Annotated in this window: 108 protein-coding genes and 1 riboswitch (2 of these 109 running past the window's edge); of the genes, 36 read left to right on the top strand and 72 right to left on the bottom strand. The window is 72.2% G+C overall.

What is annotated here, in order from left to right; all coding sequences use genetic code 11:
* Positions 1–451, top strand: the 3' portion of a protein-coding gene (locus OG361_RS10570) for an HpcH/HpaI aldolase/citrate lyase family protein (protein WP_405853092.1). It extends 365 nt beyond the left edge of the window; 451 of the gene's 816 nt are visible here — the last part of the coding sequence; the start codon falls outside the window, past its left edge; it ends in the stop codon at positions 449–451.
* Positions 452–514: 63 nt separating this feature from the next.
* Here OG361_RS10570 and lgt read toward each other — a convergent pair whose 3' ends face one another.
* The 11 genes from lgt to hisI all read right to left on the bottom strand — a co-directional run bounded on the left by lgt (position 515) and on the right by hisI (position 9,831).
* Entirely contained in the window at positions 515–1,513 is a 999-nt protein-coding gene (lgt, locus tag OG361_RS10575; RefSeq protein ID WP_405853093.1) for a prolipoprotein diacylglyceryl transferase, read from the bottom strand.
* A gap of 64 nt (positions 1,514–1,577) precedes the next feature.
* The gene (locus tag OG361_RS10580) at positions 1,578–2,408 is read right to left on the bottom strand and encodes a DsbA family protein (protein WP_405853094.1); all 831 of its coding nucleotides are present in this window, start codon (positions 2,406–2,408) and stop codon (positions 1,578–1,580) included.
* A 64-nt stretch (positions 2,409–2,472) separates the two neighbouring features.
* Positions 2,473–3,294, bottom strand: coding sequence for a tryptophan synthase subunit alpha (gene trpA, locus OG361_RS10585; RefSeq protein ID WP_384565761.1), 822 nt, complete (start codon positions 3,292–3,294; stop codon positions 2,473–2,475).
* The gene (gene trpB / locus OG361_RS10590; protein ID WP_405853095.1) at positions 3,291–4,529 is read right to left on the bottom strand and encodes a tryptophan synthase subunit beta; all 1,239 of its coding nucleotides are present in this window, start codon (positions 4,527–4,529) and stop codon (positions 3,291–3,293) included. Before trpB ends, trpA begins: the two co-directional genes overlap by 4 nt.
* A 370-nt stretch (positions 4,530–4,899) precedes the next feature.
* Complete coding sequence (gene trpM / locus OG361_RS10595) at positions 4,900–5,190, bottom strand: tryptophan biosynthesis modulator TrpM (protein WP_405853096.1); 291 nt, start codon at positions 5,188–5,190, stop codon at positions 4,900–4,902.
* A gap of 7 nt (positions 5,191–5,197) precedes the next feature.
* Entirely contained in the window at positions 5,198–6,007 is an 810-nt protein-coding gene (gene trpC, locus OG361_RS10600) for an indole-3-glycerol phosphate synthase TrpC (RefSeq protein ID WP_384565770.1), read from the bottom strand.
* A 154-nt stretch (positions 6,008–6,161) separates the two neighbouring features.
* Positions 6,162–6,647, bottom strand: coding sequence for a DUF2752 domain-containing protein (locus OG361_RS10605; RefSeq protein WP_405853097.1), 486 nt, complete (start codon positions 6,645–6,647; stop codon positions 6,162–6,164).
* Positions 6,648–6,898: 251 nt separating this feature from the next.
* Positions 6,899–7,153, bottom strand: coding sequence for an HGxxPAAW family protein (locus tag OG361_RS10610; protein WP_384143573.1), 255 nt, complete (start codon positions 7,151–7,153; stop codon positions 6,899–6,901).
* A 160-nt stretch (positions 7,154–7,313) separates the two neighbouring features.
* Positions 7,314–7,964, bottom strand: a complete 651-nt coding sequence (locus tag OG361_RS10615; protein ID WP_405853098.1) for a TIGR02234 family membrane protein — start codon at positions 7,962–7,964, stop codon at positions 7,314–7,316.
* 14 nt (positions 7,965–7,978) lie between these two features.
* On the bottom strand, positions 7,979–9,469 hold the full coding sequence (locus tag OG361_RS10620) for an anthranilate synthase component I (RefSeq protein WP_405853099.1): 1,491 nt from the start codon (positions 9,467–9,469) through the stop codon (positions 7,979–7,981).
* Positions 9,470–9,480: 11 nt separating this feature from the next.
* A complete protein-coding gene (hisI, locus tag OG361_RS10625; protein ID WP_267043085.1) occupies positions 9,481–9,831 on the bottom strand; it encodes a phosphoribosyl-AMP cyclohydrolase in 351 nt (116 codons plus the stop codon).
* An 84-nt stretch (positions 9,832–9,915) separates the two neighbouring features.
* Between hisI and OG361_RS10630 the strand changes: the two genes are divergently transcribed.
* Complete coding sequence (locus OG361_RS10630; protein WP_405853100.1) at positions 9,916–10,551, top strand: TIGR03085 family metal-binding protein; 636 nt, start codon at positions 9,916–9,918, stop codon at positions 10,549–10,551.
* A 48-nt stretch (positions 10,552–10,599) separates the two neighbouring features.
* On the opposite strand, the gene OG361_RS10635 is transcribed toward OG361_RS10630, so the two are convergent.
* The 11 genes from OG361_RS10635 to hisD all read right to left on the bottom strand — a co-directional run bounded on the left by OG361_RS10635 (position 10,600) and on the right by hisD (position 18,534).
* Entirely contained in the window at positions 10,600–10,815 is a 216-nt protein-coding gene (locus OG361_RS10635; RefSeq protein ID WP_405853101.1) for a hypothetical protein, read from the bottom strand.
* Between the two features lie 41 nt (positions 10,816–10,856).
* Positions 10,857–12,113, bottom strand: a complete 1,257-nt coding sequence (locus OG361_RS10640) for an MFS transporter (protein ID WP_405853102.1) — start codon at positions 12,111–12,113, stop codon at positions 10,857–10,859.
* Positions 12,110–12,697, bottom strand: coding sequence for an ArsR/SmtB family transcription factor (locus OG361_RS10645; RefSeq protein WP_405853103.1), 588 nt, complete (start codon positions 12,695–12,697; stop codon positions 12,110–12,112). The genes OG361_RS10640 and OG361_RS10645 overlap by 4 nt, the downstream gene beginning before the upstream one ends.
* Before the next feature lie 111 nt (positions 12,698–12,808).
* Positions 12,809–13,564, bottom strand: a complete 756-nt coding sequence (gene hisF, locus OG361_RS10650; protein WP_384565791.1) for an imidazole glycerol phosphate synthase subunit HisF — start codon at positions 13,562–13,564, stop codon at positions 12,809–12,811.
* Positions 13,561–13,962: a RidA family protein gene (locus OG361_RS10655; RefSeq protein ID WP_405853104.1), complete on the bottom strand. Its 402-nt coding sequence runs from the start codon at positions 13,960–13,962 to the stop codon at positions 13,561–13,563. Before OG361_RS10655 ends, hisF begins: the two co-directional genes overlap by 4 nt.
* On the bottom strand, positions 13,959–14,687 hold the full coding sequence (gene priA / locus OG361_RS10660) for a bifunctional 1-(5-phosphoribosyl)-5-((5-phosphoribosylamino)methylideneamino)imidazole-4-carboxamide isomerase/phosphoribosylanthranilate isomerase PriA (protein WP_405853105.1): 729 nt from the start codon (positions 14,685–14,687) through the stop codon (positions 13,959–13,961). Before priA ends, OG361_RS10655 begins: the two co-directional genes overlap by 4 nt.
* The gene (gene hisH / locus OG361_RS10665; RefSeq protein WP_405853106.1) at positions 14,684–15,331 is read right to left on the bottom strand and encodes an imidazole glycerol phosphate synthase subunit HisH; all 648 of its coding nucleotides are present in this window, start codon (positions 15,329–15,331) and stop codon (positions 14,684–14,686) included. The genes priA and hisH overlap by 4 nt, the downstream gene beginning before the upstream one ends.
* Positions 15,328–15,492, bottom strand: a complete 165-nt coding sequence (locus OG361_RS10670) for a hypothetical protein (protein ID WP_187623890.1) — start codon at positions 15,490–15,492, stop codon at positions 15,328–15,330. The genes hisH and OG361_RS10670 overlap by 4 nt, the downstream gene beginning before the upstream one ends.
* 2 nt (positions 15,493–15,494) lie before the next feature.
* Positions 15,495–16,088 (bottom strand): imidazoleglycerol-phosphate dehydratase HisB, encoded by a 594-nt coding sequence (hisB, locus tag OG361_RS10675; RefSeq protein ID WP_015032911.1) that lies wholly within the window; start codon positions 16,086–16,088, stop codon positions 15,495–15,497.
* A complete protein-coding gene (locus OG361_RS10680; RefSeq protein WP_384565802.1) occupies positions 16,085–17,215 on the bottom strand; it encodes a histidinol-phosphate transaminase in 1,131 nt (376 codons plus the stop codon). The genes hisB and OG361_RS10680 overlap by 4 nt, the downstream gene beginning before the upstream one ends.
* Positions 17,212–18,534, bottom strand: a complete 1,323-nt coding sequence (gene hisD, locus OG361_RS10685) for a histidinol dehydrogenase (protein ID WP_405853107.1) — start codon at positions 18,532–18,534, stop codon at positions 17,212–17,214. The genes OG361_RS10680 and hisD overlap by 4 nt, the downstream gene beginning before the upstream one ends.
* A gap of 259 nt (positions 18,535–18,793) precedes the next feature.
* Between hisD and OG361_RS10690 the strand changes: the two genes are divergently transcribed.
* The 4 genes from OG361_RS10690 (at position 18,794) to ybaK (ending at position 22,852) form a co-directional block, all read left to right on the top strand.
* Positions 18,794–20,389 carry an oxidoreductase gene (locus OG361_RS10690; RefSeq protein ID WP_384565807.1) on the top strand — a complete coding sequence of 532 codons (1,596 nt, stop codon included), beginning with the start codon at positions 18,794–18,796 and terminating at the stop codon, positions 20,387–20,389.
* Between the two features lie 143 nt (positions 20,390–20,532).
* Positions 20,533–21,573, top strand: a complete 1,041-nt coding sequence (locus OG361_RS10695) for a hypothetical protein (RefSeq protein WP_405853108.1) — start codon at positions 20,533–20,535, stop codon at positions 21,571–21,573.
* 11 nt (positions 21,574–21,584) lie between these two features.
* Positions 21,585–22,322 (top strand): LON peptidase substrate-binding domain-containing protein, encoded by a 738-nt coding sequence (locus OG361_RS10700; RefSeq protein ID WP_405853109.1) that lies wholly within the window; start codon positions 21,585–21,587, stop codon positions 22,320–22,322.
* 32 nt (positions 22,323–22,354) lie between these two features.
* On the top strand, positions 22,355–22,852 hold the full coding sequence (gene ybaK / locus OG361_RS10705) for a Cys-tRNA(Pro) deacylase (protein WP_384565816.1): 498 nt from the start codon (positions 22,355–22,357) through the stop codon (positions 22,850–22,852).
* Between the two features lie 52 nt (positions 22,853–22,904).
* On the opposite strand, the gene OG361_RS10710 is transcribed toward ybaK, so the two are convergent.
* From OG361_RS10710 to OG361_RS10725, 4 genes are all read right to left on the bottom strand, one after another.
* Positions 22,905–23,534 carry a DUF2567 domain-containing protein gene (locus tag OG361_RS10710; protein ID WP_405853110.1) on the bottom strand — a complete coding sequence of 210 codons (630 nt, stop codon included), beginning with the start codon at positions 23,532–23,534 and terminating at the stop codon, positions 22,905–22,907.
* A gap of 34 nt (positions 23,535–23,568) precedes the next feature.
* Complete coding sequence (locus tag OG361_RS10715; RefSeq protein WP_384565822.1) at positions 23,569–24,396, bottom strand: ABC transporter permease; 828 nt, start codon at positions 24,394–24,396, stop codon at positions 23,569–23,571.
* Between the two features lie 106 nt (positions 24,397–24,502).
* Positions 24,503–25,474 carry an ABC transporter ATP-binding protein gene (locus OG361_RS10720; protein ID WP_405862184.1) on the bottom strand — a complete coding sequence of 324 codons (972 nt, stop codon included), beginning with the start codon at positions 25,472–25,474 and terminating at the stop codon, positions 24,503–24,505.
* A 20-nt stretch (positions 25,475–25,494) separates the two neighbouring features.
* Positions 25,495–26,838, bottom strand: a complete 1,344-nt coding sequence (locus OG361_RS10725) for an NYN domain-containing protein (protein ID WP_405853111.1) — start codon at positions 26,836–26,838, stop codon at positions 25,495–25,497.
* 242 nt (positions 26,839–27,080) lie between these two features.
* Here OG361_RS10725 and OG361_RS10730 point away from each other — a divergent pair, with 242 nt between their 5' ends.
* Complete coding sequence (locus OG361_RS10730) at positions 27,081–27,254, top strand: hypothetical protein (protein WP_405853112.1); 174 nt, start codon at positions 27,081–27,083, stop codon at positions 27,252–27,254.
* A 143-nt stretch (positions 27,255–27,397) separates the two neighbouring features.
* On the opposite strand, the gene dnaE is transcribed toward OG361_RS10730, so the two are convergent.
* Positions 27,398–30,937 carry a DNA polymerase III subunit alpha gene (dnaE, locus tag OG361_RS10735; RefSeq protein ID WP_405853113.1) on the bottom strand — a complete coding sequence of 1,180 codons (3,540 nt, stop codon included), beginning with the start codon at positions 30,935–30,937 and terminating at the stop codon, positions 27,398–27,400.
* Positions 30,938–31,127: 190 nt separating this feature from the next.
* Here dnaE and OG361_RS10740 point away from each other — a divergent pair, with 190 nt between their 5' ends.
* From OG361_RS10740 to OG361_RS10760, 5 genes are all read left to right on the top strand, one after another.
* Positions 31,128–32,453, top strand: a complete 1,326-nt coding sequence (locus OG361_RS10740; protein WP_405853114.1) for a DUF2252 domain-containing protein — start codon at positions 31,128–31,130, stop codon at positions 32,451–32,453.
* Between the two features lie 128 nt (positions 32,454–32,581).
* Positions 32,582–33,268, top strand: coding sequence for a hypothetical protein (locus tag OG361_RS10745; RefSeq protein ID WP_405862186.1), 687 nt, complete (start codon positions 32,582–32,584; stop codon positions 33,266–33,268).
* Positions 33,269–33,329: 61 nt separating this feature from the next.
* Positions 33,330–34,145, top strand: a complete 816-nt coding sequence (locus OG361_RS10750; protein WP_405853115.1) for a DsbA family protein — start codon at positions 33,330–33,332, stop codon at positions 34,143–34,145.
* Between the two features lie 164 nt (positions 34,146–34,309).
* Entirely contained in the window at positions 34,310–35,959 is a 1,650-nt protein-coding gene (locus OG361_RS10755; protein WP_405853116.1) for an alkaline phosphatase D family protein, read from the top strand.
* 337 nt (positions 35,960–36,296) lie between these two features.
* A complete protein-coding gene (locus OG361_RS10760; RefSeq protein ID WP_405853117.1) occupies positions 36,297–37,259 on the top strand; it encodes a zinc metalloprotease in 963 nt (320 codons plus the stop codon).
* A gap of 94 nt (positions 37,260–37,353) precedes the next feature.
* Here OG361_RS10760 and OG361_RS10765 read toward each other — a convergent pair whose 3' ends face one another.
* The 6 genes from OG361_RS10765 to OG361_RS10790 all read right to left on the bottom strand — a co-directional run bounded on the left by OG361_RS10765 (position 37,354) and on the right by OG361_RS10790 (position 42,681).
* Complete coding sequence (locus OG361_RS10765; RefSeq protein WP_405853118.1) at positions 37,354–37,923, bottom strand: dienelactone hydrolase family protein; 570 nt, start codon at positions 37,921–37,923, stop codon at positions 37,354–37,356.
* Between the two features lie 67 nt (positions 37,924–37,990).
* On the bottom strand, positions 37,991–39,577 hold the full coding sequence (locus OG361_RS10770; RefSeq protein ID WP_405853119.1) for a Na+/H+ antiporter: 1,587 nt from the start codon (positions 39,575–39,577) through the stop codon (positions 37,991–37,993).
* 112 nt (positions 39,578–39,689) lie between these two features.
* Positions 39,690–40,157, bottom strand: a complete 468-nt coding sequence (locus OG361_RS10775; RefSeq protein ID WP_405853120.1) for a GNAT family N-acetyltransferase — start codon at positions 40,155–40,157, stop codon at positions 39,690–39,692.
* Positions 40,154–41,095: an RluA family pseudouridine synthase gene (locus OG361_RS10780; RefSeq protein WP_384565854.1), complete on the bottom strand. Its 942-nt coding sequence runs from the start codon at positions 41,093–41,095 to the stop codon at positions 40,154–40,156. The genes OG361_RS10775 and OG361_RS10780 overlap by 4 nt, the downstream gene beginning before the upstream one ends.
* 76 nt (positions 41,096–41,171) lie before the next feature.
* The gene (lspA, locus tag OG361_RS10785) at positions 41,172–41,756 is read right to left on the bottom strand and encodes a signal peptidase II (protein ID WP_405853121.1); all 585 of its coding nucleotides are present in this window, start codon (positions 41,754–41,756) and stop codon (positions 41,172–41,174) included.
* Between the two features lie 67 nt (positions 41,757–41,823).
* Positions 41,824–42,681, bottom strand: coding sequence for a TraR/DksA family transcriptional regulator (locus OG361_RS10790; RefSeq protein ID WP_405853122.1), 858 nt, complete (start codon positions 42,679–42,681; stop codon positions 41,824–41,826).
* A gap of 565 nt (positions 42,682–43,246) precedes the next feature.
* On the opposite strand from OG361_RS10790, the gene ileS reads away from it, so the two are divergent.
* A complete protein-coding gene (ileS, locus tag OG361_RS10795) occupies positions 43,247–46,390 on the top strand; it encodes an isoleucine--tRNA ligase (RefSeq protein WP_405853123.1) in 3,144 nt (1,047 codons plus the stop codon).
* Between the two features lie 452 nt (positions 46,391–46,842).
* Here the strand turns inward: ileS and OG361_RS10800 are convergent, their stop codons facing one another.
* The 16 genes from OG361_RS10800 to rsmH all read right to left on the bottom strand — a co-directional run bounded on the left by OG361_RS10800 (position 46,843) and on the right by rsmH (position 64,572).
* Positions 46,843–47,964: a DivIVA domain-containing protein gene (locus OG361_RS10800; RefSeq protein ID WP_405853124.1), complete on the bottom strand. Its 1,122-nt coding sequence runs from the start codon at positions 47,962–47,964 to the stop codon at positions 46,843–46,845.
* A 55-nt stretch (positions 47,965–48,019) separates the two neighbouring features.
* Positions 48,020–48,310, bottom strand: a complete 291-nt coding sequence (locus OG361_RS10805) for a YggT family protein (RefSeq protein ID WP_017238790.1) — start codon at positions 48,308–48,310, stop codon at positions 48,020–48,022.
* A gap of 81 nt (positions 48,311–48,391) precedes the next feature.
* On the bottom strand, positions 48,392–49,012 hold the full coding sequence (locus OG361_RS10810; protein WP_384576752.1) for a cell division protein SepF: 621 nt from the start codon (positions 49,010–49,012) through the stop codon (positions 48,392–48,394).
* 122 nt (positions 49,013–49,134) lie between these two features.
* A complete protein-coding gene (locus OG361_RS10815) occupies positions 49,135–49,854 on the bottom strand; it encodes a YggS family pyridoxal phosphate-dependent enzyme (RefSeq protein ID WP_405853125.1) in 720 nt (239 codons plus the stop codon).
* On the bottom strand, positions 49,851–50,591 hold the full coding sequence (pgeF, locus tag OG361_RS10820) for a peptidoglycan editing factor PgeF (RefSeq protein ID WP_405853126.1): 741 nt from the start codon (positions 50,589–50,591) through the stop codon (positions 49,851–49,853). The genes OG361_RS10815 and pgeF overlap by 4 nt, the downstream gene beginning before the upstream one ends.
* Positions 50,588–51,802, bottom strand: coding sequence for a cell division protein FtsZ (ftsZ, locus tag OG361_RS10825; RefSeq protein ID WP_405853127.1), 1,215 nt, complete (start codon positions 51,800–51,802; stop codon positions 50,588–50,590). The genes pgeF and ftsZ overlap by 4 nt, the downstream gene beginning before the upstream one ends.
* 281 nt (positions 51,803–52,083) lie before the next feature.
* Positions 52,084–52,887, bottom strand: a complete 804-nt coding sequence (locus tag OG361_RS10830; RefSeq protein ID WP_405853128.1) for a cell division protein FtsQ/DivIB — start codon at positions 52,885–52,887, stop codon at positions 52,084–52,086.
* Positions 52,888–52,970: 83 nt separating this feature from the next.
* Complete coding sequence (gene murG, locus OG361_RS10835) at positions 52,971–54,065, bottom strand: undecaprenyldiphospho-muramoylpentapeptide beta-N-acetylglucosaminyltransferase (RefSeq protein WP_384576771.1); 1,095 nt, start codon at positions 54,063–54,065, stop codon at positions 52,971–52,973.
* 6 nt (positions 54,066–54,071) lie between these two features.
* Positions 54,072–55,412, bottom strand: coding sequence for a putative lipid II flippase FtsW (gene ftsW, locus OG361_RS10840; protein ID WP_405853129.1), 1,341 nt, complete (start codon positions 55,410–55,412; stop codon positions 54,072–54,074).
* Between the two features lie 55 nt (positions 55,413–55,467).
* On the bottom strand, positions 55,468–56,907 hold the full coding sequence (gene murD, locus OG361_RS10845; RefSeq protein WP_405853130.1) for a UDP-N-acetylmuramoyl-L-alanine--D-glutamate ligase: 1,440 nt from the start codon (positions 56,905–56,907) through the stop codon (positions 55,468–55,470).
* Complete coding sequence (mraY, locus tag OG361_RS10850) at positions 56,889–57,959, bottom strand: phospho-N-acetylmuramoyl-pentapeptide-transferase (RefSeq protein ID WP_405853131.1); 1,071 nt, start codon at positions 57,957–57,959, stop codon at positions 56,889–56,891. Before mraY ends, murD begins: the two co-directional genes overlap by 19 nt.
* Positions 57,956–59,380, bottom strand: a complete 1,425-nt coding sequence (gene murF / locus OG361_RS10855) for a UDP-N-acetylmuramoyl-tripeptide--D-alanyl-D-alanine ligase (RefSeq protein ID WP_405853132.1) — start codon at positions 59,378–59,380, stop codon at positions 57,956–57,958. The genes mraY and murF overlap by 4 nt, the downstream gene beginning before the upstream one ends.
* A gap of 4 nt (positions 59,381–59,384) precedes the next feature.
* Complete coding sequence (locus OG361_RS10860; RefSeq protein WP_405853133.1) at positions 59,385–61,106, bottom strand: UDP-N-acetylmuramoyl-L-alanyl-D-glutamate--2,6-diaminopimelate ligase; 1,722 nt, start codon at positions 61,104–61,106, stop codon at positions 59,385–59,387.
* A gap of 16 nt (positions 61,107–61,122) precedes the next feature.
* Positions 61,123–63,114: a peptidoglycan D,D-transpeptidase FtsI family protein gene (locus OG361_RS10865; RefSeq protein ID WP_405853134.1), complete on the bottom strand. Its 1,992-nt coding sequence runs from the start codon at positions 63,112–63,114 to the stop codon at positions 61,123–61,125.
* Positions 63,115–63,121: 7 nt separating this feature from the next.
* Positions 63,122–63,619 carry a septum formation initiator family protein gene (locus tag OG361_RS10870; RefSeq protein WP_405853135.1) on the bottom strand — a complete coding sequence of 166 codons (498 nt, stop codon included), beginning with the start codon at positions 63,617–63,619 and terminating at the stop codon, positions 63,122–63,124.
* Positions 63,616–64,572 (bottom strand): 16S rRNA (cytosine(1402)-N(4))-methyltransferase RsmH, encoded by a 957-nt coding sequence (rsmH, locus tag OG361_RS10875; RefSeq protein WP_405853136.1) that lies wholly within the window; start codon positions 64,570–64,572, stop codon positions 63,616–63,618. The genes OG361_RS10870 and rsmH overlap by 4 nt, the downstream gene beginning before the upstream one ends.
* A gap of 361 nt (positions 64,573–64,933) precedes the next feature.
* Here rsmH and OG361_RS10880 point away from each other — a divergent pair, with 361 nt between their 5' ends.
* The 4 genes from OG361_RS10880 (at position 64,934) to OG361_RS10895 (ending at position 70,422) form a co-directional block, all read left to right on the top strand.
* Entirely contained in the window at positions 64,934–65,473 is a 540-nt protein-coding gene (locus OG361_RS10880; protein ID WP_405853137.1) for a beta-class carbonic anhydrase, read from the top strand.
* Positions 65,474–65,630: 157 nt separating this feature from the next.
* Positions 65,631–66,650, top strand: coding sequence for an AAA family ATPase (locus OG361_RS10885; protein WP_405853138.1), 1,020 nt, complete (start codon positions 65,631–65,633; stop codon positions 66,648–66,650).
* Positions 66,650–67,999, top strand: a complete 1,350-nt coding sequence (locus tag OG361_RS10890) for a DUF58 domain-containing protein (protein ID WP_405853139.1) — start codon at positions 66,650–66,652, stop codon at positions 67,997–67,999. The genes OG361_RS10885 and OG361_RS10890 overlap by 1 nt, the downstream gene beginning before the upstream one ends.
* Complete coding sequence (locus OG361_RS10895; RefSeq protein ID WP_405853140.1) at positions 67,996–70,422, top strand: DUF3488 and DUF4129 domain-containing transglutaminase family protein; 2,427 nt, start codon at positions 67,996–67,998, stop codon at positions 70,420–70,422. The genes OG361_RS10890 and OG361_RS10895 overlap by 4 nt, the downstream gene beginning before the upstream one ends.
* A 248-nt stretch (positions 70,423–70,670) precedes the next feature.
* Here OG361_RS10895 and OG361_RS10900 read toward each other — a convergent pair whose 3' ends face one another.
* From OG361_RS10900 to OG361_RS10910, 3 genes are all read right to left on the bottom strand, one after another.
* Positions 70,671–71,075 carry a DUF3040 domain-containing protein gene (locus OG361_RS10900; RefSeq protein WP_405853141.1) on the bottom strand — a complete coding sequence of 135 codons (405 nt, stop codon included), beginning with the start codon at positions 71,073–71,075 and terminating at the stop codon, positions 70,671–70,673.
* A gap of 272 nt (positions 71,076–71,347) precedes the next feature.
* A complete protein-coding gene (locus tag OG361_RS10905) occupies positions 71,348–72,136 on the bottom strand; it encodes a methyltransferase (protein ID WP_405853142.1) in 789 nt (262 codons plus the stop codon).
* A 67-nt stretch (positions 72,137–72,203) separates the two neighbouring features.
* Positions 72,204–72,764, bottom strand: a complete 561-nt coding sequence (locus OG361_RS10910) for an SAV_6107 family HEPN domain-containing protein (protein WP_405853143.1) — start codon at positions 72,762–72,764, stop codon at positions 72,204–72,206.
* A gap of 164 nt (positions 72,765–72,928) precedes the next feature.
* Here OG361_RS10910 and OG361_RS10915 point away from each other — a divergent pair, with 164 nt between their 5' ends.
* The 5 genes from OG361_RS10915 (at position 72,929) to OG361_RS10935 (ending at position 79,213) form a co-directional block, all read left to right on the top strand.
* Positions 72,929–73,948 (top strand): ATP-binding cassette domain-containing protein, encoded by a 1,020-nt coding sequence (locus OG361_RS10915; protein WP_405853144.1) that lies wholly within the window; start codon positions 72,929–72,931, stop codon positions 73,946–73,948.
* On the top strand, positions 73,920–76,016 hold the full coding sequence (locus tag OG361_RS10920) for a YhgE/Pip family protein (RefSeq protein WP_405853145.1): 2,097 nt from the start codon (positions 73,920–73,922) through the stop codon (positions 76,014–76,016). The genes OG361_RS10915 and OG361_RS10920 overlap by 29 nt, the downstream gene beginning before the upstream one ends.
* Positions 76,017–76,059: 43 nt before the next feature.
* Positions 76,060–76,668: a TetR/AcrR family transcriptional regulator gene (locus OG361_RS10925; RefSeq protein WP_384576824.1), complete on the top strand. Its 609-nt coding sequence runs from the start codon at positions 76,060–76,062 to the stop codon at positions 76,666–76,668.
* 364 nt (positions 76,669–77,032) lie between these two features.
* Positions 77,033–77,683: a DUF4126 domain-containing protein gene (locus OG361_RS10930; RefSeq protein WP_405853146.1), complete on the top strand. Its 651-nt coding sequence runs from the start codon at positions 77,033–77,035 to the stop codon at positions 77,681–77,683.
* A gap of 78 nt (positions 77,684–77,761) precedes the next feature.
* On the top strand, positions 77,762–79,213 hold the full coding sequence (locus tag OG361_RS10935) for a phytoene desaturase family protein (RefSeq protein WP_405853147.1): 1,452 nt from the start codon (positions 77,762–77,764) through the stop codon (positions 79,211–79,213).
* 58 nt (positions 79,214–79,271) lie between these two features.
* Here OG361_RS10935 and OG361_RS10940 read toward each other — a convergent pair whose 3' ends face one another.
* From OG361_RS10940 to OG361_RS10960, 5 genes are all read right to left on the bottom strand, one after another.
* Positions 79,272–80,129 carry a hypothetical protein gene (locus tag OG361_RS10940; RefSeq protein WP_405853148.1) on the bottom strand — a complete coding sequence of 286 codons (858 nt, stop codon included), beginning with the start codon at positions 80,127–80,129 and terminating at the stop codon, positions 79,272–79,274.
* A 54-nt stretch (positions 80,130–80,183) separates the two neighbouring features.
* Entirely contained in the window at positions 80,184–81,101 is a 918-nt protein-coding gene (gene metF / locus OG361_RS10945; RefSeq protein ID WP_384565880.1) for a methylenetetrahydrofolate reductase [NAD(P)H], read from the bottom strand.
* A gap of 143 nt (positions 81,102–81,244) precedes the next feature.
* Positions 81,245–81,898 carry a thiamine phosphate synthase gene (gene thiE / locus OG361_RS10950; protein WP_405853149.1) on the bottom strand — a complete coding sequence of 218 codons (654 nt, stop codon included), beginning with the start codon at positions 81,896–81,898 and terminating at the stop codon, positions 81,245–81,247.
* A gap of 102 nt (positions 81,899–82,000) precedes the next feature.
* Positions 82,001–82,366, bottom strand: a complete 366-nt coding sequence (locus tag OG361_RS10955; protein ID WP_376395444.1) for an Rv2175c family DNA-binding protein — start codon at positions 82,364–82,366, stop codon at positions 82,001–82,003.
* Between the two features lie 43 nt (positions 82,367–82,409).
* A complete protein-coding gene (locus OG361_RS10960; protein WP_405862188.1) occupies positions 82,410–83,600 on the bottom strand; it encodes an NAD(P)/FAD-dependent oxidoreductase in 1,191 nt (396 codons plus the stop codon).
* A 133-nt stretch (positions 83,601–83,733) separates the two neighbouring features.
* A riboswitch (TPP riboswitch) is annotated at positions 83,734–83,847 on the top strand.
* Between OG361_RS10960 and thiO the strand changes: the two genes are divergently transcribed.
* The 6 genes from thiO to OG361_RS10990 all read left to right on the top strand — a co-directional run bounded on the left by thiO (position 83,845) and on the right by OG361_RS10990 (position 89,545).
* Positions 83,845–85,029 (top strand): glycine oxidase ThiO, encoded by a 1,185-nt coding sequence (gene thiO, locus OG361_RS10965; RefSeq protein WP_405853150.1) that lies wholly within the window; start codon positions 83,845–83,847, stop codon positions 85,027–85,029. It overlaps the preceding riboswitch by 3 nt.
* A complete protein-coding gene (gene thiS / locus OG361_RS10970; protein WP_384565891.1) occupies positions 85,026–85,226 on the top strand; it encodes a sulfur carrier protein ThiS in 201 nt (66 codons plus the stop codon). The genes thiO and thiS overlap by 4 nt, the downstream gene beginning before the upstream one ends.
* A gap of 5 nt (positions 85,227–85,231) precedes the next feature.
* Positions 85,232–86,026 carry a thiazole synthase gene (locus tag OG361_RS10975; protein ID WP_405853151.1) on the top strand — a complete coding sequence of 265 codons (795 nt, stop codon included), beginning with the start codon at positions 85,232–85,234 and terminating at the stop codon, positions 86,024–86,026.
* Between the two features lie 98 nt (positions 86,027–86,124).
* Positions 86,125–88,053: a Stk1 family PASTA domain-containing Ser/Thr kinase gene (gene pknB, locus OG361_RS10980; RefSeq protein WP_405853152.1), complete on the top strand. Its 1,929-nt coding sequence runs from the start codon at positions 86,125–86,127 to the stop codon at positions 88,051–88,053.
* 6 nt (positions 88,054–88,059) lie between these two features.
* Complete coding sequence (locus OG361_RS10985) at positions 88,060–88,911, top strand: deoxyribonuclease IV (RefSeq protein ID WP_384565900.1); 852 nt, start codon at positions 88,060–88,062, stop codon at positions 88,909–88,911.
* A 91-nt stretch (positions 88,912–89,002) separates the two neighbouring features.
* Positions 89,003–89,545 carry a DUF4396 domain-containing protein gene (locus OG361_RS10990; RefSeq protein WP_405853153.1) on the top strand — a complete coding sequence of 181 codons (543 nt, stop codon included), beginning with the start codon at positions 89,003–89,005 and terminating at the stop codon, positions 89,543–89,545.
* Positions 89,546–89,609: 64 nt separating this feature from the next.
* Here the strand turns inward: OG361_RS10990 and OG361_RS10995 are convergent, their stop codons facing one another.
* Positions 89,610–90,260 carry a sulfite oxidase-like oxidoreductase gene (locus OG361_RS10995; RefSeq protein WP_384565906.1) on the bottom strand — a complete coding sequence of 217 codons (651 nt, stop codon included), beginning with the start codon at positions 90,258–90,260 and terminating at the stop codon, positions 89,610–89,612.
* Positions 90,261–90,444: 184 nt separating this feature from the next.
* Here OG361_RS10995 and bfr point away from each other — a divergent pair, with 184 nt between their 5' ends.
* Positions 90,445–90,921 carry a bacterioferritin gene (gene bfr, locus OG361_RS11000; RefSeq protein WP_405853154.1) on the top strand — a complete coding sequence of 159 codons (477 nt, stop codon included), beginning with the start codon at positions 90,445–90,447 and terminating at the stop codon, positions 90,919–90,921.
* Between the two features lie 16 nt (positions 90,922–90,937).
* Here bfr and OG361_RS11005 read toward each other — a convergent pair whose 3' ends face one another.
* Positions 90,938–91,192 carry a bacterioferritin-associated ferredoxin gene (locus OG361_RS11005; protein ID WP_405853155.1) on the bottom strand — a complete coding sequence of 85 codons (255 nt, stop codon included), beginning with the start codon at positions 91,190–91,192 and terminating at the stop codon, positions 90,938–90,940.
* 122 nt (positions 91,193–91,314) lie between these two features.
* On the bottom strand, positions 91,315–92,667 hold the full coding sequence (locus OG361_RS11010) for a class II 3-deoxy-7-phosphoheptulonate synthase (protein ID WP_405853156.1): 1,353 nt from the start codon (positions 92,665–92,667) through the stop codon (positions 91,315–91,317).
* A 154-nt stretch (positions 92,668–92,821) separates the two neighbouring features.
* On the opposite strand from OG361_RS11010, the gene OG361_RS11015 reads away from it, so the two are divergent.
* The 3 genes from OG361_RS11015 (at position 92,822) to OG361_RS11025 (ending at position 97,740) form a co-directional block, all read left to right on the top strand.
* Entirely contained in the window at positions 92,822–95,611 is a 2,790-nt protein-coding gene (locus OG361_RS11015; RefSeq protein ID WP_405853157.1) for an N-acetylmuramoyl-L-alanine amidase, read from the top strand.
* Between the two features lie 93 nt (positions 95,612–95,704).
* The gene (locus tag OG361_RS11020) at positions 95,705–95,761 is read left to right on the top strand and encodes a trp operon leader peptide (protein ID WP_071892416.1); all 57 of its coding nucleotides are present in this window, start codon (positions 95,705–95,707) and stop codon (positions 95,759–95,761) included.
* 104 nt (positions 95,762–95,865) lie between these two features.
* Entirely contained in the window at positions 95,866–97,740 is a 1,875-nt protein-coding gene (locus OG361_RS11025; protein WP_405853158.1) for an anthranilate synthase family protein, read from the top strand.
* Here the strand turns inward: OG361_RS11025 and OG361_RS11030 are convergent.
* The 4 genes from OG361_RS11030 to OG361_RS11045 form a co-directional block, all read right to left on the bottom strand.
* Positions 97,737–98,741, bottom strand: coding sequence for a 2-hydroxyacid dehydrogenase (locus tag OG361_RS11030; protein ID WP_405853159.1), 1,005 nt, complete (start codon positions 98,739–98,741; stop codon positions 97,737–97,739). The two genes, OG361_RS11025 and OG361_RS11030, sit on opposite strands and share 4 nt — an antisense overlap.
* Positions 98,742–98,889: 148 nt before the next feature.
* Positions 98,890–99,564, bottom strand: coding sequence for a response regulator (locus tag OG361_RS11035; protein ID WP_405853160.1), 675 nt, complete (start codon positions 99,562–99,564; stop codon positions 98,890–98,892).
* The gene (macS, locus tag OG361_RS11040; protein ID WP_405853161.1) at positions 99,561–100,784 is read right to left on the bottom strand and encodes a MacS family sensor histidine kinase; all 1,224 of its coding nucleotides are present in this window, start codon (positions 100,782–100,784) and stop codon (positions 99,561–99,563) included. The genes OG361_RS11035 and macS overlap by 4 nt, the downstream gene beginning before the upstream one ends.
* A gap of 42 nt (positions 100,785–100,826) precedes the next feature.
* The gene (locus tag OG361_RS11045) at positions 100,827–101,558 is read right to left on the bottom strand and encodes a lysophospholipid acyltransferase family protein (RefSeq protein ID WP_405853162.1); all 732 of its coding nucleotides are present in this window, start codon (positions 101,556–101,558) and stop codon (positions 100,827–100,829) included.
* A 178-nt stretch (positions 101,559–101,736) separates the two neighbouring features.
* Here OG361_RS11045 and OG361_RS11050 point away from each other — a divergent pair, with 178 nt between their 5' ends.
* Positions 101,737–102,519 (top strand): alpha/beta hydrolase, encoded by a 783-nt coding sequence (locus tag OG361_RS11050; protein WP_405853163.1) that lies wholly within the window; start codon positions 101,737–101,739, stop codon positions 102,517–102,519.
* Complete coding sequence (locus OG361_RS11055) at positions 102,512–103,366, top strand: hypothetical protein (protein WP_405853164.1); 855 nt, start codon at positions 102,512–102,514, stop codon at positions 103,364–103,366. The genes OG361_RS11050 and OG361_RS11055 overlap by 8 nt, the downstream gene beginning before the upstream one ends.
* An 18-nt stretch (positions 103,367–103,384) precedes the next feature.
* Here OG361_RS11055 and OG361_RS11060 read toward each other — a convergent pair whose 3' ends face one another.
* The 6 genes from OG361_RS11060 to OG361_RS11085 form a co-directional block, all read right to left on the bottom strand.
* Positions 103,385–104,128: an endonuclease/exonuclease/phosphatase family protein gene (locus OG361_RS11060; protein ID WP_405853165.1), complete on the bottom strand. Its 744-nt coding sequence runs from the start codon at positions 104,126–104,128 to the stop codon at positions 103,385–103,387.
* 79 nt (positions 104,129–104,207) lie between these two features.
* The gene (locus OG361_RS11065; RefSeq protein WP_024755593.1) at positions 104,208–105,149 is read right to left on the bottom strand and encodes an ROK family glucokinase; all 942 of its coding nucleotides are present in this window, start codon (positions 105,147–105,149) and stop codon (positions 104,208–104,210) included.
* Between the two features lie 66 nt (positions 105,150–105,215).
* A complete protein-coding gene (locus OG361_RS11070; protein WP_405853166.1) occupies positions 105,216–105,665 on the bottom strand; it encodes a DUF5304 domain-containing protein in 450 nt (149 codons plus the stop codon).
* A 41-nt stretch (positions 105,666–105,706) separates the two neighbouring features.
* Complete coding sequence (locus OG361_RS11075; RefSeq protein ID WP_405853167.1) at positions 105,707–106,885, bottom strand: ArsA-related P-loop ATPase; 1,179 nt, start codon at positions 106,883–106,885, stop codon at positions 105,707–105,709.
* 102 nt (positions 106,886–106,987) lie between these two features.
* Complete coding sequence (locus OG361_RS11080; protein ID WP_384565947.1) at positions 106,988–107,431, bottom strand: SRPBCC family protein; 444 nt, start codon at positions 107,429–107,431, stop codon at positions 106,988–106,990.
* 98 nt (positions 107,432–107,529) lie between these two features.
* Positions 107,530–108,297, bottom strand: a complete 768-nt coding sequence (locus OG361_RS11085; RefSeq protein ID WP_405853168.1) for a metallophosphoesterase — start codon at positions 108,295–108,297, stop codon at positions 107,530–107,532.
* A 254-nt stretch (positions 108,298–108,551) separates the two neighbouring features.
* Between OG361_RS11085 and OG361_RS11090 the strand changes: the two genes are divergently transcribed.
* A complete protein-coding gene (locus OG361_RS11090) occupies positions 108,552–110,348 on the top strand; it encodes an AMP-dependent synthetase/ligase (RefSeq protein WP_405853169.1) in 1,797 nt (598 codons plus the stop codon).
* Between the two features lie 116 nt (positions 110,349–110,464).
* Here OG361_RS11090 and OG361_RS11095 read toward each other — a convergent pair whose 3' ends face one another.
* Positions 110,465–111,607, bottom strand: a complete 1,143-nt coding sequence (locus tag OG361_RS11095) for a glycosyltransferase family 4 protein (RefSeq protein WP_405853170.1) — start codon at positions 111,605–111,607, stop codon at positions 110,465–110,467.
* An 87-nt stretch (positions 111,608–111,694) separates the two neighbouring features.
* Between OG361_RS11095 and OG361_RS11100 the strand changes: the two genes are divergently transcribed.
* Positions 111,695–112,969, top strand: a complete 1,275-nt coding sequence (locus tag OG361_RS11100) for a glycosyltransferase 87 family protein (RefSeq protein ID WP_405862190.1) — start codon at positions 111,695–111,697, stop codon at positions 112,967–112,969.
* On the opposite strand, the gene OG361_RS11105 is transcribed toward OG361_RS11100, so the two are convergent.
* Positions 112,930–114,234: the 3' portion of an MATE family efflux transporter gene (locus OG361_RS11105; RefSeq protein ID WP_405853171.1), read on the bottom strand. 48 nt of this gene lie beyond the right edge of the window; the window shows 1,305 of its 1,353 coding nt (coding positions 49–1,353); its start codon lies off the right edge, out of view — the gene reads right to left on this strand; its stop codon occupies positions 112,930–112,932. The genes OG361_RS11100 and OG361_RS11105 overlap by 40 nt on opposite strands.

Raw genomic sequence — 114,234 nt, forward strand, 5'->3', positions numbered from 1 at the left:
GGAGCACGCGTACGCCATCGCCACCGCCCACCCCGACGTGCGCGGCATCGCTCTCGGCGAGGCCGACCTCCGCGCCGACCTGGGGGTACGGGACGACAGGGGCCTCGACTGGCCGCGCAGCCGCGTGGTGGTCGCCGCCCGCGCGGCCGCCCTCCCGCCCCCCGCCCAGTCGGTCCACGCCGACATCGGCGACCTGGACTCCCTGGCGGCCGGCTGCGCCCGGGGCCGGGCGATGGGCTTCCTCGGCCGGGCGGCGATCCACCCCCGCCAGCTCCCGGTCATCGAGCAGGCCTACCTCCCCACCCCGCAGGAGGTCGACGCGGCGCGGGAGGTCGTCGCGGCGGCCGAGACCGGGCAGGGCGCCCTGGCCCTTCCCGACGGCCGATTCGTCGACGCGGCGGTGGTGGAGGGCGCCCACCGGGTCCTCGCCCTCGCGTCCCGGACGGCCTGACCCCCGGCACGCGAAAGGGCCGCCGGAACCTCTCGGTCCCGGCGGCCCTTCGACGACGGAGGATCAGCTCTTGGCGGCCGATCCGGCGCCGTTGTCGGCACCGTGGTCCACGTCCGTATCCGTATCCGTATCCGTATCCGCGTCCGCGACGGCGTCCTCGGGCTCACCGTCGACGGCGACGTCGTCGGACTTCTCGGCGTCGTCGGACTTCTCGGCCTTGTCGGACTTCTCGGCCTTGTCGGACTTCTCGGCCTTGGGCTCCACGATCTCCTCGCGTCCCGGCCGGATCCGCGCCGAGATCACGATGTAGGTCACCGCGAGCACGAAGACGATGATCGCCGTCCACACGTTCAGCCGCAGGCCGAGCACGTGGTGCGCCTCGTCGACGCGCATGTACTCGATCCAGGCCCGGCCCGCGCAGTACGCGGCGACGTAGAGCGCGAAGGCACGCCCGTGGCCGAGCTTGAAGCGGCGGTCGGCCCAGACGACCAGGACGGCGACGCCGACGCACCAGAGCGACTCGTACAGGAAGGTCGGGTGGTAGAGCCCGGCCTCGCGGTTCGCGCTCTCGGTGATCTTCAGGGCCCAGGGCAGATCGGTCGGCTTGCCGTAGAGCTCCTGGTTGAACCAGTTGCCCCAGCGGCCGATGGCCTGGGCGAGGGCGATACCGGGCGCGATCGCGTCCGCGTACGCCGGGAGCGGGATGCCCCGTCGACGGCAGCCGATCCAGGCACCCACCGCGCCGAGCGCGATGGCGCCCCAGATACCGAGGCCGCCCTCCCAGATCTTGAAGGCGTCGACCCAGTTCTCACCCTCGCTGAAGTACAGCTGGTAGTCGGTGATCACGTGGTAGAGGCGTCCGCCGACGAGGCCGAAGGGCACCGCCCAGACGGCGATGTCGGCCACGGTGCCGGCGGTGCCGCCCCGGGCGATCCAGCGCTTGTTGCCGTACCAGACGGCGACGAAGACACCGATGATGATGCAGAAGGCATAGCCGCGCAGCGGGATCGGTCCGAGGTTGATCACGCCGGTCGACGGGCTGGGAATGTAGGCAAGGTCCATGGCAGGACCGACGCTACCCTGCCGGGCGGGCGCGACGGCAGCCCACCCGGCAACGTATGGGTAACTAACCTGCCGAGGGAGCCGACGGAGAGGCCGTGCCGGGCTTCTTGCCCTTGTTGGCCTCGGCGACCCACTTCTTCAGGTTCTCCGGGGAGATCTGCTCGTTCCCCTTCGTCGGGAAGATCGATTCGCCGTTGAGAAGGACGGAGGGGGTGCCGCTGAAGCCGCCGTTCTGGAAGGCCTCGTTCGACTTCACCACCCAGCTGTCGTGCGTGCCGTCCTCGACGCAGCTGCGGAAGGCGGGCGTGTCGAGCCCCGGCACCTTCGCGGCCAGTTCGAGCAGCTTGGCGTTGTTCCCGAAGGCGTCGTCCGTCTCCGGCGGCTGGTTGATGTAGAGCGTGTCGTGGTACGCGGTGAACTTCCCCGCGTCCTGGGCGCACGCGGCCGCGTTCGCCGCGCGCAGCGAGCCGCTGCCGCTCATGTTCCCGTCGATGAGGGTGGCGAGGTGGTACTCGGCCTTGAGCGCGCCGGAGGCCTCCAGCTCGTGGATGGCGTCCCGCATGACGTTCTCGAACTGGGCGCACGCCGGGCAGCGGAAGTCCTCCCAGATCGCGAGCATCGAGGGGGCGTCCGACGTGCCCGTGGGGATGGCGGGCTTGTCGCCCTCGACGGATCCCGTGGGCGCGACCACCGGGCCCGCCTTGTCCGACGCGCCGTCGTCGCCGCTGTTCGCGGCGATCACCCCGACGACGGCGGCCAGGCCGAGGACGCCGACCACCGCCGCCGACACGATCAGGACGCGCCGCTGCTTGTCGCGGGCCTTGTCGCGCTCGCGCTGCTGCTGGAGGCGCTCCCGCGCGCTCCGGTTACCGTCACCACGGTTGTTCTCGCTCACGCCCACAGCAACGAACCGGGGAGGCACGTGCGTGCCTCCCCGGTCCCAGATCCACCCAAATGGGTTACGAAACGCGGCGCACACCGGCGGCGAGTTCGCCCGCCAGTTCCCTTACTGCGGCGAGCCCGGCGGCCTCGTCGCCGTCGGCGTCGAGGATCCGCTGGACGAAGGCGGAGCCGACGATGACGCCGTCGGCGAAGGCGGCGACCTCCTTGGCCTGGGTGGCGTTGGAGACGCCGAGCCCGACGCACACCGGCAGTCCGGAGGTGGCGCGGGTGCGGCGGACGAGGTCGGCGGCCTGCTCGCCGACCGACTCGCGGGTGCCGGTGACACCCATGAGCGAGGCGGCGTAGACGAAGCCGGAGCCGGCCGCCGTGATGGTGGCGAGGCGCTCGTCCTTGCTGCTGGGCGCGACGACGAAGACGGTGGCGAGACCGTGCTTGTCGGCGTGCTCGCGCCAGACCGCGGACTCCTGGACCGGCAGGTCGGGCAGGATGCAGCCCGCACCGCCGGCCGCGGCGAGCTCCTCGGTGAAGCGGTCGATGCCGTACCGGTCGATCGGGTTCCAGTACGTCATGACGAGGACCGGCTTGCCGGTGGCCTCGTGGGCCTCCTTGACCGTCCGCATGACGTCGGCGATCTTCACACCGCCGCGCAGGGCGATGTCGTCGGCGGTCTGGATGACCGGGCCGTCGAGGACCGGGTCGCTGTGCGGCAGACCGACCTCGACCACGTCGGCGCCGCCGTCGAAGACCGCCTTGATGGCCGCGATGCCGCCGTCGACCGTCGGGAAGCCGGCCGGCAGGTACGCGATGAGCGCCGCCCGGTTCTCCGCCTTGGCCTTGGCGAGGGTGTCGCTCAGCAGCTGGATGTTTCCGTTGGTCACTTGGAGCCCTCCCCGTCGTACAGGCCGAAGTAGCGGGCGGCCGTGTCCATGTCCTTGTCACCGCGCCCGGAGAGGTTGACGAGGAGCAGGGCGTCCTTGCCGAGCTCCTTGCCGACCTCCAGGGCCCCGGCGAGGGCGTGCGCCGACTCGATGGCCGGGATGATGCCCTCGGTGCGGGAGAGCAGGCGCAGCGCCTGCATGGCCGCGTCGTCGGTGACGGCGCGGTACTCGCCGCGCCCGCTGTCCTTGAGGTACGCGTGCTCCGGGCCGATGCCCGGGTAGTCGAGGCCGGCCGAGATCGAGTACGGCTCGGTGATCTGGCCCTCCTCGTCCTGGAGGACGTACGAGCGCGAACCGTGCAGGATGCCGGGCTCGCCCGCGGTCAGGGTGGCCGCGTGCTCGCCGGTCTCGACGCCGTGGCCGGCCGGCTCGCAGCCGATCAGGCGGACGCCCGCGTCGGGGACGAAGGCGTGGAAGAGGCCGATGGCGTTGGAGCCGCCGCCGACGCAGGCGATCGCCGCGTCGGGGAGGCGCCCGGCGCGCTCCAGGATCTGGCGGCGGGCCTCGACGCCGATGACCCGGTGGAAGTCGCGGACCATGGCGGGGAAGGGGTGCGGGCCGGCGACGGTGCCGAACAGGTAGTGGGTCCTGTCGACGTTGGCGACCCAGTCGCGGAAGGCCTCGTTGATGGCGTCCTTGAGGGTGCGGCTGCCGGACTTCACCGCGATGACCTCGGCGCCGAGCATCCGCATCCGGGCCACGTTGAGGGCCTGGCGCTGGGTGTCGATCTCGCCCATGTAGATGGTGCAGTCGAGGCCGAAGAGGGCGCAGGCGGTGGCGGTGGCCACGCCGTGCTGGCCGGCGCCGGTCTCGGCGATGACCCGCGTCTTGCCCATGCGCTTGGTCAGCAGGGCCTGACCGAGCACGTTGTTGATCTTGTGCGAGCCGGTGTGGTTCAGGTCCTCGCGCTTGAGGAAGATCCGGGCACCGCCGGCGTGCTCGGCGAACCGGGGGACCTCGGTGAGGGCGCTCGGGCGGCCGGTGTAGTTGACCATGAGGTCGTTGAGCTCACGGGAGAACTCGGGGTCGGACTTGGCCTTGTCGTACTCGACGGCGACCTCGTCCACGGCGGCGACGAGGGCCTCCGGGATGAACTTGCCGCCGTAGGCACCGAAGTAGCCCTCGGCGGTGGGAACCTGACCCTCCGGGTCCGGAATGAAGAACTCGCTGGACATGCGGATGCTCCTCGCGGGGCGGTGCCCCGTGTGACGTGCGGTTGATGGTCACGGTATGCGCGCAACTCACTCACGTACGCCGGCAACGCCGTCGCCGGGCTGCGCCCGTCGCCCGCGCGTTGTGGGCATGCGTTCCGCCGGGGCGGAACGGGTGGGCACAACGGACGGCGCCCTCTGCCGGGCCTAGGCTCCTGCGCCTGGACCCGCACCACGTGTGCGCCGCTCTGGTGGTGCGGGTAGGCGCAAGGGGCGGAAGCGCCCACGAGGGGCGCCGTCCCGTGTGCCCACCCTCCCCCAGAGGGGGGACCCCCAGCCCAGCGGGACGATTGCCCACACGGAGCGGGCAGGCGGCGGTGCGACAGCGGCGAGGTCAGTCGGCTGCGGTGTTCGTGAAGGTGCGCGCGGGGCGCGGGCGCCATCGCATGCCGTTGACCTGGCCGGGCTCCGAGCCGATGACGTACCGCACCCGGCGGCCGTGGACACGGCGGGCGGGCGCGCGGCAGCCACGCGGGCGGCAGCCCCGGGCCAGGGGGGCGTGCTTGGAGACGGGCGCGGCAGCGGTTCGGAGCCGGCTGCGGCGCCCCACCGCGACGTCCGCGGGCACGACCGAGCCGCCCGGGGCGTGGCCCTGGGCGGTCGGCGTGGCGCGGCGCGCGGTCATCTCGGGGTCAGCTCCGGCCGTGCCGGAGGGCCGGGTGGGCGCCGGCGGCGACCAGGTCGGCGACGGCGGCCTTCGGGTCGCGGCCGGTGACGAGGGACTCGCCGACCAGGACCGCGTCGGCGCCCGCGTTGGCGTAGGCGATGAGGTCGTGCGGGCCACGGACGCCGGACTCGGCGATCTTGACGATGTGGTCCGGGATCTCGGGGGCGACGCGCTCGAACGTGGAGCGGTCGACCTTGAGGGTCTTGAGGTCGCGCGCGTTGACGCCGATGATCCGGGCGCCCGCGTCGACGGCGCGCTCGACCTCGTCCTCGTCGTGGACCTCGACCAGCGGGGTCAGGCCGATGGACTCGGCACGCTCGATGAGGGAGACCAGCGCCTCCTGCTCCAAGGCGGCGACGATGAGGAGCGCGAGATCCGCTCCGTACGCCCGGGCCTCCCAGAGCTGGTACGCGGTGACGATGAAGTCCTTGCGCAGGACCGGGATGTCGACCCGGGCGCGGACGGCCTCCAGGTCGGCGAGCGAGCCGCCGAAGCGCCGCTGCTCGGTGAGGACGGAGATGACGGCAGCGCCGCCCGCCTCGTAGTCCGCGGCGAGTCCGGCGGGGTCGGCGATCGCGGCGAGCGCGCCCTTGGACGGGCTGGAGCGCTTGACCTCGCAGATCACCTTGACGCTGTCGCCGCGCAGTGCGGCGACGCCGTCCTTGGCCTGCGGCGCCTTGGCGGCGCGCTCCTTGAGCTCGTCGAGGGTGACCCGCGCCTGCCGCTCTGCGAGGTCGGCGCGTACGCCTTCGATGATCTCGTCGAGCACACTCACGCGAGAGGCCCCCTTCCGGGACGGTGATGGTGATGAGGAACCAGGTTCAGCCACATCGATCCTATCCGCAGGACGGCCCCGGAATCGCATCGGCCGGAGCGGCGTCCCACTTGCTGGGACTCCCGTAGGGGTTTTCGCGGGAGCGCGCGGACCCTCACGGGGCCAGCGCGGAGCCGAAGGGAAGGTTCCGGACCAGGGTGAAGAGGGCGAGGACGGCCCCGATCCCCCACCACCAGGCCGGGGAGATCGCGAGGCGCATGGGCACCCCGCGGATCGCACGAATCAGCCACAGGACCATGACGACGGCGAAGAGGCCGTAGCCGAGGACGGCCGGGGCGTTGGCGCCCAGGGCGGCCGGGAGGTCGCCGTGGACGAAGGCGTGGGCGCTGCGGAGTCCGCCGCACCCGGGGCAGTAGATGCCGGTGAAGCGGAGCAGGGGGCAGACGGGGTAGTGCCCGGGTTCGTTGGGGTCGACGGCGCCGACGAAGGCGAAGGCGGCGGCGACCCCGGCGAGGGTGGCGACCGGCGCGAGGAGCCGCCGGGCGAGCGGCCGTGTCCGCGGCGGTACGGGGAGTACGGCGGCGGGCACGGCGAGTGCGGCGGCGGGCACAGCGGGTGCGGCGGGTGCGGCAGCGGGCACAGCGGGTGCGGCAGGGACAGCGGGTGCGGCAGGTACGACGGGTGCAGCAGCTACGTGGGACACGGCAGGTCCGGCGGCGGCTCCCGCGGGACCGGGCGTGTCCGCCCGCGCGGGTTCGCCCGGTCGGGCGAGGAAATCGTCGGTCTCGGCTTCGGCCGTCGGCTGCGGGTCCACCCGGTGATTCTCGCCCCTGACGCGCGAAGGCGCAGCCCGGCACGGCCGGACTGCGCCTTCGAGTGCGTCGTGTCGCGTCAGGAACGGGCCTGCGCGGTCGCGGTCGCGGCCTCGCGGGCGGCGGTGACGGCCGCCGACTCCTTCGGCATGCCGAGGCCGGCCGCCTTCATCGCGCCGCCGACGATGCCGCCGAGGACGATGACACCCATGCCGGCCCAGAAACCGGGCTGGTTGGCGGCCACCATGAAGACTCCGGCGATGCAGAAGCCGATGAAAGAGATGATGACACCGGTCCAGGCGGCCGGGGTGTGTCCGTGGGCGCTGCCCGCCATGAGTTGCTCCTCGTTGCTGTTGCTCGGTGGTGAGGTCTCGCGTGCGCGGACACTCGGTGCCCATTGTCCCGTACGCGGGCGCGCGAGGATGAATCGGGGGTGCCCGGACGATCACGCGTCGCGGTCGGCCCTCCGGTCACTCGCCGCGGTCGGCCTCCGGTCACTCGCCGCGGGTGGGGTCCTCGCCTCGGTCCAGGGCCTTCCAGAGGTCCTCGGGCCGGTCCGGGTCGGTCGCGGGGGCCTTGCGCCCGGTGCGCGGGGTTCCGGAGCGCTCGTAGCGGCCGCCCATCGCCGGCCAGTTCTTGCCGAAGCGCAGGGCGAAGAGACCGGCGAGCAGGATGAGGGCGGCGCCGGCGGCCGTGACGTACGGCCAGGCGGTGTGGGTCAGACCGGCCACGGCGGCGGCCGTGTCGCCGCTGATCCGGGCGGCCTCGGCGTCCAGGGCGGTGCTGTCGGAGGCGCCGAGGACCGCGGCGAGCGCGGCGCCCGCGCCGCTGAGCGCGAGGAGCGCGGCGACGAGGGTGCGGCCGGTGCGGCGGACGGCGAAGACGGCGAAGAGCGCGGCGAGACCGACGATCGCGAGGGCGGTCGGCACGCCGGTGACGGCGCCGCCGTCGGCCTCGACGGGGACGGTGCCGCCGCCGACAGACGCGGTGCCCTCCGCCCAGATCTGGCCGGCCGAGAGCAGGACGACGGTGGCGCCGAGGGCGCCGAGGAGGAGGGCCGCGGCCAGGCTGCGGCGGCCGCCGGTGGGGACGGCCGCGCGGGCGGCCCGGGGCTGGGGTACGGGTACGGCACTCACGTACCCCACTATCCCCTACGTGCTCAGGAGCCGTTCATCCGGTTGGCGGTGTGGACGGCGCGGAGCACGGCCGCGGCCTTGTTGCGGCACTCGTTGTCCTCGGCGACCGGGTCGGAATCGGCGACGACACCCGCTCCGGCCTGCACGTACGCGGTGCCGTCGCGGAGGAGGGCGGTGCGGATGGCGATGGCCGTGTCCGCGTCGCCGGCGAAATCGAGATAACCGACACATCCGCCGTACAGACCGCGCCGGGAGGGTTCGAGCTCCTCGATGATCTGCATGGCGCGGGGCTTGGGCGCGCCGGAGAGCGTGCCGGCCGGGAAGCAGGCGGTGAGGACGTCGAAGGCGGTCCGTCCCTCGGCGACCCTGCCGGTCACGGTGGAGACGATGTGCATGACGTGCGAGTAGCGCTCGACGGACATGAAGTCGACGACCTCCACCGAGCCGGGCGCGCAGACCCGGCCGAGGTCGTTGCGGCCGAGGTCGACGAGCATGAGGTGCTCGGCGCGCTCCTTGGGGTCGGCGAGCAGCTCCTCGGCGAGGTCGTGGTCCTCCTGCGGGGTGGCGCCGCGGTGCCGGGTGCCGGCGATGGGGTGGAGCATCGCGTGCCCGTCCTCGACCTTGACGAGGGCCTCGGGGCTGGATCCGACGACGTCGAAGCCGTTCTCGAAGCGGAAGAGGTACATGTACGGGGAGGGGTTGGTGGCCCGCAGGACCCGGTAGACGTCGAGCGCGGAGGCGGCGCAGGGCGTCTCGAAGCGCTGGGAGGGCACGACCTGGAAGGCCTCGCCGGCCCGGATGCGCTCCTTGACGTCCTCGACGGCGTCCTGGTAGGCCGGGCCGCCCCAGAGGGCGGAGAACTCGGGGAGTTCGGAGGCGGGGAGGGCGGCGGGGACGGTGGCGACCGGGCGGGCCAGGTCGGCCTCCATGGCGTCGAGGCGGGCGACGGCGTGCGCGTAGGCCTCGTCGACGCCGGTCTCCAGGTCGTTGTGGTTGATCGCGTTGGCGATCAGCAGGACCGTGCCGTCCCAGTGGTCGAGGACCGCGAGGTCGCTGGTGAGGAGCATGGTGAGCTCGGGGAGCTCCAGGTCGTCGCGGGTGGAGTCCCCGATCTTCTCCAGGCGGCGGACGATGTCGTAGCCGAGGTAGCCGACCATGCCGCCGGTGAACGGGGGCATCCCGGGCTCGGGGCCGCGCGGGGTGTGGAGGGTCTCGACGGTGGCGCGCAGGGCCTGGAGCGGGTCGCCGTCCGTGGGGACGCCGACGGGCGGGGTGCCGAGCCAGTGGGCCTCGCCGTCGACGACGGTGAGGGTGGCGTCGCTGCGGACTCCGATGAAGGAGTAGCGCGACCAGCTGCGGCCGTTCTCCGCGGATTCGAGGAGAAAGGTGCCGGGCCGTTCGGCGGCGAGTTTGCGGTAGAGCCCGACCGGGGTGTCGCCGTCCGCGAGGAGCCTGCGGCTGACAGGGATGACGCGGCGGTCGGCCGCCAGCTTGCGGAAGGTCTCGAGATCCATGGCGCCAGACCTTACTGGGAGAGCGGGAGCACGTCGGCGTCGAAGCAGGTGCGGTCGCCTGTGTGGCAGGCGGCTCCGACCTGGTCGACCTTGACGAGGACGGTGTCGGCGTCGCAGTCGAGGGCGACGGACTTGACGTGCTGGACGTGCCCGGAGGTGTCGCCCTTGACCCAGTACTCGCGGCGGCTGCGGGACCAGTAGGTGCAGCGGCCGGTGGTGAGGGTGCGGTGGAGGGCCTCGTCGTCCATCCAGCCGAGCATGAGCACCTCGCCGGTGTCGTACTGCTGGGCGATGGCGGGCACGAGTCCGTCGGGGCTGCGCTTGAGGCGGGCGGCGATGGCCGGGTCGAGATTGCTGCTCATGGCGCCATTGTGCCGCGCGCGGGGGCGGTGTCCGGCGGGGCGTCCACTGGGCGGACCGGTGGCCCCGGTCGTAGGCTGGCAGGCATGTCGACGCATGCGAAACGTGAACGGCTTCTGCTCGCCGATCTGTTGGAAGCGGCGGGCCCGGACGCCCCGACACTCTGCGAGGGCTGGCAGACCCGGGACCTCGCTGCCCATGTGGTGGTGCGCGAGCGGCGCCCGGACGCGGCGGCGGGTGTGCTCGTACCGGCGCTGAGGGATCGGCAGGACCGGGTGCAGGCGGAGTTCGCCGACAAGCCGTACGAGGAGCTGATCCAGCTCATCCGCACGGGGCCGCCGCGGTTCTCCCCGTTCACCATCAAGCAGGTGGACGAGGGGGCGAACATCGTCGAGTTCTTCGTCCACGCGGAGGACGTACGGCGGGCGCAGCCCGAGTGGTCGGCGCGCGAGCTGGACCCGGTCTTCGCGGACGCCCTCTGGTCCCGCCTGGAGCGCGCCGCCCGTCTTCTCGGCCGGAAGGCCCCGGTGGGCCTGGTGCTGCGCCGCCCGAACGGCCAGACGGTGGTGGCCCACCGCGGCACCCCGGTGGTGACGGCCTCCGGGGAGCCGGGCGAGCTCACGATGTACCTGTACGGGCGACGGACCGCGGCCAAGGTGGACCTGGACGGCGAGCCGGAGGCGATCGAGCGGCTGCGCGAGGCGAAGCAGCTGGGGATCTGACGGGCTGCGTTTCCCAGGGCGTGTGTCGAAAGTCCCGCCTGCCCGGCGCTACTTTCGACACACGCCCTGGATCGGCGCCCTCTCGACCCTGCCGGTGAAGGCACCGCCCACGCGCGCGGCGAGCCAGGCGACGCGGTCGTCGTCGCCCCGGATGTGGGCGCTCTCCAGCGGATTGCACCAGTCGAAGACGCGGATCGGCAGGTGGTCCGCCGGGTCGTCGCCGGCCTCCGAGGAGCCCTGCGCCGAGCCCGCCGAGGCCGACAAGGGGTGGAGGCTAGGGCGTGCGGAATTGTGTCAGGTCCCTTTCACGCAGCTCGGGCGACCGGCAGTTCCGCGCGGCGGAGCGCCTTCACCGAGAGGCCGTAGATTCCGCCGAGGGCGCAGACCGCGGCGCTGGCGGTGAAGACCGGCGCCGGGCCCCACAGTCCGACGGCCGCGCCGGTGAGCGGGAAGCTCAGCGGGGCGATGCCGAGGCTGAAGAAGGTGGACACCGAGGTGACCCGGCCCAGGTAGGCGGGGTCGCACGCGGTCTGGGTGAGCGCTCCGCACAGGGCGCCGCTGAGGCCGGCGAGCAGGCCGACCGAGACGGACACGGCGACGGCCACCGGGAGCCGCGGCACGTATGCGAGGGCGGCGATCGAGGCCGCACCGAGGGCGATGGTCCAGGAGAGGACGAACCCGGCGCGCGGGACGCGGCCCCGTACGGTCAGGAGCAGGGACGCGGCCCCCGCTCCCGTACCGAAGCCGGCGAGGATCCAGCCGATGCCGGCGGCGCCCCAGCCGCGCAGGTCGGAGAGGAGCGCGAGGCCGACGTTGAGGGGGCCGACGAAGCCGAGGTCGCTGAGGGCGACGACGATCATCAGCGGGCCGAGGACGCGGTGGCGGCGGATGTAGCGCAGTCCGTCGGTGAGGTCGCGCAGGGCGGTGGTCTTCTCGCGCGCCTCCGCCCCTTCACCGGGCTGCAGCGGCCTGAGGCGGAGCGTCAGGAGCAGGGGCAGCGAGAAGGCGAAGAGCAGCCCGGCGGCGCCGAACGCGGCGGCCGACCCGCCGAGGGCGACCGCGAGTCCGCCGAGCGGGGCGCCGACCAGGACCGAGATCCGGTAGGCGAGGCCCCGCATCCCCTGGACCCTGCCGAGCTGCCCCGCGGCGGCGATCCGTGGCGGCAGGGCGCCGACGGCGGGCATGAACAGGGCGTCCACGGCTCCGAAGACGAGCGCGACGGCGGCGAGGACCCAGAGGCCGGGGGTGGCGAGCGCCAGCGTCGCGGCGACGCCGAGGACGACGACGCACCGGACGGCGTCGGAGGATATGACGACCCGCCAGGGCCCGAAGCGGTCGGCGACCACTCCCCCGCCGAGCATGAGCAGGGCGCGCATCACGGCGCTGAGGGCGAGGACGGTCCCGGCCTGCGCGGGGGTGCCGCTCTGGACGGCGGCCCAGGAGAGGGCGAGGTGGTAGACCATGTCGCCGGTGGCGGACGCGGTGTACGCGCCGAGCCAGCGCAGGACGTTGGGGTCTCGGTAGGCGGGGCGCTCGACGGGGGCGAGCCCGGTGACCGTCATGAGTGGTAGGGGAACGCGTGGAGGTGGATGGCGACGTTCTCGCGCCCCTCGGTGTCGCCGGCCTCTTCGGCGGCGCGGGCCTTCTGGTCGTACTTCTCGAAGACCGCGTCCAGCTCGTCGCTGAGGGCGGTGAGTTCGGCCGCGGTGAGGCGGGGCAGCCACTCGGAGCTGATGGAGGCGGAGCGCCAGGCGTCGGACCAGGTCAGGCGCTCGTCGAGGAAGCGCCGGTGGAGTTCGGTGCGCTGTTCGTTGATGGTGCGGCCGAGGGCGTCGCTCGCGGCGGCCAGCTCGGGCGTGCCGCGGACGTCCTCGTCCCGGATGCTGACGCCGTACGAGCTGGGCTGCCACCAGCGCTCGCGGCCGTCCGCCGACCGGTTCTCGGCCTCCTCGATGAGGCCGTGGTCGGCGAGCTTGCGCAGGTGGTAGCTGACGAGCGAGACGGCCTCGTCGACCTGGTCGGCGAGCTGGGAGGCGGTGGCGGTGCGGGCCACGAAGAGGGCGCGGTAGAGGCGCATCCGCAGCGGGTGCGAGATGGCCTTGAGGGTGCCGAGGTCGGTGATCCGACGGTTCTCCTGCGAGGTCATGACACCGACCGTAGATGCGCAAGAAAACTTGCACAACAGAAATTGCACAAATAATCCTGCACGTCTGGTGGAGAAGAAGGGGCCCCCGAAGGAGCCCCTCCCGACGACTGCTCAGCGGACCGGGTGGCCCGCCTCCCGCAGCGCGTCCTTGACCTGCGAGATCCGCAGATCACCGAAGTGGAAGACGGAGGCGGCGAGCACCGCGTCCGCACCCGCCGCGACCGCTGGCGGGAAGTCCGAGAGCTTGCCGGCGCCGCCGGAGGCGATCACCGGGACCGTGACGTGCTTCCGCACGGCGGCGATCATCTCGGTGTCGTAGCCGTCCTTCGTGCCGTCCGCGTCCATCGAGTTGAGCAGGATCTCGCCCGCGCCCAGCTCGGCGGCCCGGTGCGCCCACTCGACGGCGTCGATGCCGGTGCCCCGGCGTCCGCCGTGCGTGGTGACCTCGAAGGAGCCCGACTCGGTGCGGCGCGCGTCCACGGACAGGACGAGCACCTGACGGCCGAAGCGCTCCGCGATCTCCTGGATCAGCTCGGGGCGTGCGATGGCGGCGGTGTTGACGCCCACCTTGTCGGCCCCGGCCCGCAGCAGCTTGTCGACGTCCTCGGCCGCGCGGACCCCGCCGCCCACGGTGAGCGGGATGAAGACCTGCTCGGCGGTGCGGCGCACCACGTCGTAGGTGGTCTCCCGGTTCCCGGAGGAGGCGGTGATGTCGAGGAAGGTCAGCTCGTCGGCGCCCTCGGCGTCGTACAGCTTGGCCATCTCGACGGGGTCGCCCGCGTCGCGCAGGTTCTGGAAGTTGACGCCCTTCACGACCCGGCCGTTGTCCACGTCCAGGCAGGGGATCACGCGTACGGCGAGGCTCATGCGGACTCCTCCGCCCGGTACGCCTCGACCTCGACCTCCACGACCAGGCGGGGGTCGACGAAGCCGGAGACGATGATCATCGACGCGGCGGGGCGGACGGCGTCGAACAGCTCCTTGTGGGCGCGGCCGACCTCGTCCACGTCCCGCGCGTGGGTGATGTACATCCGCGTCCGCACGACGTGCTCCGCGCCCAGGCCGAGCTTCTCCAGCGCGGCGAACGCCACGTTGAAGGAGTTGACCGCCTGGTCGTACGGGCCGCCGTCGGCGATCTGGCCGCCGACCACCGACGTGCAGCCGGCGACCAGGACCAGACCGTTCGGCAGTTCCACCGCGCGGGAGTAGCCGAACTGCTCCTCCCAGGGAGCGCCGGTCACCACCTTGCGCACCGCTTCCGTCATGCCGAGGCCACCACTTCGAGTGCCGCTTCGAGGGTGAAGGCCTTGGCGTAGAGCGCCTTGCCGACGATCGCGCCCTCGACGCCGAGCGGGACGAGGCCGGACAGGGCCCGCAGGTCGTCCAGGGAGGAGACGCCGCCGGAGGCGACGACGGGCTTGTCGGTGGCCGCGCAGACGTTCTTCAGGAGCTCCAGGTTGGGGCCCTGGAGCGTGCCGTCCTTGGCGATGTCGGTGACGACGTAGCGGGAGCAGCCCTCGGCGTCGAGGCGGGCCAGCGTCTCGTACAGGTCGCCGCCGTCGCGGGTCCAGCCGCGGCCGCGCAGGGTCGTGCCGCGCACGTCCAGGCCGACGGCGATCTTGTCGCCGTACTCGGCGATGACCTTGGCGACCCACTCGGGGGTCTCCAGGGCGGCCGTGCCGAGGTTGACGCGGGTGCAGCCGGTGGCGAGCGCCGCCACGAGCGAGGCGTCGTCGCGGATGCCGCCGGAGAGCTCCACCTTGATGTCCATGGCCTTGGCGACCTCGGCGATCAGCTCGCGGTTGTCACCGGTGCCGAAGGCGGCGTCGAGGTCGACCAGGTGCAGCCACTCGGCGCCCGAGCTCTGCCAGGCGAGGGCCGCCTCCAGCGGGGAGCCGTAGGAGGTCTCGGTGCCGGACTCGCCGTGCACGAGACGGACGGCCTGGCCGTCGCGCACGTCGACGGCGGGGAGGAGTTCGAGAGTGCTCACAGGGTTCCGATCCAGTTGGTGAGGAGCTGGGCTCCGGCGTCGCCGGACTTCTCGGGGTGGAACTGGGTCGCCCACAGGGCGCCGTTCTCGACGGCCGCGACGAACGGCTCGCCGTGGGTGGCCCAGGTGACCTTGGGGGCGCGCATGTTGGGGTTGCCGACCTCCAGGCTCCACTCGCGCACCGCGTAGGAGTGCACGAAGTAGTACCGCGCGTCGGCGTCGAGGCCCGCGAACTGCAGACTGCCCTCGGGCGCGTCCACCGTGTTCCAGCCCATGTGCGGCACGACGGGGGCGTTCAACGGCTCGACCGTACCGGGCCACTCGTCGAGGCCCTCGCTCTCCACGCCGTGCTCGATGCCGCGGGCGAAGAGGATCTGCATGCCGACGCAGATGCCCATGACGGGGCGTCCGCCGGAGAGCCGGCGGCCGATGATCCAGTCGCCGCGGGCCTCCTTGAGCCCGTCCATGCAGGCGGAGAAGGCACCGACGCCGGGGACGAGGAGTCCGTCGGCGTTCATCGCCTTCTCGTAGTCGCGGGTGATCTCGACGTCGGCGCCGACCCGGGCGAGCGCGCGCTCGGCGGAGCGGACGTTGCCGAAGCCGTAGTCGAAGACGACGACCTTCTTGGGGGCGGTCGCGGTCATGCCCACACGTCCAGCCGCAGCACGCCGGCGACGAGACACATCGCGGCGCCGAAGGCGACGAGCGCGATGAGGCCCTTGGGCATCTGCTGCTTCACGAAGGAGTAGATGCCGCCGAGCAGGAAGAGCCCGACGACGATGAGGATGGTGGAGAGGCCGTTCACGGTCAGAGCGCGCCCTTCGTGGAGGGGAGGATTCCGGCGGCGCGCGGGTCGCGCTCGGAGGCGTAGCGCAGGGCGCGGGCGAAGGCCTTGAACTGGCACTCCACGATGTGGTGGGCGTTGCGCCCGTACGGGACGTGGATGTGCAGCGCGATCTGGGCCTGCGCGACGAAGGACTCGAAGATGTGCCGGGTCATCGTCGTGTCGTAGGAGCCGATCATCGGCGCCATGTTCTCGGGCTCGGTGTGCACGAGGTAGGGACGGCCGGAGAGGTCGACGGTCACCTGGGCGAGGGACTCGTCCAGCGGGACGGTGCAGTTGCCGAAGCGGTAGATGCCGACCTTGTCGCCGAGGGCCTGCTTGAAGGCGGCGCCGAGGGCGAGGGCGGTGTCCTCGATGGTGTGGTGCGAGTCGATGTGCAGGTCGCCGTCGGTCTTGACGGTCAGGTCGAACAGACCGTGCCGGCCGAGCTGGTCGAGCATGTGGTCGTAGAAGCCGACCCCGGTCGACACGTCGACCTTTCCGGTGCCGTCGAGGTCGATCTCGACGACGACGGAGGTCTCCTTGGTGGTGCGCTCAACGCGGCCTACGCGGCTCATCGCTTCTGCTCCTTCATCAGTTCACGGACCGCGTCGAGGAACGCGTCGTTCTCTTCGGGGGTGCCCGCGGTGACCCGCAGCCAGCCCGGTACGCCGTTGTCCCGGACCAGGACGCCCCGGTCGAGGATCCGCTGCCAGGCCGCGTGGGTGTCGGGGAACTTCCCGAACTGCACGAAGTTGGCGTCGGACGCGGTGACCTCACAGCCGAGGGCACGCAGTTCGGTGACGAGCCGGTCGCGCTCGACCTTGAGCTGCTCGACGTACCCGAGGAGGGTGTCGGTGTGCTCCAGGGCGGCGAGCGCGGTGGCCTGGGTGACGGCGGAGAGGTGGTACGGCAGGCGGACCAGCTGGACGGCGTCGACGACGGCCGGGTGCGCGGCGAGGTAGCCGAGGCGCAGTCCGGCGGCGCCGAAGGCCTTGGACATGGTCCGGGAGATCACGAGGTTCGGCCGGCCCTCGATGAGGGGCAGCAGCGAGTCTCGGTGGCTGAACTCCACATACGCCTCGTCGACGACCACCATGGAGGGCTTGGCCGCCTGGGCCGCCTCGTACAGGGCGAGGACGGTCTCGGCCTCGACCGCGGTGCCGGTGGGGTTGTTGGGCGAGGTGATGAAGACGACGTCCGGGCGGTGCTCGGCGATCGCCTTCTCGGCCGCGGGCCGGTCGATGGTGAAGTCCTCGCTGCGCGGCCCGGAGATCCAGCCGGTGCCGGTGCCCCGGGCGATCAGGGCGTGCATCGAGTACGAGGGCTCGAAGCCGATCGCGGTACGGCCCGGGCCGCCGAAGGTCTGGAGCAGCTGCTGGAGGACCTCGTTGGAGCCGTTGGCGGCCCACACGTTCTCCGCGGCGACCGGGTGCTTCCCGGTGCGGGAGAGGTAGCGGGCGAGCTCGGTGCGCAGCTCGACCGCGTCCCGGTCGGGGTAGCGGTTGAGGCCGCGGGCGGCCTCGGCGACGCGCTCCGCGATCCGGGCGACGAGCGCCTCGGGCAGCGGGTACGGGTTCTCGTTGGTGTTGAGCTGGACGGGTACGTCGAGCTGGGGCGCGCCGTACGGGGACTTGCCGCGCAGCTCGTCCCGGACGGGCAGTTCGTCCCAGGGGGATCGGTCGGGGTTGCGGATCTCGGTCACTGCTGGGGGACCTTCCAACCGAATCGGGCCTTGATCGCGGCGCCGTGGGCCGGGAGGTCCTCGGCCTCGGCGAGGGTCACCACGTGGTGGGCGACCTCGGCGAGCGCGTCGCGCGTGTAGTCCACGATGTGCACGCCGCGCAGGAACGACTGCACGGAGAGGCCCGAGGAGTGGCAGGCGCAGCCGCCCGTGGGCAGGACGTGGTTGGAGCCGGCGCAGTAGTCGCCGAGCGAGACGGGGGCCCAGGGGCCGACGAAGATCGCGCCCGCGTTGCGGACCCGGTCGGCGACGGCGGCCGCGTCGCGGGTCTGGATCTCCAGGTGCTCGGCGCCGTACGCGTCGACGACGCGCAGGCCCTCGTCGAGACCGTCGACGAGGACGATCGCGGACTGCCGGCCGGAGAGCGCGGGGGCGATCCGGTCGTCGATGTGCTTGGAGGCGCGGACCTGGGGCTCCAGCTCCTTGGCGACGGCCTCGGCGAGCTCGGTGGAGTCGGTGACGAGGACGGCGGCGGCGAGCGGGTCGTGCTCGGCCTGGCTGATCAGGTCGGCGGCGACGTGCACCGGGTCGGCGCTGTCGTCGGCGAGGACCGCGATCTCGGTCGGGCCGGCCTCGGTGTCGATGCCGATGCGGCCGGTGAAGTACCGCTTGGCGGCGGCGACCCAGATGTTGCCGGGGCCGGTGACCATGTTGGCCGGGGCGCAGGACTCGGTGCCGTACGCGAACATGGCGACGGCCTGGGCGCCGCCCACCGCGTAGACCTCGTCGACGCCGAGGAGGGCGCAGGCGGCGAGGATCGTCGGGTGCGGCAGGCCGTCGAACTCCGCCTGCGGCGGGGACGCGAGCGCGATGGACTCGACGCCCGCCTCCTGCGCCGGGACCGCGTTCATGATCACGGAGGAGGGGTAGACGGAGCGGCCGCCGGGCGCGTAGAGACCGACGCGCTCGACGGGGATCCACTTCTCCGTGACGGTGCCGCCGGGCACGACCTGGGTGGTGTGGGTGGTGCGGCGCTGGGCGGCGTGCACGAGCCGGGCGCGGCGGATGGACTCCTCCAGGGCCGCGCGGACGGCCGGGTCCAGCTCCGCGAGCGCGCGCTCCAGGGCCTCGGCGGGCACCCGCACCCGGTCGAGGCGGACGCCGTCGAATTTCTCCGCGTACTCGATCAGCGCCGCGTCGCCCCGATGATGCACGTCCTCGCAGATCGGCCGCACCTTGTCCAGGGCGGCTTCCACGTCGAACTCGGCACGGGGCAGCAGGTCACGCAGGGCGGCACCCTCGGGGAGGGCGTCGCCGCGCAGATCGATTCGAGAGATCACGGGTCAATTCTCGCAGACGGCACCACGGCCCAGGACGCCCGTATCACTGGCTGATACACGCCACAGTGGCGTCTTGTCGCCACACCTGACCGTTAGCGTTCAGCCCGTCACAGAGCGGGAAGAACGGCTGTGCGAATCCACGAAACCGGTGAAGCGGAGTCGTGGGAGTGGATCGCGGAGCACGCGGGCCACCGGGAAACACGGGACCCACAGGGCCCACGGGACCCACGGGGAACACGGGGAAAGCGAGGGGGCGGCAGTGACCGAGCCGCACGAGGACGGGATGCCGGAGGGGCTCACGGGCCCGGAGCGGGCCGTCTGGCGGGCGTTCCGGATCGGCAGGACCTGCGATCTGACGGAGGGGATCGCGGAGCGGGACGACCCTTTCGGGTCGCGGGAGTGGGGTGCGGAGCGGAGCGTCCGTGCCGACGTGGTGGCGCTGCTGCTGCTCGACGGGCCGCAGGCCCGGTCCGGTCGGGTGGCGGCGCTGAAGCTGCGCGGGGTGAGGATCACCGGCGTGCTGAACCTGGCGGGCGGGACGATAGGGCCGTACGTGGAGCTGAACGGCTGCAGGTTCGACGGCGAGGTGGTGCTGCCCGAGGCGCAGTTCGGCACCCTGCGGATGGTGGCCTGCGCGATACCGCGCCTGGAGGCGGCCCGGCTGCACACCACGGGCGATCTGCATCTGCCGCGCTGCCGGGTCCGGCGGGGCATCCGGCTCACGGACGCGCAGATCGGCACGGACCTGCTCATCAACCAGATCCAGGTGTGGCCCGACCGGCGCGGGCGGGCGATCACGGCCGACGGGATGGTGGTGGCCCAGGACCTCCAGGCCGAACTGATCGAGACGCACGGGGAACTGAGCCTGCGCGGCGCGAAGATCGGCGTCTCGCTGAGCCTGCGGGGCAGCGTGCTGCGCGGGGCGCAGCAGCGCCGCGCGCTCAACGCCCCGCAGCTGACGGTGGAGCGCTCGCTCTACCTGAACGCGGCGTGGGTGTACGAGGACTCGGGGAACATGACGGGGACACCGCCGTACGGGGTGACGCCCGCCCAGGGCGCCCGGCGCAAACCGGTGGAGTGCCACGGCGGGGTCCGGCTCGACGACGGCCGGTTCGGCGACGCGGTGGACCTGCACCACGCCCGGTTCCTGCTGGACGGGGCGCGCCGGGAGGAGGTGTCGCTGCGCCGGATCGCCACCCCGGAGCTGCGGTTCAACGGGGAGCGCCCGGAGGAGGGACGGGTGGTCCTCAACGGCGCCAGGATCGTCACGCTGATCGACCTGTCGACCAGCTGGCCGGGGCCCGGCGGACTGGCGATGGGCGGGTTCGTCTACGAGAACCTGGTGCCGTACGGGCACTTCCCGCTGGCCCGGCGGCTGGAGTGGGTGGCGGCGGCCACCCCGGAGTACGCCCCCGAGCCGTACGAGCGCCTGGCGACGGTCCTGCGCAACAGCGGCGAGGACGCGGACGCGCGCGAGGTGCTGCTCGCCAAGCAGCGGCGCCGGCGGGAGACGCTGCCGGTGGCGGGGAAGCTGTGGGGGTACGTCCAGGACTGGACGGTGGCGTACGGCTACCGTCCGGGCAGGGCGGCGCTGTGGATGGCGGTCCTGTGGGCGGCGGGCACGGTGGCCTTCTCCCGCTACCGCCCGGTCCCGCTCAAGGGGGACGAGGCGCCGGACTGGAACGGGCCGCTGTACGCGCTGGACCTGCTGGTGCCGGTGATCAATCTCGGCCAGGACGGCTACTGGCGCCTCGAAGGCCTCTGGCAGTGGGCGGCGGCGGTGCTGATACTGCTCGGCTGGATCCTGGCGACGACGGTGGCGGCGGGCGCGACGCGCCTCCTGCGGCGCGGCTGAGGGGGGGTCGGCGTCACGGTCCGCGAGGGCCCGCCGGGAGGGGGTCCGGGGCGGGCGGTGTGGGGGGACCCGGTGAGGTGGGGGTGAAAGGGCTGGGCAGGGGTGCGTGAGAGGGCGGGGCCGGTGGGAAAATACGTCGCACGATGTCCTTGCTCCGCGCCTTGATCGGCGCCGTCAGTTCGGCCCGGCACTCCCCGGGGTTCGCCGCCGGGTTCGTGCCGGACGACGACGTGCTGCTCGACGCCCCGGACGAGCGGCTCGCCCCCGCCCTGGTCGCCGCCGCCCTGGCCGACCCGGAGCCCGCGGCGAAGCTGCTCGCCACCACCCGGGACGCCGCCGAGTGGGAGGACCGCGACCGGTACGTCACCCGGCTCGCCACCTTCGCGTACAACAGGGGCGACTGGCTCGGCCACTGGCTCGCCGTCGCGCCCCACGACCCCGACGCCCTGCTCGTCTCGGCCCAGCTCGCCGTCCGCCGTGCCTGGGAGTCCCCCGCCCGGGCCGAGCGGCTGCGCGAGCTCGACCCGCTGATCCGCGCGGTCACCGAGGGCGCGCCGCACGATCCGGTGCCGTGGCGGCTGGCCCTGGACCACGCGCGCGGGGCGCATGCCGGGCACACCGTGTTCGAGTCGCTGTGGGAGCAGGCCGTGCGCCGCTCCCCCCACCACTACGGCTGCCACGTCGCGGCGCTCAAGTACCTCTCCGCGCAGTGGTACGGCTCACACCGGGCCGCCTTCGACTTCGCCGAGCAGGCCGCCGACGACGCGGCCCCGGACTCGCTGGTGCGGGCGCTCCCGGTCCGCGCCGCCTACGACCGGCTCCGGGGGCTGCCCGGGCCGGACCGTTCGGCGGCCGCGCCCCGGCTCGACCGGGCGGCCGACCGGGCCCTCGCGCTGTCGGCCGCCTTCCCGGCGGGCGACCCCTGGCCCGCCGAGGTCCGCAACCTCCTCGCGTACGTGCTGGTCGAGCGGGCGCGGTGGGCGGACGCGCTGGACGAGTTCGGCCGGATCGGCCCCCACGCGACGTCGTTCCCCTGGGGCGTCCCGCGGGGAGGCGTGCAGGAGGATCCGCTGCGCCTGTTCCTGGCCTCGAGGGAGCTCGTACGGTCCGAGCTGGGCGGCCGGACACCCCTGTGGAGGCCCGGACATGGACGGGCCGGACGAGGCGGTCCCGGCGGCCATTAGGCTTGGCCGCTGTGACCACCGCTCGCCTGCCTCTCTTCCCGCTCAACGCGGTGCTGTTCCCTGGCCTCGTGCTGCCGCTGAACGTCTTCGAGGAGCGTTATCGCGCCATGATGCGCGAGCTGCTCACGATCGACGACGCGGAGCCGCGCCGCTTCGCCGTCGTCGCCATCCGCGACGGGCGTGAGGTCGCGCCGACCGCCCCGGGGATGCCGGACCCGACGGCGCTGCCGGAGAAGGGCCCCGCGGCCGGCTTCGGCGCCGACCCCATCCAGGCCTTCCACCGGGTCGGCTGTATCGCCGACGCGGCGAGCATCCGGGAGCGTGCGAACGGCAGCTTCGAGGTCATGGCCACCGGGACGACCCGGGTGAAGCTCCTCTCGGTCGACACGAGCGGACCGTTCCTGGTCGCCGAGGTCGAGGAGATCCCGGAGGAGCGGGGCGAGGACGCGGGCACCCTCTCCGAGGGCGTGCTGCGGGCCTTCCGGAACTACCAGAAGCGGCTGGCGGGGGCTCGGGAGCGGTCGCTGACGACGAGCGAGCTGCCGGACGACCCGTCGGTGGTGTCGTACCTCGTCGCCGCGGCGGCGGTGCTCGACACGCCGTCGAAGCAGCGGCTGCTCCAGGCGCCGGACACCGCGACGCGGCTGCGCGAGGAGCTGGCGCTGCTGCGCGCGGAGACGGCGGTGCTGCGGCATCTGCCCTCGCTGCCGGCGGTCGACCTGACGCAGGGCCCGACGAACCCGAACTGAGCCGAACCCGGTCACGAACCCAGGAAGAGCGCGTGGCGAAGAAGCAGAAGAAGAACAGCGGGGGCACCCCTGCGACGGTCGCGCTGACCACCGCCGGCACCCCGTTCACCCTGCACGCGTACGAGCACGACCCGGCCTCCCCCTCGTACGGCGAGGAGGCCGCGGAGGCGCTCGGTGTCTCTCCCGACCGGGTCTTCAAGACGCTCGTGGCGGACGTCGACGGCGAGCTGACGGTCGCGGTGGTCCCGGTGGCGGGCCAGCTCGACCTGAAGGCGCTCGCCTCGGCGGTCGGCGGGAAGCGCGCGGCGATGGCGGACCCGGCGGCGGCGGAGCGCACGACGGGCTACGTCAGGGGCGGCATCTCGCCCCTGGGCCAGCGCAAGCGCCTGCGTACGGTCCTCGACGCCTCGGCCTCGGACCACACGACGATCTGCATCTCGGCGGGCCGCCGGGGCCTTGAGGTCGAACTCGCCCCCACCGACCTGGCCGCCCTCACCTCGGCGGTCGTGGCCCCGATCGGCCGCGCTTGACGCTCGGGACGGCCGTACGGCCGCGGCTGCGGCTGCCGCGCGCGCCCGGCGCTCAGAGCGTCTTCTGCTCCGGCGGCCGCGGCCCCCAGTACTCCGGTTCCGGGTCACGGGGGCCGAAGAGGGCGGTGAGCGCCAGGTGCACGATCATCGCGGCGAGCGGCCAGGCCAGCATCGCGGCGGCCGCCATGTTCAGTTCCAGCGGTGCCTCGAAGGCGACGTTGGGGCCGACCGCCTTGGCGTGGGCGACCACGTCCCGCGCCGGGCCGAAGTACGTCCCCACGCCCCAGGCGAGCAGCGAACCGAGGACGCCGCCGAGGGCCAGGCCGAGCACGAGCGGGACACCGCCCTTGCGGCGCAGCAGGAAGACGACGAGCGCGGCGACCGCCCCGAAGGCCAGGGCGAGGAGCACGAACGTCCCGTCCGCACCGATCGCCGACTCGCCCTCGGAGTCGCGGAGGTAGACGCCCTTGCCGTCCGAGATCAGCAGCACGTGCGGCGCCAGCGACAGCCACAGCCACCCGAGCAGCGCACCCGTGACCGCCGAGACGATGGTCACGACGACCCCGTACAGGACCTCGGCCGGCGTGATCGAGTCCCCGGAGGGGCCGAACGGCGGCGGAGGCGGCGGGGGCCAGTCGGGGTCGTGCGGAGGCTGGTGGGGCGGAGTCAGGGGTGCGGTCACCCCGCCATCGTGCCAGGTGTGGCTGTGGCCCGCCTCAGCGGACGGCCGCCCGCCGGTACGCCCAGGTGGCGACCGCGAGGGAGATCACGCCGACCGCCCCGCACACGGCGAGGTCGAGGCCGACGGCCGCCCAGTCCGGGTGCGGGTCGAAGGTGCGGGCGAGCGCCTCCACGCCGTACGTCGACGGCAGCAGGTCCCGCGCCCAGCCGATCGGTTCCGGCAGCCGCTCGGCCGGGAGCACGCCGAGGAGCAGCGCCGCCGACATGCCGAGCTGGCCGAGGAGCGTCGCCAGCTCCTGCCGGGGCGCGAGGAGCCCGAGGGCGGCGCCGAGTCCGGCGAGCGCCGCCCCGGCGAGCGGGACGACGGCGCCGAGGATCCACAGATGGCCGAGGGGCAGCCCGAAGAGCACGGAACCGGCGACGGCGGTGACGGCCGTCCCGGGCACGGTGAAGGAGGCGTACGCGCCGGCCGCGCCGAGCACGACGGCGGCGGGCGGCACGGGCAGGGTGGCGTAGTGGTCGAGGCCGCCGCTCGCCCGCAGCTGTCCGAAGTACTGGGCGAGCAGGTTGAGCGCGACGAAGGCGACGACGAGGACGGTGGAGCCGGCCACGACGGCCCGCGCCTCGGAGCCTCCGTCGACGACCCCGCGCATCAGGACCATGATCCCGATCGACTGGAAGGTGGCCACGAAGAGCAGCGGGATCCGGGCGACCCGGGCGCGCGAGAGCTGCGCCCGGTAGACGGCGGCCATGGCGGGCAGCAGCCGGGCGCGCGGGGCGAGGGGCGCGGCGCCGTCCTCGGTGCCGCGGGACCGGACGGGGAGCGCGCCGGTCGGCAGGACCTCGGCGGGCACGGTGCTCACTGCGTACAGCTCCTGACGGTCACGTACGGAACGCGGGAACCTCGGGGATCGCGCGGATCGCGGGGACCACGGGGATCGTGAGGTCCCGGGGAGGAACGGACGGGGCTCATGCCTTCACCAGTCCCTCGGTCGCGCCGCCCAGGGCGAGGTACACGTCCTCCAGGCTGGGCGTGGCGAGGGTGAAGTCGTCGAGCGCGGAGAAGGCGGCCCCGCCGGTGACGGTGGCGACGGCCGCGCGGGCGGCGTCGGGGGCGAGCCGGAGGATCCACTTCCGTCCCGTCTCCTGCGCGAGGCCGCGCAGGGCGGCGACCTCGGGCAGGTGGAGCGGGGCGGCCTCGCGCCAGACCAGCTCGACGCGGACCTCGCCCGCGACGCGTTCCTTGAGCCCGGCCGGGGTGTCGCAGGCGATGACCCGGCCGCGGTCGAGGACGGCGACGCGGTCGAGGACGGTCTCGGCCTCGATGACGTTGTGGGTGACGAGCAGGACGGTGGTGCCGTGCTCGGCGCGCCGGCGGTCGACGGCGGCCCAGACGGCCCGGCGGGCGACGGGGTCCATGCCGGTGGTGGGTTCGTCGAGGACGAGGACGGACCGGCGTCCGACGAGCGCGGCGGCGAGGCAGGCGAGCCGCCGCTGACCGCCGGAGAGCTTCTTCAGGGGGCGGGCGGCGAGCGCGGTGAGGCCGAGCTCCTCCAGGACGGCGTCGCGCTCGGCGCGCGCCTCCTGGGCGGCGAGCCCGCGCAGTCGTCCGGTGGTCTCGGCGGCGAGGGCGACGGTCAGCTCGTCGAGGGCCGTGGACTCCTGGCCGAGATAGGCGAGGAGGCGGGCCGCCCGCTCGGGGTGGCGTACGAGGTCGTGGCCGAGGAGCTCGACGGTGCCGGAGTCGGGGCGCATGAGCCCGGTGAGCTGGCGCACGAGGGTGGACTTGCCGGCTCCGTTGGGTCCGAGCAGGCCGAAGATCTCGCCGCCGTGCACGTCGAGGCTGATCCCGTCGGTGGCGCGCACCTCGGGGGCCGCGGGCTCGCCGCGCCTGCCGCGCGTGGCGGGGTACGTCTTGACCAGATCCCGCACCACGCACACCGTACTCACGGGGGAAGAGCCTACGGGGTCGCCGGGCCCGCTCCGGGCGCGGGGGCGTGTTCGGCGGCGGCCCGGACGTCGATCTCGCGCCAGAAGCCGGCCCGGATGGCGTACCGGTCGTGCTCGTCGATCTGGTCGTCCTTGTGGGCCAGCAGGCCGAACCGTGCCGCGTACCGGAGAAGTTCGCCGTCGATGCGGTGCGGGATGCGGGGGTAGAGGGTGGAGAGCTTCTGGACGTGGCTCTGTTCGGGGAGCCGCTCCATCCAGCGGCGGGCGAACACCTGTCCGACCTCGAACGGGTCGCCGCCGACGGTGGTGATGTCCTCCTCGCGGTCCGCCCAGCGCTGCTCGGCGCTGGTGAGCAGGGCGAGGGTGGGCAGGGAGGCGGTCTCCGCCGGTTCACCGAGGGGGGCGGCGGGGCGCTCGACCCAGCCCCGGTCGGAGGACCAGCGCAGCGCGCTCGCTCCCTGCGGCACCGGGGCGAGCGGCCCGCCGGGGCCGCCGGGGCCGCGCAGTCCCGCCAGGTCCTTGGGGGTGGGGACGCCCTTGCCGGCGGCGGGGGCGGGGACGCCGTGGACGTGCCCGTTGGCGTGCTCGTGGGCGTGGCCGTTCGCGTGCCCGTCGGGGTGCCCGTCGGCGGCAACGGGCACCTCGCCGGTGTCCGGTCCGCCGGCGTTCCGGGCGGCCGCGGCGGCTTCGGCGGCCCGCTCGGCGGAGGCGGCGAGCGCGGCCTCGGGCAGCGGGGCGGAGAGGATGGCGGCGATCTCCGGGCGCGGGGCGGGCGGGGGCGCGCAGAGGCCGGTGAGGTCCCTGGCGCGGACGGCCCGGGTGATCCAGGTCCGGTCGAGGACGCGCCGCTCGTCGGCCTCGGCCACGAGGTCCTCGGACTGGTTGTAGTCGCCGTCGGCGGCCTGGACGGCCCAGAGGTGGACGGCGACGCCGTGCTCCTTGGCGGACATCAGGCCGGGCAGCAGGTCGCCGTCGCCGGTGACGAGCACGATGTCGGAGCAGGCCCGGTTCCGGGCGAGTTCGGTCAGCTCGGTGTGCATGGCCGCGTCGACGCCCTTCTGCGCCCAGCGTCCGTCGCTCCTGGTCAGGGCGCCCAGCCGGACCGTGACCCGGGGCATCACGCGCAGCCTGCGGTGCTCGGGCTGGGGCACCCGGTCGGGTGCGCCGTCGAACCAGTAGATCCGCAGGAGGGGCAGCGCGGTCTCGGCCTCGGCGCGCGCACGCAGCTGCTGGATGAGCGCGGCGTGGTCGACGGTGATCCTGGAGCGGGCCGGTTCCCCGGCGAGGAGACTGGCGGCGGCGCCCAGCAGGTAGCCGGCATCCACCAGGACGACGCAGCGGTCCACGTGTTCCACCCTCTTTCGGGAACCTCGGGGTCGTACTCGGGGTCGGAAGGTGCTCGGAAGGTGCTTCGTGTTTCCTTCGAGTCTGCCCGACCGTCGGGAGCTTGACCGTCGGAACTGGATCATCGGCGTGGCGGATGTCACGTCGGACCCGCCCTTACGTTCCGTAATGATCCAAAATGCGGCCCATGCGACGGTGTGTGAATCTGACAGCGGCCCTGGCCCCTAGGTCCCTTTGAGGAGGCATCATCCCCATGGCCAAGAACCGCAAGCAGGACCGTATGCAGCAGAAGTCGTCGGCAGCCGAGCGAGGCACCCAGCAGGCGCAGCAGTCCGCGATGGAGTCGCAGGCCGAGCAGCGTTCCACCCAGGTGACACCGGGTGACATGGCTCGCAAGGGTCGGCAGAAGCGCTTCGGTCACAACTGACACGTATGCACCGGAAGGGGCGCGCCCGTGACGACGGGCGCGCCCCTTCCGGTGTGATGGGCCGATGTGGTGGGCCGATGTAGTGGGCCCAGGCAATGGGCCGATGTGGTGAGCCCAGGCGATGGGCCGCTCGGTGCCTGCTACTAGCCGGCCAGGCAGGACGGGCCGAGCAGCACCTTCAGGTCGCCGAAGAGCGCCGGGTCGGCCGTCACCCGGTGCCGGTCGAGCCGGAGCACGGTCGTGGTCCGGGGTCCCTGGAGCTTGATCCGCACCTCGGTGTTGCCCTTGTGGTGCTTGAGGATCTCGCCGAGCCTGGTGACCATCGGCGGCGTGACCTTCACCGTCGGGATGGTGAGGATCACCGGCGCGTTGGTCCCGGCGTTCGACAGGTCGGGGACCATCAGCTCCATCGCGACGAGACGGGGCACGTCCTCGCGCTTGTCGAGCCGGCCCTTGACGAAGACGACCGTGTCCTCGACGAGCTGGGTGGAGACCAGCTGGTACGTGGCCGGGAAGAACATGCACTCGATGGAGCCGGCCAGGTCCTCGACCGTGGCGATCGCCCAGGCGTTGCCCTGCTTGGTCATCTTGCGCTGGAGGCCCGAGATGATGCCGCCGATGGTGACGACCGCGCCGTCACTGTGCTCGCCGCCCGTGAGCTGCGAGATCGCCGCGTCCGTCTTGTCGGACAGGACGTGCTCGATGCCGAAGAGCGGGTGGTCGGAGACGTAGAGGCCGAGCATCTCGCGCTCCTGGGCGAGCAGGTACGACTTCTCCCACTCGACGTCGGAGAACTCGACGTCCAGGCCGAAACCGGGCTCGTCGCTCGCCTCCTCGCCCATGCCGCCGAAGAGGTCGAACTGTCCCTCGGCCTCCTTGCGCTTGACCGCGACCACGTTGTCGATCATCGGTTCGTGGTGGGCGACCATGCCCTTGCGGGTGTGGCCCATCTCGTCGAAGGCGCCGGCCTTGATCAGCGACTCGATGGTCCGCTTGTTGCAGACGACGGCCTCGACCTTGTCGAGGAAGTCGGGGAAGGTGGTGTACTTCCCCTTCGCCTTGCGCGACTTGATGATCGACTCGACGACGTTGGTGCCGACGTTCCGCACGGCGGAGAGGCCGAAGAGGATCACGTCGTCGCCCTGCGCGGCGAAGTTCGACTCGGACTCGTTCACGTTCGGCGGGAGCACCTTGATGCCCATGCGGCGGCACTCGTTCAGGTAGACCGCGGACTTGTCCTTGTCGTCCTTGACCGAGGTGAGCAGACCCGCCATGTACTCGGCGGGGTAGTTCGCCTTGAGGTACGCGGTCCAGTAGGAGACCAGGCCGTACGCGGCGGAGTGCGCCTTGTTGAAGGCGTAGCCGGCGAAGGGGACCAGGACGTCCCAGAGCGCCTGGATCGCCTCGTCGCTGTAGCCGTTCTTCTTCGCGCCCTCCTGGAAGATGACGAAGTTCTTCGCCAGCTCCTCGGGCTTCTTCTTGCCCATCACGCGGCGCAGGATGTCGGCCTCGCCGAGCGAGTACCCGGCGATGATCTGGGCGGCCTTCTGCACCTGCTCCTGGTAGACGATCAGGCCGTAGGTGACCGCGAGCACCTCTTCGAGCGGCTTCTCCAGCTCGGGGTGGATCGGGGTGATCTCCTGCTGCTTGTTCTTGCGCAGGGCGTAGTTCGTGTGCGAGTTCATGCCCATCGGGCCCGGCCGGTACAGGGCGGACACGGCGGAGATGTCTTCGAAGTTGTCGGGCTTCATCAACCGCAGCAGCGAGCGCATGGGTCCGCCGTCGAACTGGAAGACACCGAGCGTGTCACCACGGCAGAGCAGTTCGTACGTCTTGGGGTCGTCCAGCGGCAGGGCCAGCAGGTCGAGGTCGACGCCCTTGTTGGCCTTCACCATCTTGACGGCGTCGTCCATGATCGTGAGGTTCCTGAGGCCCAGGAAGTCCATCTTGATCAGGCCGAGCGACTCGCACTGGGGGTAGTCCCACTGCGTGATGGTCACGCCGTCCGTGTGCCGCACCCAGATCGGGGCGTGGTCGACGATGGGCTCGCTGGACATGATCACGCCGGCCGCGTGCACGCCCATCTGCCGGACCAGGCCCTCGACGCCCCGGGCGGTGTCGATGACCTTCTTGACGTCCGGCTCGTTCTCGTACATCGCGCGGATCTCGCCGGCCTCGCTGTAGCGCGGGTGCGAGGGGTCGGTGATGCCGTTGAGGTCGATGCCCTTGCCGAGGACGTCGGCGGGCATGGCCTTGGTGAGCCGGTCGCCCATGGCGTAGGGGTAGCCGAGGACGCGCGCGGAGTCCTTGATGGCGTTCTTCGCCTTGATCTTGCCGTACGTGCCGATCATGGCGACCTTGTCGGAGCCGTACTTCTCCGTCACGTACCGGATCACCTCGACGCGCCGACGCTCGTCGAAGTCGATGTCGACATCGGGCATGGAGACGCGCTCGGGGTTGAGGAAGCGCTCGAAGATCAGTCCGTGCGGGATCGGGTCGAGGTCGGTGATGCCCATGGCGTACGCGACGATCGAACCGGCCGCTGAGCCTCGGCCGGGGCCGACGGCGATGCCCTGGCTCTTCGCCCACATGATGAAGTCGGCGACGACGAGGAAGTAGCCGGGGAAGCCCATCGAGATGATCGTGTCCATCTCGTACTCGACCTGCTTCATGCGGTCCTCGGGGATGCCCCCGGGGAAGCGGCGGTGCATGCCCCGCATGGTCTCCTCGCGGAACCAGGTGGTGTCGGTGTACCCCTCCGGGATGTCGAACTTCGGCATGAGGTTCTTCTCGACGAACATGCCGTCGGTGTTGATCTGCTCGGCGACCAGGAGGGTGTTGCGGCAGCCCTCCTGCCAGGCGTCCGACGAGTCGATGGCGTACATCTCGTCCGTGGACTTGAGGTAGTAGCCGGTGCCGTCGAAGCGGAAGCGGTCCGGGTCGGAGAGGTTCTTGCCGGTCTGGATGCACAGCAGGGCGTCGTGCGCGGTCGACTCGTGCGCGTACGTGTAGTGCGAGTCGTTGGTGACGAGCGGCGGGATGCCGAGCTTCTTGCCGATCTCCAGGAGTCCGTCGCGGACCCGGCGCTCGATCTCGATGCCGTGGTCCATCAGCTCCAGGAAGTACCGCTCCTTGCCGAAGATGTCCTGGTACTCGGAGGCGGCCTTCAGGGCCTCGTCGAACTGGCCGAGGCGGAGCCGGGTCTGCAGTTCGCCGGAGGGGCAGCCGGTGGAGGCGATGAGCCCCTCCGACCACTTGGAGATGGTCTCCTTGTCCATCCGGGGCCACTTCTGCAGCCAGCCCTCGGCGTACGCGTCGGAGGAGAGCTTGAAGAGGTTGTGCAGTCCGGTGGCGTTGGCCGCCCAGATCGTCTTGTGGGTGTAACCGCCGGAACCGGAGACGTCGTCCCGCTTCTGGTGCGGCTGGCCCCACTGGATCTTGCGCTTGTTGCGCCGGGACTCGGGGGCGACGTACGCCTCGATGCCGATGATCGGGGTCACCCCGGCCTTCTTCGCCGTGTGGAAGAAGTCGTACGCGCCGTGCAGGTTGCCGTGGTCGGACATCGCGATATGGGTCATGCCCATCTCGTTGCACGCGTTGAACATGTCCTTCAGCCGCGCGGCACCGTCCAGCAGCGAGTACTGGGTGTGGACGTGGAGGTGCGTGAAGGGCGGCTTGGTCACGGCGGGGGGCCTCCAAAAACACGGAGCGACAGGCTGCGGACAGTCTGGGGGGACAGCGTGGAAGTCTACGTCGCGCGACTGACAGACGACGGGCACTCGGGACTAGGGTCGCGCGTTGAGAGACAGGGAACACGTGTCCCAATTGTCATGAACGGTCTTGCAGCACGTCCGGTACCAGGAGGCACCTCGAATGTCGGTCCCCCAGCCCACCGTCGCCGAGCGCGGTGAGCACATCCTCGCCGTCTTCGACACCGCCTTCGGCGAGCTCCTCGCCGCCGACCCAGCGGCCTTCCGCGTCAAGTTCCGGAAGATGGCCGGCTCCGCCTTCGCCTTCTACCGGGGGACGGCCTGCCTCTTCTACGCGGACCTGGAGAAGGAGGCGCAGGGCGGCCCCTACCTGGACGAGCGCACCGGCCGGGTCTGGATCCACGGCGATCTGCACGCCGAGAACTTCGGCACGTACATGGACGCCAACGGGCGGCTGAACTTCAACGTCAACGACTTCGACGAGGCGTACGTGGGGCCCTTCACCTGGGACCTGAAGCGGCTCGCGGCCTCGCTCGCCCTGATCGGCTACGCCAAGGCGCTCAGCGACGAGCAGATCACCAGGGGTGTCCGGATCTGCGCCGCCGCCTACCGGGAGCGGATCCACGCCCTCGCGACCGGCGCCGGGGAGGACGAGGTGCCCCCCTTCACTCTGGAGACCGCCGACGGCGCGCTGCTCGGCGCCCTGCGCGACGCCCGTGCGAAGACCCGTTTCGGGCTGCTCGACTCGATGACGGAGATCCGCGACTTCGAGCGCCGCTTCGCTCCCGGCGGCGGCACCATCGAGCTGGACGCGGCCACCCGGTACAAGGTCCTGGCGGCCTTCGACGGCTACCTGGAGACGCTGCCGGAGGCCAGCCTGGTCCGCCCCGACTCGTACCGGGTCAAGGACGTGGTCGGGCGGCGCGGGATCGGTATCGGCTCGGCCGGCCTCCCCTCGTACAACATCCTCCTGGAGGGCCACAGCGACGCCCTGGAGAACGACGTCGTGATCTACATGAAGCAGGCCCAGACCCCGGCGGTCTCCCGTCATGTCACGGACCCGGCGGTACGGGAGTACTTCCGGCACGAGGGCCACCGCACCGTGATCTCGCAGCGGGCGCTCCAGGCGCACGCCGACCCGTGGCTGGGCTGGGCCGAGCTCGGCGGTGCCGGGCAGCTGGTCGCCGAGGTCTCGCCGTACGCGGTGGACCTGGACTGGTCGGACATCGACGACCTGGACGAGATCGCGGCGACCGTGGCGGACCTGGGCCGGGCGACGGCGACCATGCACGCGGCGGCCGACGAGTCGAGCGGGCAGTCGCTCGTGCCGTTCTCGACGGAGCGGGCCATCGACGCGGCGATCGCCGCCGACGAGGAGGGCTTCGCCGACCTCCTGGTGGACTTCGCGCACGACTACGGGGCCCGGGCGCGGGCCGACCACCAGATCTTCGTGGACCTGTTCCGCAACGGCCGGATCCCCGGGCTGTAGCCGGATCCCCGGGTCCTGGCCGGACCCCCGGGCCGTAGGGGCCGTCACCGGCCCGGAGGGGCTGGTGGGGCGGTTCACAGGCTGCCTTTAGGGACGTCTTACGGCACGGCATGGGACACTCCACGACGATGGACATGGCAGGGACGCAGCTGAGAGCGCTGCGGGCGGCGTTCTTCACGACAGTGGTCGTGACGCTGTCCGTGGCGTCCCACGTGCTGCTCTCCGGCGTGCCGCTGCCGATGGGGACCGTCGTCCCGGTCGCGGGCGGCGTCTTCGCCGTGGCGTACGCGCTGGCCGGCCGCGAGCGCGGCCTCGGCCCGATCGCCGGGCTCCTCGTACCGCTGGAGCTGGCGGCCGACACGCTCTTCACCAGCGGCCAGGTGGTCTGTTACGGCGCCGCCGGGGGACCGGTCGCCGGTTCGCTGCGTGCCGTGGGCGTGGACGTGTTCTGCGGCGGCGCGGTGGGCACCCCGCTGCCGGGGGTCGTCACTCCCGGGAGCGGAAGCGCGGCCGCCCTGCTCGACTCCCCCGACCCGGCGCTGCCGTGGCTGCTGCTCCTGACGCACGTCGGCGTCGGGCTCGCGGCCGCCTGCTGGCTGCGCGGCGGGGAGCGGGCGCTCGCCCGGGTGCTCGGCGCGGTGGCGGCCTTCGCGTTCCGGCCGCTGCTGCTCGTGGCGGCCTTCTTCCGCGGCGGCGGTACGGCGGCGCGGCGGGCCGGACGGCCCGCGGAGCGGCCCCGGTCCTCGCGTACCCGTCTTCTCGTGCACTCCGTGGGGCGGCGGGGGCCGCCGGAGTCCGGCTTCGCTCTCGTCTGAGCGAAGCGGGTTCCGCGGTTCCCCCTTCTCTTCTCTCTCTTTCCTCACGGAGATCACCATCATGAGTGCACGCAACAGCCAGTCCAACAAGGCCGCCGCCCGCGAGCGGCTGCGCGTCGAGCGCGAGCGCCAGGCGAAGAAGGACCGGGCCCGCCGGCAGATCGTCGTCGGTGTCTCGGCGGTGGCCGTGCTGGCCGCCGCCGGCGGTATCGGCTACGCGGTGGTGCAGTCCAACAAGCCCTCCCAGTGGGAGACGGCGGCGAAGGCGTCGACCGTGACGGCCCCGAAGAACACCTCCGGCACGAACGGCACGACGGTCGTCATCGGCAAGTCGTCCGCGAAGAAGACTCTGGAGCTGTACGAGGACTCGCGCTGCCCGGTCTGCGCGACCTTCGAGCAGGGCGTGGGCTCCACGATCGAGAAGGACGTCGAGGCCGGCAAGTACAAGATCAAGTACGTCGGCGCCACCTTCATCGACAACGGCGTCCCGGGCGAGGGCTCTAAGAACGCCCTCTCGGCCCTGGGCGCGGCCCTGAACGTGAGCCCCGAGGCCTTCCTGAAGTACAAGTCGGCCCTCTACTCGACGCAGTTCCACCCGGAGGAGAACCAGGACAAGTTCGCCAAGGACTCCTACCTCCTGGAGGTGGCGGACTCGGTCCCGGCCCTGAAGAGCAACGCCGAGTTCAAGAAGAACGTCGAGAACGGCACCTTCGACGCCTGGGCGATGAAGATGTCCAAGGCCTTCGACGAGAGCGGTGTGACGGGCACCCCGACGCTGAAGATGGACGGCAAGCCGGTCACGGCGGCCGGCTCCGACAGCCCGCCGATGACGGCCGCTCAGTTCACCCCGGCGATCGACGCGGCCCTGAAGGGCTGACACCCGCCCCACGGCCCCCGCCCCTTGTGCCGCCCGGCCCCGGACCCTTCAGGTCCGGGGCCGGGCGGCATCAGCCCTGGGCCGGGCGACGTACGGGCGACAAGTCGACGAACTTCCGGAATTCGCCTGCCCAACGGGCCTACCCGTCAGTAATCTGACTGGCCGTGACCAGTCAGTTCATATCCTCTGCCCCCAGTCGGCGCACGGTCGTCAAGGCCGCCGCCGTCACCGCCGTCGCCGCACCCGCCCTCCTGGGCGCGGCCTCCCCCGCCCTCGCGGACTCCGGGGCCCCCGCCTTCCTCCACGGTGTCGCCTCCGGCGACCCGCTGCCCGACGGCGTCCTCCTCTGGACGCGCGTCACCCCCGCCCCGGGGGCCGTGCCCGGTTCCGGGCTCGGCCCGGACGTCGCCGTCGGCTGGGAGCTCGCCGAGGACCGCGGCTTCACCAGAGTCGTGGCCGCCGGCTCGACCACCGCGAGCGCCTCCTCCGACCACACCGTGAAGGCGGACGTGCGGGGCCTGCGCCCGGCCACCGCCTACTGGTTCCGCTTCACCGCGGGCGACGCCGTCTCGCCGGCCGCCCGCACCCGTACCGCACCGGCCGCCGACGCCGCCGCCCCCGGGGTCCGCTTCGGCGTGGTCTCCTGCGCGAACTGGGAGGCCGGCCACTTCTCCGCGTACCGCCACCTCGCCGGCCGTGCCGACCTGGACGCCGTCCTCCATCTCGGCGACTACGTCTACGAGTACGCCAGCGGCGTCTACCCGGAGGCGAAGGACACCGTCCGGCAGCACGAGCCGCGCCACGAGATCGTCTCGCTCGCCGACTACCGCACCCGGCACGGGCACTACAAGACGGACCCCGACCTCCAGGCGCTGCACGCGGCCCACCCGGTGATCGCCATCTGGGACGACCACGAGTTCGCCAACGACGCCTGGACGGGCGGGGCCGAGAACCACACCCCCGGCGCCGAGGGCGAGTGGGCGGCCCGGGTGGCCGCCGCCAAGCAGGCGTACTTCGAGTGGATGCCGGTCCGCGCCTCCACCGAGGGCACGGTCTTCCGGCGGCTGCGCTTCGGCCGGCTGGCCGATCTGCACCTGCTCGATCTGCGCTCCTTCCGCTCCGCCCCGGCGAAGACCGGCAGCGGCACGGTCGACGACCCGGAGCGGTCGATCACGGGCCGCGCCCAGCTGGACTGGCTCAAGTCCGGGCTCGCCGGCTCGGACGCGACCTGGCAGCTGGTCGGCACCTCGGTGATGATCTCGCCGGTCGCCTTCGGCGCCCTGCCGGCCCACCTCCTGGAGCCGATCGCCGAGCTGATGGGCCTGCCGAAGGAAGGGCTCGCGGTCAACGTCGACCAGTGGGACGGGTACACCGACGACCGCAGGGAGCTGCTCGCGCACCTGACCTCGCGGGCGGTCAGGAACACGGTCTTCCTGACCGGCGACATCCACATGGCCTGGGCCAACGACGTGCCGGTGAAGGCGGCGACGTACCCGCTGTCCGCCTCGGCGGCCACCGAGTTCGTCGTCACCTCGGTGACCTCGGACAACCTGGACGACATGCTGAACGTGGCCCCGGGGACGCTCTCGGTCGTGGCCGCCGGCGCCGTCAAGGCCGCCAACCGCCATGTGAAGTGGGTGGACATGGACCACCACGGCTACGGCGTGCTCGACGTGACCTCCGCGCGCTCGCAGATGGACTACTACACGGTCTCCGACAAGGCGGACCCGGCCGCGACGACGGCCTGGGCGCGCTCGTATCGGACGCTGAACGGAACGCAGCATGTCGAGCGGGTGTATCAGCCGGTTCACTGACGGTTCCTCAGCGTCGATTTTCAGCCATGATCTCTTCTGTTAACGGGAGATCACATCGCTACGGCGGGTGTCCGGTTTCGGAGATCGAATCCGGACACACCACCCGCCTCCGTCACCTCACGCGTTACGGCCAGGTCTCAAACTCCGGAATCGACGCAAGATTTTCTTTCCGATAGACCGAATTGCCCCATGAATGATTGGGCTTGATCACTCCTCAACAGTGGCTGACATGGACGCGTAATCTCCGGGCCGTGGCGAGGAAGTTCCTCTCCACCACCCCCCGCGAGGAGTCACCGTGCGTGCTCTTGTCCGTATATCGCCGCGTATGTCACGTCGTATGATCGGCACTGCCGTCATGGCCGGAACCCTGGCCCTGGCCCCCCTCTCCGCCCCGGTCGCCACCGGTGCGGCGACCACCACCCTGGCCGGCGCCTCCGCCGAGGAGTGCGCCGACGACGCCGGCCTGTCCGGCGCCCGCAAGTCGCGCGGCGCCGACAGCCACGCCGCCGAGCCCAACGAGGTCACGGCCGCGCAGGCGAAGTCGATGGACGACGACTTCAAGAAGAAGCTGACCGCCGCCCGCGCCGAGGGCCGTCTGAGCGCCACGGCCGACGCCGCCGCGGTGGTGAACATCCCCGTCTACTTCCACGTCATCCACAGCGGCACGACGGGCAAGCTCTCCGCCACCGCGATCAACAACCAGATGAACGTCCTGAACGCGGCCTACGCCGGCCAGGGCACCGGCAACGTGAACTCCAACTTCCAGTTCACGCTGGCCGGTACCGACTACACGGACAACGCCTCCTGGTACAACCTGACCTCCGGCTCCACCGCCGAGAAGCAGATGAAGCAGACCCTCCGCCAGGGCGGCGCCGGCGCGCTGAACTTCTACACCGCGAACCTGGGCGGCGGCCTCCTCGGCTGGGCGACCTTCCCGTCCTCGTACCAGTCGAACCCGTCCATGGACGGTGTCGTCGTCCTCGACGCCTCGCTCCCGGGCGGCTCCGCGGCCAACTACGACGAGGGCGACACCGCGACCCACGAGGTCGGCCACTGGATGGGCCTGTACCACACCTTCCAGGGCGGCTGTAACGGCAACGGCGACTACGTCACCGACACCCCGGCCGAGAAGAGCCCGGCCTACCAGTGCCCGACCGGCCGTGACTCCTGCGCGTCGAAGACCGGTGTGGACCCGATCCACAACTTCATGGACTACACGTACGACGCCTGCATGTACCAGTTCACTTCCGGCCAGGTGACCCGGATGAACGAGTACTGGACCGCGTACCGCGCGGGCTGACCCGCCCCGCAGCACCCGTACACACCGAGGGCGCGACAGGAGGAGACTCCCGTCGCGCCCTCGGGCGTGCGTGCCGGTGACGGCCTGGCGACCTCTACAGGCCGTCGAGGAAGGACAGCGCCACCGACCAGGTCCGCTCGGCCGCCTCCGCGTCCCAGTCGGGCAGCTCCGGGTCCGTGTACACGTGCCCCGCGCCCCGGTAGCGGTAGATCTCCACGTCCGCACCGGCCTTGCGCATCTGGAGGTACCAGGCGGACAGCCAGTCGTCCGTCTCGAAGGGGTCGGGCTCGGCCACGTGCAGCTGTACGGGGAGCTCGTCCACCGACACGTTGGGCGCGAGGTCCGAGGTGCCGTGGAGCAGCAGCAGTCCGCGCGCCTTCTCGTCGCCGAGGGCCAGGGTCTGGGCGACCGAGGCGCCGAAGGAGAAGCCCGCGTAGACCAGACCGCGCTCGGAGTACGGGGCGGCGGCCAGGATCGCGCGCTTCAGGAGCTCGTCCTTGCCGATCTCGTCCCGCTTCGCCATGCCCTCCTCCACCGACTCGGTGGTCCAGCCGTCGAAGAGGTCCGGCACCCACACCCGGTGCCCGGCGGCCCGCAGCCGTTCGGCCGCCGCCTCGACGGCCGGGCGCAGCCCGTGGACCGAGTGGAAAAGCATGATGTCCATGCGGGCCATCCTGCCACCCGCCACCGGCAGTCACCGAAACCGCGGCACGCCCCGGACCGGCTCACCGTCAGCGCATGCTGCGCACGTCCAGGTGCCGCAGCACCCGGTCCACCACCTCCGGGTCGGCCCCCGGCTCGCTGCGCGCCGCGAGGACCTCGTGACGGGCGGCCGACATCAGCTCGCGCTGGATCCGCTGCACCGCCTTGAACCGTTTCGTCCGCTCGACGAAGGCCGCCCTCCGCTCCTCGTCGACCATGTCCGGGCTGATCCGGGCCCCGATGTCGTACGCCCCGCGCAGGAGCCGCTCCTGGACCTCCTCGGGCAGCTCCTCGACCTCCTCGATCTCCTTGAGCCTGCGCCTGGCGGCCTTCGCGGCCCGGATGGCGAGATCCCGCTCCAGGGCCCGCTCGGCTTCCGCGTCGGCGCGGACCCCGAGCTTCCGGACCAGCCAGGGCAGGGTGAGCCCCTGGAAGACGAGGGTGGCGATGATCACGCAGAAGGCGATGAAGACGATCTCGTCGCGGCCGGGGAAGGGTTCGCCGTCGTCGGTGCGGAGCGGGATGGCGAGCGCGAGTGCCACCGAGGCCACCCCGCGCATCCCCGCCCACCACATGACGACGGTCTCCCGCCAGCTCATCGGGATCTCCTCGTCGACGTCCCGGCGCGTGTGGAGCCGCTTGGCCAGCCAGGTGGCGGGCAGCAGCCACAGCAGCCGGACCCCGACGACGACCGCGACCACGGCGGCGCCCCAGCCGAGCATCTCCCAGCCGCGCCCCTCGGCCACCCCGAAGACGTGCACGAGCTCCAGGCCGATGAGCCCGAAGGCGATGCCGGTGACGAGGGTGTCGACGATCCGCCAGAAGGTCTGTCCGGCGAGCCGGCCCATGACGTCGTCGGCGTCGGCCGCGTGCTCGGCGAGGAAGAGGGCGGTGATCAGGACCGCGAGGACGCCGGAGCCGTGCAGCTCCTCGGCGAGGACGTAGCTCACGAAGGGGACGAGGAGGGTGAGCCCGGTCTGGAGCGTGGCGTCCCCCAGGACTCCGATGAGCTTGTTGGTGAGCCAGCCGAGCACCAGGCCGAGGATCATGGCGACCACCGCGGACAGCACGAACTCGCCGATCGCCTCGGGCCAGGAGAAGGAGCCGCTGACGACGGCGGCGATCGCCACGTGGTAGAGAACGATCGCGGTGACGTCGTTGAAGAGGCCCTCGCCCTCCAGGATCGACACGAGCCGCCGCGGCAGCCCCAGCGAGCCGGCGACGGCGGTCGCCGCGACCGGGTCCGGCGGTGCGACCAGGGCGCCGAGCGCGATCGCGGCGGCCAGCGAGATGCCCGGCACGAGCGCCTGCGCGACCGCGCCGACGGCGGCCGTGGTCACGAAGACGAGGGCGACCGCCAGCAGGAAGATGGGCCGTCTGTTCGCCGCGAACTGGCGCCAGGAGGTGCGCTGCACGGAGGCGTACAGCAGGGGCGGCAGCACCAGCGGGAGGATGAACTCCGGCGGGATCTCGACGCTCGGCACGAAGGGCAGGAAGGCCAGCGCGATCCCGACGAGGGTCATCAGGACGGGTGCGGGCAGTCCGAGCCACTCGCCGAGGGGCACGGTGAGCAGGGCGCCGAGCAGCAGCAGGAACAGCAGGGCCAATTGATCCACGGCGCCCACCCTGTCACGTATGTCCGTTTCAACAGCGGCTGCCCCCTGTGCACGCCGGAACGCGGCGGATGCTACAGGGGGCAGGAAGCGCTACGGGAGGCGCAGGGGGGTGCTACAGGACGCGCCGCATGGCCCGGTGCGGCATGCCCGCGTCCGGGAACTCGGGGCCGTACGCCTCGTAGCCGAGCCGCTCGTAGAAGCCCAGCGCGTGCGTCTGCGCGTGCAGGTCGACGGCGGCGAGGCCGCGCTCGCGCGCCGCGTCCTCGATGCCCCGCACGAGCGCCGCGCCGACCCCGAGCCCGCGGGCCGCCTTGGCGACCGCGAGCCGGCCGAGCGAGCCCACCGAGGCGTCGCCGCCGGTCCTGCCGAGGGCGTCGGCCCCGTACAGCAGCCGTCCGGTGCCCAGCGGCAGCCCGTCCGCGCGCACGGCGAGGACATGGATCGCGGTCTCGTCGTACGTGTCGTACTCGAGCTCCTGCGGGACGCCCTGCTCCTCGACGAACACCTCGCGGCGGACCGTGAAGCAGGCTTCCCGGTCCTCGGGGACGACCGCCTCGCGGACGGCGTACGCGGTGGTCACCGGCTCTCCGACGCGATCCGGTCCAGTGCCAGCTGGAGGTCCGCGGGGTAGGTGCTGGCGAACTCGACCCACGAGCCGTCGCCCGGGTGCTCGAAGCCGAGGCGGACGGCGTGCAGCCACTGCCGCGTCAGGCCGAGGCGCTTGGCGAGCGTCGGGTCGGCGCCGTAGGTGAGGTCACCGACGCAGGGGTGGCGGTGGGCGGACATGTGCACCCGGATCTGGTGGGTGCGGCCCGTCTCCAGCTTGATGTCGAGCAGCGAGGCCGACCGGTACGCCTCGATGAGGTCGTAGTGCGTGACGGAGGCCTTGCCCTCGGCGGTGACCGCCCACTTGTAGTCGTGGTTCGGGTGCCGGCCGATCGGCGCGTCGATGGTGCCGCTCATCGGGTCGGGGTGGCCCTGAACCAGCGCGTTGTAGCGCTTGTCGACCGTGCGCTCCTTGAACTGGCGCTTGAGCGAGGTGTACGCGTACTCGGACTTGGCGACCACCATCAGACCGGAGGTGCCGACGTCGAGGCGGTGCACGATGCCCTGGCGCTCGGCGGCGCCGGAGGTCGAGATGCGGTACCCGGCGGCGGCGAGGCCGCCGATGACCGTGGTGCCGGTCCAGCCGGGGCTGGGGTGCGCGGCCACGCCGACCGGCTTCATGATCACGACGATGTCGTCGTCGTCATGGACGATCTCCATGCCCTCGACGGGCTCGGCGACGATCTGCACGGGGGCGGGTGCGCCCGGCATCTCGACCTCGAGCCACGCGCCGCCGCTCACCCGCTCGGACTTGCCGACGACGGAGCCGTCGACCTGGACCTTGCCTGCGGCGGCCAGCTCGGCCGCCTTCGTACGGGAGAACCCGAACATACGGGCGATGGCGGCGTCGACGCGCTCGCCCTCCAGGCCATCGGGAACGGGCAGCGTGCGGATCTCGGGACTCGTACTCACCCGTCGAGTATGCCTTGTGCGGGAGGTGCTCCGTCCTGACGCGGTCCCGGGCCCGGCTTCGGGCCCGGAATCGGGGTCAGTCCTTGTGGACGGTGCCGTCGGGGTCGATGCCCCGGAACGACAGGAACACGATGAGGATGCCGCCGCAGACGATCGCCGAGTCGGCGAGGTTGAAGACGGCGAAGTGCGCGGGGGCGATGAAGTCGACGACCGCGCCCTCGAAGACGCCCGGCGAGCGGAAGATCCGGTCCGTGAGGTTGCCGAGCGCACCGCCGAGCAGCAGGCCGAGGGCGATGGCCCAGGGCAGGCTGTAGAGCTTCCGCGCCAGCCGGAAGATCACGATGATCACGACGGCCGCGATGCCGGTGAAGACGATCGTGAAGGCCTCGCCCATGCCGAACGCGGCGCCCGGGTTCCGGATGGCGTCGAGGCGCAGCAGATCGCCGATCAGCGGGATCGCGTCGCGACCCTCCAGCTTGGCCACCACCAGCATCTTGCTGCCCAGGTCGAGCAGGTAGGCCAGCACGGCCACCACGAGCAGCGCGAAGATCCTGCGCCTGCCCCTGGGCCGCTCCTCGGGAGCGGCCGTGCCGTCGGAGGCAGCCGATTCCTCGGCCCCTGCTGAATCCGGCGTACCGATGATGCGCTCCGCCTCTGCCACGTGAGTGAGTCCCTCGACCTCGATGCCTGACCGTGCCCCGAGGGTACGGCACAGGCGTACGAGAACGTCAGCCGCGCCGCTCCTGCCGCTGCTTGTCCTCGACGCAGAGCGTGGCCCGCGGGAAGGCCTGCATCCGCGCCTTGCCGATCGGCTTGCCGCACACCTCGCAGAGGCCGTACGTGCCCGCGTCGAGCCGCTCCAGGGCGTGCTCGGTCTGCTCCAGCATCTCCCGGGCGTTGGCGGCGAGCGCGAGCTCGTGCTCGCGGGTGATGTTCTTGGTGCCGGTGTCGGCCTGGTCGTCCCCGGCACCGTCACCGGAGTCCCGCATGAGGCCGGTGAGCTCCTCCTTCGAGTGGACGAGCTCGCTGCGGAGCCGCAGGACCTCGGCCTGGAGCGAGCTGCGGGCCTCGTCGACCTCCTCCGGCGTCCAGGGGTCCTCGCCGGGGCGCACGGCGAGCTCGCCGGTACGGGCCGGGGGCACCGCGGCCTCGTCCTCTGCGGTCGTCACGCCACCCGCGGTCTTCTTCGCTGCCACCGTCCTGGCTCCTGTCTGCTTCTTCGCGGCCGTCGCCTTCCTGGCGGCCGTCTTCCTCGCCCCGGCCTTCTTGGCCGGGACGTTCACCGAGGGGGCGTCCTGGGCGGCCGCCCAGGAGGCGGCCGGGGGCTCCACGGAGACCTTCGCCGCGGCCTCGTCCGCGGCCGCGTGCGCGACCCCGTCCACGGCCTTGCCCGTGGCCTTCTCGGCCGTCCCGGCCGCCGTCCTGCGGGCAGGGGCCGCCTTACCCGCCTTCTTCGCGACCGGTTTCTTCGCCGCCGCCTTCTTCACGACCGCCGACTTCTTCCCGGCCACGTCCTTGGCGCCCGCGCCCGTACCGGTGGCACCGGCGGTCGAGGACTTCTTCGCGGCGGTCTTCTTCGCCACCATGTCGCGGCCCCTTCACATTTTGTGATCTTGCTCGCGAATCGTGCTGGGACGATAAATCGGCCCAAGGCCCGCGGCAACGGGGCACGCCGCCGTTCCCACCCGCCCCCGCTCCCCGCGGGGCGGGCCTGCCTCCGTTGTGCCCAGCTCCCCGCCCGGTTATCCGCCCCGCCCCTCCCCCACATGGCGGCACCCCAAGTCCGGGACGCCCCGTATGGCCATTCGGGTGGCCGTACGGGCACCCGTCCGGGGCGCGGGAAATCGGGTCCGCCTGCCCGCCCCGCGCCCCGTACACTGGGCGGAGCGAAAGGCTTGGATGGGGACGAGTAGCGTCGTACGCAGCCATGAGCGACCCGGGGACGGTGAGAGCCCGGGGGCGAGCCCGATGTGAAGCATCACCCCGGAGCCGTCGGAAGAAAGCCGCACGAGAGCGCGGTGACTAGACCCGGCGTCGCGACCCCAATGAGGGGGCTCAGGGCGTACGTGCCCGGGGCCAAGGAGGGTGGTACCGCGGGAGCCGTGCTCTCGTCCCTCCGACGGAACGACGACAGTCCGCCGGAGGAACCCGATGACACCGCCGCAGTACCGCCAGGTGCCCGCCCAGGTCGACCTGCCCGCGCTGGAGCACGACGTGCTCGATTTCTGGCGCGACAGCAAGGTCTTCGCGAAGACCCTGGAGCAGTCCGAAGGACGCCCCGAGTGGGTGTTCTACGAGGGCCCGCCCACCGCGAACGGCATGCCCGGCGCGCACCACATCGAGGCCCGCGTCTTCAAGGACGTCTTCCCCCGCTTCCGGACCATGCGCGGCTACCACGTGGCCCGCAAGGCCGGCTGGGACTGCCACGGCCTGCCGGTCGAGCTCGCCGTCGAGAAGGAGCTCGGCTTCTCCGGCAAGAAGGACATCGAGGCGTACGGCATCGCCGAGTTCAACGCCAAGTGCCGCGAGTCCGTGACCCGCCACACCGACGCCTTCGCCGAGCTGACGACCCGCATGGGTTACTGGGTCGACCTCGACGACGCGTACCGGACGATGGACCCCTCGTACATCGAGTCGGTCTGGTGGTCGCTGAAGCAGATCTTCGACAAGGACCTGCTCGTCCAGGACCACCGCGTCGCCCCCTGGTGCCCGCGCTGCGGCACCGGCCTCTCCGACCACGAGCTGGCGCAGGGCTACGAGACGGTCGTCGACCCGTCCGTCTACGTCCGCTTCCCGCTGACCTCCGGCCCGCTGGCCGGCAAGGCGGCGCTCCTCGTCTGGACGACGACTCCCTGGACCCTGGTGTCCAACACGGCGGTCGCCGCCCACCCCGAGGTCACGTACGTGGTCGCGTCCGACGGTGACGAGCGGGTCGTCGTCGCGCAGCCGCTGGTCGAGAAGGCGCTCGGCGAGGGCTGGGTGACCACCGGCGAGTCCTTCACCGGCGCCGAGATGGAGCGCTGGACCTACCAGCGCCCCTTCGAGCTGGTGGAGTTCCCGGCCGAGGCCCACTACGTCGTCAACGCCGAGTACGTGACGACCGAGGACGGTACGGGTCTGGTCCACCAGTCCCCCGCCTTCGGTGAGGACGACCTCAAGGTCTGCAAGGCCTACGGCCTGCCGGTCGTGAACCCGGTCCGCCCCGACGGCACCTTCGAGGAGGACGTGCCGCTGGTCGGCGGCGTCTTCTTCAAGAAGGCCGACGAGGCGCTCACCGCCGACCTGGACGCGCGCGGACTGCTCTTCCGGCACATCGCGTACGAGCACAGCTACCCGCACTGCTGGCGCTGCCACACGGCCCTGCTCTACTACGCGCAGCCGTCCTGGTACATCCGTACGACCGCGGTCAAGGACCGCATGCTCGAAGAGAACGAGAAGACGAACTGGTTCCCCAACTCGGTCAAGCACGGCCGCTTCGGCGACTGGCTGACCAACAACGTCGACTGGGCGCTCTCCCGGAACCGCTACTGGGGCACGCCGCTGCCGATCTGGCGCTGCGAGGACGACCACCTCACCTGCGTCGGCTCCCGCGCGGAGCTCACCGAGCTGACCGGCACCGACCAGTCGGAGCTCGACCCGCACCGCCCGTACATCGACGCGGTCACCTTCGGCTGCCCGGCGGAGGGCTGCTCCCTCGAAGCCACCCGCGTACCGGAGGTCATCGACGCCTGGTACGACTCGGGCTCGATGCCGTTCGCCCAGTACGGCTACCCGTACGAGAACAAGGAACTCTTCGAGTCCCGCTACCCGGCGCAGTTCATCTCCGAGGCCATCGACCAGACGCGAGGCTGGTTCTACACGCTGATGGCCGTCGGCACGCTGGTCTTCGACAAGTCCTCCTACGAGAACGTGGTCTGCCTGGGCCACATCCTCGCCGAGGACGGCCGGAAGATGTCCAAGCACCTGGGCAACATCCTCCAGCCGATCCCGCTGATGGACCAGCACGGCGCCGACGCGGTCCGCTGGTTCATGGCGGCCGGCGGCTCGCCGTGGGCGGCGCGCCGCGTCGGCCACGGCACCATCCAGGAGGTGGTCCGCAAGACCCTCCTCACCTACTGGAACACGGTCGCCTTCCAGGCGCTGTACGCCCGCACGTCCGGCTGGGCCCCGTCGGCCGCGGACCCGGCGCCCGCCGACCGCTCTGTCCTCGACAGGTGGCTCCTCTCCGAGCTGAACACGCTCGTGGCCGAGGTCACCGAGGCGATGGAGTCGTACGACACCCAGCGCACCGGCAAGCTGATCTCGTCCTTCGTCGACGACCTCTCCAACTGGTACGTACGCCGCTCGCGCCGCCGCTTCTGGCAGGGCGACAAGGCGGCCCTCCGCACCCTCCACGACGTCGTCGAGACGGTCACGCGTCTGATGGCCCCGCTGACCCCGTTCATCACGGAGCGGGTCTGGCAGGACCTGGTGGTCCCGGTCACCCCGGGCGCCCCGGAATCCGTCCACCTCGCCGGCTGGCCGGAGGCGGACACCGCCCAGATCGACAAGACCCTCTCCGAGCAGATGCTGCTCGTCCGCCGCCTGGTGGAGCTGGGCCGGGCGACGCGCGCGGAGTCGGGCGTCAAGACCCGCCAGCCGCTCTCCCGCGCGCTGGTGGCGGCGACGGGCTTCGCCGCCCTCTCCCCCGCCCTGCAGGCCCAGATCACGGAGGAGCTGAACGTCTCCTCCCTGGCCTCCCTCTCGGAGGTCGGCGGCTCGCTCGTCGACACGACGGCCAAGGCCAACTTCCGGGCCCTGGGCAAGCGCTTCGGCAAGGGCGTCCAGGACGTGGCGAAGGCCGTCGCGGCGGCGGACGCGGCGGCGCTCTCGCTGGCGCTGCGCTCCGGTGAGGCGACGCTGGAGGTGAACGGCGAGACGATCACCGTCACCCCCGAGGAGGTCATCATCACGGAGACCCCGCGGGAGGGCTGGTCGGTCGCCTCCGACTCCGGCGCCACGGTCGCCCTCGACCTCGAGATCACCCCGGAGCTCCGCAAGGCGGGCCTCGCCCGCGACGCGATCCGCCTGATCCAGGAGGCCCGCAAGAACAGCGGCCTGGACGTCGCGGACCGGATCGCCCTGCGCTGGACGTCCACGTCCCCGGAGACGACGGAGGCCCTGACGGCCCACGCCGGGCTCATCGCGGACGAGGTCCTCGCCACGGACCACGCCCAGGGCGAAGCGGACGCCGCCTACGGCGCCCCCTTCACGGACGACTCCCTGTCCCTGACGTTCCGCCTCCGCAAGGCGTAAGCCCCCAGAAAGGGCCCGGCACCCCCACGGGGGTACCGGGCCCTTTTTCACTCCCCCCCCACCCCTTCCCGAAACCCTGCCGGGGGCAAGCGGCGGCCGCGGTGCGAAGCCGCCGCACCCGGGCCGGGGCCTGAGGCGCGAAGCCGCCGTTTCCGATGGGGCGCCCCCTCGGCGCGAAGCCGCCGAAGGGCGGGGCTTGCCCCTCCGCCGGGCGCCCGGGGTCCGGGGTCCGGGGTCCGGGGCGGAGCCCCGGTTTCGGGAAGGGGCGGGGTGGGGGAGAGCCCGCCGCAGACGCCCCCGACCACCCCGCACCACTCCCACCCCCACCCCCGGCCCCGTGCCCGGCCGCCCCGTACCCGGGTACGGCAAAGGGCCGGGCCCCGGGTTCTCACCCGGGGCCCGGCCCTTGCAGCCTGCCGACGGCTACGCGCTCATCGCGCGAACGGCCGCCGTCAGTTGTCGTCCTCGTCGATCAGGAAGCCCCGCATCGGCGCCGGCGCCTGCTGCATCGGCTGGGGAGCCTGCGGCCGGACCGGAGCCATCGGCTGGGTCATGGCCGGGGACATCTGCTGCTGACCACCGTAGGAGGGGGCACCACCCATGGAGGGCGCACCACCCATCGCGCCGCCGCCACCGTAGGACGGGGCGCCCGCGCCCGCCGAGGCCATCGAAGGCGCCGGCGGCAGGGAGGCCGCGGCAGGGGCCCGCGGCGGAGCCAGCGAGTCGTCCGCCTGGGTCTCCAGCTGACGCAGCTGCGACTCCAGGTACGACTTCAGGCGCGTGCGGTACTCGCGCTCGAAGCCGCGCAGGTCCTCGACCTTGCGCTCCAGCGTGGCGCGGGCGGACTCCAGGGAGCCCATCGCGACGCGGTGCTTCTCCTGCGCGTCCCGCTCAAGAGCGTCCGCCTTGGCGCGGGCGTCCCGCTCCAGGCCCTCGGCGCGCGAGCGCGCCTCGCCGACGATCTTGTTGGCCTCGGAGCGGGCCTCGGCGATCGCCTGGTCGGCGGTCTGCTGGGCCAGCGAGAGGACACGCGCGGCGCTGTCGCCGCCGGGGGCCTGGGCGGGCTGCTGCTGCATCTGCTGCTGCTGCTGCGGGTGACCCATGGGGCCGCCCTGCATCGGGCCGGGACCCATCGGTCCGCCCTGCATGGGGCCACCCTGCATCGGGCCGGGGCCCATGGGCCCGCCCTGCATGGGGCCACCCTGCATGGGGCCACCCTGCATGGGGCCGGCGGGAAGCTGCGGGGCACCGGAAGGCAGCTGCGGCGGGCCCATCTGCGGCGGCTGCTGCTGGACCGGCGGTCCGGATATGGCCGCGGGCACGGGGGCGCCGGGACCGACGGGACGATCCTGCGGCTCCGGGGGCTTGCGCATGCCCTGCTGCTGCTGGTTCTGCGCGGCGGCACGCGTCGCGGCGGCCAGCTTGGCGCGCAGGTCCTCGTTCTCGCGGAGCAGGCGGGTCAGCTCGGCCTCGACCTCGTCGAGGAAGGCATCGACCTCGTCCTCGTCATAGCCTTCTCGAAGGCGGACGGTCGTGAACTGCTTGTTCCGCACGTCCTCGGGGGTCAGCGGCATCTCTTCTTCACCTCTACGTAGTCGTCGGCAGTCGGCAAGACCGTATCGTCCACACTCACCTCGCGAAGCTGCTCACGATGGAGATCAGGATGTAGACGATGATCATCAGAACGAAGAAGGACAGGTCGAGTGCCACGCCCCCGAGACGCAGCGGCGGGATGAGTCGCCGCAGAAGCTTGAGCGGTGGATCGGTGACAGTGTAGGTGGCCTCCAGAACGACCACCATCGCCTTACCGGGTTGCCATGAACGTGCGAACTGGAAGACGTAGTCCATGACCAGCCGGACGATCAGGAGGACGAGGAAGCACATCAGCACGATGTAGACCACCTGTAGTGCGACGCCCATCCCGCGTTTCCCTCTCCCCTGGCTTACGTGCTCTCACTTGTTCCGGCCGCTTCGCGACCGGTCCGTCCGGTTCTGTTGTTCTCAGCTCTGGTTGAAGAATCCGCCCTCTGCGATCCGGGCCTTGTCCTCCGCCGTGACATCGACGTTAGCAGGCGACAACAGGAACACCTTCTGCGTCACGCGCTCAATGCTGCCATGGAGCCCGAAGACGAGTCCGGCGGCAAAGTCGACAAGTCGCTTCGCGTCCGTGTCGTCCATCTCTGTGAGGTTCATGATCACCGGGGTGCCCTCACGGAAGTGTTCCCCGATGGTACGGGCCTCGTTATAGGTCCGCGGGTGCAGCGTGGTGATGCGGTAGGGCTCCCGCTCGGACACGACCTTGGGCATGATCACCGGTGCGTTCTTCTCCATGCTCGGACGTTCGGGTGTGATGGATGCCACGGGGGCAATTCGGGCCGGACGTCCACTTTCGGCGAGTACCGGGACAGAATGGGCGATCGGTTCCCGGGGCGCCGGGGGGGCCATCACGCGCACCGGCTCCTCGCGCTCCACCTGCCGCGGAGGGGTGTGGCGCCGTTCGCGCTCGGGCTCCGGCTCCAGCTCGGGTTCGAAGTCGTCGTCGGGGTCGAAGCCCCGGCCGTCGTACCCATCGTCCTCCACGAGGCCGAGGTAGACCGCCATCTTGCGCATCGCGCCGGCCATTCTCTGAGTCCTCCGCTCTGTGGTGGATCGGCCTCGTCACCAAGTGCCAGCGATCCACGAGCCACCCCGCCGTTCTGCGGAATGACCATATTTTCTGCTGTGGTCCGACTTGCTTCGCGACGTTACCCGAGCTTCGGGCGGACGCCGAGTACCGCCGTACCGACGCGTACGTGTGTCGCCCCGGCAGCGACGGCCTCCTCGAGGTCCGCGCTCATCCCTGCTGACACCATGTTCGCAGCCGGACGGGTCGCGCGCAGGGCAGTCGACAAATCCATCAACCGGTCGAAGGCGGCGCGTTGTCTGCCCGCGTACGGACCGGAGAGCGGGGCGACGGTCATCAGTCCGTCGAGCCGCAGCCCGGGAGCGGCGTCCACGGCGGCCGCCAACTCCTCGACCCCCTCCGGAGAGACGCCGCCGCGGGCGCCCCGCTCCCCGGACTCGGCGTCGAGCGCGACCTGGAGCAGGCAACCGAGCTCGCGCCCCTCCTTCTCCGCGACCGCGGAGAGAGAGGAAACGAGCTTCAAGCGGTCGACAGACTGCACCACATCGGCATAACCCACCACGGATCGGACCTTGTTGGTCTGCAACTGGCCCACGAAGTGCCAGGTCAGGTCAAGGTCCGCACAGGTGGCGGCCTTCGGTGCGGCGTCCTGGTCCCGGTTCTCGGCGACGTGCCGCACACCGAGTTCGTGCAGCAGGCGCACGTCGCTCGCGGGGTAGGTCTTGGTGACCACGATGAGGGTCACCTCCTCCCGCGGGCGCCCGGCGGCGGCGCAGGCGGCGGCGATGCGCTCCTCCACCCGGTCCAGGTTCTCGGCGAGTTGCGACTTGCGGTCCGTCATGTCTCTTCCCGGGTCAACCAGACATATCCCGCGAGTCGCCCGGTGGTGCGGTCGCGGCGGTACGAGTAGTGGTCGGCCGATTCCCGCGTGCAGACCTCGGCGGCCAGCAGGTCCGTGACGCCGAGCCGTTCGAGCTGGGCGTGCACCCCGGCGGTGACGTCGACGGCGGGGGTGCCCCAGCTCGTCTCGGCCCAGGCGGCGGGTTCGGTCTCCGCGACCTCGGCGCGCATCGCCTCCGGCACCTCGTAGCAGCGCCCGCAGACGGCGGGGCCGGTGCGGGCGACGATCCGGGCGGGGTCCGCGCCGAGAGCGATCATGGCCTCGACGGCGGCGGGGACGATGCCGGCGACCATCCCGGGGCGCCCTGCGTGGGCGGCCGAGACCACCCCGGCGACGGGGTCGGCGAGCAGGACCGGGACGCAGTCGGCGGTGAGGACGGCGAGGGCGAGTCCGCGGGCGGTGGTGACCAGGCCGTCGACCTCCGGGACGGGCCCGGTGGTCCACGGGCCCTCGACCTCGGCGACGGTCGCGCCGTGCACCTGGTTCATCCAGACCACCCGCGCCGGGTCGAGCCCGAGGGCGCCGGCGGCCAGCGCCCGGTTGGCCCGAACGGCCTCGGGGTCGTCGCCGACCGCTCCGCCGAGGTTGAGCTCCTCGTACGGAACGGCGCTCACCCCGCCCCACCTGTCGGTGAAGGCGAAGTGCGCGCCGTTCGCGTCGGAGTACTGCCCTATCACTTCAGGAAGTCCGGGACGTCCAGCTCTTCGGCCTGGGAGTCCGCGTACGGACGGGCCGGCGGGACGACCGGCGGGACCGGCGTCAGCGGGGTCTCGTTGACGGCCGGGACCGGCTCGACCGGTACGGAGACCGGCTCCTCGCGGGGGGCCACCGTGCCGAGACCGCCCAGCGGGCGGGACGGCTCGGTGGCGCGGGGCGCCGGGGCCGGCTCCTCGCGCTTGGCCGAGACCGAGCCGATGATGTTGTCCCGGCGGGCCGGCGGCTGGCCGCCGTCGAAGCCGGCCGCGATGACGGTGACCCGGACCTCGTCGCCGAGGGCGTCGTCGATGACGGCACCGAAGATGATGTTGGCCTCGGGGTGGGCCGCCTCGCTGACCAGCTGCGCGGCCTCGTTGATCTCGAAGAGACCGAGGTCGCTGCCGCCGGAGATGGAGAGCAGCACGCCGCGGGCGCCGTCGATGGAGGCCTCCAGGAGCGGCGAGGAGATCGCCATCTCCGCGGCGGCCACCGCGCGGTCGTCGCCACGGGCGGAGCCGATGCCCATGAGGGCGGATCCGGCCTCGGACATGACCGACTTGACGTCGGCGAAGTCGAGGTTGATCAGACCCGGGGTGGTGATGAGGTCGGTGATGCCCTGCACACCGCTCAGCAGCACCTGGTCGGCCGACTTGAACGCGTCGAGCACGGAGACCTGGCGGTCCGAGATCGAGAGCAGTCGGTCGTTGGGGATGACGATGAGGGTGTCGACCTCTTCGCGGAGCTCGGCGATGCCGTCCTCCGCCTGGTTGGCCCGACGGCGGCCCTCGAAGGTGAACGGCCGGGTGACCACACCGATCGTCAGGGCGCCGAGCGAGCGCGCGATGTTGGCGACGACGGGTGCGCCGCCGGTGCCGGTGCCGCCACCTTCGCCGGCGGTGACGAAGACCATGTCGGCCCCCTTGAGGACCTCCTCGATCTCCTCACGGTGGTCCTCTGCCGCCTTGCGACCGACGGCCGGGTTGGCCCCGGCGCCCAGGCCGCGGGTGAGTTCACGACCGACGTCGAGCTTGACGTCGGCGTCGCTCATCAACAGCGCTTGCGCGTCGGTGTTGATCGCGATGAACTCGACGCCCTTGAGGCCGACCTCGATCATTCGGTTGATGGCATTGACACCACCGCCGCCGACACCGATGACCTTGATGACTGCGAGGTAGTTCTGCGGTGCTGCCACGTCGAAGGCCTCTCGCCTCGAGTTACGTGTCGCCGCTACGCGGTGGTTGGTCGCGCTGCGACAACGGATGCCGATTGGGGCGGTCCGGAACGCCGACCCGAACCCTAACGTTGAAGTTTAGGGTTACCAGTGTCGCTGTTCGCTGGACTCTTCCGAACAGGACACTAAGTCGACAAGCGGCGCACGTTCAACGAACACGCCGAACCTCCCGTTTTTCTTTTCACCCTATGTGATCACCCGGAGCGCTGGCCAACCAGGGTGCTGGCCAGCGGTGATGACCGTCAACTACCGGACGCCGCGGGCGCTGTGGGAGCACTTACATCGAAGTGCCCCGCTTTGGGCGACGCCTTCATGAGAGCGGTCAGCACCCGGGCTTTCGCCGGGCCGTGCTCGCCGCTGCCCCAGAAGACGGTGCGCCCCTTGGCCAGTTCCAGAGTGACGGAGTCGTACGAGGTGACGCGGACGACACGAGTGTTCTCGGCGATTTCCCCCGGGAGTTCACCCCTGACGCGGACCGCCTCACGGAGCAGCCGGTCCGCGTCGAAGCGGCGCAGGCTGGGCGAGGAGGCGGCGTCGAGGACGAGCCGGGGGACGCCGCGGGGCGCCGTGTCGACGGTGGCGAACCGCACACCGTTCGCGTCCACTTCGATGAGCTTTCCGCCCTTTTCCAGGAGGAGAACGGGCTTCCGTTCCGTCACTTTCAGACCGATTCCGTGCGGCCAGGAACGCTCGACGTCGACCGAGTCGATACGCGGGAGTTCCCGCCGGAGCCGGGCCTCGATCGCGTCGATGTCGACGGAGACGAGCGGGGACCCCACCGGAACGGCGGCGACCCCCTCGACCTCGCCGGGGGTCAGAATCCGCGTACCGGAAGTCTTCACACGTTCCACACGAAACCAGGTCGATCCGTAGAGCGCCCAGATCCCGCCGGCCACGAGCGCGACGACGCCGAGCACGACGAGGAGGACCCGGGGGGCGGGTACCCGGAATCGAAGATTCCGAGTACCCGTGCGGGACGGCCGTTCCGACGACCCCTTCGGCTTGTTCGCGCCGCTCTTCTCGGCGGTCGTCGATCCGGCTGCCACGCTTCCTGCCTTTCGCGTTTCGGGCCCGGACTCGCCTCCGGGGCGCTCGATGCGCCCCTTCGGCCCGCCCGGCCGACGCCGCGCTACGCCTGTCGGCGGGCGGCGATCGCCTCGTACACCATGCCCACGAGCAGGTCGTCGGCGTCCCGGCGACCGAACTCGGCGGCGGCACGGGACATCTCGTACAACCGGTGCGGATCGGCCAGTACGGGCAGGACGTTGCCCTGCACCCACTGCGGCGTCAGCTCCGCGTCGTCGACGAGGAGTCCGCCGCCGGCCTTGACCACCGGCTGGGCGTTGAGCCGCTGTTCGCCGTTGCCGATGGGCAGCGGGACGTACGCGGCGGGCAGCCCGACGGCGGAGAGCTCCGCGACGGTCATCGCGCCCGCGCGGCAGAGCATCATGTCGGCCGCGGCGTACGCGAGATCCATCCGGTCCACGTACGGTACCGGCACGTACGGCGGCATACCGGGCATGTTGTCCACGCGCGGCATTTCGTTCTTCGGGCCGACCGCGTGCAGGATCTGGATGCCCGAGCGCTGGAGCACCGGGGCGATCTGCTGGATGACCTCGTTGAGCCGCCGGGCGCCCTGCGAGCCGCCGGACACCAGCAGCGTCGGCAGGTGCGGGTCGAGCCCGAAGGCGGCGCGCGCCTCGGGGCGGACCCGCGCCCGGTCGAGGGTCGCGATGGTGTGCCGCAGCGGGATGCCGATGTAGCGGGCGTTGCGGAGCTTGCTGTCCGGGGTGGCGACGGCGACCCCGGCCGCGTACCGCGAACCGATCTTGTTGGCCAGGCCGGGCCGGGCGTTGGCCTCGTGGACCACGATCGGCACCCCGAGCCGCTTGGCCGCGAGGTAGCCGGGCAGCGCCACGTAGCCTCCGAAGCCGACCACGCAGTCGGCCTTCGTGCGCTCCAGGATCTGCTCGGCGGCCTTGATCGTGCCGCGCAGCCGTCCGGGGACGGTGATCAGCTCGGGGGTGGGCTTGCGGGGCAGCGGGACGGCGGGGATGAGCGCCAACTCGTAGCCCCGCTCGGGCACGAGCCGGGTCTCCAGACCCTTCTCCGTGCCCAGCGCTGTGATCCCCACGCTGGGGTCCCGCCTCCGCAGGGCGTCCGCGAGGGCCAGCGCCGGCTCGATGTGGCCGGCGGTCCCCCCGCCGGCGAGTACGACATGCACCGAAATTCACCGCTCTCCGGACGGGCGCTTCTTGACGCGCCGTCGCATCGACTTCCATCTCACCCCGGCCCGCTTGCCCCAACCGGGGCGGCGCATGGCCAGGGCCGCTTTCGCGGCGGGTTCCTGTCGCGCGAAGGCGATGAGGAGCCCGACGGCGAACATGGTCGGCAGCAGGGCCGACCCCCCGTACGAGAACAGCGGGAGCGGGACACCGGCGATCGGCAGCAGACCGAGCACCGCACCGATGTTGATCACGGCCTGCGCCGTGATCCAGGTGGTCACGCCTCCCGCGGCGTACCTCACGAAGGGGTCCTCCGTGCGTCCGGCCACGCGGATACCCGCATAGCCTAGAGCCGCGAACAGGGCGACTACCGACAGCGTCCCCGCGAGACCCAGTTCCTCACCGGTCACCGCGAAGATGAAGTCGGTGTGCGCTTCGGGGAGTTGACCCCATTTCTCCACACTCGCACCGAGTCCGGAACCGAACCATCCGCCCGAGGCCAGAGCATAGATTCCGTGCGCGGCCTGGAGGCACGGGGCTCCCTCGCCGCCGGGGTCGGTCGCGCCGATGCAGTCGAAGCGCTTCATCCGGTTGTCGCTCGTCTTGATCAGCAGCACGCCGATCGCGCCGGCCACGGAGAGCACCCCGACGAAGAGCCGGGTGGGCGCGCCGGCCGTCCACAGCAGTCCGAAGAGGATCGCGGCGAGGATGATCGAGGTGCCCATGTCGCCGCCGAGCATGATCAGGCCGAGCAGCATGAAGGCGCCGGGTACCAACGGCACCAGCATGTGCTTCCACTGGGTCAGCAGCCGCATGTCCTGCTTGCGGGCGAGCAGGTCGGCCCCCCACAGGATCAGCGCCAGCTTGCCGAACTCGCTGGGCTGGAGCTGGAAGGGGCCGCCGAGGGAGATCCAGTTCTGGTTGCCGTTGACCTCGTGCCCTATCCCGGGGATCTGCACGAGCACCATGAGGAAGACCGCGCCGACCAGGATCGGGTAGGCGAGCGCCCGGTGCAGCTTCACGGGCATCCGCGAGGCGGCCAGGAGCAGCCCGGTGCCGAGGAGCGCGGCGAAGAACTGCTTCCGGAAGAAGTAGGAGGGCACCAGGTCGTAGCGGAGCGCCGTGATCATCGAGGCGGAGAAGACCATCACGAGGCCGAGCGTGGTGATGAGCAGCGCCGCGCCGATGATCACGTAGTAGGCCGTGAGCGGCCGGTCCCAGGCCCGTACGCCGCGCTCGTACAGCCGCCGTACGCCCCCGCCGCGCACCCGCCGCGGGGTCGCTGGGGCCCGCCCTCCGCCGCGTACGGCGGAAGGCCGGCGTGTCCCGGCGATCTTGCTCGGCATGGTCGCTGCCCCCTCCAGTCGTGCCCGGTCCGGCCGGACCCTCCCACTGGTCAGGTCAGGCGTCCCCGGTGGTGGCGAGGGCGCGGACCGCGTCCGCGAAGGCCTCGCCCCGCTTGTTGTAGTTGGTGAACATGTCCATCGAGGCGCAGGCCGGGGCGAGGAGCACCGTGTCCCCCGGTTGGGCGAGCCGGGTCGCCTCGCGGACCGCCTCGGACATCGCCCCAGTGTCGGTCCGGTCGAGGTCGACCACCGGGACCTCCGGGGCGTGTCGCGCCAGGGCTTCGCGGATCAGCGCGCGGTCGGCGCCGATCAGGACGGCCCCGCGCAAGCGCTTCGCCGACTTCGTCACCAGCTCGTCGAAGGTCGCGCCCTTGGCGAGTCCGCCGGCGATCCAGACGATGGGGTCGTAGGCCGCCAACGAGGCTTCGGCGGCGTGGGTGTTGGTGGCCTTGGAGTCGTCGACGTACGCGACTCCCTCGACCTCCTCGACCAGTTCGATGCGGTGCGGGTCGGGCCGGAAGGCCTTCAGCCCGTCCCGTACGGCCTTCGCGTCGACACCGAAGGCGCGGGCGAGGGCGGCCGCGGCGAGCGCGTTGGCGATGTTGTGCGGGGCCGGGGGCTGGACGTCGGAGACCTCGGCCAGCTCCTGGGCGTTCTTCTGCCGGTTCTCGACGAAGGCCCGGTCGACGAGGATGCCCTCGACGACGCCCAGTTCGGACGGGCCGGGGGTGCCGAGCGTGAAGCCGATGGCGCGGCAGCCCTCCTCGACGTCGGCCTCTCGGACCAGGTCCTCGGTGACCTTGTCCGCGACGTTGTAGACGCAGGCGACCTGGTTGCCCTCGTAGATCCGGCCCTTGTCGGCGGCGTACGCCTCCATCGAGCCGTGCCAGTCGAGGTGGTCGGGTGCCAGGTTGAGCACGGCGGCCGAGTGGACGCGGACGGACGGCGCCCAGTGCAGCTGGTAGCTGGACAGCTCGACGGCCAGCACGTCGTACCGCTCCTCGCCGAGGACGGCGTCGAGCAGCGAGACCCCGATGTTGCCGACGGCGGCGGTCCGCAGACCGGCCGCCTCCAGGATCGAGGCGAGCATCCGCACGGTCGTGGTCTTGCCGTTGGTGCCGGTGACCGCGAGCCAGGGGGCCGCGTCCGGGGTGCGCAGGCGCCAGGCCAGCTCGACGTCGCCCCAGACCTCCACGCCCGCCTCTGCGGCGGCCGTGAAGAGCGGCTTGTCGGGTCGCCAGCCGGGGGTGGTGACGATCAGCTCGGTGCCGGTCGGCAGGGTCGCCCCGTCGCCGAGACGGACGGTGATGCCCTCCGCCTCCAGTTCGGCGGCCTGCGCCCGGGAGCGCTCGTCGTCGCCGTCGTTGACGACGGTCACGACCGCGCCCAGGCCGTGCAGGACCCGGGCGGCCGGAATGCCGGAGACGCCGAGTCCCGCGACGGTGACCTTCTTGCCGTTCCAGTCGAGCTGTTCTGTCACTTCTCCGATGCCCATCCCGCGTAGAAGAGGCCCAGGCCCACGATCACGCACATGCCCTGGATGATCCAGAACCGGACGACGACCAGGACCTCGGACCACCCCTTGAGTTCGAAGTGGTGCTGGAGGGGAGCCATCCGGAAGACGCGCTTGCCGGTCATCTTGAACGAGCCGACCTGGATGACCACGGACATCGTGATCAGCACGAACAGGCCGCCGAGCAGGGCCAGCAGCAGCTCCGTACGGGAGCAGATGGCGAGACCGGCCAGCGCGCCGCCGAGGGCCAGCGAGCCGGTGTCGCCCATGAAGATCTTGGCGGGCGAGGTGTTCCACCACAGGAAGCCGAAGCAGGCGCCCATCAGGGCGGAGGCGACGACCGCGAGGTCGAGCGGGTCGCGCACCTCGAAGCAGGCGTTGGGGTTGGTCAGCGTCACCGCGTTGGCACAGGACTCCTGGAACTGCCAGAGCCCGATGAAGGTGTACGCGCCGAAGACCATCACCGAGGCGCCGGTGGCCAGACCGTCCAGACCGTCCGTCAGGTTCACGCCGTTGGACATGGCCAGGATCATGAAGAGCGCCCAGATCACGAACAGCACCGGGCCGATGGACCAGCCGAAGTCCGTGATGAAGGAGAGCTTCTCGGAGGCGGGCGTGAGCCCGCGCAGGTCCGCGAACTGCAGCGAGAGCACGGCGAAGGCGATGCCGACGATCAGCTGGCCGGCCATCTTCGCCTTCGCCCGCAGGCCCAGCGAACGCTGCTTGACGATCTTGATGTAGTCGTCGAGGAAGCCGACCAGGCCCATGCCGGCCATGAGGAACAGCACCAGGACGCCCGAGTACGTCGGGTCCTCACCGGTGATGACCTTGGCCAGGGCGTACGCGATGAGCGTGGCCAGGATGAAGGAGATGCCGCCCATGGTGGGCGTGCCCTTCTTCCCGGCGTGGCCGCGCGGGCCGTCGTCCCGGATGAACTGCCCGTACCCCTTGCGGGCAAGGAGCTTGATCAGCAGCGGGGTGCCGATCAGGGTCAGGAAGAGCCCGATGGCTCCCGCGAAGAGGATCTGCCTCATCGTCCGGCGACCTCGCCCTCGGTGTCGAGGAGCGCCAGGGCGACCTGTTCGAGACCGACCGACCTGGAAGCCTTCACAAGGACGACATCCCCCGGGCGCAGCTCACTGCGCAACAGGTCGACAGCCGCCTGCGCGTCGGACACGTGCACCGACTCCTCACCCCACGAACCCTCGTTATATGCGCCCAGTTGCAGCCAGGACGCTTCCCTGTCCCCGACCGCGACGAGCTTGCTGACGTTGAGCCGGACGGCGAGCCGTCCGACCGCGTCGTGCTCGACGAGCGATGCGTCACCGAGCTCGGCCATCTTGCCGAGCACCGCCCACGTACGAGCCCCTCGGGACTGTGCTGCCCTGCCCATGGACGCGAGCGCGCGCAGGGCGGCTCGCATGGACTCGGGGTTCGCGTTGTAGGCGTCGTTGACGATCGTCACGCCGTCCGGACGCTCGGTGACCTCCATGCGCCAGCGCGACAGGGTGCCGGCTTCGGAGAGCGCGGTGGCGATCTCTTCGACAGGCATGCCCAGCTCGTGCGCGACGGCGGCCGCGGCGAGCGCGTTCGACACGTGGTGCTCACCGTACAGGCGCAAGGTCACGTCGCTGCACCCGGTGGGTGTGTGAAGCCTGAAAGAAGGCTGTCCGCTCTCTGTGAGGAGGACGTTCTCGGCCCGTACGGCCGCTTCGTCCGCTTCGCCGAAGAGGATCACGCGGGCCTTGGTCCGGCTCGCCATGGCGCGAACCAGCGGGTCGTCGGCGTTGAGGACCGCCACCCCGCCCTCCTCGGCGGACGGCAGCGCCTCGACGAGCTCGCCCTTGGCCTCGGCGATCTGCTCCCGGCCGCCGAACTCGCCGATGTGGGCGGTGCCCACGTTGAGTACGAGGCCGATGCGGGGCGGGGTGAGGCCGGCGAGGTACCGGATGTGCCCGATGCCCCGGGCGCCCATCTCCAGGACCAGGTGCCGGGTCTCGTCGCTCGCGCGGAGCGCGGTGAGCGGCAGTCCGATCTCGTTGTTGAGGGAGCCGGGCGTCCACACGGTGGGTGCGTGCCGGTCGAGGACCTGGGCGATCAGGTCCTTCGTGGAGGTCTTGCCGGCCGAGCCGGTGAGGGCGACGACATCGGTGCCGAGCCGTTCGACGACCGCGCGGGCGAGGGCTCCCAGCGCGGCCTGCACGTCGTCCACGACGATCGCGGGGGCGCCGACGGGGCGGGCGGCGAGTACGGCCGCCGCTCCCGCCGCCACGGCGCGCTCCGCGTAGTCGTGGCCGTCGACGCGCTCGCCGGCGAAGGCGACGAAGAGGCTGCCTGGCCGCACCTCGCGGGAGTCGATGACGACGGGCCCGGTCACCCGGGTGGCCGGATCCGGTATGTCGTGCGTCTGCCCGCCGACGATTTCGGCGATCTCGGCGAGGGAGAGGGCGATCACTGCTTCATCCCTGACTGTTCTGGTGGCTGTCTGTGTCCTTGCCGCCCACCAGGGCGGCCCGGCCGTTCTGTTCGAGGATCGCCGCCTGGTCGACGATCGCCGCGCGCAGGACCAGGCGGTCGTCGAAGGGGCGGACCACCCCGGCGATCTCCTGGCCCTGTTCGTGGCCCTTGCCCGCGACCAGGACGGTGTCGCCCGGCTGCGCGCGGGCCACGGCGGCGGCGATGGCGGCGGCGCGGTCGGCGAGGACGAGGACCTCGCCCCGCTCCTCCGCGGGAACCTCCGCGGCGCCCGTGAGCATGGCGGCGAGGATCACGAGCGGGTCCTCGGAGCGGGGGTTGTCGGAGGTCAGGACGGCGGTGTCGGCGAGCCGGGCCGCGGCGGCGCCCATCGGGCCGCGCTTGGTGGTGTCCCGGTCGCCGCCGCAGCCGATGACCACGTGGAGCCGGCCCTCGGTGACCTCGCGCAGGGAGCGCAGGACCGATTCGACGGCGTCCGTCTTGTGGGCGTAGTCGACGACCGCGAGGTACGGCTGGCCGGCGTCGACCCGCTCCAGGCGGCCCGGTACGCCGGGCACGACGGCGATGCCGTCGGCGGCGCTCTTCGGTTCGAGGCCCGCGGTGGCGAGGGTGGCGATCGCGGCGAGGGTGTTGGCGACGTTGAACGGGCCGGGCAACGGGGCGGTGGCGGAGATCCGCTCGCCCTGCGGTCCGACGGCGGTGAACGTCGAGTCGTGGGAGCCGAGGACGAGGTCCTCGGCGCGCCAGTCGGCGTCGGCGCGGCCCTCGGCGGAGAAGGTGACGACCGGGACGGTCGCCTCCTTCGCGAGCCTGCGGCCGTACTCGTCGTCGAGGTTCACGACTCCGCGCCTGCTGCGCTCGGGGGTGAAGAGCGCGGCCTTGGCCCGGAAGTAGTCCTCCATGTCGGAGTGGAACTCCATGTGCTCCGGGCTGAGGTTGTTGAAGACGGCGACGTCGAAGACGCAGCCGTCGACCCGGCCGAGCACGAGGGCGTGGCTGGATACCTCCATGGCGACCGCCTCGACGCCCCGCTCGCGCATGACGGCGAAGAGCGCCTGGAGGTCGGTGGCCTCGGGGGTCGTCCGCTCCGACTTGATGCGCTCGTCGCCGATGCGCATCTCGACCGTGCCGACGAGACCGGTGCTCCGCCCGGCGCCGCGCAGGCCGCCCTCGACGAGGTAGGCCGTGGTGGTCTTGCCGGAGGTGCCGGTGATGCCGATCTGGAGGAGGTCGGCGCCGGGCCGCCCGTAGATCTCGGCGGCGAGCTCGCCCATCCGGCCACGTGGGTTCTCGACGACCAGGACCGGCAGGCCGGTCGCGGCGGCGCGCTCGGCGCCCGCCGGGTCGGTGAGGACCGCGGCGGCTCCGAGTCCGGCGGCCTGGGCGACGAAGTCGGCGCCGTGGAGGTGGGCGCCGGGCAGGGCCGCGTACACGTCCCCTGGGCGGACCGCCCGGGAGTCGTGCGTGATGCCCGTGACGGCGACGGGGTCGGAGCCGGCGCCGGGGGTTTCGACGCCCAGCTGTGCGGCCAGGTCGCCCAGGGGTGTCGGGCGGGCCTGCTCCGGCCGGGGCGGGGTGTTTCGGTACTGATCAGCGTGTGGCACGGCGGTGAGCGTACCGGGCTCACCCTGTACGGGGCCAAAAGAGCCCGGGGCGTCGCCGGAGTTCGATTTCCGGTTCCCGGAACGGTTGGTGATCGTTGTCACTGGTGCTCCCGGGGTGTCACGGGGTGGGGTCGAAGGTGACCGGCAGTCGGGCCGGTTCGCTGCCCGTGGGGGCGACGTGCAGGGTCTTGAGGGCGAACTCCATGACCTTCTTGTAGATGGGGCCACAGATCTGGCCGCCGAAGTAGCTGCCCTTGGTGGGGTTCTGGATGGCGCAGTAGACGGTGATCTGCGGGTCGTCGGCGGGGGCGAAGCCGGCGAAGGACGCGGTGTATCCCTTGTAGCGGCCGAGCTCGGGGTCGACGCGGTTGGCGGTGCCGGTCTTGCCCGCGACGCGGTAGCCGGGGATGGCGGCGCGGGTGCCGGTGCCTTCCCGGTCGTCGACGACGGACTCCAGCATCTTGGCGAGGGTGTCGGCGGTCTTCTCGCTGACGACCCGGCTCTCCTTGGCCGCGGGCGCCGGGGTGAAGCGGCCGTCGGGTCCCTTGGTGCCGCGGACGAGGGTCGGTTCGACGCGTACGCCTCCGTTGGCGATGGTCGAGTAGACCGAGGCGGCCTGCATCGCGCTGACGGAGAGGCCCTGGCCGAAGGGGATCGTGTACTGCTGCGAGGTCGACCAGTCCTCGGGCTTGGCGAGGATGCCCGGGGTCTCCCCCGGGTAGTCGAGTCCGGTGGGGCTGCCGATGCCGAACTTGCGCAGGTAGGAGTTGAGGACCCGGTTGGACTCGGCCTGGGTGGAGCCGAGCTGGCCGGTGGCGAGGATGGTGCCGATGTTGCTGGACTTGGCGAGGACGCCGTTGAGGGTCAGGTACCAGGTCTTGTGGTCGACGTCGTCCTTGAAGAGCCGGTCGCCGCGGTGGAGCCGGTTGGGGACGGTGACATGGGTCTGGGGGGTCGCCTTGCCCTCCTCCAGGACGGCGGCCATGGACATGACCTTGCTGGTGGAGCCGGGCTCGTAGGCGTCCTGGAGGGCGGCGTTGCCCATGGAGGCGGCGTTGGCGGCGGAGAGGTCGTTGGGGTCAAAGCCGGGGGCGTTGGCCATGGCGAGGACCTCGCCCGTCCTCGTGTTCTGCACGACGACGTACCCGCGGTCGGCCTTGGACTTCCTCACCTGCTCGGTGATGGCCTGCTGGGCGGCCCACTGGATGTCCCGGTCGATGGTGAGCTCGATGTCGGAGCCGGGGACGGCCGGAGTGCCCTGGGAGCCGGCGGTGGGGACCTGGCGGCCGCCGGACTCGGTGAAGCGGACCTTGCCGTCCTGGCCGGCGAGCTCCGGGTCGAGCATGGACTCCACGCCGCCTGCGCCCCGGCCCTCGGCGTTGACGTATCCCAGTATCCCGGCGGCGAGCTCGCCGTTCGGGTACACGCGCTTGGTGCTCGGCTCGCTGAGGACCCCGCCGAGCAGGTTGACGCCGTTGCCGCCCGTGGCGCGGGCCTTCTCCCCGTAGACCTTCCTGAGGTCCTTGATCTGGTTCCAGACCTGCGGGGTCTGCTTGCGGGCGAGCAGGGTGTAGCGGGACTTGGGGGTGCGGAGCTTCTTCGCGAGCTCGGCGGGCTCCTTGCCCAGGATCGGGGCGAGGAGCGCGGCGGCCTGCTCGGGGGCGTCGGGGACCTTGGACTCCGCGGGCGTGAAGAGCTTCGGGTCGGCGGTGATGTCGTACGCGTCGACGCTGGCGGCGAGCGCGATGCCGTTGCGGTCGGTGATCTCGCCCCGCTCGGCGGAGAGCGTGTACTCCTGGAAGCGGTACTTGTCGGCCTTGGCGGCGTACGCGCTGGCGTCGACGGCCTGGACCTGGAGCAGCCGGACCACGAAGACCAGCATGACGAGGGTCAGGCCGAGGGAGATGAGCCGGAGCCGGGGCCGGGGGCTGCCGAGCCGGATGGTGCGGGGCTGCCGGGCCGGGGGCCTCGGCGCGGGGCGCTTCGCGGCCGGGCGTGGCGCGGGGCGCGGGGCGGGACGGGGCGGGCGGGCTCCGGTGGAGGCGGGCCGGGGGCGCGCGGACCCGGCGGGTCCGGGGACGCGGCGGCGCGGGGGCTCCTTGGGGGGCACTGCTCGGTCACCTGCCGGAGGTCGTCGGGGCGGTCTCGGTCTCGGTCTTCTTCGGGGCGGTGGTGGTGGCGTTCGTCGCGCCGGTGCTCGCGGGCGGCGCGGTGGTCCTCGCGGTCGGGGTGGGGCTGGGCTTCGGGGAGACCGCGGCGGAGGGCACGCCGAGCACCTTGCCGTCCGGGCCGAGGAAGGCGGGGCTGCCGCCCGGGACCATGCCGAGCTCGCGGGCCCGCCGCTCCAGGGCGTCGGGGGCCGCGTAGTCGTCCACGTCCCGCTGGAGGGCCTGCTCCTCGTCGGTGAGCTCGGTGGTCCGCTCCTCAAGCTCGCGCAGCTTGAAGGAGCCCTGGTTGAGGGCCGAGTTCAGCAGGAGCAGGGTGATGAGCCCGCCGCCGAGGAGCACGAAGACGAGCAGGACGAAGGGGGTGCGGGCGGCCGAGCTCGGCCCCGACGGCATGAGCCGTCCGAGTCGCGCGGCCCGCCCTTTGAGCGGCCCCTTCGCCGTGCTCACAGCACGTCCTCCCGGATGCGCTGCGCGCCGCGGAGCCGGGCGGGAGCGGCGCGCCGGTTCTCGGCGACCTCTTCCTCGGTGGGGAGCTCGGCGCCCCGGGTCAGCAGCTGCAGGCGCGGCTGGTACTTCTCGGGGACCACCGGGAGTCCGGGCGGGGCGGTGGTCGCGGCGCCGGCCGCGAAGACCTGCTTGACCAGCCGGTCTTCCAGGGAGTGGTACGAGAGGACGGCGATCCGGCCGCCGACGGCGAGGGCCTTCACCGCCGCCGGGATCGCCCGCTCCAGGACCGTGAGCTCGCCGTTGACCTCGATGCGCAGGGCCTGGAAGGTCCGCTTGGCCGGGTTGCCGCCGGTGCGCTTGGCCGCCTGGGGCAGGGAGTCGCGGATGAGCTCGACGAGCCGGGCGCTGTTGCTGAAGGGTTCCTTCTCCCGCTCGCGCACGACCGCGGAGACGATGCGCTTGGCCTGCTTCTCCTCGCCGTAGGCGCGGAGGATGCGGACCAGCTCGCCGGGCGCGTAGGTGTTGAGGACCTCGGCGGCGCTGATGCCGGTCGTCTGGTCCATGCGCATGTCGAGCGGGGCGTCCTGGGCGTAGGCGAAGCCGCGGTCGGCCTCGTCCAGCTGCATGGAGGAGACGCCCAGGTCGAAGAGGACGCCGTCCACCGTGGGGATGCCGAGCCGGTCGAGGACCTCGGGCAGTTCGTCGTAGACCGCGTGGACGAGCGTGGCGCGCTCCCCGTAGGGGGCGAGGCGCTCGCCGGAGAGCCGGAGCGCCTCCTTGTCCCGGTCGAGGGCGACGAGCCGCGCCTCGGGGAAGCGCCGGAGCAGGGCCTCACTGTGTCCGCCGAGGCCCAGGGTGCAGTCGACGACGACCGCGCCGGGGCGCTCCAGTGCGGGGGCCAACATGTCCAGGCACCGCTGGAGCATCACCGGGACGTGTCGGTCGTTGCTCAATGCGCCCTCTCAGATCCGGCGCGGTGGTACGTACCGCCGGGCTCCCGCCCCGCCTCAGTCCACCGCGCGAGCGGGGAGGAGGCCGAGCCGTAGGTACCGCCGCACACACGGGGGAGAAACCGCGGAAATCGCTCGATGTCTCCGTGAACTTCGCGTCACTTTAGTCCACGGGACCCGACGGTCAATCAACCGGCTGGCGCGTCGCACGGAGCCGGCGGACCGGGCGGACATTCCGGACGGCTCACTCGTTCGGGGGCCAGGCCCCTCACACCTGTGGGTTAGCTCACAACAAGGCTCATTGACGTTCTTTGTCCGCTCTCACAGCGGGCCCGGCGACCCTGTGACCGTTAACGTCGGAACCATGTCGACCTCCGCGCACCCTTCTGCCGACGCCATACCCGCCGCAGGCACGGTCACCGACCGTCTCGTCCAGGCGAACGAGCGCTACGCCGCCGACTTCACCGACCCGGGAATGGACGCGCGGCCCGTGCTGCGCGTCGCCGTCGTCGCCTGTATGGACGCCCGTCTCGACCTGCACGCGGCCCTGGGCCTCGAACTCGGCGACTGCCACACCATCCGCAACGCGGGTGGCGTCGTGACCGACGACGTGATCCGGTCCCTCACGATCAGCCAGCGCGCCCTCGGCACGCGCAGCGTGATGCTGGTCCACCACACGGGCTGCGGTCTCGAATCGCTCACCGAGGACTTCCGGCACGAGCTGGAGGACGAGGTCGGCCAGCGGCCGGCCTGGGCGGTCGAGGCCTTCCGTGACGTGGACCAGGACGTCCGCCAGTCGATGCAGCGGGTGCGGACCTCCCCCTTCCTGCTGCACGCGGACGACGTCCGGGGCTTCGTGTTCGACGTGACGACGGGCCTGCTCCGCGAGATCGACCCGGCGTAGTCGACCCGGCATAACGGATCAAACCCTGGCATGTCACCCGCACTTGTCCACAGGCGAGTGACACGACCGGCCCCGGCAACAAGAATGCTCGGGTGACACCCCCCGAAACATTCAGCGGGGGCAGGTGTCCCTGTTCCGGAAGGCCGAGGAGGGCCGGGTGACGACCTATGACGATCGAGCGAGCCTCACTGATCTGACCACCACCGTGGAGCGTGTCCGCAGGTCGGTGGAGGGTGTGATCGAGGGCAAGCCCGAGGTCGTACGGCTTTCGCTGACCGTGCTGCTCGCCGAGGGACACCTCCTCATCGAGGATGTCCCCGGCGTCGGCAAGACCATGCTCGCCAAGACGCTGGCGCGGTCCATCGACTGCTCGGTGCGCCGCATCCAGTTCACCCCCGACCTGCTGCCCTCGGACATCACGGGCGTGTCGATCTTCGACCAGCAGCGGCGGGACTTCGAGTTCAAGCCGGGCGCGATCTTCGCCCAGATCGTGATCGGCGACGAGATCAACCGCGCCTCGCCGAAGACCCAGTCCGCGCTCCTGGAGTCCATGGAGGAGCGGCAGGTCACGGTCGACGGCCAGACCTACGAGCTGCCCAGCCCGTTCATGGTCGTCGCCACGCAGAACCCGGTCGAGATGGAGGGCACCTACCCGCTGCCCGAGGCCCAGCGCGACCGCTTCATGGCCCGGGTCTCCATCGGCTACCCGAGCGCCGAGGCCGAGCTCCAGATGCTCGACGTGCACGGCTCGGTCTCCCCGCTGGACGACCTCCAGCCGGTCGCCCACGCCCACGACATCGTGAAGCTGATCGAGGCGGTGCGCGCGGTCCACGTCGCCGACGCCGTCCGCCGGTACGCGGTCGACATCGTCGCCGCCACCCGCACCCACGCCGACCTGCGGCTCGGCGCCTCCCCCCGGGCCACGCTCCACCTGCTGCGGGCCGCCAAGGCCTCCGCCGCGCTCAGCGGCCGCGAGTACGTGCTCCCCGACGACCTCCAGGCCCTCGCCGCGCCGGTCCTCGCCCACCGGCTGCTGCCGACGGCACAGGCCCAGCTGAACCGGCGCACCGCCGAGCAGGTCGTCCAGGACATCCTGCAGCGCACCCCCGTCCCGGCCACGGCCCCGCCCGCCGGACCGCTCTACGGCCAGCAGCAGCCCGGCGGCCGGCGGCTGTGATGACGACCGCTGCCGTGCCGGACGGGCAGCGGGGCGACGACGACCGGGGCGGTCTGCGGGCCGCCTTCGGCGGTCTCACCACCCGCGGCCGCTCCTTCCTCGCCGCCGGGGTGGCCGCCGCCGTCTGCGCGTACGTCCTCGGCCAGGCCGATCTGCTGCGCGTCGGGCTGCTGCTCGCCGCCCTGCCGCTGATCTGCGTCCTCGTACTGCACCGCACCCGCTACCGGGTCGCGGCCTCCCGCCGCCTCACCCCGCAGCGGGTGGAGGCGGGCGCCGAGGCCCGGGTCCAGCTGCGGATGGAGAACGTCTCCAAGCTCCCCACCGGTCTCCTCATGCTCCAGGACCACGTGCCGTACATGCTGGGGCCCCGCCCCCGCTTCGTCCTCGACCGGGTCGAGGCGGGCGGCCGGCGCGAGGTGTCCTACCGGGTCCGCTCCGACCTGCGCGGACGCTTCCCGCTCGGCCCGCTCCAGCTGCGGCTCAACGACCCCTTCGGGATGTGCGAGCTGACCCGCGCCTTCAGCGCGTACGACACCCTCACCGTCGTTCCGCGCACCGAGGCGCTGCCTGCGGTGAAGCTCGCCGGCGAGGCCACGGGGTACGGCGACGGGCACCAGCGCTCCCTCGCGCTCGCCGGCGACGACGACGTCATCCCGCGCACCTACCGCCACGGCGACGACCTGCGCCGGGTGCACTGGCGCTCCACCGCCCGCTACGGCGAGCTGATGGTCCGCCGCGAGGAGCAGCCGCAGCGGGCCCGCTGCACCGTGCTCCTCGACACCCGCCGGGTCGCCTACCAGGGCACCGGCCCCGACTCCGCCTTCGAGTGGGCGGTCTCCGGCGCCGCCTCCTCCCTGGTGCACATGCTGGAGCGCGGCTACGCGGTCCGGCTGCTCACCGACACCGGCAGCGCGGTGCCCGGCGAGGGCTCCGACGGCTTCGCCGGATCGGCGCAGGACTCGGCCGACACGGCCGGTCTGATGATGGACACCCTCGCGATCGTCGACCACTCCGAGGGGGCCGGGCTCTCCCGCGCCTCCGACGTGCTGCGCGGCGGCAACGAAGGCCTGCTCATCGCCTTCCTCGGCGACCTCGACGAGGAGCAGACCGCCCTCACCGCCCGGATGCGCGGGCGGACCGGCGCGGCCGTCGCCTTCGTCCTGGACTCGGGCACCTGGCTGACCGGCGGCGCGGTCGCCGGGGCTGTCGAGGACCGCGTACGGCAGCTGCGCGAGGCGGGGTGGACGGCGCTGGCCGTGCCGGCCGGCGCCAAGGTCGCCGACCTGTGGCAGCAGGCGGCCGGAGCCCGTGCGGAATCCGCCGCCGACACCTACGGAGGTTGGTCATGAGCGGCCGCGCGCGGCTGACCCTCGCCGCCTGGGGCGCCACCCTGATGGCGGCCGGAGCGCTGCTCCCGCTGGTGAAGCCGGCGACCTGGATCTTCACGGCGGCCTTCGTCCTCGCCCTGGTGAGCGGCGTGGGCACGCTGGCCCGGCGGGTGCCGCTGGCCCGGCCGCTGACGCTGCTCGCCCAGGCGGTCGTCGTGCTGCTCGCGCTGACCCTGTTCTTCGCCCGCGAGCAGGCGATCCTCTGGCTGATCCCCGGCCCGCAGGCCCTCGCGTACACCTCCGAGCTGTTCCGGGCGGGCGTCGAGGACGTCGGCCGGTACGCGATCCCCGCGCCGGACACCGCGGGCATCCGGCTCATGCTCGTCGGTGGCGTGGTCGCGATCGGGCTCCTGGTGGACGCGCTCGCGGTCACCTTCCGCAGGGCGGCCCCGGCCGGTCTTCCGCTGCTCGCGCTGTACTCGGTGGCCGCCGGGCTCTCCGGCGGCGGGGCGGGCTGGCTCTGGTTCCTCCTCGCGGCCTCCGGCTATCTGCTGCTGCTCCTCGCGGAGGGCCGTGACCGGCTCTCCCAGTGGGGGCGGGTCTTCGGCGGCGCGCAGCGTTCGGGCCGGCCCGGCTCCTCGGTAGCGAGTGGCGGTCCCGCCTTCGCCCCGGTCCGCACCGGCCGCCGGATCGGCGTCGTCGCCATGGGCGTCGCCATGGTGGTGCCGCTCGCGCTGCCGGGTCTCTCCGGCGGTCTGTTCGGCGGCAGCGGCGGCGCGGGGGGTGCCGGGGGCGGCAAGGGCGGCACCGTCTCGGCCGTCAACCCGCTGGTCTCGCTCCAGGAGAATCTGCGCCAGCCGGAGGATCGGGAGGTCCTGCGCTACCGGACCAACGCCCGCGACACCAGCGGCCTGTACCTGCGGCTCGTCGCCCTCGACCAGTTCGACGGCGCCTCGTGGAAGTCCTCGGTCCGCCCGATCGAGGACGTGCCCAAGCAGCTGCCGTGGCCCCAGGGGCTCGCCCAGAGCGTCCGGATCACCGAGGTGACCAGCAACTTCGTCGCCTCCGACGCGTACGAGCAGAAGTGGCTGCCCATGCCGTACCCGGCCGGCCGGGTCGACATCGGCGGCAGCTGGCGGTTCGAGCCGGCCGGCCGGATGATCGTCGGCGACAACGACCAGACGACCCGCGGCGCCCGCTACCAGGTCTCCAGCCTGGACGTTCAGCCCTCGTCCGCGCAGCTGGCGGCGGCCGGTCCCGCCCCGGAGAAGCTTCGCGCGGAGTACACCAAGGTCCCCGAGTCCCTGCCCGCCGACGTGAGGGCGACGGCGCTCGACGTGACGAAGGGCGCGCGCAACGACTACGAGCGGGCGGTGAAGCTCCAGGACTGGTTCGCCGAGGACGGCGGCTTCCGCTACGACGTCGAGGTGGGGTCCGGCACCGGGGCGCAGGCGATCTCACGCTTCTTGAAGGAAAAGGAGGGCTTCTGCGTCCACTTCTCCTTCTCCATGGCGGCGATGGCCCGCTCGCTCGGCATCCCCGCGCGGGTGGCCGTCGGCTTCATGCCGGGCACGACGCAGACCGACGGCTCCGTCTCGGTGGGCATCCGGGACGCGCACGCCTGGCCCGAGCTGTACTTCGAGGGTGCGGGCTGGACCCGGTTCGAGCCCACTCCGTCGCGGGGCTCCACCCCGGCGTACACCCGGACGAACACGCCCTCGGGTACGGCCACCGGTCCCGCGCAGCCCCAGCAGAGCGCCTCGGCGCAGCCGTCCGCCGCGCCGAGCGCCTCGGAGAGCTGCACGCCGCAGATGCGGAGGCTCGGCGACTGCGGTCCGGACGCGGCGGTGGCCGGTGCGGAGTCGGACGGTTCCGGTCCGGATCCGCTCAAGGTGGTGCTGATCTCCCTGGGTGTGCTCGTGGTGCTCGCCCTGCCGTTCCTTCCGATGCTCTGGCGGACCCGGGTGCGGGGCCGGCGGCTCGGCTCGGACGGCGCTCGCGCCCCCGAGGACCTGGCGGCGCGGACGCTCGCGGTCTGGCAGGAGATCAACGACACGGCCTGGGACTACGGGGTCGAGCCGGACGAGTCGCGGACGCCGAGAAAGACGGCGGCGCGGATCGTCCGGCTGGGTGAGCTGCGGGGCGAACCGGCGGACGCGGTGCACCGGGTGGCCGGTGCGGTGGAGGAGGTGCTCTACTCGCCCCGGCCCCGGCCTGCCACGGGTCTCGCCGAGGAGGCCGTCCGGATCCGGGCGGGATTCCACGCGAGCGCCGGCCGCAAGGCCCGCCTTCGCGCCCGTCTGGCCCCGCGTTCGGCCGTCCGTCTCCGCTGGGCGGCCTCGGAGCGCTGGTCGTCCGTGACGACGGCGTGGTCGCTGCGGCGGCACACGCTGGTCTCTCGCGTGACGACCCCGTTCCGCCGCACGTCCCGCGAGGCCGGCTAGGACACCAGGGCCGGGGGCTCGTCCGAGTCCCCGGCCCCGCCTTGCCCGCCCTTGCGCCTTCCCCGCCTTACGCGCCTTACGCGCCTTACGCGCCTTGCCCGCCCTGCCCGCCCCGTCGGCCGGTGGCCGATCGTCCGCTCGGCGGGGCGGGTGGGCACACGACCGAGCCCCGCAGGGCGTCGCGCTTCTGGGCGCGGGCCTGCGGGGCTCGGTCGTGCAAGGGTGCGGGGCTGCCGCTCAGGGGGCCGTCAGTGGCCGCCGCCCTGTTGTTCGTCGCGGCGGCGCTGCCACCGCTCCTCGATGCGGTTCATGGTGGAGCGTCGCTGCCGGGTCTGGCGGCCACTGGCCGCCGTCCCACCCGCGGCCTGCTGCTCACCCGGCTTGGGCGCCTTGCGCCATCCGGTGACCGCCAGGACCGCGCAGCCCAGCATGACGAGGAATCCCACCACGCTGATCCAGATCTGCTGTGCGACCATTCCGGCCATGAGGAGCGCGATACCCACCAGGAAGCCGGCGACTGCCTGGTAAACCCGTCGTCGGGTGTACGTACGCAGTCCGCTTCCCTCGAGCGCTGTCGCGAACTTGGGATCTTCGGCGTACAGCGCTCGCTCCATCTGCTCGAGCATTCGCTGCTCGTGCTCCGAGAGCGGCACGGAGTCCTCCTAGTCGTCGGTCGCGGGGGCGACCGGTTTGCGGCCCTTTCAGGATAGGCAGGGAATCGCCCCCGTGAAACCCGCCCACAATGCCGAATAGCCAATCCGGGCCGCCATGCGGTTCGGTTGCTGAGGCGTTGATTCCCCGGCGCCATCTCCGTCATGCCGGATGGTGTCCCCCGATCATACGGGGCGGAACCCCTCATCGGGCGGGCTGTGGCGTACTCCATCGACGCCTGCGGCCCGCACCGGCGGACGGGTGCCGGTGGCTGTCAGGCGCGCTTCTCGCCGAGAACGTGCAGCTGGGTGGCGATGGCGTGGAAGGAGGGCAGCTCGGCGGCGGCGGCCTCCAGCTTGAGCAGGGCCTCGGCCGCACCCGGCTCGGTGTCGACGAGGACGCCCGGAACCAGGTCGGCGAAGACCCGGACGCCGTGCACGGAGCCGACCTCGAGTCCGGCCTCCGCGGCCAGCTCGGTGAGCTGCTCGGCGGTGAAGCGCCGGGGTACGGGGTCGCCCGCTCCCCAGCGGCCCGCCGGGTCGGTGAGCGCGTGCCGGGCCTCGGTGAAGTGCCCGGCGAGGGCGCGGGCCAGGACGGCGCCGCCGAGCCCGGCGGCGAGGAGGCTGAGACTGCCGCCGGCGCGGAGCGCGGCGACCGCGTTCCGCACGCCCTCGGCGGGGTCGTCGACGTACTCCAGGACGCCGTGGCAGAGCACGGTGTCGTACCCCTCGCGCCCGACCACCTCGAAGAGGCCGCGGACGTCTCCCTGGACACCGGTGACCCGGTCGGCGACCCCGGCCTCGGCGGCGCGGCGCTCCAGCGCGAAGAGCGCGTTGGGGCTGGGGTCGACGACGGTGACCCGGTGACCGAGGCGCGCCACCGGCACCGCGAAGTTCCCGGAGCCGCCGCCCGTGTCGAGGACATCGAGGCTGTCCTTCCCGGTGGCCTTGACCCGGCGGTCGAGGGCGTCCTTGAGGACGTCCCAGACGACGGCGGTACGCAGGGAGGCGCGCGACGGGCGCGACGACGCCTCTCGACCGAAGACAGGGGAAGGGTCCGGCACGGCTGTTGACTCCTCGGTGACGGGTACGGACGCTCCCCACCCTATGGCCTCGGACCTGCGTTTCGGATCATCCGTCGGCCTCTCCCGTCCCTGGCTGGCGGGGCAGCACCGGCTGGAGGACGAGCAGTCTCTCGACCAGCCGGAGGAAGAGGGCGGCGTCCCTGAGCAGGTCGTCGGCCTCGCGCCGGCTCGCCGCGCTGGTGATGCCGGCCTCGGCGCGGGCCCTGCGCTGGGCTCCGGAGGCGAAGAGCGCGCTCCACTCGGTCAGCTCGGGTGCGAGCTGGGGCAGCAGCTCCCAGGCGCTCCTTATCCGCTGCCGGTGACGGGGGGTGGTCTCGGGCCTGCCCCGGGCGGCGAGCACGGCGGCCGCGGCGCGCAGGGCGGCGAGGTGGGCGGTGGCGTACCGCTCGTGGGGCCGGTCGAGGGCGGCGGCCTCGACGAGGCCGGTGCGGGCCTTGGCGAGCAGGTCGAGGGCGGCGGGCGGGGCGGTCGCGCGGCGGGGGACGGGGTGGACGTCGGACGCGGGTCCGGACCGCGCGGGGGCGGTGCGGCCTCCCTCGTGGCCCCCGGTTTCGGAGATGCCCCCGGGGCGGCGGCGGGGCGCGGCTGCTGCGGATGGACTGGCCATGACGAGCCTCCTGTCGTCGCGTGACGGCTCTGTGGCCGTATGTGCCCATCGTGCAGGGCCCCACTGACAATCCGGCTGACCTGGGCTTTTGCCTGATCGCCTACCCAGGGGTAACTTTTGCACTGACCAGTCAGTTCAAAAATGGGGAAGTGGGGGGTGGGCCCATGGGAGCGGAGGCGGACGAGCAGCCGCACGGCGCCGCAGTCGTCGCGGACGGCTTCGGGCTGAAGGGACCGCGCGGCTGGGCCTTCCGGAAGGTCTCCTTCCGTGCCGGGCCGGGCACGCTGGTGGCGATCGAGGGCCCGTCCGGCTCGGGCCGTACGTGCCTGCTGCTCGCACTCACCGGCCGTATGAAGGCCACGGAGGGACACGCCGAGGTCGGCGGGGTACGACTGCCCCGCAAGCTGGGCGCCGTCCGCCGGATCAGCGCGCTCGGCCACGTGCCCGGCGTCAGCGAACTGGACCCCGCCTTCACCGTCGCCGAGCACCTCCGCGAGCGGGCCCTGCTCCAGCGCCGCTTCGACGGTTCGGTACGGGCGTTCCTGCGGCGCCCTGCCGAGCGGGCGGCGGCGGCCAGGGCCCGGATCGACGAGGCCGTGGCGGCCGCCGGTCTCGACCTGGCCGCCCTGCCGAAGGGCGAGCGCACCTCCGTACGGGACCTGGAGCGGCTCGAAGCGCTGCGGCTCTCGATCGCCCTGGCCCTGGTCGGCCGGCCCCGGCTGCTCGCCGTGGACGACACGGACCTGAAGCTCTCGGACGCCGACCGGGCCGAGGCCTGGGCGCTGCTGCGCGCGGTGGCCGAGGCCGGGACGACCGTCCTCGCCGTCTGCTCCGAGGCCCCGGAGGACGCCCTGCGGATCACCGCGGGCACGGGGTCCGCGGACCAGCCGGAGGAGCCGGAGGAGCCGGAGGAGCCGGAGGAGCCCGCAGAGCGCACCGGGCCCACCGAGTCCGCGGAGTCCGCGGTGCCCGCCGAGCCGAAGTCCGCCGCGGAACCCGCGCCCGAGGACACGCCCGAGGACACCGGGCCCGAGGCCGGGACCGGAACCGGGACCGCCGGAACCGCGACCGCCGCGGCCGCCACCGCAGACACCACAGACACCGGCACCGCCGCCACCAGCACCACCGAAGACGACACCGAGGAGGGGGCGGCCGATGCGCTCGCCGAAACTGGCCGCGCTTGAGCTGAAGCGCTTCGGCAGGGGAAAGCTGCCGCGCGCCGCGCTCGTCGCGATCCTGCTGCTGCCACTGCTCTACGGCGCGCTGTACCTGTACTCGTTCTGGGACCCGTACAGCAGGCTCGACAAGATCCCCGTCGCCCTCGTCAACGAGGACCGGGGCGCCACCGCCGACGGCAAGAAGATCAACGCCGGTGACGACATCGCCGAGGGGCTCCTGGAGAGCAACACCTTCGCGTGGCACCGGGTGAGCGACGCCGAGGCCCGCAAGGGCGTCGAGGACGGGACGTACTACCTGTCCCTGACCATGCCCGGCGACTTCAGCTCGCGCATCGCCTCCAGCTCCGGCGACTCCCCCGAGACCGGCGCCCTCCGGGTCCGTACGAACGACGCCAACAACTACATCGTCGGCCAGATCTCCCGGACGGTCTTCTCCGAGGTGCGGACCGCGGCCTCCACCAAGTCCTCGCGCACCTTCCTCGACAAGATCTTCATCTCCTTCTCCGACATCCACGACGCCACCGCGAAGGCCGCCAAGGGCGCGGGCGACCTCAAGCAGGGTGTGGACAAGGCGAAGAAGGGCTCGAAGGACCTGGCGAACGGCCTCAAGGACGCCAAGACCGGCAGCGGCGACCTGGCCGCCGGACTGAAGAAGCTCGACAAGGGCGCCAAGGACCTGGAGAGCGGCTCCCGCAAGGTCGCGAACGGCACGCAGTCGCTCGCCGACAAGGTGAACGGCAACGCCGACAAGGTCCGCCCCTACCTGGCGAACAACGGCAGGTCGATCCGCGACACCGCCCGGCTCGTCTCGGACTCCGCCACCGCGGTCCGCCACAACCTCGACGACCTGGTGAAGCGCGCCCCGGTGATCCGCAGCGCGGCGCACGTGGCCGACGACGGGCTGGCCAAGGCCCACCAGGAGGAGTGCGTGGCGAAGCCGGAGGCCGCCGCCGAGTTCCCCACCGTCTGCGCCAAGCTCAAGGAGGCCTCGGTCACGGCCGGCGACGTCGCCACCATCGCGGACGACGTCCACGAGCTGACCAAGGGCAGCAAGGGCGACCTCAAGACCCTCGACGCGCGGCTCGTGAAGCTCACGACGCAGGCCGACGAGCTGGCCCGCCGCGCCCCGCACCTCGACGAGGACGTCGAGGACGCCATCCGGAAGATCAACGAGCTCAACGCGGGCGCGAAGAAGGTCGCCGCCGGCGCGGAGAAGCTGCACACCGGCATCACCGGCGCCAAGACCGGCTCCGTGAACCTCGACACCGGCGTCGGCAAGCTCAAGAAGGGCGCGGGCGACCTCGACGGCGGTCTGTTCAAGCTGGCCGACGGCTCGGGCACCCTCGCCTCCGGCCTGAAGGACGGGGTCGACCGGATCCCCGACTACGACGAGAAGGACCGCGACCGGCGTACGGAGGTCATGGCCGACCCGGTGCAGCTGGCCTCCCAGTCCCTGCACAAGGCGCCGAACTACGGCACGGGTTTCGCCCCGTACTTCATCCCGCTCTCCCTCTGGGTCGGCGCCATGGTCGCGTACATGATCATCCAGCCGCTGAACCGCCGCGCCCTCGCCGCCGGCGGCTCCGCCTGGCGGATCGCGCTGGCGGGCTGGCTCCCGGTGGCGGCGATCGGCATCCTCCAGGTCGCGGCCCTCATGTCGGTCCTGCACTGGGGCCTCGGCCTCCAGATGACCAGGGCCGCCGGCACGGTCGGCTTCCTCGCCCTGGTGACCTGCTGCTTCGCCGCGATCATCCAGTGGCTCAACGCCCGCTTCGGCGCGGCCGGCCGGATCCTCGTGCTCGCGGTGCTGATGCTCCAGCTGACCTCGGCGGGCGGCACGTACCCCGTCCAGACCAGCCCGGGCTTCTTCAACGCCGTCCACCCCTTCCTGCCGATGACCTACGTGGTCGAGGCGCTGCGCCGGCTGATCACGGGCGGCGGGATCGGGCCCGTCTGGGAGGCCTGTGCGGTGCTGACCGCGTTCACCCTGGGCGCCCTGGCCCTGACCGCCGTCTCCGCCCGCAAGCGGCAGGTCTGGACGCTCGACCGCCTCCACCCCGAGCTGACCCTGTGAGACCGGGCCGGTGACACCCGCGACACCTGTGAGAATCGACCCCATGGACAGCAGCAGCACCCGACGCCAGGCCACCCGCGCGAAGCTCTACGAGGCGGCCGTCACCCTCATCGCGGAGCAGGGCTTCTCCGCGACGACGGTGGACGAGATCGCGGAGCGGGCCGGGGTGGCCAAGGGCACGGTCTACTACAACTTCAAGAGCAAGACCGAGCTCTTCGAGGAGCTGCTGCGGCACGGGGTCTCCCTGCTCACCGCCTCGCTGCGGACGGCGGCGGAGGAGACCGACGAGCGCGGCGGGAGCCGGGTCGACGCGCTGGACGCGATGATCCGGGCCGGGCTGGTCTTCATCGACCGCTACCCGGCCTTCACCCAGCTGTACGTGGCCGAGCTCTGGCGCACCAACCGGGCCTGGAACTCGACGCTCCTGGTGGTCCGCCAGGAGGCCGTCGCGGTGGTCGAGGGGGTCCTGCGGGACGGCGTCGCGGCCGGTGAGCTGAGCGAGGACATCGACGTCCAGCTGACGGCGGCGGCGCTGGTCGGGATGGTGCTCGTGGCGGCGCTCGACTGGCAGGCCTTCCAGAGCGAGCGTTCGCTCGACGACGTGCACGCGGCGCTCTCGCGCCTGCTGCACGGCCGGGTCGGCGGCCGCTAGCCCGCGCCGCACACCCGCCCTCTCCTCCCCGTACGAGTCCCCCGTCCCCCTCCCCTTCCGCTGTCCCCCTCCTCCCCTTCCGCACCACGCGAAAAGGCCGGTGCGGCGAGGCTCGATCCCCCCGAGCCTCGCCGCACCGGCTTTCTTCATCGCGTGCACCCCCGTGCACATCCCCCGTGGCACATCCCCCGTGCCCCGTGTCGGTAGGCGCGCGGCCCCGTTCCGCAGCCCCGTGCCGGCGGTACCGGAGCCGCGCCCCTTCCGTGGACACCACTCTTCCGTCCGGACGCCCCGGATCCCATCCGCGTACCTACTCATCTCGCCCTCTAGGTACGGATACTCAGTCCTGGTTACGATCGCGGGCGTGTCGGTACTCCCCCTGGTGTTCACCAGCGGCTGGGCGAGCGGGATCAACGCGTACGCGGTGGTCCTGCTGTTCGGCGTCTTCGGCGCGACCGGGCTCACCGACGAGGTGCCCGAGTCCTTGCAGCGCACGGATGTCCTCGTCGTCGCGGGCGTGCTGTTCCTGTGCGAGGCGGTGGCGGACAAGATCCCGTACGTCGACTCGGCCTGGGACTCCGTCCACACCGTGATCAGGCCGATCGCGGGGGCCGTGGTCGGCGCCCTGCTGGCCGGGCAGAACGGTTCGCTGCCCGAGCTGGCGGCCGGTGCGGTCGGCGGCTCGACGGCCCTCCTCAGCCACTTCGTCAAGGCCGGGACGAGGATGGCGGTCAACACCTCGCCGGAGCCGTTCTCCAACGTCGCGCTCAGCCTGGCGGAGGACCTCGGGGTGGCCGCGATCGTCACCTTCGCGATCTTCAACCCGGTGGCGGCCGCGACCATCGCGGCCGTCCTGCTCGCCCTCGGCCTGGCGATACTGTTCGTCCTCGCCCAGCAGATCCGCCGCTTCCTGCGCCGCCGGTCCCAGCGCCGTGAGGAGAGACACCTCATGGACGCCGCCGCGGGGAGACGTGCGCGGACGCAGCCCCCACCGGACGAGTCCGACCACTTCTGAGCCGCCTCCGGCCGCCCTTCCGAGGCCACTGCCCACCGACCTCCGGCGGTGTCCGACCCGCCGGATAGGGTCGCTGACATGGCACGGATTGTGGTGATCGGCGCGGGACTCGGCGCCATGGCGGCGGCGGCCCGACTGGCCGTGGCGGGCCACCGGGTGACGGTGTACGAGCGGACGGGGACGTACGGCGGGGCGGTCGGCCGTTTCGCGCGCGAGGGCTTCGCCTTCGACACCGGCCCCGGACTGCTGCATCTGCCCGCCGTCTACCGGGACCTGTTCGTGAAGACCGGCAAGGAGCCCCTGGAGGAGTGCGTCGCGCTCGCCCAGGTCGATCCGGCGAGCCGTCACGTCTTCGCCGACGGCACGCGCGTCGACCTGCCGAACGCCTCCCGGGCCGGCACGGTCGCCGCCCTGGACGCGGCGCTCGGCGCGGGCGCGGGCGAGCGCTGGGGCGACTTCCTGGTGCGGGCCCGCGAGGCCTGGGACCGGACCCGGCGCCCGCTCCTGGAGGAGCCGCAGCCGGCCGACCCGGCCCCGCTGGCCAGGGAGCCCTACCCGGCACTCAAGGCGGGCCTGTTGCGGCGCCCGACGACGACGCTCGCCCAGGTGGGTGCGCGGGAGCTGCGCGACCCCCGGCTCGCCGCGCTGCTCGACGCGTACGCGTGGTCGTACGGCTTCGACCCGGCGACCGCTCCCGCCTCCGCCGTCGTCCTGCCGTACATGGAGCAGACCTTCGGCAGCTGGTACGTGTCCGGGGGCATCCGGGCGCTGGCCGACGCGGTCTTCGAGCGGTGCCGGAAGCGGCGCGTGGAGTTCGTGTTCGACACGCCGGTCGAGGGCGTCCCGGAGAAGGACGGCCGGGCGGTCGGCGTCCGGCTGGCCGGGGGCGAGACGGTCGAGGCCGACCACGTGGTCTCCGGGGCACCGGTGCCCGCGCTCTACGAGGAGCACGTCGTCGAGGGGGGCCACGGCGACGACCGGCCGCACCATCAGACGAACCGGACGGGCCGGGTGACGGTCTGTCTGGCCCTGCGCGGAGCCCGGGAGGCGGAAGCGGTCCACCGTACGGTCGTGCACGCGGCCGGCGAGCGGCCGACCGTGACGGTGCTTCGGCCGGACGACCCGGCGCTGCGGCCCGACGCGGAGCACGAGTCGGTGACGGTCACGGCGACCGTCCGCACCTCTCCGGAGCTGGACCGGGACTGGGGCCGGGACGGGGAGGCCTTCGCCGACCGGATGGTCGAGGCGGCCGCCCAGGCGGTGCCGGGGCTGCGCGAGCGGCTGCTGTGGCGGCACGTCCGCACCCCGGAGGACGTACGGCGGGACACCGGGTCGGCCGAGGTGCCGGGCCCCGCGCTCGCCGGCGCCCGCGGCCTGCTCCTTCCGGCCGCCAACCGCTCCCCGCTGCCGGGGCTCTGGTTCGCGGGTGGCTGGTCCCACCCCGGCGGCGGGCTCGCCCACGCGGGCATGTCGGGCGCGTTGGTGGCGGGCCTCATCGTGGAGGGCGCGGACTTCCGCGGCTCGCAGTAGGCCCGCCGGGGCGCTGGGACGTCTCGGCGCCCCGGCGGGCCGGGGCCGCCGGGGCCGCTCAGTAGCGGTACTGCTGCTGCTCGTCCGGGTGCTGCTCGTAGCCGTACGGGCTCTGCGCCTGCGGGGGCTGCTGCGGGGGCGGCGGCGGCTGCTCGGTGTCGCGCTGCTGCGGGACCCAGACGCCGCCGGGCGGGGTGTCGTAGGTGTACGAGGGGGCGTAGGGGTCGCCGTAGTACGAGGTGTACTGCTGGCCGTCCGTGCCCGGGCCGATGTACGGGTCGGAGTAGGCGGCGTACTGCTGCTGCCCGGCGGCCGTGCCGTAGTCGTAGGCCGGCTGCTGCTGGTCGTACGCCGGGGCGTAGGGGTCGTAGGCGGGCTGCTGCTCGTACCCCGTGCCGTACCCCGCGCCCTGACCCGCGTCCTGGTGGCCGGTGCCGAGGTGGCCGGCGTCGTAGATCCCGTACTGGCCGGTGTCGTCGGGCATCGGCTGGGGCTCGTAGACCGCGGTGGTCTCGGCGGCGGTGGCGGAGTCGTCGTGGCCGTGCCCGTGGCCGTCCGCCCTGCCGTACGCGTCGACGGCCTCGTACGAGACCTCGGTGACCTCGAGGGTGGGCCCCGCCTGGGCCTGCCCGCCGGCCCTGCGGCGACGGCTCGCGCCCGGATTGCCCCCGATCGCCCAGCCGGTGGAGAAGCCGCGGCGGAAGGAGAGCGTCACATAGGTCTGGCCGACGGCGAAGCCGACCGCGCCGACGATGATGACCACGACCGAGGGCAGCAGGACGCCCAGGACGACGCCGAGGAAGCCGCTGAAGGCGAGCAGACGCCAGCGCAGCCGCGCCTTGTACTGGAGGAGCACCTCCCCCAGCAGCCACAACGCGACCACGCCGAATGCGATGTAGAGGACCGTCCACCCCATGCCCCGCCGCCCCTCTCCACGGTCACCGCCGCGGGTCGGGGCGGGTACGACCGGTCACGACTGCTGGTGCAGTCCGAGATTCTCGTAGATCTCGAGCGTCGCGGTGGAGCTGTTCAGCGTGATGAAGTGCAGTCCGGGGACACCCTCGGAGAGCAGACGCGCGCAGAACTCCGTCGCGAACTCGATACCGATGGAGCGTACAGCGGCCGGATCGTCCTTGACCGCGAGGATGCGGTCTTTCACATCCGCGGGGAAGGCGGCGTTGCTCAGCTGGGGCAGCCGGTCGAGGGTCTTCACGTTCACCACGGGCATGACCTCGGGGATGATCGGGGTCTCGCAGCCGGCCTTCGCGACGCTGTCGCGCAGCCGCAGGTAGTTCTCCGGGTCGAAGAACATCTGGGTGATCGCGTAGTCGGCGCCCGCGCGGCACTTGTCCACGAAGTGCCGGATGTCGCTGTCCCAGTCGGTGGAGCGGGGGTGCATCTCCGGGAAGGCGGCGACGCCGACACAGAAGTCGCCCGACTCCTTGATCAGCCGGACCAGGTCGGCGGCGTACAGGACGCCCTCCGGGTGCTCGATCCACTCCCCCAGCGGGTCGCCGGCCGGGTCGCCGCGCAGCGCGAGCATGTTGCGGATGCCCGCGTCCGCGTACTGGCCGAGGACGTTGCGCAGTTCGGCGACGGAGTGGTCGACGGCCGTGAGGTGCGCGACGGGGGTGAGCGTGGTGTCGGAGGCGATCTTCTGGGTGGCCTTGACGGTGCCGCCGCGGGTGGAGCCGCCGGCACCGTAGGTCACGGAGACGAAGCTGGGGCCGACCGCCTCGACGCGGCGCATCGCGTTCCAGAGGACCTGCTCGCCCTTCTCGGTCCGGGGCGCATAGAACTCGAAGGAGTACGACGTGCCGCCGGAGGCGAGGATCTCGCGCACCGTGCGTGCTCGGTCCGATCGGACGGAAGCGGTACCTAGGGCCATACCGGCAGGTTAGACGGGGTCCGGGGAGCACTGTGAACGGCGTCCGCCTGATGGACACCTTTTCGGACAGATCGCGGCGCCGTCCCGCGCGGGAGGCCGCCCCTACGAGTCGTGAGAAACCGGATACGAACGGCTACGGGCCGCTACGAGCCGGCTCGCTCCCGGACGCGCTTGGCGAGGGAGGCGGTCGCGGCGGCCGGGTCCTCGGCCTCGGTGATCGCCCGGACGACGACGATCCGGCGGGCGCCCGCGTCCAGGACCTCGTCGAGGTTGGTCTCGTCGATGCCGCCGATGGCGAACCAGGGGCGGTTTTGGGCCAGACCGGCCGTGTACCGCACGAGGTCGAGCCCCGGCGCGTACCGCCCGGGCTTGGTGGGGGTGGGCCAGCAGGGCCCGGTGCAGAAGTAGTCCACGCCCGGTTCGGCGGCGGCCGCGGCCGCCTCGGTCTCGGCGTGGCAGGAGCGGCCGATCAGCACCTCGCCGCCGAGGATCGCGCGGGCGGCGGGCACGGGCAGGTCGCCCTGGCCGAGGTGGAGCACGTCGGAGCCGATGGCGTGGGCGACGTCGGCCCGGTCGTTCACCGCGAGGAGCTTGCCGTGCCGGCGGGCGGCGTCGGCGAAGACGGCGAGGTGCTCCAGCTCCTCACCGGCCTCCATGCCCTTGTCGCGGAGCTGCACGATGTCCACGCCGGAGGAGAGCACGGCGTCGAGGAAGGCGGGCAGGTCGCCCTGGCGCTTCCGGGCGTCGGTGCACAGGTAGAGCCGGGCGTCGGCGAGCCGCTCACGAGGTGTGGGCATGGGTGGGTTCCCCCCGTCGGTGAAGCCGGTGCCGCGGGGGCCGGCCCGTGAGGGACCGGCCACCGCGACACCCGCTGGTGGTGTCTTCGGTACGTGCGGCCGTCAGAGGGCGAGCGCCTGGGCGCGGCGCTTCACCTCCGTGCCGCGATTCTCGTTGAGGGCCTGCGCGGGCGTGCCCGGCAGACTCTCGTCCGGAGTGAAGAGCCACTCCAGCATCTCCTCGTCGGTGAAGCCGTCGTCCCGTAGGACGGTCAGGAGCCCGACGAGGCCCTTGACGATCGCGTCGCCCTGGATGAAGGCGGCGGGGATCTGCAGGGCGTTGTTCTCTCCACGGCGCACGGCGAGGAGCTGACCTTCCTTGATCAGCTGCCGCACGCGCGTCACCTCGACATCGAGCATCTCCGCGATGTCGGGCACGTAGAGCCAGGCGGGGACGAGCGCATCGATCTTTACGTCAATCTCGGTCACGGGACAAGCCTGCCATCCCGGACCGACAGCCGGTACTCGGGCCCTACCGGACTGCCGCCTTCAGGGGGACGGACGGGTCGGCGGCGCGCTCCGGGTCGACGGGGGTGGCCGTCTCGATCAGCTTGCGGCCCTGCGCCAGATCGCGGGGGCGGCCGACGGCGAGCAGGGCCACCGGCACCCCGGCGCGCAGCCAGAGCACGGACCAGGCCTCCTCCGCCGGGTCGCCGCGCCACAGGAGCTCGTCGGCGTCCGCGTGGTGTCCCGCGTACTGGACGAAACGGCCGAACTGCTCGGACCAGAAGTAGGGCACCGGGTCGTACGGCCCGGAGTCGGTGCCGGTGATCGCCGCGGCGACCGTGCGCGGACCCTGGAGCGCGTTGTCCCAGTGGTGGACGAGGAGTCGTTCGCCGTAGCGGGCGGAGGGGAAGGAGGCGCAGTCTCCGACGGCGTACACGTCGGGCAGGGAGGTGCGCAGCCGGTCGTCGGCGGTGACGGCGCCGCTCGGGTCGAGGGCGATGCCGGAGCCGGCGAGCCAGCCGGTGGCGGGGCGGGCGCCGATGCCGACGACGACGGCTTCGGCGGGCAGTTCGCGGCCGTCGGCGAGGACGACCCGGCCGGGGGCGCCGGGCTCACCGGGCGCTCCGGGCTCGACGGTGCGCACGCGCGCGTGGGTGAGGAGTTCGGCGCCGTTCGCCCCGTACCACTCGGCCATGGGGGCGGTGACCTCGGCGGGCAGGGCCCCGGCGAGGGGGCGGTCGGCCGCCTCGACGACGGTGACGGCGCAGCCCGCCTCGCGCGCGGCGGTGACGAACTCGGCGCCGATCCAGCCGGCGCCGACGACCACGAGGGTGTGGCGGCGCTCCAGGACGGGGCCGAGGCGCACGGCGTCGTCGAGGGTGCGGAGCAGATGGACCCCGGGGACGCCCTCGGCGCCGGGCAGGGTGATCGGGTGGGCCCCGGTGGCGACGACCAGGACGTCGTACGGGACGGGCCCGGACTCGGTGTCGATCTCGTGGTCGGCGGCGCGCAGTCCGGTGACGTCGAGGCCGAGGCGGAGCTCGACGTCGAGGGCCTCGAAGTCGACGTCGAAGGCGGAGTCCTCGGCCTTGCCGAGGAGGATCGCCTTGGAGAGCGGAGGCCGGTCGTAGGGCTGGTGGGGCTCGGCCCCGATGAGGGTCACGGGGCCGGTGAAGCCCTGTTCGCGCAGGGCCACGGCGGTCTGCACACCCGCCATCCCGGCACCGACGATCACGACATGCTGCTGGGGCTGCTTCTGCTCGCTCACCCGACCACCTTACGCATCTGACGAACCGTCAGGAAGGGTGGGGTCTGTGGCCCGCCGGAGGCGGAAGCTAGTGTGGCGGGCGTAAAGCACTCGCGGGAGCCCGGACGCACCGGGCTGAGAGGGAGGCTGGGACGGCCTCCGACCGTACGAACCTGATCCGGGTCATGCCGGCGAAGGGAGGGGCTGGACGCCCATGCGTTCTTCCGATGTCCTCGTGGTCGGGGGCGGCATCATCGGCCTGGTCACGGCCTGGCGGGCCGCGCAGCGCGGGCTGCGCACCGCCGTGGCCGACCCGGATCCGGGCGGCGGGGCCGCGCGGGTCGCGGCCGGGATGCTCGCCGCCGTCACCGAACTCCACTACGGCGAGGAGACCCTGCTCGGTCTCAACCTCGCCTCCGCCCGCCGCTATCCCGACTTCGTCGCCGAGCTCGCGGAGGCCACCGGCGGCGCCGCGGCCGGCTCCGGCCACGACGTCGGCTACCGCGCCTGCGGCACCCTCGCCGTCGCCCTCGACGCCGACGACCGCGCCCACCTGCGCGAGCTGCACGCCCTCCAGACCCGCTGCGGCCTCACCTCGGAGTGGCTGAGCGGACGCGAGTGCCGCCGCCTCGAACCGATGCTCGCCCCCGGCGTGCGCGGCGGGCTGCGCGTGGACGGCGACCACCAGGTCGACCCGCGCCGGCTGGCCGCCGCGCTCCTCCTCGCCTGCGAACGGGCCGGGGTGGTCTTCCACCGCGTCCTCGCGGAGCGCCTGACGGTGGCAGGGGACCGGGCCCGCGGAGTCGTCCTCGCCGGCGGCGAGGAGCTGACGGCCGACCAGGTCGTCCTCGCCGCCGGCAGCCTCAGCGGACGCCTCGCGGGCGTGCCGGAGGAGGTGCTGCCGCCGGTGCGCCCCGTGAAGGGCCAGGTCCTGCGGCTGCGGGTGCCCGCCGCGTACGCCCCCTTCCTCTCCCGGACCGTCCGGGCCGTCGTCCGCGGCAGCCACGTCTACCTGGTGCCGCGGGAGAACGGCGAGCTCGTCGTCGGCGCCACCAGCGAGGAGCTGGGCTGGGACACGACGGTGACGGCGGGCGGGGTGTACGAGCTGCTGCGCGACGCCCACGAGCTCGTCCCCGGGATCACCGAGCTGCCGCTCACCGAGACCCGGGCCGGACTGCGCCCCGCGTCGCCGGACAACGCACCACTGCTCGGGCCGACCGCCCTGCCCGGCCTGCACCTGGCCACCGGCCACTACCGCAACGGGGTGCTGCTCACCCCCGTCACCGGCGACGTCATGGCGGAGGTGCTCACCACGGGCACCCTCCCCGACGAGGCGCGCCCCTTCACCCCCCGGCGTTTCTCCCCCACTCCTCCCGTACGTCAGGAGCAGCCCGCATGAACGTGTCCGTGAACGGAGAACCGCGCGTGCTCTCCGGCCCCCTCTCCCTCGACGCCCTCGTCGCCACGCTGACCACGGCCCGCTCCGGCGTCGCCGCCGCCCTCAACGAGACCGTCGTCCCGCGCGGCGAGTGGGCGGCGACGCCGCTCGGCGAGGGCGACCGGGTGGAGATCCTCACCGCGGTGCAGGGGGGCTGAGCGCGATGTCCGACGACGTGTTCACCCTCGGGGGTACGGAGTTCTCCTCGCGCCTGATCATGGGCACCGGCGGGGCGCCCAGCCTCGACGTCCTGGAGCGCTCGCTGATCGCCAGCGGCACCGAGCTGACCACCGTCGCGATGCGGCGGCTCGACCCGACCGTCCAGGGCTCGGTCCTCTCCGTCCTGGAGCGGCTCGGCATCCGCGTCCTGCCCAACACGGCGGGCTGTTTCACGGCGGGCGAGGCGGTCCTGACCGCCCGGCTCGCGCGGGAGGCGCTCGGCACCGACTGGATCAAGCTGGAGGTCGTCGCCGACGAGCGGACCCTCCTGCCCGACGGGGTGGAGCTCCTCGACGCGGCGGAGACCCTGGTCGACGAGGGCTTCACCGTCCTGCCCTACACGAACGACGACCCGGTCCTCGCGCGGAAGCTGGAGGACGTGGGGTGCGCGGCGATCATGCCGCTCGGCTCCCCGATCGGGTCGGGTCTCGGGATCCGCAACCCGCACAACTTCCAGCTGATCGTGGAGCGGGCGGGGGTGCCGGTGATCCTGGACGCGGGGGCCGGCACGGCCTCGGACGCGGCGCTCGCGATGGAGCTGGGGTGCGCGGCGGTGATGCTGGCCTCGGCGGTGACGCGGGCGCAGGAGCCGGTCCTGATGGCCTCGGCGATGCGGCACGCGGTGGAGGCGGGCCGGCTCGCGCACCGGGCGGGCCGCATCCCCCGCCGCCACTTCGCGGAGGCCTCCTCCCCCGTGGAGGGCCGCCCGCACCTGGACCCCGAGCGCCCGGCGTTCTGACGCGCGCGCCCCGGCCGGCTGCGGCGCTCGTCACAGCTGCGCTGCAGTAGCGGGGCATCCGCGTGGGGCGCGTGTCCACGGCTCGTAGACTCGACGCCGTGGACACGACCCTTCAGGACCCCCTCGTCGGGCGGCTGCTCGACGGCCGCTACCGCGTCGACGCGCGCATCGCCGTCGGCGGGATGGCCACGGTCTACCGAGCTGTCGACACCCGCCTCGACCGCGTCCTCGCGCTCAAGGTGATGCACCCCGCCCTCGCGACGGACGCCGCCTTCGTCGAGCGTTTCATCCGCGAGGCGAAGTCCGTCGCCCGGCTCGCCCACCCGAACGTGGTCGGCGTCTTCGACCAGGGCGCCGAGGGCGCGTACGTCTACCTGGCGATGGAGTACGTCGCCGGCTGCACCCTCCGCGACGTCCTGCGCGAGCGCGGCGCCCTCGCGCCCCGCGCCGCGCTCGACATCCTGGAGCCCGTCCTCGCCGCGCTCGGCGCCGCGCACCGGGCCGGGTTCGTGCACCGCGACATGAAGCCGGAGAACGTCCTGATAGGGGACGACGGCCGGGTCAAGGTGGCCGATTTCGGTCTGGTCCGGGCCGTGGGCTCCGCGACCGCCACCACCGGCTCGGTCCTCGGCACTGTCTCGTACCTGGCGCCGGAGCAGATCGAGCACGGCACCGCCGACACCCGCGCCGACGTGTACGCGTGCGGTGTCGTCCTGTACGAGATGCTGACCGGCGCCAAGCCCCACGCGGGCGACACCCCCGCCCAGGTGCTCTACCAGCACCTGCACACCGACGTGCCCGCCCCGTCCGCCACCGTCCCCGGGCTCGCCCTGGAGCTGGACGACCTGGTCGCCGCCGCCACGGCCCGCAACCCCGAGGTCCGCCCGCACGACGCCGTCGCGCTGCTCGCCCTGCTCAGGGAGGCCCGCGCCGCGCTCGGCGACGAGCAGCTGGACGCCGTGCCCCCGCAGGCCAGGTCCGAGGCCCGGGACACCGCCGACGACCGGACCAGCGTGATCGCCCGCGCCGTACCGGCCGAGGCCGACGTCCAGCAGGCCCAACATGCCGAGCAGGTCCAGCCGGTCGAGCACACGAACCGGCTGCCCGAACCGGAGGCTCCCGGGGCCCGCCGCCTGCGGCCTCCCCGCGGCCCCCTGCTGATCGTCCTCGGCGTCCTGCTGGCGCTCGGCCTCGGCTCCGGGGTCTGGTACATCAATTCCGGCCAGTTCACCCGCGTCCCGGCCGTCCTCGGCCAGACCGAGGCCACCGCGACGAAGCGGATCACCGACGCCGGCCTGGAGGTCGGCACGACGAAGCGCGCCTTCAGCGACGTGTACGAGCGCGGCACGGTCATGGCCGTCGACCCTGCGCCCGGCGAGCGCGTCCGGGGCAACGCCACGGTCACCCTCACCCTCTCCCGGGGCCCCGAGAAGGTGAAGGTGCCCAACCTCAGGAACAAGCCGCTCCCGGAGGCCAAGCGGCTCCTGAAGAAGGAGGGGCTGGCGCCCGGGGTGATCACCACCGAGTTCAGCGACTCCGTCGCGCAGGGCGCCGTGATCGGCTCCGACCCGGAGCCCGGCACCGAGCGCAGCCCCGACTCGGCCGTCGCCCTCGTGGTCAGCAAGGGCTCCCCGATCGACGTCCCCGACGTCACCGGCGAGACCGTCGCCGACGCCACCGCCGCGCTCCAGGAGGCGGGCCTCACCGTGCGGGTCGCCCCGGAGCGGATCAACTCCCCCGAGGACGCCGGAGCGGTCGCCGCCCAGTCCCTCGCCGAGGGCAGCCGCGCCGCCGAGGGAGACACGATCACCCTCACCGTCTCCAAGGGACCGAAGCTCGTCGAGGTCCCGGACGTCACGGGCGAGACCACCGAGGACGCCCGTACGGCGCTTGAGGAGGCGGGCTTTGAGGTGAAGGTCGAGAAGTCCTTCCCGTTCCTCGGCGACGAGGTCGCGAGCCAGTCCGTGAAGGGCGGCTCCACCGCCCCCGAGGGCTCCACCGTCACCATCAAGATCAAGGGACTCTAGAGACTCATGCGCAACCCCGTCGGCGGTCACGTCCCCGTGGCCGGTGGCCTCGCCACGACCGGTCTCGGCTACGCCCGCGTGCTCGGCGCCGAGACCGTGCAGGTCTTCGTCGCCAACCCGCGCGGCTGGGCCACCCCGGTCGGCAATCCGGCCCAGGACGAGCGGTTCCGGGCCGAGTGCGAGGCCGAGTCGATCTCGGCCTGGGTCCACGCCCCGTACCTGATCAACTTCGGCTCCCACACCGAGGCCACCGTGGAGAAGTCGGTCGAGTCGCTGCGGCACTCGCTGCGCCGGGGCCGGGAGATCGGCGCGAAGGGCGTGGTGGTGCACACCGGCTCGGCGACCGGCGGCCGGCCCCGCGAGGAGGCGCTCGCGCAGGTGCGGGAGCGGATGCTGCCGCTCCTCGACGAGCTGACGCACGAGGACGACCCGTACCTCCTGCTGGAGTCGACGGCCGGCCAGGGCTTCTCGCTCTGCTCGCGCGCGGAGGACTTCGGTCCGTACTTCGACGCCCTGGACCGTCACCCGAGGCTGGGGATCTGCCTCGACACCTGCCACATCTTCGCGGCGGGCCACGACCTCGCGGAGCCGGGCGGGGCGGTACGGACGCTCGACGAGCTGGTGGAGACCGTCGGCGAGGGGCGGCTGAAGCTGATCCACGCCAACGACTCGAAGGACGTCGTGGGCGCCCACAAGGACCGGCACGCGAACATCGGATCGGGCCACATCGGCGAGGAGGCCTTCCGGTCGCTGCTGCGCCATCCGGCGACGGACGGGGTGCCGCTGATCATCGAGACCCCGGGCGGCACGGAGGGACACGTCGCGGACGTGGAGCTCCTGAAGAAGCTGCGGGGCTGATCCGGGGCGCGCGTTCTCTGTTGAGGAATACCCCTAGGGGGTATACGGTTCCTGTAACGGCAGGAACCGCTACCCGACCTTGGGGGCACCCATGCAGCACGACGCGCACGCCCACCACGACCACACCGCCCACGAGGGTCACCACGGGGACCACGCCCAGAACCACGGCGAGCATGGGGGCCACGGGGACCACGGCAAGGTCTCCTGGTCCATGGCGGCCAAGGCCACGCTGCACTGCCTCACGGGCTGCGCCATCGGCGAGGTGCTCGGCATGGTCATCGGCACCGCGCTCGGCTGGGGCAACGTCCAGACGATGATCCTCGCGATCATCCTGGCCTTCTTCTTCGGCTACGCGCTCACCCTGCGCGGCGTCCTCGCCGCCGGCGTCGATTTCCGGACAGCCTTCAAGGTCGCGCTCGCCGCCGACACCCTCTCGATCGCCGTCATGGAGATCATCGACAACGGCGTCATCGCCCTCTGGCCGGGCGCCATGGACGCACATCTGACCGCGCCGCTCTTCTGGATCGTGCTCGCCATCGCACTCGCCGCCGCCTTCGTGATCACCACTCCGGTCAACAAGTGGATGATCGGCCGCGGCAAGGGCCACGCGGTGGTCCACCAGTACCACCACTGAATCCACCACTGAACGCACACCGGACGGACCGCCCGACGGACCCGCGGGGGGTCCCGGAGCCGTGTCAGAGCTCCGGGCCGTCGCCCGGCTCCTCCTGGTACGAGTAGCGCTGCTCCGTCCACGGGTCACCGAGGTTGTGGTAGCCGCGCTCCTCCCAGAAGCCCCGGCGGTCGGCCGCCATGTACTCCACGCCCCGGACCCACTTGGGACCCTTCCAGGCGTACAGGTGCGGGACGACGAGCCGCAGCGGAAAGCCGTGCTCGGCGGTCAGCAGCTCCCCGCCCTTGTGGGTGGCGAAGATCGAGCGGTCGTCGGCGAAGTCGGCGAGCCGCATGTTGGCGCTGTAGCCGTACTCGGCCCAGACCATCACATGCGTGACCTGCGGCGCCGGCGGAGCCAGTTCGAGGATCGTCCGGGCGGGCACCCCACCCCATTCGGCCCCGAGCATGCTGAATTTCGTCACGCAGTGCAGATCGGCCACGACCGTGGAGAACGGCAGCGCCGAGAACTCCTCGTGGTTCCAGCACCTCTTGTCGCCGTCCGCCGTCGCACCGAAGACGCGGAACTCCCAGCGGTCCGGCTTGAACTTGGGGACGGGGCCGTAGTGGGTGACCGGCCAGCCGCGCTGAAGCCGCTGACCCGGCGGAAGGTCCGGAGAACGATCCGGCTCCCCCGCTTCCGCTTCCCGGCGTACTCCGCTCTCCGGCTGACCCATGTCATCCATGGTGACAGACGGCGAGGGGTGGTCATGACCAGCCAACCTCCCGCCCGTCACGGATTCGGGCAACTCCCACTAAGCCTGCACTTACTGGACGCCCCCCATTCGGGGTGCGAGGATGCGGCCATCCTGCCCAGTGACGGCACAGACACGCAACGTGGAAGTGGAAGGAGCCTCTGCAATGCAGGGCGACCCCGAGGTCCTCGAGTTTCTCAACGAGCAGCTGACCGGCGAGCTGACGGCCATCAACCAGTACTGGCTGCACTATCGCATCCAGGACAACAAGGGGTGGACGAAGCTCGCCAAGTACACCCGTGAAGAGTCCATCGACGAGATGAAGCACGCGGACAAGCTGACCGAGCGCATCCTGATGCTCGACGGCCTGCCCAATTACCAGCGGCTCTTCCACGTCCGGGTCGGCCAGACCATCACCGAGATGTTCCAGGCGGACCGCCAGGTCGAGGTGGAGGCGATCGACCGCCTCAAGCGCGGGATCGACGTCATGCGCGCCAAGGGGGACATCACGTCCGCCAACCTCTTCGAGGAGATCCTCGCCGACGAGGAGCACCACATCGACTACCTGGACACGCAGCTGGAGCTGATCGAGTCCCTGGGTGAGGCCCTCTACATCTCGACCCTGATCGAGCAGCCGAGCTGACCTCGCCCGCGCGGGATCAGGCGGCCTCGGAGAGCCCCTCGGGCTCGACCGCGTCCGAGGTCAGGGCCGGCATGCCCTGGTCCAGGAGCTCGCGTCGGGGACAGTTGCCGCGCCCGAGGATGGACTGGATGCGGCGGACGCAGGAACCGCAGTCCGTGCCGGCTTTGCTGGCGGAGGCTATCTGGCGGGGCGTGCAGGCACCCGCGGCGGCGTGGTCCTTGACCTGCTTCTCCGTGACACCGAAGCATGAGCAGACGTACACGCGGTTCACCTCCCGCCGGGATCGATAAGGCTAACCTAACCTTACCCGGCGGCCCGGAGCCCCAAAAGCCCTGGAGACGACGATGGGGCGCGGATCACATGGATCCGCGCCCCATCGTCGTAGGTACCTACTTACTGATCGCGGTACATCTCCGCGACCAGGAACGCCAGGTCGAGCGACTGGCTGCGGTTGAGCCGCGGGTCGCAGGCCGTCTCGTAGCGCTGGTGCAGGTCGTCGACGAAGATCTCGTCGCCGCCGCCCACGCACTCGGTGACGTCGTCACCGGTGAGCTCGACATGGATGCCGCCGGGGTGGGTGCCGAGCGCCTTGTGGACCTCGAAGAAGCCCTTGACCTCGTCGAGCACGTCGTCGAAGCGGCGCGTCTTGTGGCCGGAGGCCGCCTCGAAGGTGTTGCCGTGCATCGGGTCGGTGACCCAGGCGACGGCCGCGCCCGAGGCGGTGACCTTCTCGACCAGCTCGGGGAGCTTGTCGCGGACCTTGTCGGCGCCCATGCGGACGATGAAGGTCAGCCGGCCCGGCTCACGGTCGGGGTCGAGGCGGTCGATGTACGTCAGCGCGTCGTCCACCGAGGTGGTCGGGCCCAGCTTGATCCCGATCGGGTTCGCGATCCGCGAGGCGAACTCGATGTGGGCGTGGTCCAGCTGGCGGGTGCGCTCACCGATCCAGACCATGTGGCCGGAGGTGTCGTACAGCTTGCCGGTACGCGAGTCCGTACGGGTCAGAGCGCCCTCGTAGTCGAGCAGCAGCGCCTCGTGGGAGGCGTAGAACTCGACGGCCTTGAACTCGGCCGGGTCGGTGCCACAGGCCTCCATGAAGTTCAGCGCGTTGTCGATCTCCCGCGCCAGCTGCTCGTAGCGCTGGCCCGAGGGGGACGACTTCACGAAGTCCTGGTTCCAGGCGTGCACCTGGCGCAGGTCGGCGTAGCCACCGGTGGTGAAGGCGCGCACCAGGTTGAGCGTGGAGGCGGAGGCGTTGTACATCCGCTTCAGGCGCTCGGGGTCCGGGATCCGGGACTTCTCGTCGAAGTCGAAGCCGTTGACCGAGTCGCCGCGGTACGTCGGCAGGGTCACGCCGTCGCGGGTCTCGGTGCCCTTGGAGCGCGGCTTCGAGTACTGGCCCGCGATGCGGCCGACCTTCACCACGGGCACGGAGGCCGCGTAGGTGAGGACGGCGCTCATCTGGAGCAGCGTCTTGAGCTTGGCCCTGATGTGGTCGGCGGACACGGCGTCGAAAGCCTCGGCGCAGTCGCCGCCCTGGAGCAGGAACGCCTCGCCACGGGCGACGGCTCCCATCCGGGCGCGCAGCTGGTCGCACTCGCCGGCGAAGACGAGCGGAGGATACGACTCGAGGTCCGCGATCACATCGCGCAGAGCCTCGGCATCGGGGTACTCGGGCTGCTGCGCCGCGGGCAGGTCTCGCCAGGTCGCCTTGGCGACGGCGTGGGAATCAGCGTTCACGGTCACACGCACAACACTACGGGGTTCTTCGTCCGGTCCTGTCCCTCTGCCCAATGACTGAGACACGCGCCCGAAATGTCCCCTGGCGATCTTCACGCCATCGGGTGGTGTTACCCTCTGGCCCGTTTCGCAAGTTCAGAGTCGAACAACAGGGGTGGGCGTGACACAGAGGCACCGCAGGGACCGCAAGAAGAAACGACTCTTGTACGGAGCGGCGGCCGCGGTCGTCGCCACCGCCACGATCGGCACCATCGCGGTCGCCTCGCCGGGCCTCCTCGGCGCGGCGGGGGACGACAAGGCTGCTGGGGACTCTTCCCTCCAGTCGCAGTTCGCAAACGCGGCGCGTGAGTTCGATGTGCCGCAGAGCGTGCTGATGGCCGTGTCGTACCGCCAGACGCGGTGGGAGTCCCACGACGGACTGCCGAGCACGACCGGCGCGTACAACGTCATGGGTCTGACGGACGTCGACGCGGAGGACGTCGAGCAGCACGACGTCAAGGAGCGCCTCGCGCACCTCAACGCGAGCGGCAAGGCCGAGATCGAGAAGACCTTCGACGCCGAGAAGGCGCTGGCGGCGCTGCCGAAGGAGACCGTCGACACCGACGACCCGCGGCTGCACACCCTGGACAAGGCGGCCGAGCTGATCGACAGCTCCGCCGACGCCGTCAAGAACGACACCGCCGCGTCGATCCGCGCCGGTGCCGCACTGCTGGCCGAATACCAGAAGCAGGCCGGCGCCGAGCTGTCCGACGACCCGGGCGCCTGGTACCCGGCCGTGGCGCGCTACAGCCAGTCGCCCGAGAAGAAGGGCGCCGACCTCTTCGCGAAGCGCGTCTTCGAGTCGATCAGGACGGGCGAGCGTGCGCTCACCACGGACGGCGAGCCGGTCGCACTGCCGGCGGACCCCGCGGTCGAGCCCGTCAAGCCGTCGAACGTGCCGCTGGCCGCGACCTTCGCGAGCACCACGGCGACCCCGACGCCCGAGTGCCCGTCCGGTCTGCTCTGCGACTACCGCCCGGCCGAGGTGCCGAGCACCGGACAGCGCAACTACACGCTCGCCGACCGTCCCAACAGTGACGTGGGCATCCGCCAGATCGTCATCCACGACACCGAGGGCAGCTACGAAGGGACGATCGCGGCCTTCCAGAGCGCGACGGCCAAGGGCAGCGCCCACTATCTGATCCGCGCCAACGACGGTCTGGTCACCCAGATGGTCGAGAACAAGAACATCGCCTGGCACGCGGGCAACTGGACCCTCAACATGCACGCCATCGGCGTGGAGCACGAGGGCTACGCCATCAAGGCCGGCAACTGGTACACCGAGCCGCAGTACGAGTCCTCCGCCGCCCTGGTGAAGTTCCTCGCGGGCAAGTACGGCATCCCGATCGACCGTGAGCACATCATCGGCCACGACGAGGTGCCGGGGCACATCGACGCCAAGGTCGCGGGCATGCACTGGGACGCCGGCCCGTTCTGGGACTGGAACCACTACATGTCCCTGCTGGGCGCCCCGACGGGTGCCGGCGGCGCCGGCGGCCCGCTCAAGGTCGGCCAGCTGGTCCGCGTCGTCCCGCCGTACACCTCGGCGAACCAGCCCACGATCACCTACGGCGGCAGCACCGTCGCCGCCCAGCCGGCCAACTTCGGCTACCTGTACGCCACGGCGTCGACCACGACGCCGATCAAGGACGCGTACATCCCCAACGTCCTGTGGAGCGACGGCCCGAACTGGGGCAACAAGGTCCGCGCGGGCGGCGCCTACGTGGTCGCCGGCGTGGAGAACGACTGGACCCAGATCTGGTACGGCGGGCAGAAGGCCTGGTTCCACAACCCCGGCGGCCAGTACACCGCGGCCGTCACGGACGCCTCGCAGCGGGTCCTGAAGGCCAAGGCCGGAGTGACCCCGCTGATCTACGGACGCGCCTTCCCCGAGGCCTCGGCGTACCCCGGCACCGGCGGTGTCACCGCTCCGACGGACAACCCGAACTACCTGTCGAAGTACTCCTTCGGCAGCGGGGGCGCGTACGTGCAGGCGGGCCCGGCGGTCAAGGGGGACGACTACTTCGGCTCCGCCCAGACGAACGTCGTGGGCACCGACATGTACATCCCCATCCGCTACAACCACCGCATGGCGTGGGTGAAGGCGACGGACGTGGTGGAGGAGGCTCCCGCCACCCCCGTCGCCTCCAACAACCGCTACAACCTCCTCGCCCGTGACGCCTCCGGTGTCCTCTGGCAGTACCAGGGCACCGGCAGCGCCACCTCCCCGTTCCTGACCCGGTACCGGGTCGGCGGCGGCTGGGGCATCTACAACACCGTCACCCCGCTGACCGCCCTCCGTGCCGACGGCACCGGTGACGCTGTGGCCCGGGACACCTCCGGCGTGCTCTGGTACTACCAGGGCAGCGGGAACCCGTCGGCGCCGTTCAAGGGCCGGCTGCGGGTCGGTGGCGGCTGGGGCATCTACGACCAGATCATCGGCGTCCGCGACCTGACCGGGGACGGCAAGCCGGACGTGATCGCCCGGGAGAAGTCGGGTGTCATCTGGCTGTACAAGGGCACGGGCACCCCGGCCACGCCGTTCGCGACCCGGGCGCAGATCGGCACCGGCTGGCAGATCTACAACAACATCGTCAGCACCGGCGATCTGACCTCCGACGGCAAGCCGGACCTGATCGGCCGCGACAGCGCCGGCACCCTGTGGCTGTACAAGGGCACCGGCAGCGCCACCGCCCCGTACGCCCCGCGCGTGCAGGTGGGCACCGGCTGGAAGATCTACAACAGCATCGTCGGGCCGAGCGACCTCACCGGTGACGGCAAGGTCGACTTCGTGGGCCGTGACGGTTCCGGCGTCCTCTGGCTGTACAAGGGCACCGGCAGCGCCACCGCCCCGTACGCCCCGCGCGTGCAGGTCGGTCCCGGCTGGCAGAGCTACAACCTGATCTTCTGATCGGGTAGTTCAGCGGGTCCCCGGGGCCCGGTCCGCACCGTCCACGGTGCGGATCGGGCCCCGTTTCCGTGTCCGCTGGGCTACAGTGCTCACATGTTCGCGCCGCAGATCCAGAACTGGTGGTGGACCGCTCATCCGGCGGCCCACTGACTGCGCGTACACCGACAGACACGCGAAGGCCGCCCGAGGGGCGGCCTTCTCTCGTACCCGGGCCGTTCCTCTCCGTACTCCCCTCGGAAGGAACGACACACCCCATGGACCTCTCCCGTCTCCTGGACGACTCCTGCCCGCCCTTCGCCCTGCTGCGCAGGCGCACCCCCGGCCGTGACCACGACACCGTCGAGGTGCTCGTCGGACGGGTCCACGAGGCCGAGCGCCTCGCCGAGCTGCCCGTGGGCCCGCTGCCGACGCTCGCGCTCGTGCCCTTCCGGCAGATCCGGGAGCGCGGCTTCGACGTGCGGGACGACGGCACCCCGCTCTCCGTGCTCGTCGCCGACGAGGTGTACGAACTGCCGCTCGCCGAGGCGCTGGAGCAACTGCCCGCGCACGACGTGACCGTCGAGGGCGGCGGGTTCGACGTCTCGGACGAGGAGTACGCCGGGACCGTGCGCCGGGTCATCGACGAGGAGATCGGCTCGGGCGAGGGCGCGAACTTCGTCATCCGGCGCACCTACACCGGGGAGATCCCGGGCTTCGGGCGGGCCGACGCCCTCGCCCTGTTCCGGCGGCTCCTCTCGGGGGAGCGGGGCGCGTACTGGACCTTCGTCGTGCACACCGGCGACCGGACCCTCGTCGGGGCGAGCCCCGAGGTGCACGTGCGGATGTCGGGCGGCACGGTCGTGATGAACCCGATCAGCGGCACGTACCGCTACCCGGCCGGGGCCGCGCCGACCCCGGAGGACCTGCTGGCCTTCCTCGCCGACCGCAAGGAGACCGAGGAGCTCTCCATGGTGGTGGACGAGGAGCTCAAGATGATGTGCACCGTGGGCGACATGGGCGGGGTCGTGATCGGCCCGCGCCTGAAGGAGATGGCCCACCTCGCCCACACCGAGTACGAGCTGCGCGGCCGCTCCACCCTGGACGTGCGGGAGGTGCTCCGGGAGACGATGTTCGCGGCGACCGTGACCGGCTCGCCGGTGCAGAACGCCTGCCGGGTGATCGAGCGTCACGAGACCGGCGGACGCGGCTACTACGCGGGGGCGCTCGCCCTGCTCGGTACGGACGAGACCGGCGCCCAGACGCTGGACTCCCCCATCCTGATCCGTACGGCCGACATCTCCCGGGACGGCAGGCTGCGGGTGCCGGTCGGGGCGACCCTCGTACGCCACTCCGACCCGGCCGGCGAGGTCGCCGAGACCCACGCCAAGGCCGCCGGGGTGCTCACCGCCCTCGGCGTGCGGGAGGGCCGCCCGGCGGCGGACGCGGCGGCTCCGGCGCCGGCGCGGCTGGCCGACGATCCGCGGGTCCGGGCCGCCCTGGACGCCCGGCGGGCCGATCTGGCGCCGTTCTGGCTGAAGATGCAGGTCCGGTCGGCGGAGCTGTCGGGCCACGCCCTGGTGATCGACGCCGAGGACACCTTCACCGCGATGCTGGCGCACGTCCTGCGTTCCTCGGGCCTCGACGTGTCGGTGCTCCGCTACGACGAGCCGGGGCTGCGGGAGCTGGCGCTCGCCCATGAGGGGCCGGTGGTCCTGGGTCCCGGTCCCGGGAACCCCTCGGACGCCGCCGACGCGAAGATGCGCTTCCTGCGCGGTCTGACGGCCGAGCTGGTGCGGGACCACCGGCACGGTCTGCTCGGGGTCTGCCTGGGGCACGAGCTGATCGCCGCCGACCTCGGCCTGGAGATCGTCCGCAAGCGGACCCCGTTCCAGGGGGCCCAGCTGCGGATCGACCTCTTCGGGCAGGAGCGGACCGTCGGCTTCTACAACAGCTTCACCGCCCGCTGCGACGACCGGACGGCGACGGAGCTGGCCCTGCACCGGATCGAGATCAGCCGGGACCCGGAGACCGGGGAGGTGCACGCGCTGCGCGGACCGGGCTTCGCCGGGGTGCAGTTCCACCCCGAGTCGGTGCTGACCATCGACGGCGCGGAGCTGACGGCCTCGCTGCTCGCGGGAGTGCTGGTCTAGGCGGTCTGAACCCTGGGTACCAGGACGTTCTCGCTGCGCCGGCCGGCGGTGTAGTCGAGGACGTTCTGGACCGTGGTGTCGATGATCTGGCCGACCGCGTCGACCGTGTAGTACGCCTGGTGGGAGGTGACCACCACGTTCGGGAAGGTGACCAGGCGGGCCAGGGTGTCGTCCTCGACGACCTCCAGGGACTTGTCGAGGAAGAAGAGCCCGGCCTCCGCCTCGTACACGTCCAGGCCGACACCGGCGAAGCGGCCGGACCGGAGCTCGACGACCAGGGCCTCGGTGTCGATGAGCCCGCCGCGGCTGGAGTTCACCAGGATCACGTCGTCCTTCATCGCCCTGAGGGCGTCGGCGTCGATGAGGTGATGGGTGGACGGGAGCAGCGGCACGTGCAGGCTGATGAGGTCGGCCTCGGCGAAGAGCCGGTCCTTGTCCACGTACTCCATGCCCAGCGCGAGGCAGACCGGGTTCTCGGCGACGTCCCAGCCGAGCAGCTTCATGCCGAAGCCGTCGGCGATCCGGGTGAAGGCCTCGCCGATCTTGCCGGTGCCGAGGACGCCGACGGTACGGCCCCGCAGGTCGCGGCCCATCAGCCCGTCGAGGCGGAAGTCGAAGTCGCGGGTCCGGTTGGAGGCGCGGACGATCCGGCGGTTCACGGCCATCGCGAGCGTCCAGGCGAACTCGGCGACGGAGTACGGGGAGTAGTACGAGACCCGGGCGACGGTGAGGCCGAGGCGTTCGGCCACCTCCAGGTCGATGTTGTTGAAGCCCGTGGAGCGCTGGGCGATCATCTGGGTCCCGCCGGCGGCGAGGGTCTGCAGGACCTTGTGGTCGAGGCTGGCGTTGACGCTGGTGGAGATGATCTCGTAGCCGGCCGCGATGGGCGCGGTGTCCTCGGTGAGGAACACGTCCACGCAGCGGACGTCGTGATGCCCCTCGAAGGCCTGATCGATCAGGGGCTTCTCGTCCGCCTGTACGCCGAATGCCAGGATTTCCACTGAGTTCCCCCAGAAGCGGTGATGGGCCGGATATGCGCGGTCCTCGCGAATATACGGCCCGTCACGTCACCGCGCCCGTAACTCCCCGCGCCCGGCACCGGGCACGACACCGGACCCGGCACCTGGCCCGCCCCGCCCCGCCGCAGGCTCAGGCGTCGTCGAGCCCGCGCTCGATGGCGTACCGGACGAGCTCCACCCGGTTGTGGAGCTGGAGCTTGCCGAGCGTGTTCTGCACGTGGTTCTGGACGGTGCGGTGCGAGATCACCAGGCGCTCGGCGATCTGCTTGTAGCTGAGCCCCTTGGCGACCAGCCGCAGGACCTCGGTCTCGCGGTCCGTCAGCTGCGGGGCCTTCGGCTCGTCGCCACCGGCCGCCGGGGCGGGCTCGGAGGCCAGCCGGCGGTACTCGCCGAGGACCAGACCGGCGAGGCCGGGGGTGAAGACGGGGTCGCCGACGGCCGTCCGCCGCACGGCGTCGATCAGCTCCTCCGTACTGGCCGACTTGAGGAGGTAGCCGGTGGCACCGGACTTGACCGCCTCCAGGACGTCGGCGTGCTCCCCGCTCGCCGAGAGGACCAGGACCCGCAGCGCGGGGTGCGCGCCGACGAGCTCCTTGCAGACCTGCACGCCCGGCTTCAGCGGCAGGTTCAGGTCCAGGACGAGGACGTCGGGCCCGGCCGCCGTGGCCCGGCGCACGGCCTGCTCGCCGTCGCCCGCCGTGGCGACCACGTCGAAACCCGCCTCCGCGAGGTCGCGGGCGACCGCGTCCCGCCACATCGGATGGTCGTCGACGACCATCACCCTGATCTGCTGCTGCTCGCTCATCTTCCCTGTCCTGCCTTCCCCCGTGGAACCTTCAACTCGACTTCCGTGCCCTGCCCCGGGACCGAGATCAGCTCGGCCGTACCGCCCAGATCCCGCAGTCTGCCCCGGATGGAGAGGGCGACGCCCATCCGGCCCTCGCCCTCGGCCTGCGCGAGGCGGCCCTCCGGGATGCCGGGGCCGTCGTCCCGGACGGTGACGATCACCTCGTCCGGCCAGTCCTCGACGAGGATCCAGGCCTGGGCGTCCTCACCCGCGTGCACCCGGACGTTGTCCAGGGCGGCGCCGACGGCGGCGGCCAGCTCGCGGGCGGCGGGCGGCGGCAGCAGCACGGGTGCGCCCGGCTCGGAGAGCGTGGTCCTCGCCCCGGCGCGCGGGGCGAGCAGGAGCCGCAGGTCGACGGGGGTGTCACCCGCGCCGTAAGGGGGGTCGTCCTCCACCTCGACGACCCGGACCACGGCCCCCTCGGACTCGTCCTCCGAGACCAGGCTGGGCCGGGCCAGTCCGCCCGCGACGAGGGTACGGAGGGCCACCTCCTGCTCCCCCGCCATCCGGCCGAGCTCGGCGGCCTCGCCGCCCAGCGCCGTGCCGCGCCGCTGCACCATCGCGAGGACCTGGAGGACGCTGTCGTGGATGTCCCGGGCGAGCCGCTCCCGCTCCCGGGTCGCGGCCTCGATCTCCAGGGCCCGGGCGAGGGTGCGCTCGGAGGCGCGGGCCACCTCGACGACGTATCCGATGGCGATGGAGGCCACCCAGACGAGCAGCACGTTGTGGAGGGTGTCCCGGCTGGTATGGCCGCGCTCGACGATGTTGGCGACGGCGACGAGGGAGGAGGCGACTCCGGCCCAGCGCCAGCCGCCCTTGATCGCGTACGCGAGGACGGAACCCGCGGTCCATATCGACGGCAGGGTGGGGCCGTCGACCGACTGGGCGTGGGCGTCGGCCAGCGGGGTGAGCAGGATGCCGACGAGGGCGACGGTGAGGTCGGCGCCGAGGAAGCGCTTGGTGCAGCTGGCCGCGTTCGCCACCCTGGGGAGGGTCGCGAGGGTCCAGACGCACATCACCGCCAGATAGGCGACGGCGATCCAGGGCCGCTCGTACCGCTCCCGCCCGAAGGCGAACAGCAGGACGGCGTAGATCATCGTCAGGACGCGGTAGCCGGTCAGCGCACGCCACAGCGGCTGCTCGACCGACATGCGCACGACACGCTCGCGTTTGGCCATCTCCCCCACCCCCCGGACACCCCTGGGGGTGTCGTGCCGTGCCTACGCGCCCGACTCTTCCCGCGCCGCGATCTCGGCCTTGACGGCCTCCTTGGCCGCCTTCTCCGCGTCCGCGATCTGCCGCTTGGCGGCGGTCGCGTAGATGTCGACGTACTCCTGACCGGACAGCTTCATGATCTCGTACATGACCTCGTCGGTCACCGAGCGGAGGATGAAGCGGTCGCCGTCCATGCCCTGGTAACGGGTGAAGTCCAGCGGCTTGCCGATCCGGATCCCCGGACGCATCAGCTTGGGGACGACCTTGCCGGGCGGCTGGATCTTCTCCGTGTCGATCATGGCCACCGGGATCACGGGCGCGCCGGTGGCCAGGGCCACCCGCGCCAGACCGCCGGGCTTGCCCCGGTAGAGCCGGCCGTCGGGCGAGCGGGTGCCCTCGGGGTAGATCCCGAAGAGCCCGCCTCCCTCGATGACGTCGATACCGGCCTTGATCGCCGCCTCGCCGGCGCCTCGGGCGCCCGAACGGTCGACGGGCAGCTGGCCGACGCCCTTGAAGAAGGCGGCGGTGAGCTTGCCCTTCACCCCCGGGGAGGTGAAGTACTCGGCCTTGGCGATGAAGGTGACCTTGCGGTCGAGGACGGCGGGGAGGAAGAAGGAGTCCGAGAAGGAGAGGTGGTTGCTCGCCAGGATCGCGGGACCCTCGGCCGGAATGTTCTCCAAACCCTCGACCCAGGGCCGGAAGGCAAGCTTCAGGGACCCTCCGATGGAGAACTTCATTGCGCCGTAGATCAACTCGCCATGCCTTCCGTGTGCCGTGGCCACGACTTTATCCCGTACCGACCCACGGCCCCCGCTACGGCCCTGGTCGGTGTCGGTCCGGTCGCGTACCGTGAAGGTCCTTTCCCCATTTTCCGTCGCTTCGGCGCACCCGAAGTCGAACGAACAGGAGACCCCGGTGCCGGTCCTTCCCGGAGCCGAGCCGTACCGCCACGAAGGCGGAGAGGTCGGCGTCCTTCTCTGTCACGGATTCACCGGTTCCCCGCAGTCGATGCGTCCGTGGGCCGAGTATCTGGCCGGCCGCGGGCTCACCGTGTCGCTGCCGCTGCTGCCGGGCCACGGCACGCGCTGGGAGGACATGCAGCTCACCACCTGGCGCGACTGGTACGCGGAGGTGGACCGGGCCCTGCGCGAGCTCCTGGAGCGGTGCGAGAGCGTCTTCGTCTTCGGCCTCTCCATGGGCGGGGCGCTGACGCTGCGGCTGGCCGCGCAGCACGGGGACGCGGTGCGGGGCATCGTCCTCGTCAACCCTGGCAACAAGGTGCACGGCCTGGCGGCGCACGCGCTGCCGGTCGCCCGGCACCTGGTCCGCACGACGAGCGGCATCGCGAGCGACATCGCCAAGGAGGGCGTGACGGAGGTCGGCTACGACCGGGTGCCTCTGCACGCGGCGCACTCGCTGCGCCAGTTCTTCCGGACGGTGGACGCCGAGCTCCCGCAGGTCACGCAGCCGGTGGTGGTGCTGCACAGCCCGCAGGACCATGTGGTGCCGCCGGCCGACTCCGCCCGGATCCTGAGCAGGATCTCCTCGACGGACGTCCAGGAGATCCTGCTGGAACAGAGCTACCACGTCGCGACGTTGGACCATGACGCGGAGCGGATCTTCGAGGAGAGCTGGGCGTTCGTCGAGCGTCTCGCCCCGAGTCCGGTCGACGGGAAGAGGAGCAGCAGCGGTGGCTGATCAGCAGGACGGCGGCGAGCGGGAGCCGCAGCCCATCGACGAGGAGGCGGCGTGGGCCGCGATCGTCGCCGGGTACGGGGAGGAGCCCGTGGACCCTCCGGGGGCCAGGCCGTACCGGCCGATCGAGACCCTGTCGCTGCCCGAGCCGGAGGACGAGCCGGAGGACGAGCCGACGAAGCCGGGCGCGGGGACGGGTACGGGTACCGGCGCGGGTACGGAATCGGGTACCGGTACCGGTACCGGTACCGGTACCGGTACGGGAACGGCGGCCAAGGCCGGTACGGGGTCGGAGACCCCTACGGGGTCCGGTGCCGGGTCGGGTGCCAACTCGGGGACCGGGTCGGGCGCCGACTCCAAGACCGGGACGGGCGCCGGCCCCGGGACCGAGCCGGACGGCGAGGCCTCGCCCGGTGGCGAGACCGGGCCCGGGACGGACGCCGAGGCCTCGGCCGATGCCGACCGGAGGCCGGAGGCCGGAGCGGAGAAGCCCTCGCTGGGCAGCTCCGTCGTCTTCGCGCCCGGGGTACGGCCGAGCGGTCCCCGGGACTACTCCCCCGCCGAGCCGGAGGAGGGCCCGGACGGCTCCGAAGAGGGCCACTTCGTCCCGCCGGAGCCCCCGCCGCTGCCGGAGGCCGACGCGACGACCAAGTTCGCCTGGCTGGGCGTGGTCGGCGGCCCGGTGCTGATGCTGGTGGCCGTCCTGTTCCAGTGGGACATGACCTGGTGGCTGACGACGCTCTGCGTGGGCGGCTTCCTGGGCGGCTTCGCGACCCTGGTCGCCCGCATGAAGCACGACGACGACGATGACGACGGCTTCGGCGACCCGGGCCGCGGGGCGGTCGTCTAGCCCCCCTCGTTCCGCGCTCTACGCAGCAGGCACACGGACCGCCGCCAGTACGGGCAGGTGGTCCGTTGCCGTTCTCAGGTCCGTGGGGTCGAGGTGCGGCGGGACCCCACAGCCGAGGAACTCGACGCCCGGGGTGGCCAGGATCGCGTCGATGCGCTGGTGCGGGTCGGCGGGGGTCGAGGTGTACTCGCCGCCCCAGGGACTCACCGCCCAGCCGTCCTGGAGCTCCTTCGCGAGCCGGGTGAAGGCGGGGCCGCCGGGCCGCTCGTTGAGGTCCCCGGCCACGAGGGTGTACGGGGTGCCCAGCGCGGCGACCCGGTCGAGGACCATCCCGGCCTGGGCGTACCGCTCGTCCTCGCGCAGGCTCAGGTGGCAGCTGATCAGCCCGACCCTGGCCCCGGCGAAGCGGACGACGGCGGTCGCGAGGCCGCGGCGGTGCAGGCCCGGGGTGAGCGGCAGGAGGATGTCCTCGGTGCGTTCCACGGTGGCCCGCAGGGAGCAGAGCAGCAGCGGCCCGGCCGCGGTGGCGCCGCCGCTCAGGACGACGAGCTCGCTCTTGGCGGCGAGCCGGGCCGCGTGCTTGCGCCAGCGGAAGAAGCGCGGGGCCTCCTGGACGAAGACGAGGTCCGGGTCGCAGGCGCGGATCACCCGGGCGAGGGCGTCCTCGTCGTCGCGCATCGAGCGGATGTTGTAGCTCAGGACCCGGAGGACGGCCGAACCGTCCGATTCGGTGCGGGAGTTGGGCAGTTCGCTGATCGCCATGTCAGGCAACATACGACAACCGCCCGCCGCGTCCGAGAGGACGCGACGGGCGGTCGGGGTGACGGGGACCGGCCGGTGGTCAGCCCTGGCGGGCCAGGTCGGCCGCGCCCACGAGGCCGGCCTTGTTGCCCAGCTGGGCCGCGAGGACCTGCGCGTGCGGACGCCACTGGCCGCCGATCAGCCAGCGCCGGAAGGACTTGCGGATCGGGTCGAGGACGAGGTCGCCCTCGTCCGAGACGCCGCCGCCGACGATGAAGGCGGACGGGTCGAAGAGCGAGGCCAGGTCGGCGAGACCGGCACCCGCCCAGCGGGCCAGCTCGCGGAAGGAGTCGACGGCCACCGGGTCGCCGGCGCGGGCGGCCTGGCTGACGTGCTTGCCCTCGATGCCCTCGGGGGTGCCGTCGCCGAGGGCCAGCAGGACCTCGGCGCGCTCCGGGGTGGCGTTGGCGCGCTGCTTCGCGTACCGGACGAGGGCCCGCCCGGAGGCGTACTGCTCCCAGCAGCCCTGGCTGCCGCAGCCGCAGAGGAGACCGTCCGGGACGACCCGGATGTGGCCGAATTCCGCCGCTACGCCGAAGCGTCCGCGGCGCAGCTTGTTGCCGATGATGATGCCGCCGCCGAGGCCGGTGCCGAGGGTGATGCAGATGACGTCCTCGTGGCCCTGGCCCGCGCCGAACTTGTACTCGCCCCAGGCCGCCGCGTTGGCGTCGTTCTCGACGACCACGGGCAGACCGACCCGCTGCTCGACCTTGTCCTTCAGCGGCTCGTGCCGCCAGTCGATGTTCGGCGCGAAGAGGACGGTGGCACGCTTGTCGTCGACGTAGCCCGCGGCACCGATGCCCACGGCCTCGATCGAGTGGCCCTTGCCGGCCTCGGAGACCGCGGCGCTGATCGCGTCGACGATGCCCTCGGGGGTCGGCGGGGTGGGCACCTTGTGCGTGTCGAGGATGTTGCCCTCCTCGTCGACCACGCCGGCCGCGATCTTCGTGCCGCCGATGTCGACGCCGATGGTGAGTCCCATTAGTCCCTCAGTTTTCGGTCGAGCCCCGCTACGGCCCACCGTACCCGAGGGGGACGACCCTACTGATCAGTCCAGGTCGATGTGCTGGCCCGTTCCGGGCCCTTCCTCGTCGCCGCGCGGGCCGTCCTCGCCGTCGGCGGCGCGGCGCGGGTCGTCCTCGGAGACGGTCCCGCCGCGGGTCCAGCGGGTCTCGTGGCCCTCGACGGCGGAGCGGTAGGCGGCGAGAAGTTCGTTGCCGGCGGCGGCGAGGTGGTCGAAGACCTGCGGGTTGCGCTCGATGACGGGCTCGACGACGGCCTTCGCCTGGCTGACGAACTGCTGGACGGTCTGACCGCTGATCCCGCCGAGCAGCGGGCCCCCGAGGCCCCCGGCGACCTTGTCCGCGACGGCGTCGAAGAGCTTGCGGAACTCCTCGGCGGCCGAGCCGGGCTCGGCCCCGCGCTCCGCACGACGGCGGGCCTTCTCCGCCTCCAGGTCCTCGGCGCAGGCCTTGGCCCAGGCGTCCGAATCGCTCATGGCGTACTCCTCAGTCGCTGGTACTTCGACGGTACACGGCCTCAGGGGGTCCGTGGCCAGAGTCCCGGGTCCGGAGTGAAGCGCACCCTGAGGTCCCCTTCGACGAGCCCTGCGCCGGTCACGGTGCAGCGGCGCAGGACGGCCGGCAGGGGCAGGTTGCGGCGGAACGGTCCGACGCTCAGGAGCAGTTCCTCGCCGCGGCGGACGAGGGAGAGCTCCTCCTTGACGGCACCGGGCAAGGCGATGTGCCAGACGAGGACGCCGTCCTCCTCCCGCCGGTCCTCGATCTCCGGTCCGGGCACGGGGGCGAGGGCGGCGGTGGGCGGGACGGGCGCGAGGAGGGCGAGGTCCTCGGCTCCACGCGGGTCGCGGCCGAGGTGCGGCAGCTCGTGGACGACGCCCGCGGCGGTACGGAGCTCCTCCAGGTGCCGGTGCTGCTGGGCGGTCAGCCCGGCGAGCCAGGGGTCCTCGGAGTCGGCGGGCAGCAGCCGGTTGGCGACGACGGCGTCGAGGGCCAGGCCGTGGAGGGCGAGGCCGAGCCGCGCGGTGCGCAGGGCCCGGAGGGCGGCGGGGCCCGGTTCGAGGACGAGCCGGACGCGGGTGGTGGGGGCGTCGGTGACGGCCTGGGCGGCGGCGAGTTCGGCCTCCCAGCGGGCCGTGGTCTCGTACAGCCACTGCGCGGGCATGGGGACCCCGGCGAGCTGGGCGAGCATCGGGCGCAGCGCGCGGGCGGCCTGCCGTTCGGTGGGCAGGAGGCGGCGCAGGTAGCGGCGGAGCTGCTCGGGCAGGGCGAGGAGGGCGAGGGCCTCGTGGAGCGGGGGCAGGTCGACGACGGCGAGATCGTGCTCTCCGTCGGCGGCGTCACGCAGTGCCCTCAGCAGGGCGAACTGGCGGCTGCCGGGGAGTTCGGTGAGCTCGGCGTCCTCGAAGGGCGCGGCGCCGAGCAGGTCGAGGGCGGTGGAGGAGCGGGCCTGGAGGGCGAGGAACTCGCGGCGGAAGTCCGCGGCGGGGTCGGGCCGGCGGACCCGGATGCTCCCGCCGCCCGGGAGCTCGGCCGCGGCCGGCTCCCGGAGCGCGTCCGGAAGCGGGCCGGTGAGCGGGTCGGCCTCCTCGGAGACGAGCAGGACCCGGCGGCCCGCCCGCGCCTCGGCGAGGGCGGTCGCGGCGGCGACGGTGGTGCGCCCGGCGCCGCCGAGGCCGGTGACAAGGATGATCCGCATGGGCGGGAACGTTACCGCTCCCGCTGGGCTGGGGGTCCCCCCAGCCCAGCGGGACGATTGCCCACACGGAACGGCGGGCGCTGCCCGCACGGCGGGCGGCCGCTACGCGCCCGACTCGACGCGCTTCTTCAGGCCGGCCAGGGCGCGGTCGATGATGACCTTCTCGGCCTTGCGCTTGATCATGCCGAGCATGGGGATCTTGACGTCGACGGTCAGCTGGTACGTGACCTCGGTGCGGTCGCCGCCGCCGAGCGCGGCGAGCCGGTAGGAGCCGTCGAGGGAGCGGAGCATCTGGGACTTGACCAGGGTCCAGCTGACCTCGTCGGCGCCGGTCCAGGTGTACGCCAGGGTGTGGTCGTCCTTGATCGCTCCGGCGTCGAGGAGCAGCCGGACCTTCTCCGCGCGGCCGGCGGCGTCGGTCTCCAGGACCTCGGCCTCCTTCACCTCGCCCGTCCACTCCGGGTAGCGGGCGAAGTCGGCGATCACACCCATGACGTCGGCCGGCGCCGCCTCGATGGTGATGCTCGAGCTGGTGTGTTCGGCCATCGCGGTGGCTCCTCCACTGTGCGGTCCGGCGAGAACTCGAAGGGCACAGACGTACAGATGTGCCGACGGCAGGCTATCGCGCCGCGGCTCCGCGCCCGTCACCACTCCAGGGCGAAGGGCCTGCCGGTCGAGGCGAAGTGGCCGACGTTCACGCACTCGGTCGACGCGACCCGCATCCGCCGGGCGAGCGGCTGGTGGACGTGGCCGAAGAGGGCGTAGCGGGGCCGGGTGCGCCGGATCGCGTCGAGCAGGGCGCGGCTGCCCCGCTCGAAGCGGCGGGCGACCGTGTCGTAGGTCAGCTCCGGGACGTCCGGCGGGATGTGCGAGCAGAGGACGTCGACCTCGCCGAGGGCCTCGACCTTGGCCGCGTACTCCTCGTCCGAGATCTCGTACGGGGTGCGCATCGGGGTGCGCAGTCCGCCGCCGACGAAGCCGACGGTGAGGCCGCCGAGCTCGATCCGCTGCCCGTCGAGGACGGTCGTGCCCGGGCCGGCGAACTCGGACCAGAGCCGGGGGATGTCGACGTTCCCGTAGGTGGCGTACGTGGGGGTGGGGAAGGCGGCGAAGAGCTCGGCGTACTGCCGGCGCACGGCGGCCTCGATGGCGGTGTCGCGGTCGACGTCCAGCTCGACCCAGAGGCTGCGGCCCAGGTCACGGGCTTCGTCGAAGCGGCGGGCGGTGCGGAGCTCCACGAGCCGGTCGGCGTTCTCGACGCCGAAGAGGTCGGGGAAGATCCCGCGGCTGTGGTCGGCGTAGTCGAGGAAGAGGACCAGGTCCCCCAGGCATATGAGGGCGTCGGCGCCCTCCCCCGCCTTGGCGAGGTCTTCGGCGTTGCCGTGCACGTCACTGACCACATGGACTCGCATGAGCCCACCTTAGGGGGTGTCACCTGCGGTTACTTCCGAGTCGGGAAACCTGTGGATTACTGTGCGCACAGCACCGCCACGCATGTGTGACGCACCGAACATCTGGCCTGGACCCCCTATCGGAACCATGTACTGATGGGTAACGTCCGGGCAGTCCAGTCGTGCTCACCCCCACTGAGCACCTGCCCGATCATGGACTACACCGGTGCATCACACAGAGCCGTGGCGCCGGCGCCCGATGAGGAGCAGCAGTCTTGCGCGAGTTCAGCCTTCCGGCCCTGTACGAGGTCCCCACGGACGGCAACCTGACGGATCTCATCCGCCGCAACGCCTCCCAGCACCCAGATGTCGCCGTGATGGGGCGCAAGGTGGACGGGGTCTGGACGGACGTGACCGCGACCCAGTTCCTCGCGGAGGTCCGCGGGGTCGCCAAGGGGCTGATCGCCGCGGGTGTGGCGGCGGGCGACCGGGTCGCCCTGCTGTCCCGTACGCGCTACGAGTGGGTGCTCCTCGACTTCGCGATCTGGAGCGCGGGCGCGGTGACCGTGCCGGTGTACGAGACGAGCTCGCCGGAGCAGATCCAGTGGATCCTCGGTGACTCCGGCGCCACGCTGGTGCTCGTCGAGAGCGCCGCGCACGAGGAGTCCGTGGCCTCCGTGCGGGCGGAGCTGCCGGAGCTCAAGGGCGTGTGGCAGATCGAGGCCGACGCGATCGCCCGGCTCACCGCCGACGGCGCTGGCGTCTCCGACGAGCTGCTCGACGAGCGCATGTCCGCGGCGAACGCGGACGACCCGGCGACGATCGTCTACACCTCGGGCACGACCGGCCGCCCCAAGGGCTGTGTCCTGACCCACCGGGCCTTCTTCGCCGAGTGCGGCAACGTGGTGGCGCGGCTGAAGCCCCTCTTCCGTACCGGCGAGTGCTCGGTCCTGCTCTTCCTGCCGGCCGCGCACGTCTTCGGGCGGCTCGTCGAGGTCGCGTCCGTGATGGCGCCGATCCGGCTGGGCTGTGTCCCGGACATCAAGAACCTCACCGACGAGCTGGCCTCGTTCCGGCCGACGCTGATCCTGGGCGTGCCGCGGGTCTTCGAGAAGGTCTACAACTCGGCTCGGGCCAAGGCGCAGGCCGACGGCAAGGGCAAGATCTTCGACAAGGCGGCGCACACGGCGATCGCGTACAGCCGGGCGATCGGGACCCCCGAGGGCCCGTCCTTCGGTCTCAAGCTCAAGCACAAGCTCTTCGACAAGCTGGTCTACAGCAAGCTGCGGGCGGTGCTCGGCGGCCGCGGCGAGTACGCGATCTCGGGCGGCGCGCCGCTGGGCGAGCGGCTCGGCCACTTCTTCCGGGGCATCGGCTTCACGGTGCTCGAGGGGTACGGCCTGACGGAGTCGTGCGCGGCGACCGCGTTCAACCCGTGGGACCGGCAGAAGATCGGCACGGTCGGGCAGCCGCTGCCGGGCTCGGTGGTGCGGATCGCCGACGACGGCGAGGTGCTGCTGCACGGCGAGCACATCTTCTCGCGGTACTGGAACAACGAGGCGGCGACGGCCGAGGCGCTGGCGGACGGCTGGTTCCACACGGGCGACATCGGCACGCTCGACGAGGACGGCTACCTCGCGATCACCGGCCGCAAGAAGGAGATCCTGGTGACGGCGGGCGGCAAGAACGTCGCCCCGGCGGTCATCGAGGACCGGATCCGGGCGCACGCGCTGGTCGCGGAGTGCATGGTGGTCGGCGACGGCCGCCCGTTCGTGGGCGCGCTCGTCACCCTGGACGAGGAGTTCCTCGGCCGCTGGGCCTCGGACCACGGCAAGCCGGCCGGTTCGACGGCGGTCTCCCTGCGCGACGACGCCGATCTCCTGGCGGAGGTCCAGCGGGCGATCGACGACGGCAACGCGGCGGTCTCCAAGGCGGAGTCGGTCCGCAAGTTCCGTGTCCTCCCGGCCCAGTTCACCGAGGAGGCGGGCCACATCACCCCCTCGCTGAAGCTGAAGCGCAACGTGGTGGCGCGGGAGTTCGCGGACGAGATCGAGGCGATCTACCAGGGCTGAGCCCGGTGTCCTGACGGACACGGACGACGGACACGAATGACGGATACGGAGAGGGGCCCGGGGTGTTCTCACCCGGGCCCCTCTCCGTATCCGTATGCGTGCTCCGTCCCACCGCGTCAGAGCAGCTCCCTGAGCCGTTCCGCGAGGAGGTCCCAGCGCCACTTCTCCTCGACCCAGGCGCGCCCGCGCTCGCCCATGCGGGCGCGGAGTTCGGGGTCGAGGAGGAGGGTGGCGACGCGGTCGGCCGCCTCGGCCGGGGAGTCGCCGCGGACGACCCAGCCGGTCTCGCCGTCGAGGACGGCGTCGGGGGCGCCGCCGGAGTCGCCGGCGACGACCGGGAGGCCGGTGGCGGAGGCCTCCAGGTAGACGATGCCGAGGCCTTCGACGTCGAGGCCGCCGCGGCGGGTCCGGCAGGGCATGGCGAAGACGTCGCCGGCCCCGTAGTGGGCGGGGAGTTCGGACCAGGGGACGGCGCCGGTGAAGCGTACGGATCCGGCCACGCCGGTCTCGGCGGCGAGACGGCGCAGGTCCTTCTCGTACGGGCCGCCGCCGACGATCAGGAGGACCGCGTCCGGGACCCTGCGGAGGATCTCGGGCAGGGCCCTGATCAGGGTGTCCTGGCCCTTGCGCGGGACGAGGCGGGAGACGCAGACGACGACGGGGCGGTCGCTGAGACCGAGGCGGGCGCGGACCTCGACGCCCCCCGAGTCGGGGTGGAAGGTCTTCTCGTCCACGCCCGGCGGGAGCTGGACCATCCGCCCGGCGGCGGCGGGCGTGAGGGCCGCCGCGATCCGGGAGCGGGTGTACTCACCGAGGTACGTGATGGTGTCCGTGCCCTCGCCGATCCGCCTCAGCAGCTGCCGGGCGGCGGGCAGTTGGGCCCAGCCGGCCTCGTGCCCGTGGGTGGTGGCGACGAGCCGCCTCGCTCCCGCCCTGCGCAGCGCGGGGGCCATCAGGCCGAGCGGCGCGGCCGCGCCGAACCACACGGACTCGCAGCCGTGCTCGCGCAGCAGCGCGGTGGCGCGGGCGGTGACCCTGGGTGTGGGCAACAGCATGGTGGTGCGATCGCGGACAACCGTGAAAGGCTGTTCGGCGTCAAACAGAGCGGTCGCCTCGACCCCTTCGCGGCTTCGCTTCCATGTGGAGGCGTAGACCACGATCTGTTCGGGGTCCAGGCGCAGCGCCATGTTGTGCAGGAACGCCTGGATTCCGCCGGGTCGTGGCGGGAAGTCGTTGGTTACGATCAGGGTCTTGTACATCGTGGCCGACAGTACGCGATGGCACCCGCCACCCGGCACCACCACCTCTCCGCGCGGGCGGACAGACAGGACAAGGACGAGACAGTGATGACGGGCGGCGCAGTGAGGAACGGTTCACGCACGGGTCTGCGGCTTCCACTCGGCCTCTGGGGTCTCACCCGGATCATCCTGCTGCTCCTTGTCTTCAAGGTCGTGGTCGTCCCCGGGCCGGACATCACCTTCGACGTCTCGAACATCTACCAGGGCTGGTACGAGGTCCTGCGGGCGGGCACGTACCCGCTGGACGACGTCACCTGGCAGTACCCGCCGGCCGCGGCGTTCGCGATCCTCGCCCCCGGGCTGCTGCCGTTCCTCGGCTACTCGACCGCCTTCTTCGTCCTCGCCTTCCTCTGTGACGCGCTGGTCTTCGGGCTGCTCCTGCACACGGGCCGCCGCGCGGGCCGGACGCTCCACGGCGCCTGGATCTGGATCGCGGGCGTCGCGCTGCTGGGCCCGACCGCGTACGCCCGGTACGACGTGATGGTGACCGCGGTCGCGGTCGCGGGGCTGCTCGCGGCGGGCCGGAGCCCGCGGGTCCTCGGCGCGCTCGCCGGCTTCGGCGCGGTCCTGAAGGTCTGGCCCGCGCTGATCCTCGCGGGCACCCCGAAGGGCCGGGCGACCTTCCGTTCCTGGTCGGCGGCGGCGGGTGCGGCGGCCGCCGTGCTGCTGCTCTGCGTGGTGTGGATGCCGGGGGCGCTGGCCTTCCTCTCCTTCCAGCGCGACCGGGGCACGGAGGTCGAGTCGCTGGGCTCGATGGTCTTCCACGTCGTCCGGCACTTCGGCTGGGAGGGCGAGGCGCGGATGAACTACGGCTCGATCGAGTTCCTCGGCCCGTACGTCTCCACGGTCTCCACGGCGGCGATGGTGCTCACCGTCGGCGCCTTCGGCTGGCTCCTGCTGTGGCGCATACGGGCGCGCCGCTTCACCTCGTCGACGGTGGCGGACGCGGCCTTCGTGGCGGTGCTGCTGTTCACGCTGACGAGCCGGGTGCTCTCCCCCCAGTACATGCTGTGGCTGGTCGGTCTGGCCGCGGTCTGCCTCGCCTACCGGTCGAGCCGGATGCAGCGGCCCGTGCACCTGGTGATCTGGGCGACGGCTGTGACGCAGTTCGAGTTCCCGGTGTGGTTCTCGCACGTGACGCGGAGCGATCCGCTGGGCATGGCGGTCCTGTTCACGCGGAACGGCCTGCTGATAGCCGCCGCCCTCATCGCCTGCCGGATCCTGTGGCGGCAGACGGTGACGGAGCCCCGCCTCGCCGAGGCCGCCGCCGCGGTCCCGGTGGTTCAGCCGGAGCGCGAGAAGGCACTGTCCGGCTCCTTCTGAGCGGAGTGGCGCGTCCGCCGGCGGCCGTGCCCCGGAGTACGGCGGTGCAGCAGGCCCAGCGCGGCGCACTGGGCGGCCGTCGCGAGGGCCATGGCCAGGCAGACGCCGCCGAGTCCGAGGCCTGACAGCACGTGGGCGAGGGGCAGTTGTACGAGGACGCCGGCGACGGTGATCCGTGCGAGGTGCGGACCGGCGCCGCTGCCCTCGAAGACCCCGGCGACCCCGATGTAGCAGGCCATGAGCACCAGGTAGGGGCCGAGGCAGCGCAGGAAGAGCGCGCCCGCCTCCGCCACCGCGGGCTCGGCACCGAAGGCGCGCATGACGGGTCCGGCACCCAGGAGGAGCAGCCCGGCGGCGCTCGCGCCGAGGACGGCGGCGAGGAGGAGCGCCTGCCGTCCGACGGCCCTCCGTTCGTCCCTTCCCGAGCCGAGGAGGTGCGCGGTGTGGATCGCTGCGGCCTGGCGGACGGCGTAGAAGGCCATGGTCGCGACGTACATGGCCTTGGTGGCGATGCCGTAGGCGGCGATCTCGGTGACGCCGAGCCGGGCGACGACGGAGACGAGCGCGAGGGCCCCGGCCATCCGGACGGTGAAGTCCACGGACATGGGCAGTCCGGTGGCGGCGGTACGGCGCAGGGCGGCGCCGGTCGGCAGGGCTGGGCGGGCGGTGCGCGCCGCCTTCAGCAGGGCGGTGCGCCGGAGGACGAGCAGGCCCGCGGCGAGGGCGACGGTCCGGCCGGCGACGGTGGCGAGGGCAGCGCCCTGCACGCCGTAGGCGTGGATGAGCAGCGGGTCGAGGACGAGGATCAGGCCGTTGGCGAGGAAGGCGAGCCGCATGGGGGTGCGGGTGTCGCCCGCGCCCTTGAGGACACCGTCGAGGACGTTCGTGGCGAAGAGGACAGCGGTGCCGGGGAGCGAGATCGCGAAGTAGGCGGTGGCCAGGGCGTGGGCGGGGTGGCCCGAGCCGCCGAGCAGCAGGGCGGCGAGCGGTTCGCGCAGGAGGTACCCGCCGACGGCGACGGGCGGTACGAGCAGGGCGCAGAGGGCGGCGCCACCGCGGACGGCGGCGCGGACGGCTCCGGGGTCGTCGGCGCCCCTGGCGCGGGCGACGAGCACGGTGGTGCCCGAGCCGGCCATGAGGACGACGCCGAGGAGGAGGTTCTCGACGTTGGTGGCGACGGCGACGGCGGCCACCGCGTCCCCGCCGAGCCTGGCGACCCAGACCATGTTGATGATGCCCGCGGCGACTCCGGCGAGGAGTTCGAG

Source organism: Streptomyces sp. NBC_00090, assembly GCF_045160815.1.
GTDB lineage: Bacteria > Actinomycetota > Actinomycetes > Streptomycetales > Streptomycetaceae > Streptomyces.

Coding starts and splice junctions, on each gene's coding strand:
- lgt (WP_405853093.1), bottom strand. CDS start 1,513: ATGGACCTTGCCTACATTCCCAGCCCGTCGACCGGCGTGATCAACCTC.
- trpB (WP_405853095.1), bottom strand. CDS start 4,529: ATGTCCAGCGAGTTCTTCATTCCGGACCCGGAGGGTCAGGTTCCCACC.
- trpM (WP_405853096.1), bottom strand. CDS start 5,190: ATGACCGCGCGCCGCGCCACGCCGACCGCCCAGGGCCACGCCCCGGGC.
- OG361_RS10610 (WP_384143573.1), bottom strand. CDS start 7,153: ATGGCGGGCAGCGCCCACGGACACACCCCGGCCGCCTGGACCGGTGTC.
- OG361_RS10620 (WP_405853099.1), bottom strand. CDS start 9,469: ATGGATCTCGAGACCTTCCGCAAGCTGGCGGCCGACCGCCGCGTCATC.
- hisI (WP_267043085.1), bottom strand. CDS start 9,831: ATGAGCAGCAATCTCGACCCGGCCATCGCCGCCCGCCTCAAGCGCAGC.
- OG361_RS10630 (WP_405853100.1), top strand. CDS start 9,916: ATGTCGACGCATGCGAAACGTGAACGGCTTCTGCTCGCCGATCTGTTG.
- OG361_RS10640 (WP_405853102.1), bottom strand. CDS start 12,113: ATGACGGTCACCGGGCTCGCCCCCGTCGAGCGCCCCGCCTACCGAGAC.
- OG361_RS10645 (WP_405853103.1), bottom strand. CDS start 12,697: ATGACCTCGCAGGAGAACCGTCGGATCACCGACCTCGGCACCCTCAAG.
- hisF (WP_384565791.1), bottom strand. CDS start 13,564: ATGAGCCTCGCCGTACGCGTGATCCCCTGCCTGGACGTGGACAACGGC.
- OG361_RS10655 (WP_405853104.1), bottom strand. CDS start 13,962: ATGACGGAAGCGGTGCGCAAGGTGGTGACCGGCGCTCCCTGGGAGGAG.
- hisH (WP_405853106.1), bottom strand. CDS start 15,331: ATGACCGCGACCGCCCCCAAGAAGGTCGTCGTCTTCGACTACGGCTTC.
- hisB (WP_015032911.1), bottom strand. CDS start 16,088: ATGAGCCGCGTAGGCCGCGTTGAGCGCACCACCAAGGAGACCTCCGTC.
- OG361_RS10695 (WP_405853108.1), top strand. CDS start 20,533: ATGTCCTTGCTCCGCGCCTTGATCGGCGCCGTCAGTTCGGCCCGGCAC.
- OG361_RS10730 (WP_405853112.1), top strand. CDS start 27,081: ATGGCCAAGAACCGCAAGCAGGACCGTATGCAGCAGAAGTCGTCGGCA.
- OG361_RS10740 (WP_405853114.1), top strand. CDS start 31,128: ATGTCGGTCCCCCAGCCCACCGTCGCCGAGCGCGGTGAGCACATCCTC.
- OG361_RS10745 (WP_405862186.1), top strand. CDS start 32,582: ATGGACATGGCAGGGACGCAGCTGAGAGCGCTGCGGGCGGCGTTCTTC.
- OG361_RS10750 (WP_405853115.1), top strand. CDS start 33,330: ATGAGTGCACGCAACAGCCAGTCCAACAAGGCCGCCGCCCGCGAGCGG.
- OG361_RS10760 (WP_405853117.1), top strand. CDS start 36,297: ATGATCGGCACTGCCGTCATGGCCGGAACCCTGGCCCTGGCCCCCCTC.
- OG361_RS10765 (WP_405853118.1), bottom strand. CDS start 37,923: ATGGACATCATGCTTTTCCACTCGGTCCACGGGCTGCGCCCGGCCGTC.
- OG361_RS10790 (WP_405853122.1), bottom strand. CDS start 42,681: ATGGTGGCGAAGAAGACCGCCGCGAAGAAGTCCTCGACCGCCGGTGCC.
- ileS (WP_405853123.1), top strand. CDS start 43,247: ATGACACCGCCGCAGTACCGCCAGGTGCCCGCCCAGGTCGACCTGCCC.
- OG361_RS10800 (WP_405853124.1), bottom strand. CDS start 47,964: ATGCCGCTGACCCCCGAGGACGTGCGGAACAAGCAGTTCACGACCGTC.
- OG361_RS10805 (WP_017238790.1), bottom strand. CDS start 48,310: ATGGGCGTCGCACTACAGGTGGTCTACATCGTGCTGATGTGCTTCCTC.
- OG361_RS10810 (WP_384576752.1), bottom strand. CDS start 49,012: ATGGCCGGCGCGATGCGCAAGATGGCGGTCTACCTCGGCCTCGTGGAG.
- OG361_RS10815 (WP_405853125.1), bottom strand. CDS start 49,854: ATGACGGACCGCAAGTCGCAACTCGCCGAGAACCTGGACCGGGTGGAG.
- ftsW (WP_405853129.1), bottom strand. CDS start 55,412: ATGCCGAGCAAGATCGCCGGGACACGCCGGCCTTCCGCCGTACGCGGC.
- murD (WP_405853130.1), bottom strand. CDS start 56,907: ATGGGCATCGGAGAAGTGACAGAACAGCTCGACTGGAACGGCAAGAAG.
- mraY (WP_405853131.1), bottom strand. CDS start 57,959: ATGAGGCAGATCCTCTTCGCGGGAGCCATCGGGCTCTTCCTGACCCTG.
- OG361_RS10880 (WP_405853137.1), top strand. CDS start 64,934: ATGTCGACCTCCGCGCACCCTTCTGCCGACGCCATACCCGCCGCAGGC.
- OG361_RS10890 (WP_405853139.1), top strand. CDS start 66,650: ATGACGACCGCTGCCGTGCCGGACGGGCAGCGGGGCGACGACGACCGG.
- OG361_RS10895 (WP_405853140.1), top strand. CDS start 67,996: ATGAGCGGCCGCGCGCGGCTGACCCTCGCCGCCTGGGGCGCCACCCTG.
- OG361_RS10910 (WP_405853143.1), bottom strand. CDS start 72,764: ATGGCCAGTCCATCCGCAGCAGCCGCGCCCCGCCGCCGCCCCGGGGGC.
- OG361_RS10915 (WP_405853144.1), top strand. CDS start 72,929: ATGGGAGCGGAGGCGGACGAGCAGCCGCACGGCGCCGCAGTCGTCGCG.
- OG361_RS10920 (WP_405853145.1), top strand. CDS start 73,920: ATGCGCTCGCCGAAACTGGCCGCGCTTGAGCTGAAGCGCTTCGGCAGG.
- OG361_RS10925 (WP_384576824.1), top strand. CDS start 76,060: ATGGACAGCAGCAGCACCCGACGCCAGGCCACCCGCGCGAAGCTCTAC.
- OG361_RS10935 (WP_405853147.1), top strand. CDS start 77,762: ATGGCACGGATTGTGGTGATCGGCGCGGGACTCGGCGCCATGGCGGCG.
- OG361_RS10940 (WP_405853148.1), bottom strand. CDS start 80,129: ATGGGGTGGACGGTCCTCTACATCGCATTCGGCGTGGTCGCGTTGTGG.
- metF (WP_384565880.1), bottom strand. CDS start 81,101: ATGGCCCTAGGTACCGCTTCCGTCCGATCGGACCGAGCACGCACGGTG.
- thiE (WP_405853149.1), bottom strand. CDS start 81,898: ATGCCCACACCTCGTGAGCGGCTCGCCGACGCCCGGCTCTACCTGTGC.
- OG361_RS10960 (WP_405862188.1), bottom strand. CDS start 83,600: ATGGCGGGTGTGCAGACCGCCGTGGCCCTGCGCGAACAGGGCTTCACC.
- thiO (WP_405853150.1), top strand. CDS start 83,845: ATGCGTTCTTCCGATGTCCTCGTGGTCGGGGGCGGCATCATCGGCCTG.
- thiS (WP_384565891.1), top strand. CDS start 85,026: ATGAACGTGTCCGTGAACGGAGAACCGCGCGTGCTCTCCGGCCCCCTC.
- OG361_RS10975 (WP_405853151.1), top strand. CDS start 85,232: ATGTCCGACGACGTGTTCACCCTCGGGGGTACGGAGTTCTCCTCGCGC.
- OG361_RS10985 (WP_384565900.1), top strand. CDS start 88,060: ATGCGCAACCCCGTCGGCGGTCACGTCCCCGTGGCCGGTGGCCTCGCC.
- OG361_RS10990 (WP_405853153.1), top strand. CDS start 89,003: ATGCAGCACGACGCGCACGCCCACCACGACCACACCGCCCACGAGGGT.
- OG361_RS10995 (WP_384565906.1), bottom strand. CDS start 90,260: ATGGGTCAGCCGGAGAGCGGAGTACGCCGGGAAGCGGAAGCGGGGGAG.
- bfr (WP_405853154.1), top strand. CDS start 90,445: ATGCAGGGCGACCCCGAGGTCCTCGAGTTTCTCAACGAGCAGCTGACC.
- OG361_RS11025 (WP_405853158.1), top strand. CDS start 95,866: ATGGACCTCTCCCGTCTCCTGGACGACTCCTGCCCGCCCTTCGCCCTG.
- OG361_RS11035 (WP_405853160.1), bottom strand. CDS start 99,564: ATGAGCGAGCAGCAGCAGATCAGGGTGATGGTCGTCGACGACCATCCG.
- macS (WP_405853161.1), bottom strand. CDS start 100,784: ATGGCCAAACGCGAGCGTGTCGTGCGCATGTCGGTCGAGCAGCCGCTG.
- OG361_RS11045 (WP_405853162.1), bottom strand. CDS start 101,558: ATGAAGTTCTCCATCGGAGGGTCCCTGAAGCTTGCCTTCCGGCCCTGG.
- OG361_RS11060 (WP_405853165.1), bottom strand. CDS start 104,128: ATGGCGATCAGCGAACTGCCCAACTCCCGCACCGAATCGGACGGTTCG.
- OG361_RS11065 (WP_024755593.1), bottom strand. CDS start 105,149: ATGGGACTCACCATCGGCGTCGACATCGGCGGCACGAAGATCGCGGCC.
- OG361_RS11070 (WP_405853166.1), bottom strand. CDS start 105,665: ATGAGCGATTCGGACGCCTGGGCCAAGGCCTGCGCCGAGGACCTGGAG.
- OG361_RS11075 (WP_405853167.1), bottom strand. CDS start 106,885: ATGCGGATCATCCTTGTCACCGGCCTCGGCGGCGCCGGGCGCACCACC.
- OG361_RS11080 (WP_384565947.1), bottom strand. CDS start 107,431: ATGGCCGAACACACCAGCTCGAGCATCACCATCGAGGCGGCGCCGGCC.
- OG361_RS11085 (WP_405853168.1), bottom strand. CDS start 108,297: ATGCGAGTCCATGTGGTCAGTGACGTGCACGGCAACGCCGAAGACCTC.
- OG361_RS11095 (WP_405853170.1), bottom strand. CDS start 111,607: ATGTACAAGACCCTGATCGTAACCAACGACTTCCCGCCACGACCCGGC.
- OG361_RS11100 (WP_405862190.1), top strand. CDS start 111,695: ATGACGGGCGGCGCAGTGAGGAACGGTTCACGCACGGGTCTGCGGCTT.